Origin of the sequence: Methylobacterium sp. Leaf85 (genome assembly GCF_001422125.1) — a bacterium.
Classification (GTDB): Bacteria; Pseudomonadota; Alphaproteobacteria; order Rhizobiales; family Beijerinckiaceae; genus Methylobacterium; species Methylobacterium bullatum.
This window is the reverse complement of record NZ_LMME01000001.1, coordinates 1-114,700: the sequence shown is the minus strand read 5'-3', so window position 1 is coordinate 114,700 and position 114,700 is coordinate 1. Positions and strand designations below refer to the sequence as shown.

Here is a 114,700-nt window from a genome sequence, read left to right as displayed (position 1 = left end):
TCCGCTCGTGCCAGGCCAGGGGCCGGAGCCAGCGTTCGGGGATCGCCGAGGCGCCGTAGAGGGCGCCCGCGAGCTGTCCGGTGACGGCGCCGACCGTATCGGCGTCCTCGCCCAGATTGACGGCCAGGATCAGCGCGTCCTCGAAGGTCTCGGTGCTGCCGACGGACCAGAGGGCCGCCTCCAGCGTGTGGATCACGTAGCCGGACGAACGGATCCCGGTCCGTGTCTTCCCGCGCCATGAGCCACGGGCGATCGCCCCGATGGCCGATGTGGCGGAGCCGCCGACGGTGCGCGGACGCAGGATATCCGCGTCGCCGAGAATCGCACCACGGAGGAGCTGGACGAAATAGGTGCAGGCCTCGACGGCCTCCTGCGCGCCGTGGGTGGTCCGGCTCTGCGCCTCGGCGATCCGTTCGGCCTCGCGGGGATCGCGCAGAGTGACGAGGGCGACGGGGGCGAGCCGCATCAGAGAGCCGTTGCCGGCGGTGTCCGGATCGGTGGAGCCGGACTCGGCTCGGCCGGTCTCGACGAACCGGGCCAGGGCGTCCCGCGTCGTCAGGCCGATGTCGAAACAGGCGCCGGTGCAGGAATAGGCGCCCTGTTTCCACCACGCGACGAAACGGGTGGCGAGGTCGTGAGGGTCGAAAGGTCCGGCCTGAAGCAGGCTCTCGGCAAGCGCCAGAGCCATGCTGGTATCGTCGGTCCACTGACCGGCCTCAAGATCGAACGGGCCGCCGCCGGTCATCTCGGTGTGATGCGGAAGCGTATCCCGGCGGCTGAATTCCAGGGTGGTGCCGAGGGCGTCGCCGATCGCGAGGCCGAGGAAAGCGCCGCGGGCGCGGTCGCGGATCGCGGGGGAGTGCGTCGGATCGGGCAAGGTCACGCGGAGGCTCCGTTGGCTCCGGCAACCATACCCGTCGCGGAGGGGCGCGGCGATACGGGCTTCAGCGCAGGCGCGCGAGCAGCCGCTCCAGCACCTCGGTCATCCGCGCCTGCGCCGCGGCCGGGCTGAGATCGTGATCCGCCCCCTCGATGATCGTCACCGGGCCGCCGAGGCGGCGGGCCATCCTCGCGGGGGAGCGGCCGAGCGCCTCGTGCAGGGCGGCGAGGCCGCGATCGCCCGCGCTGTAGACGAGTTCGAGATGGGCACCGCGCCGGCGCAGGGCGGCGATGCGCTGCGCCACGCTTCCGCCGGCAGGGCGGGGCCGGAGCAGGAGGGCGAGCCGCTTACCCACCCGCCCGATGGCGGCCCGGGTGATCGCCCGCGCGATGGCGCCGACGCGGATTTCGCCGCGCGCGAGGCGTCGCCATGCGGCTCCCTGCTTCAGCAGGCCGGCATAGGTCGAGGCGTTCCGGAACACGTTGCGGATAACGCTGTCCACGTCGTCCGCCGGGTTCCAGTCGAAGCAATAGGGGTTGACCAGCACCGCGCCCTTCAGCCTCTCCTCGCGGCAGACGGCCCGGAAGGCGAGATAGGCCCCGCTGCAGGCGCCCACGATGACGATCGGGCCAGATCGAACGGTCTCAAGACGGTCGAGGGCGGCGCGGACATCGTCGAGCGCGTCGAGGCTGTAGAGGGGAGACGCACCGCCCGGCCGGTTCGGACTGTCGCCGATGCCGCGCAGGTCCATGCGCAGGGACGGAAAGCCCTGGCCGGCGAGACGTCGCGCGAGCGTGGTCGTCTGCCGCCCCCAGCCGGAATGCACGTTGGTGCCCGCATTGACGAAGAGCACCATCGGCCGCGCCGCTTCCACGTCGCGCGGATGGCAGAGGATGCCGAACAGAGACGGGCCGAACCGCGAGGGCTCCTCCCACCAGCCGTCCCCCCGGATCGGATCGGCCGGGAGCGGCGGGAGCGCGGCGGCCGGGACGGGACGGGGCTGCGCCCCTTCGGCGACGGAAGCGATCACCGCCGAGAAGACCTCGTCCGGCGTCTCGGCATAGAGCGGGTTGGCGACGAGGGCGGCGAGGCCGGGAAAGGGCCGCGTCGTCACCCGCGCCCCCAGCGCTGCGTAACGGGGGCCGAGCCCGCCGGCCTCAGCCCCGACGAGCAGGATGTCGGGAGCCGGCGCCCGCTCGGCCTTGGTGAGGTCGATGACGGAAAGTTCGGCGGCGAGAGCGGGACCGAGATGGAATCCGCCCACGGTGAGGCAGCCCTCCTCCTGCGGCAGTGGCGATCCGTCCGGCAGGCGCCCGATGGTGCGCGACTGCATCTTCATTTCGCGCAAATAAGCGCGCCCGGTCGCGAAGGGCGCCAGCAGGACGAGCCGGTCGACGTGATCCCCCTCCGCCGCCAGGGCCGCGAGCGTGCCGCCGAGGCGAAGCCCGACGAGGACGATCTCCTCCACCCCCGCCTCGTCGCGGAGATGGCGGACCGCCCGGCGGATCGCCCGCACCCGGCCCTCGACGCTGTCGGCATCCGCGTCGGAGGAATCGCCCGTTCCGGGATAGTCGAAGCTCAGGGTGGCGCAGCCGGTGGCGGCGATCCCCTCGGCGAGCGCCCGCCAGGGGCGATGCGCCGAAAGCTGCTCGTAGCCGTGGGTGGCGCACAGGACGACACCCCGGCGCGAGATCCCTGGGCCGAACCAGCCGAACAGACCGTCGAAGGCGACGGGGCTCAGCGGCAGGGGCGACACAGCGGCATCGCTCCCGACAGGGACTGTCTCAAACGCCATCCCGACCGAACCTCACGACCTCGATGCCATTGATGGCGCTGATGCGTCCCGCCGGCTCGGGCGCTGTCTCCGAAGTGCCGAGAAGCGGCACGAGACGGCTCGCCCCCGGCGCGAGGGAGAAACCATTGTCCAACGGCCGTCCGAGCGTGGTCTCGATCTGGATGTCGAGGGCATGCAGTCCGGTGGCGATCTGGAGCGCCCAGCCGGATCGATCGGCGATGAGCGCGGCGCTGAGACCCAGATCACGCGGTTCGGAATCCCGCCCCTGCGGGTAGTGAAACGCCTCGGCGATCACCGCACCGGTGCTCGCTTCGGTGAGGCTCGCATGGCCGAGCACATGGGCCGGCGGCCCGAACCGGTAGGCGTGGGTGGCGTCGAAGAAGCGCCCCAGCAGTTCCGCCGAGGACCATGAGGCGGAGCCGCGCGGGCCGACCTCGATCACCCGCTCGGCCCCGACGACCACCCGGCCGCCCGCATCGGTGAAGGCGAGGCGGAGGGTCGCATCGAGCCGCTGCGCCGTCTCGTTGTGGACATGGAGATGGAGTCCGTTCAAGCCTTCGTCGGACAGGGTGACCTGGACCGGCCTGAACGCGCGCTTGAGGGCGTACCAGGCGGGTTTCGGACGCCCGAGGCAGTCGACGAGGCCCCATCCCGCCCCCGGCGCGAGATCGCGAAAAAACCAGACCAGTCCGCCGGCATTGGGCGAGCGCACCCGGCGCCATTCTGCGAACACCGCCTCCATGCACGCGCCGCTCGCCGCGCGGCCGAGCGCGAGGTAGCGCTCGGGATCCTCCCGGCGGAGCCGGTCGGGATCGGCACTGAACAGCGTCGCCACATAATGGTCGCGCACGCCCTCGAAATCCCAATCCGCCCCCCGGTCGCGGGGGATGCCCGCTGCCCATCGTGACGAGGCCGGATCGGTGAGGCCGCATTCGGCGAGGGTCGTGGCGGCCGGCACGTTGGCGAAGGCGAGGCATTCGGAGGCGAATCCGACCTCGGCCCGGCGGGCATCCTCGAACGGACGGCGATAGGCGCCGACGCCATAATAATGCGTCACCCCGGCGGAGGTGGAGAAGGGTAGATCGCCGCCCGAGGGGGAGTTGAGCACCACGACGAGGTCGGGCCTGGTCCTGGCCACCAGATCGGGAAGCGCCTCCGTGACGAAGCTGCCGGCCCAGACCGTGCGCGGGAAACCGAGCATCGCCGCCTGCTGCCAGACCTCGCTTCCGCCCGACAGCACGCAGAGCGAGGGCGAGGTCTGCGTGCGGTCGAGGAACTGTGTGATCTCCTCGACGAGGATTTCGCGGAAGGCGGGATCGTCGGTGGGATAGTCGAAATTGGCGAGCATCAGATCCTGCCAGACCAGGATGCCGAGTTCATCGCAGAGATCATGGAAAGCTGAAGCTTCGTAGAGCGTGATTCCGGGGACGCGCAGCATGTTCATACCGGCCTCCCGCGCCAGATCGAGAAGGGGCCGATAACTGTCGCGATCGCCGGGGAGGCCGACGAGGTCGGGCGGCGTCCAGCAGGCGCCGCGGCAGTAGACCGGCACGCCATTGATCGCGAGGCTCAACCCCTCCTCGAACGGGCGGGTCAGGGCGATGGTGCGGAAGCCGACGCGGCCGAGATCGATGCGCCTGCCCGCGACCGAAACGTCAACCGCGTGAAGCCTCGGCTCGCCATGGGTGTGGGGCCACCACGGGGCGATGTCCGGCAACAGGAGTTCGCCCTCGAACCCTCCGGGGGCGACCTGACGAAGGGCGACCTCGCGGCCGTCGCAGATCAGGAACGCCGGTCCCTCGGCTACGCCGTCGAGTTCGATCCGCACGGTGAGGCGTCCCGTCCCGCCATCGAGGGCCGTGCGCAGATCGACGGACGCGATATCCACATCGTCCCCGCGAAGAACTTTGTGCGTCACCGGCCGATAGGGGCCGACGCTGTCGATGGACGGGCACCAGCCCGGCATGAAGCCGAGCAGGCTGGCGCGGACATGGCGCAGCGATCCCGGCGTCGCCAGGAGCGGTCGCCAGCGGCCACGCTTGTGCGGGCGCGCCAACTCGGCCGAAATCGAGCGGAAGCAGAGGGCGATCTCGGTCTCGCCGGAGAGATCCGCCTCGACCTCCTGGGCCAGGAACATCGAGCGGCCGGTACTGGCGAGCACCCCGTCGATCCAGATCTCACTGAGTGTCGCCAGCCCCTCGAAGCGCAGTCGCTCGCGGCCGGTGCCGGAGAGAGTGGCTCGATACCAGACATCGGACTCGTGGAGCGGCGTCGGCGCCGCCTCGGACCAGAGCCCGTCCTCGCGCAAGGAGGCCGCCGCCGTGCTGGGAACGCGGGCCGCGATCCATCCCTCGCCCGGCAGGTCGCGGGGTGTCGCGCAGGCGTTCGACGGCGTCACCACCAGGTGCCAAGGTCCCTCGACGTTGAGGGCCGGCATGCCGTCGACGGCGAGGATACGCGCCACCGCGATGCCTCTCAGGACAGCGCGCGGTCGAGGGCGGCGAAGACCGCATCGTAGGTGCCGGCCAGCCCGTCGAGGCGTTGGCAGAGACCCGCGGCGTTGCGCCGGCCGAAGGCGCGCGCTAGCTGGAACTGGAAGGCCTTGGCTTCCGCCGCGAGCTTGTGCGCCAGTTCCGAGCCGGAAGACATGTCGGCAACGCCATGGCTGTCGAGCCATGCGAGATGGCTGCCGAGAAGCTCGAAATTGGCTCCGAGTTGGCGGGTCGTGTTGAAGGCGTAGCCGTGGAAGACGCTGAGCGGGTTCTGCACCAGCACCTCCACCCGTTCCGCCAGGGCATCCCGGAAGGCGAGGATCGGATTGGCGCGTGGCGCGAAGCGCCGGTGATGGCGCAGCAGGTCGAGGGCGGCACGGGGCAGGTCGTCCGGCGTGAGCGGCGGGCCGACCGGCTTCACGAACTCGGCATAGGGGAAAAGGATTCCGGCGGCGAAGATGCCGTCGTAATCGCCCCCCTGGAGACGGAAGCGGCCGGCATTGTGGAGGTAGTCGAGCCGGCGCTCGCCCGCGTCGAGGCCGAGGATCCCGATCGTGGTCTTGCCGTGCTCGCGACCATAGGTAGTGCCGACTGTGTCGGGCAGGTGGATCGCGTCCACTTCCACGAGGACCGGGCATCCGCGCGCGACCTGCACGCCGGCATGCGCCTCCAGGCTCTCGAAGATCGCGAGTTCCTGGATCGACAATCCGTAGAGCCGTTCGATGTCGCCGGGCGGAGGCTTGAAGAAGGTGAACTGGTCGCCTTCGAAATCCTGCCGCAGGGTGAAGCCGAGCATGGCTTCCGGCACGAGGCCCCGGCCGTGCAGCAGCTCGATCCAGAGATCGACGTAGCAGTTCGTCTCCGGCCAGATCCGGTCGGAGCCATGAAGGGCATGGGAGGCGGATGGCGACGGGTCCGAAGCCTCTTCGCGGAGGGCGGTGGCGGACACCTTCTAGCCCCAGAGCCGGTCGCGCACGACGTCCGGCCACGCCTCGATGTCGAGGCCGTGATGGCGGAGCAGCGCCAGGGTGATCCGCTCCAACCCGAACCCGACGCAGGCGGTGTGCGCCACCTCGCCATCGGCCTGCCGGATATCCCAGATCGTGCCGAAATGGTCCTGGTGGTAATTGAAACTGAGGCAGGCGGTGGGCTTCTCCTCGCTGTTGACGGGCACGTTCAGTTCGAATTTCAGCCCCTGGGCGCGCTGGTTGTTGGCGAGCATGCGCCCGGCGCGGCCGAAGAACGGATCGTTGGCCGGGTCCACCGCGATCGGCAGGCCGAGTTCGCGCATCATCGCGGTGCCGCGCTCCAGCCAGAGCTCGCGGAAGGCGAGAACCTGATCGGGACTGCCCATGCGCACGTATTCGCGCATGCGGAACATCTGCATCCGCGTCGGCTCCAGCGAGGGCTCGTGGCGGAAGCAGTAGGATTGCAGGTCGAACAGCAGCCCGCCTTCGGGCAGCGCCCCGCGCGCCGCGGCCACCGGGTAGAGCGGGTAGCAGGCGGCGGGCGTCAGCACGATCTCGCTGGCGGCCTGGCCGCCGGTCCAGTCGGTGCCGGCCTCGATGCAGGCCAGTAGCCGGGCATGGTCGGCGTCGTTTCCGCAGAAGCAGTGGATGGTGCCGGCGAGGTTCGGGAACCCCTTGAGATAGCCGCTGCGCTCGAAGGCCGGCCGGCTCATGCCGGGCGGGAAGCGCAGGGATTCGGCCCCGTCGCCGGCGCCGAGCCGGGTGGCGATCCGGTCCACGGCCTCGACCACGCTCTCGAATTCGCCGCTGCGCCCATAGAGCCCGTCGACGCCGGTGCGAATGAGGAGACCCTGGTCGAAGAGCCGGTCCAGCAGGGAGGGCGGCCCGGACACGGGATCGCGGGCGGGAAGCTGGTCCATCATGCGCTCAGAAGCTGCGCCCCGCCCTTCTGCACGAGCAGGAGGTTTGCGGTGTTGGCGAGGATGCGGTCGTTGTTGATCATCAGCGGCGCCGACAGCACGTCGCGGAGTTGCCGGCCGAGGCTGAACGGAGTGCCGTTCTTGTAGCCGGAGAGCCCGACGATCCCCAGCGCGCGCTGGACGATGTCGACCGCCTTGTCGGAGATCGTCGTCTTGACGTTGTTGAGCATGACGGCGAACCCGATGGAGCCGAGTTCGTCGGCGTCGCCCTGCGCCGCCTCGTAGCGCTTGAGGGCGGCGATCACCGTCGCCTTCATGGCCTGGAGTTCGTTGGCGGCTTCGGCCAGACGCAGGGCGCCGGGCGGTACCTGGCCCGGCCGACGCCGGGCTTCGCCCTGGACATAGGCCCTGGCCCTGTCGAGGGCATGGCTGGCGATGCCGAACCAGACGCTGCTCCAGAGCAGGTGCGACCAGGCGAGCATGGACTGCGCCGCGATCTCGGCGAAGGGCTTGGGCAGGATCTGCGCCACCGGCACGTCGCGGGCTTCCAGCTTGAACCCGTCGCTGCAGGTGCCGCGCATGCCCAGCGTATCCCAGGTGCTCGTGCGCTCCAGGGACATCTGTCCCTTCATCAAGGCCACGAGGACCTGATCCGACGAGGCCGCCTCCGGATGACGGCGACCGGTGGCGAGGATCACGTCGGCATGGGCGCCGTAGGAGATGACGGTGGCGTCCTTGGCGAAATGGAATACGTCGCCCGCCGTCTCGACCGCGCAGAGGCTGTTACGCAGGTCGCCGCCGATGCCGCCCTCGGTGGTGGCCGAGGCGAAGAGGAGCTGATCGCGCGCCACCCTTTCCATCAGGGTGCAATGCCACTCGCTGTCGAGGCCGTGCGAGACGAGGCTCGCGACCTTGATCTGGTGCATGGCGAAGACCATCGCCGCAGCGGAACAGGCCTGGGACAGGGTGAAGCAGACCTCGGCGATCTGCGACAGGCTCGCGCTCTCGCCGCCGAACTGCATGGAGATCTGCATCCCGATCAGGCGCTCCGCCTTGAGAGCCGTCACCGCCTCGGCGGGAAAGCGGGCCTGACGGTCGACGTCGTCGGCATGGAGGGCAGCGACAGAAGCGACCCGCTTGGCGCGGATGGCGATGTCGGTCATGCGGCTGCCGAAACGGTCAGCTTGCTCACCGTCTCGACGATGATGCGGATGGTGGAGAAGGAGCGCCGGTTGAGGAGGTTGTCGGGGAACTCGATGTTGTAGCGTTCTTCGAGCGCGAGCATCAGCTGGACCGAACCGAACGAGTCCAGGCCTCTGTCGAACAGGTTGTCGTCTTCTCCGAGACTGTCGACCACCTCGGTCAGGGCCGCGACGCTCTTGAGCGTGTCGCGGATATCTTCGGGAAGCACCATGTTGCCGCGCCTTTTACGTAATATTTCTCGTAAAATATCGCGGTGCCCATGCCGGTCAAGACCATTCGGCTCAGGTAGTTAATGAGCGGCACAAGCCGGCATGAAATACTGGTCAATAGAGTTTCTTACCGCGCCCCCTCCTGAACAGTCATCGCATCGTGGATACGACCATCCATGATCGCGCATGGCCATGTCCCCTTGCCGAGGGCCTCTTGCCGATGCCCTCTTGCCGATGCCCTATTCGGCGGGCATCGGCTCCGGAACGACAGGCCTCATCGGTTGAGGATTGGCCTGCACATCGGAGAGTGACACTTCCTCGTCGGCCCGCTGCTCCTCCGCCCTCTTGAGAATCTCGCGGGCCTCGTCGGCCTCGCGCTGACGGCTCCACAGGGAGGCATAGACACCGCCGAGATCGAGCAGGCTCTGATGGTCGCCGCGCTCGACGATCACACCCCGGTCGAGGACGATGATCTCGTCCGCATTGACCACCGTCGACAGGCGGTGGGCGATGACGAGGGTGGTGCGGCCACGGCTCACCTTGTCGAGCGCGTCCTGGATCTCGCGCTCGGTAAAGGAATCGAGGGCCGAGGTCGCCTCGTCGAGGACCAGGATCGGCGGCCCCTTGAGAATGGTGCGGGCGATGGCGACGCGCTGTTTCTCGCCGCCCGACAGCTTCAGACCGCGCTCGCCCACAGGCGTATCGTAGCCCTCCGGCAGGGAGGAGACGAAGCGGTCGATCTGGGCGAGACGAGCGGCCTCGCGGACCGCCTCGTCGCTCGCGTCCCATTGGCCGTAGCGGATGTTGTAACCGATCGTGTCGTTGAACAGGACGGTGTCCTGCGGGACCATGCCGATGGCGGCCCGAAGGCTGCCCTGTTCGACCCCGGCGATGTCCTGCCCGTCGATGAGGATGCGGCCGGATTGCGGCTCGTAGAACCGGAACAGAAGCCGCGACAGGGTCGATTTGCCGGCCCCCGACGGGCCGACGATGGCGATGGTCCGCCCGGCCGGTACTTCGAAGCTGACGCCGCGCAGGATCGGCCGTGCCGGGTCGTAGGCGAAGCGGACATCTTCGAACCGGACCACGCCGTCCGACACGGCGAGGGGTTTCGCGCCCGGCCTGTCGGCGATCTCGGGGTTGCGATGCAGGATCTGGAACATGTCGTCGATGTCGATGAGCGCCTGTTTGATCTCCCGGTAGATCATGCCCATGAAGTTGAGCGGCATGGAGAGCTGCACCAGCATCGTGTTGACGAGGACGAACCCGCCGAGCGTCGTGCGGCCGGCCATGATGTCCCGCGCGGCGAGCCACATCACCACCGTCATGCCGATGGTGAAGATCAGGGCCTGGCCGGCATTGAGCACGGCGAGCGAGACGTAGGTCTGGGTCGAGGCCTTCTCGTATTTGGCCATGGAGCCGTCGTAGCGCTCGGCCTCGCGCCGTTCGGCGCCGAAATACTTCACCGTCTCGAAATTCAGCAGCGAATCGACGGCCTTGGTGTTGGCGTCGGTATCCGAGTTGTTCATCCGCCGGCGGATCTCGATCCGCCATTGCGTCGCCTTCCATGTGAAGGCGAGGTAGGCCGACACCATGACGAAGACGACGAACGAATAGAGCCAGTCGAACTCGTAGGCGAGGACGCCGATGACGAGGAGGAACTCGACGATGGTGGGGACCAGCGTCAGCACCATCAGGCGAGAGAGTTCCTCGATGCCGCCGCGCCCGCGCTCCAGCACGCGGGTGAGGCCGCCGGTCTTGCGCTCCAAGTGGAAGCGCAGGGAGAGCCGGTGCATGTGCTCGAAGGTCTGGAGCGCGAGGCGGCGCACCGCATGCATCGCCACCTTGGCGAAGAGTCCGTCGCGCACCTGGGTGAGCACGGCCATGATCACCCGCGACAGGCCGTAGAGCCCGATCATCAGCATCGGTGCCGCGAACAGGCCGGTGGGGAGCGTGGCGCCGAGTCCGTCCTTGTCCCCCACCGCCGCCACGAGGGCGTCGGTCGCCCATTTGAAGGTGAAGGGCGTCAGCATCGTCACGAACTTGGCGACGAGGAGGAGGCCGAAGGCGAGGAAGACGCGCCGCTGCAGGTCCGGCCGGGTATGGGGCCAGAGATAGGGCCACAGGCGCCGATAGGTGGCGAACAGGCCGGGGCGCTCGGGCGGCGTCGTGCCGCCGCCCGCCGCGGAGGTGGGATCGGTGCTCATTCAGGCAAACTCGGGCAGCGGGACCGGGAGCGGTCGAATTCAGCCCCCGATATAGTCCCTCGAACCGTTCCAGACAGTCGCCCGGCGGCGCAGGGCCGGGATGCAGGATGCGCGGTCGCGGCTCAGCTGCGTCGCTTGTCCTGCGGCAGCGTGGAGGCGCTCTCGGACGGGACGACGAAGATCTGGCCGGGATAGATCAGGTCGGGGTTGCGGATCTGCGGCTGGTTGGCGTCGAAGATCACCGTGTATCGGGTCCCCTTGCCGTAGACGCGCCGGCTGATCTCCCAGAGGCTGTCGCCGCGGGTGATCCGGGCGGTGTTGATCTCCGGCACGAACACGCTTTGAGGCGCGGACGAGGGCTGGATCGCCAGGGCCGACACCGCTCTCGCGCCGGCTTCGTCCGTCGTCGGGCTCGGCTGCGACCGGCCCATCGTCATGGCAGAGGCCGGCGCGCTCGGCGAGGCGTCCTGGGGTGCCCCCTGGATCGGGCGACCGAGGGACGAGGCAAGAACCGGCGAGGATTTGGCATGCGGCCTCGCCGCCGGCGCGGCGCTCGGCGAAGGCTTGGCCGCGAGACCCGACGTCGCCGCGTTCGGCGGCGCGTCCTGTACCGGACCGACCACGGGCTTTGCCGCATGCGGCATGGAGAAGGCGACTTCGGATCGGTTCTTCACCTTGCCCGAGACGGGATCCACCTGATCGATGCGGATCCGGTAATCGCCGGGGGCGACCCCGCGCCCGATCGTGAACGAGACCCGCCCGTCGGCGCCGACGCTGCCGGGCGCGATCTGGGCGTCGTTGATGTAGAGGCGGACGGTGGCACCGGCCGGCGCCTGCCCGGTGACGAAGAGGCGTCCGCCCTCCTCCGCATCGACACTGACGACCTTCACCGGCACGGCATCCGGCTTCGGCGCGCCGGACGAGTCGGGACCGGCCGCTTCAGGCTTGGCGGCAAACGCGCCATTCGCCTGAGCCGGATCGCCGGGGGCCCTGGCCGTGCTGCCGGACTTGTCCGCACCGCCGCCCTTCGGACCGCCGCCGGCCACCTTGGCCGAGGCCGCATCCACCGGACGATCCGGCTGCGACAGGACGACGGTGGGTTTGTCGGGGGACGTCAGGGCGATGAGGGGCTTGGTGGTACGGTCGGCGGAGACCACCACCATGACGGTCTCCCGCGCCTGCCGACCCTGGCCGTCGGCCCCGATCGAACTCAGCGTGATCTCGCTGCTACCGGCGGGGAGCGCAGGCGGGACGATGGCAAACTGGCCGGACGGGTCGATGAGCGCACGGGCAATCGGGTGGTTGTCGCGCAGCATCTCGACGGTGGTGTTGGGGGTTCCGCGACCGGCGATCACGGTCTCGCCCGTCGGCTCGACGCGGATGATGTCGAAGGTCGGAGCCTGCGCCTGATCCTGCGCGGCGGGCGGGTTGCCCGTCTGCCCGGTGGCGCCCCTGCCCCCCGCCGACGACTTTCCCGGCGTCGTCGAAGCCCCCTCATCGCGGCGCGCCGGAGGCGTCACCGGCGAGCCGGGAGCGGCGGGCGATTCCGCCGCCCGCGATTCGGGCGTGTTGGTCTCCTTCGGCCGAGGCGACGTCGCCGCGGCGACGGGCTGCTTGTCGCCCTGCGCGAGCTTGAACATCTCGCCGGTGCCGAACAGCACGACGACCAGGGCGAATCCGGCCAGCAGGCCACCGCCCGCGAGAATCAGGCCTCGCCGCCACTGCGCCGTCATGGCACCCCCGCTCTTCAAATCCCTCGACTTTGCGGCAGATAACATCGTCGGGTTTCGACTCTGGCTGTCGACAAAACGTCGATTGATGGCGACATACTAGCCGACATGATCTCAACACCAAATCGCGCTTCCCCCCGAAAGGCGGGATCATTCACGAAATCAGCAGTTTGGCCCCTGGATGGCGCCTCCCTGCCCCTCATCGGGGGAGGCTCGGCATGGCCCCGGTGAAAAACGTCTGCGTCTATTGCGGCTCGGGCTTCGGGGGCGACCCGGCCTTCGCCGAGGCCGCGGCGGCGCTTGGCCGCTCCCTGGCGGAAGCCGGGCTCGGCCTCGTCTATGGCGGCGGCAATGTGGGGCTGATGGGCACGGTGGCTCAGGCGGTGCTCGATGCCGGCGGTCATGTCACCGGCATCATTCCCGACTTCCTGAAATCGCGCGAGCGGATGCTGGACGCCATCCAGGAGACCATCGTCGTCGGCGACATGCATACCCGCAAGCGGCTGATGTTCGAGCGGTCCGACGCCTTCGTGGCCTTGCCCGGTGGCATCGGGACCCTGGAAGAACTCGTGGAGCAGCTCACCTGGGCGCAGCTCGGCCAGCACAAGAAGCCGATCCTGCTTCTCTCGATCGCCGATTTCTGGACGCCGCTGCTGACCCTCCTCGACCACATGCGCGACCAGGGCTTCATCCGCGAGGGGCTGGAGCTGAACTACCTCGTGGCCAAGGACGCCGCCGAGGTCATCGGCCTGCTGCAGAGCCAATCAGCGGAGACGTCGCCGGAGGCAGAGGCTTTCGTGGCCGAGCGGCTCTGACGGCAGAGCCACGCAGGTCGTGGGCCTTCATCCGAATCGGCATTTCGGCTCGAGGTTCTAATCCTTGGTGGCTTCCCGCAACATCGCCTGCCGCAGGATCGCATTGAGCTTGGTCTGATAGCCGCGGCCGCCGGCTTTCAGCCAAGCCAGGACGTCGGCATCGACCCGTGTGGTGAGCTGCATTTTGACCGGTCGGTAGAACGGATTGCGGACGGCACCCGCGAAGAAGGTCTCCGTGAGCGGTGAGATATCGGACCGGTCGATATCGTCATCCGGCAAGGCGGCCAGCGATTCGATTTCGGCTCTCTCCGCAGCGGTGAGAGCCGGCGGATGATGAGGATCGAATTCATATCCGACGTGATCGTTCTTGCTCATAGAACCTCCGTTCCCGTCGATCCGCCACCCGGGCCGAGATGATCCGGATCGTCTCCGAACCGTCCTCCTCGTCCGTGACGGTGTGAGCGACCGCCAGAACCAACAATCCGTCGACGAGACCGACCGTCAACCAGCGGCGCTCGCCGCCTTCGATCCGATCCTGCTCCATAAGCGCGTATGGATCGGCGAAGACGCGCGTGGCGATTGCGAAGGTGACGCGGTGCTTTCTGAGATTGCTCGCGGCTTTGACCGGGTCCCAGATGAAACGCAGCATCACCGCCTCGGTGAAACGACACCATTGTAATTACATTGAAGCGGCAGGTCGAGATGAACCAGTCAGCGCCGGACGCCGAAAGGCGGTTCGGACTGTCCGAGTCCGAACCGCCCGTCGCCGATCGATCTGAATTCCTACCGCGTCGAGGGCAGGAGCCAGTTCGGCAGCCACATGGCGATGCCGGGGACGAGGCAGAGGATCAGGATCGCCACGGCCATCAGGATCACGAAGGGCAGCGTGCCCCAGATGATGTCCTTCAGCGGGATGTCGGGGGCGATGTTCTTGATGACGAAGATGTTGAGGCCCACCGGCGGGTGGATCAGCCCCATCTCCATCGTGATGGTCATCACCACGCCGAACCAGACGAGGTCGAACCCGGCGGCCTTCAACGGCGGCAGAATGATCGGCGCGGTCATCAGGATGATCGAGACCGGCGGCAGGAAGAAGCCGAGCAGGATCACGAGGCCGAGGATCGTCACCAGCAGCACCCACTTCGACAGCTGCATCGCCACGATGGCGGCCGCCGCCGATTGGGAGATGTGCAGGTAGCTCATCACGTAGGCGTAGAGCAGCGACATGCCGATGATGAGCATCAGCATGGTGGATTCCCGCAGGGTCGCCGCGAGGATCGGGGTCACGTCTTTCGGGCGCCAGACGCCGTAGATGACCGCGATGAGGCCGAGGGCCAGGAGGCCGCCGAGGCCGGCCGTCTCCGAGGGCGTGGCGTAGCCGCCATAGAGTGCCACCATCACGCCGGTGAGCAGGATCACGAAGGGCAGCACGCGCGGCAGCGTCGAGAAGCGCTGGCGCATGCTGTAGGTGTCCTCGGCCAGGATCGCCGAGGCGGTGCCGTGGCGCTCGTAGGCGTCCTTCGCGGCGGCGTATTCCGAGCGGAAGCGGTAGACCGACCAGGCGGCGAACAGACCGACCAGCAGCAGGCCCGGCCCGATGCCGGCGAGGAACAGGCGGCCCAGCGACTGCTCGGCGGCGACCGCGTAAAGGATCATGGTGATGGAGGGGGGCAGCAGGATACCGAGGGTTCCGCCCGCCGCGATGATGCCGGCGGCGAAGCCCGGCGAGTAGCCGCGCTTCCTCATCTCCGGAATGCCCGCCGAGCCGATGGCCGAGCAGGTGGCGGGCGAAGACCCCGCCATGGCGGCGAACAGCGCGCAGGCGAAGACGTTGGCGATGCCGAGGCCGCCCGGGATCTTGTGCATCCAGGCATGCATGGCCGAGTAGAGGTCCTGACCCGCCTTGGACCGGCCGATGGCCGCGCCCTTCAGGATGAAGAGCGGGATCGACAGCAGGGTGATGGAGGCCATCTCCTCGTAGACGTTCTGCGCCACCGTATCGAGGGAGGCGCCGGGCATGAAGAAGAACATGAAGGCCAGGGCGACGAAGCCCAGGGCGAAGGCGATGGGGATACCGGCGAGCATCGCGCTGAGCGTCGCGCCCGCATAGAGGAATCCGATGGCCGCGACGCTCATGGGTGGTTGCCCGTCTTCAGAGGAGTCTTGTTGAGATCGGCACCGAGGCCGACCTTCGGGTTGGCCCAGCCCGCCGCGCGCGGGCCGTAGGTGAGCGCCTCGACGATCTGCAGCAGGAATTGCAGGCCGAGGAAGCTCATGCCGATCGCCATGAGCGCGTAGGGAATCCACAGGGGCGGCCCCCAGGAGGATTGCGAGACCTGCCCGTCGACCCAGGCCTCGTGCAGCAGCGTCCAGCTCTTCCAGGCGAAGAAGGTGACGAACACGATGCTGATGATGTCGGCCATCAGCAGGCGGGCCCGGTTCACGCGGGGCGAGAGCAGGCCGCTCAGGGCCTCGATCGCCACATGGCCGCGCTTGGCCTGCACGGCGGCGGCGGAGAAGAAGGTGGCCCCCACGATGAGGAACACCGCCATCTCGTCCTGCCAATCGGTGGGCTCGTGCAAAGCATAGCGCACGACCACGCTGTAGCTGAGCACGAGGCAGGCGCAGACCAGGGCGATGCCGCCGAGCAGCATGATCACCCGGTTGATGGCCTTCATGCCCCTGTCGAGATGCCCGAGAATCCCGGGGATCCGGGGCTCGGGCGCCATCGTGGCGGTCTCTGAAGCGGCCGAGGCCGCGTCGAAGGCGTGGCTCACGACACCTGCTCCGCCAGCTTGAGGAGCTCGGCGCAGCTGGCCGACTTGCCCGCGAAGTCCTTCCAGGCAGTCTCACGGGCGATGTCGCGCCACTGGCCCAGCGTCTTCTCGTCGAGGTTCTGGACCTTGGCTCCGGCCTTGGTGAAGATCTCCTCGACCTTTGTGTCGTCCGCCTTGGCGCCGGCCTGGCCGAAGGGTTCGAGTTCGGCGCCGATCGCCATGATGAGATCCTGCTGGTCCTTGGGCAGGCGCTCGAAGGCGATCTTCGACATCATGATCGGCTCGAGCATGAACCAGTAGGAGCGCTCGCGGCCGGACGTCAGGGACTTCGACAATTCCTCCAGGCGGAACGAGATCAGGCTGGTGGACGAGGTGATCACCGCATCGCAGGCGCCGGTCTGCATGGCGGCGTAGGATTCGCTCGACGGGATCGACAGGGTGGCAGCACCCGCCTGCTTCATCATCAGGTCCATCTCGCGCGAGCCGCCACGGACCTTGAGGCCCTTGGCGTCCGCCGGCGCATAGAGGGGACGCTCGCGGCTGGCGACGCCGCCCGATTGCCAGACCCAGGAGACGAGGAGGATGCCCTTCGAATCGAGGATCTCGGTGATCTTCCGGCCGACCGGCGCCGCCTTCCAGGCGACGGCCTGCTCGTAGGAACTCACGAGCGCCGGCATCAGGCCGATATTCATCTCCGCCACCTCGCCGCCCGCATAGGGCGAGGGGTAGAGGCTCATATCGAGGGCGCCCTTGCGCATGGCGCCGAACTGGGCGTTCGTCTTCATCAGCGACGAGCCGGGATAGACCTGCACCTCCAGCGCGCCTTTCGAGCGCTCGGCCAGGAGAGCGGCGAACTTGCGGCACATGCGGTCGCGGAAGTCGCCCTCGTCGATGGTGCCGCCGGGGAACTGGTGCGAGATTTTCAGGGTCGTCGCCGCCTTGGCCTTCAGCCCCATCGACAGGATAGCGGGGGCGGCGAGGCCGGATGCGACGAGGGCGCGGCGTGTCAACGTCATGGCGTCTCTCCCGGGCGGACCTTTGTGGTCTCGCTGTTTTGCGGCGCAACATTTATACTGCAATGCGCATTCGATATACCAACGAACTATGTCTTGTATATTTTGTCAACGACATTGAATAATGGATCGCAACGAATTTCATGACCTATAGGACGGGAACGCCATGACCCGATCGCTCAGCCTCAGGCAGACGATCGAGACGGAGATCGTGGATGGTCGGCTGGCCATCGGCTCCCGCCTCGACGAGACCGAGCTGGCCGAGCGCTTCGGCGTCTCGCGCACGCCGATCCGCGAGGCGTTGCTGCAGCTGGCGATGACCGGCCTCGTGGAGATCAAGCCGCGCCGGGGCGCCATCGTCAGCGCGCCCGATCCAGAACTGCTCGTCGCGATGTTCGAGACGATGGCCGAGATCGAGGCCTCGTGCGGCCGGCTCGCCGCCCGCCGGCTGATCGCGGCCGACGAGACCGCCTTGAAACAGGCGCTCGCCGCCTGCGCGGCGGCGGCGGCCGACGAGGACCCCGAGACCTACTACCAGGAGAATTACGTCTTCCACACGGTGATCTACCGCGCCTGCCGCAACGACTTCCTGTGCGAGCAGGCGCGGCTTCTCCACCGGCGCCTGACCCCGTTCCGGCGGATGCAGCTGAGAGCGCGTCACCGGCTGGGGCAATCCCTCGCCGAACACGAGGCCATCGTCGCCGCCATCGTCGCCGGCGACGAGATCGCGGCGTCGGACCGGCTGCGCGCCCATGTCATCGTCCAAGGGGACAGGTTCTCCGATCTCGTCGCCAACCTGCGCTCGATCAGCGACGCGGCGTGAAACCGGCCGGCCGACAAGAGTGGACTATCGCCGGCAAGCTTTCGGGCGGAGACCAAACTTTCGTTAGGAATTAGCCATCATGGTCACGGCGATTTTGCATAAATTCGCTCGTTCCCCGGATCGTTTCATGCGCCTCTCCATCAAGACGACGCTCATCGGCCTGTTCACCGCGCTCGCCATCATTACCACGGTGCAGGGCGTGGTTGCTCTGCGGAAGCTCGACGCCATCGGTGGCCGGATCGAGTTGCTGGCCTCGAATGCGCTACCTTCGGTCGATGCGGCCCATGCCCTGAATGCGCTGGTGATGCGCACCCGCCTCTGGCAGTTCCGCTACCTGATGGCGGAGGACGAGGCCGAGCGTGCCCTGAGCGTCAAGAATGCCGGCGAGATGATCCAGAGCGTCGAGAAGAACAGGAACGCCTATCGTCTCCTCATCGGTTCGCCCGAGGAGCAGGCGCTGTTCGATGAGTTCGGTGCGAAGTGGCAGATCATGCTCGACGGCTGGAATGGCCTGAGCAAGATCGATCCCTCCCAGCGCGCGGCGATCACCGAGCGTTTTCGTGGTCCGATGAACGCCGAGTACCTCGCCGCGACCGCGGCCGGACGCAGGCTCGTCGAATTCAACGTCCGGGCCGGAGCGGCAGCCAGCGCGGCCGCGCGCGAGGAACAGGCGCAGGCGGTCTTCACCACGCAGATCATGCTGGTCGCGGCCGTCGTCATGGCGCTGGCCGCCATGGCCTTCGCCTTCTTCGGGGTGTCGCGTCCCATCGAGCGGGTGACGGCCGCCATGCGCCGTCTGGCCTCCGGCGATACCGAGGTCACCATCCCCGGCACCGGACGGCGGGACGAGATCGGCGCCATGGCCGCGACCCTGGACACCTTCCGGGACAACCTGGTCCGTACCCGTGCCCTGGAGAGTGAGGCCGCCCTGGCCCGTGCCGGGGCGGAAGCCCAGCGCAGGTCCGCCGCCCTGGCCTTGGCCGACGGTTTCGAGAATGCGGTCGGCGATATCCTGACCCGGGTCTCGGCGGCGGCGACGCAGTTGCGTTCGACCTCCCAAGGCATGTCCGGCACCGCCACGGAGACGGCGCACCAATCCGTCGCCGTGGCGGCGGCGGCCGAACAGGCGGGCACCAACGTCACCATGGTGGCGGCAGCGGCGGAGGAACTCGGTTCGTCCGTCATGGAGATCGGCCGTCAGGTGGACGGCTCCACCAACCTGGCGCACCAGGCGGTGGAGGATGCGACGCGGACGGGCGCACAGATGAGGGATCTGAGCGACGCCGCGGCGAAGATCGGCGACGTCGTCGCGATGATCGCCACCATCGCGGGCCAGACCAACCTCCTCGCCCTCAACGCCACCATCGAGGCGGCCCGTGCCGGCGAGGCGGGCCGGGGCTTTGCCGTCGTGGCGGCCGAGGTGAAGGAACTCGCAAACCAGACCGCGCGGGCCACCGACGAAATCGGCAGCCAGATCGGCCGGATCCAGGGCTCCACCGGCCAAGCCGTCACGGCGATCGAAACGATCACCGCCCGCATCCGCGAGATCAGTTCCGTCGCCACGTCGATCGCGGCGGCAGTGGAGGAGCAGGGGGCGGCGACCCAGGAGATCGTGCGCAACATCAACCAGGCCGCCGAGGGCACTGGGGAGGTGACGACCAACATCGCGGGCGTGGCGGGCGCCGCCGAGGAGACGGGCGCCGCAGCCTCTCAGGTGCTGGCCTCCGCCTCCGAACTCTCCCGGGAATCGGAGCATCTCAACGCGGAAGTGGGGCGCTTCCTGGCCACGATCCGCGCGGCCTGAGACGGCCCTGCCCGTCGACGTCCCGCACCCGATCGGCGTCCTGAGGCCGGGTCCCGTCGTCGGGTCGGCCCTTCAGGTCCCCGCGCCGAAATTCTCGGCGATGACCGGGGTCTTGGAGCGGATATGGTCGCGCATGAGCGTCGCCAGCGCAGGACCGTTCCGGGCGTGGAGGAGTTCGATCATCCGTTCGTGCTCGGAGACGGCACGGCTCCATTGCTCGGCGGTCTGGTGAACGGCATAGCGCGAGCGCTGGATGCGGCCCGACAGGCTGGCGTAGATGCTGCCCAGCACAGAATTGCGGCTCGCGGCCATGATCGCTTCGTGGATCGTGCGATTGAGCCGGAAATACGTGGCCTCCTCGCCGTCCTTCCAGGCCTTCACCATGGCGTGGTGATCCCGCTCGATCTCGGCGACCTCCTCGTCGCCGATGGTGCGGCAGGCGAGATCGGCCGCGGTCGCCTCGAGGCCGGCGATGACCTCGATCATTTCCTCGATCTCGACCTGGGACAGGCTGGCCACCCGCGCCCCGCGGTTGGGCAGCAGTTCGAGCAGCCCTTCCGTGGCGAGGATCTTGATCGCCTCGCGCAGGGGCGTGCGCGAGATGCCGAACCGCTCGGTGAGCTCGCTCTCGTTCACCCGCGCCCGTGGCTCGAGTTCCCCCGACTGGATGAGATCCCGCATCCGGTCCACGACTTCGTCGTGGAGGTAGCGGCGATTGATCCCGACCGCCGAGTCCAGCTTTTCCATGGGGGCGTAGGTCTTGTCGTTGGAGGGTGGATACTCTCCTGAGGTTTAGGCGTCGGGCATCGGCCTGTCGAGGGAGCGCCCGATTAGTTGTTTTTATTCCGGTCTTACAAATAACTTAGCACCTGAGACGACGCCCCCCCCGCCGATCAGTGCATTTCCTCGTGCCAGGTCCGTCCGTCCCGCTCGATCAGGGCGATGGCGGCGGTTGGGCCCCAGCTTCCGGCCGGATAGGCGCGGGGCGGCTCGGGCCGGTCCGCCCAGGCCTTCAGCAGCGAATCGGCCCAGGCCCAGGCCACCTCCACCTCGTCGCGGCGCATGAACAGGGTGGCGTTGCCGCGCACCACGTCCATCAGCAAGCGCTCGTAGGCATCGGGATAGCGCTGCTTGAACGTCTCCTCGAAGGAGATGTCGAGGTTGGTCGGCCGCAGGCGCATGCCGCCCGGTCCCGGGTCCTTGGTCATCACTTCGAGCTTGATCCCCTCCTCCGGCTGGAGCCGGATGACGAGGCGATTGGGCTCGCGCCCGAAGGACTCGGCCGGGAAGATCGAGAAGGGAGAGGCGCGGAACTGCACCACGATCTCGGAGAGCTTCTGGGGCAGGCGTTTCCCGGTGCGGATGTAGAAGGGCACCCCGGCCCAGCGCCAGGACTGAACTTCGAGCTTGAGGGCGACGAAGGTCTCCGTGCGGCTCTCCGTCTCGCCGCCGAGATCGGCGCGGTAGCCCTGAACCGGTTTGCCGTCCACTGCGCCGGCCGCGTACTGGCCGCGCACGGTGACGGCCTGGACGTCGTGGGGCGTGATCGGCTTCAGCGCACGCAGCACCTTCAGCTTCTCGTCCCGCACCGAATTGGCGTCGAGGGTGAGCGGGCTTTCCATCGCCATCAGGCAGAGAAGCTGGAGCAGGTGATTCTGCACCATGTCGCGGAGCGCCCCCGACGTGTCGTAGTAACCGGCACGGCCCTCGACCCCCACCGTCTCGCCCACCGTGATCTGGACGTGGTCGATCACGTCCGCCGTCCACAGGCGCTCGAAGATGGTGTTGGCAAAGCGCAGGGCGAGCAGGTTCTGCACCGTCTCCTTGCCGAGGTAATGGTCGATGCGGAAGATCTGCTCCTCGGGGAAGACCTCGCCGACCGCATCGTTGATGGAGCGGGCCGATTTCAGATCCTTGCCGATGGGCTTCTCCAGCACGACCCGCGACTTCTCACCGATGAGCCCGTGGGCCGAAAGGTTACGGCAGATCGAGCCGTAGAGATCCGGCGAGGTGGCGAGATAATAGGGCCGCACCTGGTCCGGCCGTTCGGCGAGCTTGGCGGCGAGATCCTCCCAGCCGTCGTCGCCGGCCCCGTCCACCGCCACGTAGTCGAGATGGTCGAGGAAGGCGGCAAGCTTGTCCTCGTCGAGGTCGCGGGCCGGGACGAAGCGCTTGAGCGCGTCACGCGCCCGCTCGCGGAACGCCTCGACGCTCATCTCCGAGCGGGACGCGCCGATGATGCGGCTGGTGCCGGGAATCTGCCCGTCCTTGTAACGGTAATACAGGGCCGGCAGCAGCTTGCGGGTGGTCAGATCGCCGGTGGCGCCGAACACGACGCAATCGAAGGAGGCGACGGGGATGATGGTGGCCAAAGGGCTACTCCCGGGTTTGTCAGCGCCGGTTGAAACGGGCCGATCTTGGGCCCAGCGGCCCCGGCAATCCGGCCCCGCGATCGTGGCGATGCCATACCCTGCAAGCAAGAGCGCCGCCAGCAGGGCTGCCGGGTAATTGCATCACTCGCCTGGCGCCCGCCTCCTGCTCGGAAGCGCCCTCCGCCGGGTCGGCCGAAGCCGGGAACCGAGCATTACCCGGGACGGCGCGAGATGCCCAGTGAGTCTACGCACACGGGAATCATGGACGGGAACGAACCAGTCCTGCGACGACATTTTCAGTCGAAAACCGCGCTCTTTCCGCCGGCAGCTTTCACTCCAGCGTATCGCCAGACCGCCCCCCGTCGTGCTCAAGCGGTGACGGTCCGGTTCCAAGTGTAACACCTTTGGGTCACCCCGCGATCTATCATCATACCAATTCGTCCTTTCGATTTCGACCAGAGCAAAGTATAGACGTGTTAGCGGAAGACACAGCATTCCAGCGGCAAAATCCTGCCAGGACTTCCGATCGGGACGAATCCCGAAGCGTGATCTATCCCCGGCGACTCGCAGATGCCGAGAGATCAATTCATTTCCAAAAGTCCATTAGCTTGTATTAAATGCCGGATACGGCTCAAATATTATGCCCCGGCAACTGTAGATGATCGCTTTTTGATCCTGCAAACACGCAACGGCACCCGCGTGAACGGGTCCGTGTGACCATTCCGGAGGGACGACCACATGGCCCGCGATATCGCAGACGAGCCGTTGTTCCCGCTCGACGCCATCCAGGGCGACATCCTCGCCGGCTTGCCCAAGCGCCACGAGCACCTGATGTTCTTCACGATCACCGACCCGGCAGCGTTCAAGGCATTTCTCAAGTCCCTGCACATCACGAGCATGCAGGATTGCATAGACGATCGGACCAAAATCGCGGCCCAGAAGCTCATCAACGCACAGCTCGTCCCGACGCCCGGACTGAACCTCGCCTTCACCTTCGCGGGTCTGGACAGGCTCGATGTGGAGGATGCCGCGACGATGACCGGAGCGGATGCCTTCAAGGAGGGGATGGCGAGTCGCCAGGCGATCCTGCAAGACCCGCCGTCGTCCGAGTGGATGGCACTGAATCCAGACCCCGATCTCCACGGTGTCTTCATCGTCACCGGCGCTTCGAACGCCGAAGTCGTCGACGTCATGTCCCTGAGGCTGGTCCCGCCAGCCGAGAACGGATGGAGCCTGCTCCATGAGGAGGTCGGTCAGGTGCGACCGGAGCCGGTGGTGGGTCACGAACATTTCGGATACGCGGACGGCGTCTCTCAACCGGGCCTCCGGGGCCGGATCGGCCACGACACCCCGTTCCATCCGACGGCCGAGGGCGGCAAGGACAATCAGGCCGCCCTGGGCCAAGATCTCCTGTGGCCGGGCGAGTTCGTGTTCGGCTTCCCCGGACAAAATCCGAACGCCCCGCGGTTCGAGGTGAAAGGCCCGGTCGCCGAACCGCCGATCCCCTTCATGAACCATGGGGCCTATCTTGTCATTCGGCGCCTCGCCCAGTTTGTTCCGGAATTCAACGCATCGGTGAAGACGGCTTCCGCGGCGATCCCCGCCGGAGCGGACCTGGCCGATCCCGACCTCCTCGGCGCCCAGATGGTGGGGCGCTGGAAGAGCGGTGCGGCCATGATCAACGCGCCGAGAGGTGACGACCGCAGCGTCGGGGACAACACGCCGCGCGCCAATGATTTCGAATTCGGCGAGGATCGAGAGGGCGTCGTCTGCCCGTGGGCCGCTCATATCCGCAAGGCCTATCCGCGCGACGATGTCCGGCACGAACTCGAACCCGACGAGAAGGCCATCGGCAGAGCGGAAGCGTTCACGCAGAGCCACCGCATGATGCGCCGGGGCATCTCTTTCGGGCCGGAAGTCACCGAGGCCGAGGCATTGTCCGGGGTCTCGGGCGCGATCGACAACGCCGGCACCCCCGACGAAGACAGCAAGGTCCGGCTGTCCCGCGGGTTACTGTTCAAATGCTACGTCACCTCGATCGACGACCAGTTCGAGTTCGTCCAACGGAGCTGGTGCAACGCGGACGACTTCTCCCAGCCGGCCAGCGGCATCGATCCGATCATCGGCCAATCGGCCTCTGTCGACCGTCCCTTCAAGGGCGCGGCTCCGTTCTCGCTGGTGGAGGCGAACAGGCCGGATTTCAACCTCAGGAGCTTCGTCCGGATGGAAGGCGGCGAGTATTTCTTCGCCCCCTCCATCCTGGCCCTGAAGGAACTGTCGTGACGGGGCGGCCGCATCGCCACGGCGGGCTCCGGGGACCGCCCTTCATCGGGAAGCGAGAAAGTCCTTGAACGCCTCGGCAAAATCCGGATGCCAGCGTGAGAGCGCGGGCCGGTTCTCGATCACGTCCCCCGCCGCCCAGGCGATGCGGCGCTCGTCCTGCTCGCGGGAGGTCTCGTTGTCGGGGCAGAGGATGTAGAAGTCGCCCCGGCCCATCGCCTCGATCATGAGTTCCACCGTCTCCTCCGGTGTCCAGGCGCCCTCGGGTTTCTCGGCCACGCCGCGCGCCTTCGTCAGGCCGGTAAAGACGAAGCCGGGGATCAGAAGGTGGGCGCTGACCGGCGCGCCCTCTCGCCCGCGCAAGTCATGCGCGAGGGCCTCCGCGACCACCTTCACCCCCGCCTTCGAGACGTTGTAGGGCGTGTTGCCCGGCGGCGTGGTGATCCCCTGTTTCGAGCCGGTGACGATGACCGCGCCGGGCTCGCCCGCCTCGATCATCCCCGGAACGAAGGCCTGGATACCGTTGACGACACCCCAGAGGTTGGTGTCGAGGATGCGCCGCCAGGTCGCGTCGTCCGAGAACAGGCGACCTCCGGCCTCGATCCCGGCATTGAGCATGACAAGCGCGGGCGCGTCGCCCGCCGCCTCGCGCAGAGCGTCCATGTCCTCGCGGCGGCCGACATCGGTGGGACGGGCCAGCACATCGGCGCCCGTCGCCGCGATCTCCGCGCGCGCCGTCTCCAATGCCTCGCCGGGCAGGTCGGCGAGGACGACCCTCATGCCGGAAGCGGCGAACCGCCTGGCGGCGGCGAGCCCGATGCCGCTCGCGGCTCCCGTCACGACGGCCGTGCCGCCTCTGCGGATCGCGGGATGATGGATCATGGCACGGCCTCCTTGGCGGTTCGGGTTGGCCGGGAGGTAGGGCGGGGTGTCCCGTTTTGTCAGGGCCGCCCGGCAGGGAGGCGGAGGAACTTGGTAACCATCCCGCCCGCATGATCCGGCTCTGTCTGCTCACGAGGGCTGCCTGTGTCGTCGCGTTGCGTCGTGTTCCCGTCGATCCTGAGTGCCGGCCTGTCGCCGCTGGCGCTGATGCTGTGCCTGACCGGCGCTGGGGCCGAACCGGCTCCGGTTCCCCCAGAGGCGCCGCCGGCTGCCGCCAAGCCTGCGCCCAAGGCCGAGGCCGGTCCGAGACCCGACGCCGCTCCGAAGCCCGAACAGGTGGCGCCGGCGAATGCGGTCCCGCTGGCGCAAGGCGCGGAGTCGTCACCGGCGGCGGCGAAGAAATCCCGCGAACTGCCTCCCCTCGTGGTGGCGCGCGTCTCGGACGACCCCGTCCCGACCCTGGCGCCCTCGACCTTCCTCGACACGTTCCGCATGGCCGAGCGCTATCAGGCCATCGTCGATGCCGGGGGCTGGGGGACCCTGCCCGCCGACCTGACGATCAAGCCGGGTGCCCGCGACCCGAACATTCCAGCACTTCGCCAGCACCTCGTCCTCACCGGCGATCTGCCGGCCGGCGTGCCGAGCTCCGACGTGCTCGACCCCATCCTCGTCTCGGCGGTGAAGGCGTTTCAGGCGCGCCACGGACTGCCCGAGACCGGCATGGTCGGCCGCCAGACGGTGACCGCCCTCAACGTGCCGGCGGCGACCCGCCAGCGCCAGCTCTCGGCCTCGGCCGCGCGGCAGATCGGCTCCAACTTCCCCTACGGCGACCGTTACGTGGTGGTGAACATCCCGTCGGCCGCCGTGGAGGCGGTGGAGAACGGCGTCGTGGTGCGCCGCTACGTGGCCGTGGTCGGCAAGCCTGACAAGGCGACGCCGCGGATCGAGGCGCGCATCACCGACGTGAACCTCAACCCGACCTGGACCCTGCCGGTCTCCATCATCAAGAAGGAGATCATCCCCAAGATGCGGAAAGACCCGGGCTATCTCGCCCGCGAGCGGATCCGCATCCTCGGCCCCGGCGGCGTCGAGGTCGATCCGACGACCATCGACTGGGCCGGCGAGAAGGCCGCGAACTACACGCTGCGCCAGGATTCCGGCCTCGACAACTCGCTGGGGCAGGTCCGCATCGACATGCCGAACAAGCAGGCCGTGTACATGCACGACACGCCGTCGAAATCGCTGTTCGCCCGCGAGGTGCGTTTCCACTCGCATGGCTGTGTACGGGTGGCCCAGGTGAAGGAGCTGGCGGGCTGGCTTCTGGAGGGCACTCCCGGCCCGAGCGGCCCCGGCTCGACCTGGGGACCGATGGAGATCGAGGCCAACATCGCCACCAACGAGCGGCTCGATATCAAGCTGCCGAAACAGATCCCGGTCACCTTCGTCTATCTCACCGGCTACGCCACCCCGGACGGACGCGCGCATTTCCGCGACGACATCTACGGCATCGATTCGCCGGCGGTGCCGATGCGGGACGCGGTCATGACGGGCTCCATCACGCCGAAGAAGGCGGCGCCCGCCGCTCCGGCGAAGGCTCCGGGCAACGCCCCGGTGCCGCCGGGCCTGATCCCGCAGAAGGCGGCGCGACCGGCGGCGAACTGACCGGATCAGCCGCGCTGCAACAGCTCGATCCGGACCCCGTCCGGTCCGTCGAGAAACGCGGTGCGAAGCCCGGGGCGGACGTCGGTGATGTCGATGACGAAGGCGACACCGCGGCGCTTCAGATCGGCGACCGTGCTCTCTAGGTCGTCGACGGCCAGGCCGATATGCTCGATGCCCCGGTTCGGCGGCTTGGCGGCGGGGCCGGCCTCGGGCGCGTGCTCGATGAAGAGGGTGAGCCCCGACAGGTCGAGGACCACGCGCGTCACGGACGGCGCACCTTCGCGGGCGATCTCGCGGGCGCCGAAGGTCTCCGCATAGAAACCGGCGGCCGCCACGGCGTCCCGGCTGCGAAGATGAAGGTGTTCGAAGCGGAAAGTCATGCGGTCCTCGCTCTGTGCCGAGACTCGTGGCAGGCATCGCGCCCACGCCGTGTTCGAGACCTTGCCCGATCCCGGCGGATACCCCAACGGCTCAGGGATAGCCCGCAAGAGCCGCCGTCAACGGCTGGCAGAAGGGATCGCGATACAAGGCCCCGCCCGTGTCCGGGCGAGGCGGTCGGCGATAGATGATCCTGCGGGATCAGACCTTACGAATCGAGGCCGGCATCCTCGTCGATATCCACGAGGAACACGATGTCGGCGTCGTCCTCGCCGTCTTCATCCTCGTCCTCGTCGGGCTCTTCGGCGCTCTTGGCGTGGCGCATGTCGGGCTCGAACGGGGCGTCCTCCTCCGAATCATCCTCTGCCAGGGCATCCTCGAAGATCTCGATCTCGTCCTCGGTGGCGGGGCGGATCTTGAGCTCGGAGGTGCCGTTCCACAGCACCTTGCCGTCGCTCTTCATCGCCTGGATGTCTTCCTTGAAGCCGTCGCAGGTGAACAGGTCGCGAGCGGTTTCCTCGGTCCCGTTGATGACCGCGATGGCCACGCCATCGATATCGAGTGTGAACATCGCACAATCCTCATTCTGGGCGCGCCGGGAGGCGGCCGCGTCGGCGTGGGAATCGTCAGCCCGACAGCCGCCCGTGTAGGGGCGAACGGGGCCGAGGCCAAGACCTCAAGCCACGTCCTCAAGCTGAGTCTTCTTGCGGTGCAACGTTCAGGCGCCGCCCGCCGCCCGGCCGATGGCGCGCTTGACCACGCCCTGGACCTCAGGATTCGACAGGAACAGGTCGTGGTTGATCAGGCCGCCGCCGTAATCCGAGGCATCCGCCACGCGGACCCCGAGGGCCTCGAGGCGCTCGCGGTCGGCTGCGCCCGCACGCACGACGCCGCCCGCGATGGCACCGGAGAGTTCCAGCGCCCGGTCCTTGGTGGACGAGATCACGGTGATCTTCGACACGTCCGGCCCCATCCGCTCCACCGCCCCGGTGAACAGGTCGATGTCGATGTCGGGGGCGGCGAGCACGATGGCGCCGATGCGTGCCATCGCCGCCTCGCCGGCCTCGGCGCGCAGCATGCGGATGGTCTCCAGGGTCAGCAACGTCCCCATGGAATGGGCGACGATGTTGATGCGCCCGCCGGAGGGCGAGCCAGCCAGCGCCTTGAGGAGATCCTCGAACGCATCGCGCGACCATAGGGCGCTCTCTCGGTCGTAGCCGTAATCGAAGGTGGCGGCGGCGGACGGCCAGGTGAACAGGGCCGAGGCGCCCCGGAAACGGATGCCGTCCGACAGGCGCGCCGCACTCACCGCCGCGGAAGCGAAGCTCTCGCGGTAGCCGTGGACGTAGATCAGCACGTCTCGCCCGAAGGCGGCCTGGGTGAAGGCCGCCGCCGCGCTGGGTCCGGTCTCGACCTGCGGCACCGCCGTCACCGCCCAGTCCCCGCTGACCACGGAGGAGACCTTGCCGATGAGCGAGCGATCGGGGGCCGAGAGACGGACTTCGGCAAAGCTCAGACCGCGCCCGCGCTCGGAACTGAAATACGGGCTCTTGGGCGGGCTGCCCACGGGCTTGCGGGTGGTCGCCACCAGCAGGATCGGGCTGACGTCGAGGTTCGATTGCCGCTCGGGGCCGGTGCCCCCGGTGACGAGCCCTTCGGTGACGCAGCCGGCGAGGCCCGGCGTGAGGCTCGCGACGCCCAGAAGGGCGGCGCCGCGGATCAGCGAGCGGCGGGTCTGCGATGGTGCTCCCGGCATGCGGTTTCGGATCATGGCGTGTCGACGGCCCCGTGATGGCCCGGCGCTCGGTCCTGGCTCTCTCGTCCTACCCTGTCGGCGACGATCGTGACCATGGCAGGGCGCGGACGTGGCGGGAGGCGATGTGAATTGCGGGCAGAGCCCGGTCCGTGGCCCGGCGGGTACAGGTACTCCCGCGCCAGGGACCCCGGTGCAACGACACGCGCCCCCTCGACGAAACCGGGCCGGCCCGGCATGAAGGGGCTCATGGCTCTTCCTCCTTCCCTCGACCTCGATTCCCTGCGCGAGCGGCTGCTCGCGGGCGACCGTGCGGCTCTGGCGCGGGCGATCACCCTGGCCGAATCGAAACGGGCCGATCACCGGGCGGCGGCGCGCGACCTCATCGATGCGGTGCTGCCGCAGACCGGCACCGCGATCCGCGTCGGCATCACCGGGGTGCCGGGGGTCGGCAAGTCCACCACCATCGACAATCTCGGCGCCAACCTCACCGCCGCCGGGCACAAGGTTGCGGTGCTGGCGGTGGACCCCTCTTCCAGCCGCACCGGCGGGTCGATCCTCGGCGACAAGACCCGGATGGCGCAGCTGGCGCTCGATCCCAACGCCTTCATCCGCCCCTCCCCCTCCTCGGGAACGCTGGGGGGTGTCGCCGCCAAGACCCGTGAGACCATGCTCCTCTGCGAGGCGGCGGGGTTCGACGTCATCCTGGTGGAGACGGTGGGCGTCGGCCAGTCGGAGACGGCGGTGGCCGACCTCACCGACTTCTTCCTCGTGCTGATGCTGCCCGGCGCCGGCGACGAGTTGCAGGGCATCAAGAAGGGCATCCTCGAACTCGCCGACATGATCGCGGTGAACAAGGCAGACGACGGCGAGGGCGAGCGCCGGGCCAATGCGGCGGCCGGCGAATACCGGGCCGCGCTCCACATCCTCAGCGCACCGAGTTCGAGCTGGACGCCCCCCGTCGTCACGATCTCCGGGCTCAACAACAAGCGCCTCGACGCGCTATGGGACAAGGTGGTCGACCACCGCAACAAGCTCACCGCCACCGGCGAGATCGCGAAGAAGCGCCGGGCGCAGGACGTGAAGTGGATGTGGGCCCTCGTCCACGAGCGCCTGCACCAGCGCCTCGTCGGCTCGCCCGAGGTGCGCAAGCAGACCGCGGAGGCGGAAGCCGGAGTGGCACGGGGCGAATCCTCCCCGGCCGCCGGCGCGGAGGCCATCGCGACACTGATCGGGCTGTGACGCGGAGGCATCTCCTCGTTACCGGCTTCGGCCCCTTCCCCGGCATGCCGCGCAACCCGAGCGAGACGCTCGCCCGGCAGGTCGGACATCTCGGCCGGCATGGCATCGCGGGGTTCCCGGTGCGCACGCTGATCCTGCGCACCGCCTATGCGGCTCTTTCCGAGTCGTTGAAGCCGGCCCTCGCCGAGAGCCCGGCCGCCGTGCTGATGATTGGCGTCGCCGGCCGCGCCAAACGGGTTCGCGTCGAGGCCCGCGCCCTCAACCGGGCAAGCCGGCTGTTTCCCGACGCATCGGGGTGGATTCCGACCACCCTGCGGCTCGACCGTCAGGGACCGGCGCAGCGCGAAGCCCCCATCGCGGCCCGCGCCTTGGTCTGCCTGAAACGACAGGGAATTTCGGCGATCCCGTCCCGGAATGCCGGCCGCTACCTTTGCAATGCCAGCTACTTCCAGGCGCTGGCCGAGCCCTGCCCGGTCCTGTTCCTCCACATCCCACCCGTCCGGGCGGCATGGCAGAGATCCGCGTCGCCCGCGCGAAAACGGCGCGATCCCCTGGCGGTCCTTCCCAGGGCGGTGGCCGAGGTGGGGCGTCTGCTGCTCATCGAAGCCCGGGAGCGACACGCACCGTAAACCGCTCGCTCAAGAAAGTTGTCGTGCGATGGTGCGCTTGGCCGGTTCGCACGTTCTGTGACCATCGGATGCGGGCGCCGCCTTGGAAGCGCCGATCACGCGTTGTCGATTCTCAAGGAGCAGACCAATGGTTGATACGGATCGGGTCGTCGGAGCGGCCAAGGACCTCGGCGGCCGCGCACAGAGCGCCATCGGCGATGCCGTAGGATCGTCGCGCAATTCGGCGGAAGGCCGCTACCGCGAGGCGGAAGGCCGCGCCCAGGAGGTCTACGGCCAGGCCAAGGACACCCTGCGCGATGTCGCCGGAAACGTGTCGGATTACGCCGGCGAGGCCTACGATCGCGGCGGCTCCTATGTCCGCGACGGCGCCCGCGCGGTGGAGAGCCGCGTCGAGGAGAACCCGCTCATCGCCCTGGTGATCGCCGGAGCCGTCGGCTACGGCCTCGCCCTGCTGCTGCACGGCCGCCGCTGAGCCGTCACGGCCCATCGCCTGTCCATCGCCCTGCCTCGCCCTCCGGCGAGGCAGGGATTTCTGTGTTGGCTACTGCGCGGTCCAGCCGCCATCCATGGGGATGTTGGCGCCGGTGATCTGGCTGGCGCCGTCGCCGCACAGGAACACGGCGAGGGCCGCCACCTGCTCCACGGTGACGAACTGCTTGGTGGGCTGGGCCGCCAGCAGCACGTCGTTCATGACCTGCTCCTTCGTCAGGCCCCGCGCCTTCATCGTGTCGGGGATTTGCGCCTCCACCAGCGGCGTCCAGACATAGCCCGGCGAGATGCAGTTCACGGTGATGCCGTGGGTGGCGAGTTCGAGGGCGGCGGTCTTGGTGAGGCCCGCGATGCCGTGCTTGGCCGAGACGTAGGCCGACTTGAACGGCGAGGCGACCAGCGAATGGGCCGAGGCGGTGTTGATGATCCGGCCCCATTTGCGCGCCTTCATGCCGGGGATGGCGTAGCGCATCGTGTAGAAGGCCGAGGACAGGTTGAGGGCGATGATCTGCTCCCACTTCTCCGGCGGGAAATCCTCGATCGGCGAGACGAACTGGACGCCGGCATTGTTCACGAGCACGTCGACGGAGCCGAACGTCTCCTCGCCCAGCCGGATCAGCCCCTCGATCTCGCCGGGCTTGGTCAGGTCGGCCGGGGAATAGGCCGCCTTCACGCCGAAATCCGCCTCGATCCCGGCGCGCTCCTTCTCGATGTCCTCGGGCTTGCCGAAGCCGTTGATGACGACATTGGCGCCTTCCTTGGCGAAGGCGCGGGCATAGGCGAGGCCGATGCCGCTGGTGGACCCCGTGACGACGGCGGTCTTGGATGTCAGGATCATGGAAGCCTCTCGGGTCAACTGAGCGATCAGGCGAGATAGTCGTGCAGCACCTGCCCGTAGGGCAAGGTGAAGTCGACGATCATGTGCCGACCCCCGACGATGCGCTTCACCGGCAGGTCGGCGACCCGGCAGTTCACGTGCGGGATCAGGTCGAGGCGGGCCTCGCCGTCCCAGGCGCCGTGGACGGTGATGTCCTCCAGGCGATAGCCCACGAGCTGGGCCACTTTCGGCGCGCCGGTGACATCGGGGAGGAGCTTGAGGTTGACGTTGAGGCGGCCGAGGCCGGCCTTCACCGTGTCGAGCTCCTTCTCCAGGCTCTTGTGCTTGTAGGTCATGGTGCCCATCGCCACCCGCTCCTCGTCGTAATGGAGCGTGCCGGTGAGGGTGTCCTTCGTGACCTTGAGGCGGGGCACGCCCCATTTCTTCGGGAAGCCCCAGATCTCGCGGCCGGCGGTGATCGGCGGCTCGTCGTCGAGATACATCTGGATCGAGAAGTTGCAGGCTTCGCCGTTATAGGTGGCGATGGCGCCCGAGCCGCTCTCCTCGTAATCGCCGAAGCCGGAGGAATCCGGCATCTTCATCCACTCGTAATAGACGAGGTTCTCCGGGTGCGGCTCCAGGGGCTCCGGCAGCGCCCGGCGCAGGGCCTCCGCATCGGTCTCGTAGGTGATGATGAGGTATTCGCGCCTGAGGAAGCGATATGGCCCGCGCGGATAGCTCGGGCTGAAGGCGGGCATCGAGGGGACGTGCAGGATCTCGTCGCGGGTCATGGCGTGGGGGCTCCCGTATGGAGGGTCAGGGCGGGATCAGTCGCGGGCGTCCCGCGTCAGGTCGAACACGGCGACGCCGGTTTCGTCGTGCACCCGGTCGCACCAGGCGGGGGAGCGCAGAGAGCGGCGCATGTCACCGGCACCCGCCGCCCAATGTTCGAGCATGGTGGCGCGGGAGAACTCGTAATCCTTCGAGTTCCCCTCATAGGCCTTCCGCCGGTAGATCAGCTGCATCACGGTGGTGAAGTTGGCGTGGGTGACCTGGCGCAGGTAGTTGACGTCCTCGTCGCTCATCAGCTCGGGGGGCAGCTTTTCGGCCAGCCGCCGGAACGCGGCCTTCGCCCGGCGGGCTTCGAGGTTCTTGTCGGTGTTGAGCCGGGTGCGGCTCGAGAAGCGGATGTCCTTCTCGCGCTCTGCCGATTCGATGAGAGTGCGCGGCATAGGCCCGCGCGCCGCGAACAGGTCGACCTGATAGACCACGAGGTCGCGGGTGCGCTCCTCGTCGAGGATGTACTGCAACGGCGTGTTCGAGACGATGCCGCCGTCCCAATATTGCTCGCCGTCGATGGTCACCGGCGGAAAGCCCGGCGGCAGCGCGCCAGAAGCCATGATGTGCTCGGCCGTGATCCGGTCGCAGCGATTGTCGAAATAGACGAAGTTGCCGGTGCGCACGTTCACAGCGCCGATGCTGAGCCGGGTCCGGCCCTCGTTGATGAGATCGAAATCCACGAGCCGCTCCAGCGTCGCCTTCAGCGGAGCGGTGTCGTAGTAGCTCAGCGCTTCCGGTGCGCCGGGTGGGTAGAGGGTGGCCGGAGGAAAGCGCGGCTTGAAGAAACCGGGCACGCCCACGGTGGCGATCCAGTTGGCGCTGGCTTCGTTGAAGGCCGCCCGCGCCTGCTCACCGGGGAACCAGGGCGAGCCCATCACCCCGGAGGAGACCTGCTCCCAGAACGCCTTCAGCCGCTCCACGCGGCGCTCGGGCGAGTTGCCGGCGATCAGGGCCGCGTTGATGGCGCCGATGGAGATGCCCGCCACCCAATCGGGCGCGATGGCCTCCGCCGCCAGGGTCTCGTAGATGCCGGCCTGATAGGAGCCGAGGGCCCCGCCGCCCTGGAGCACGAGGACATGGGACTCGCCGCTGGAAAACTCTGTCACGGGCGCGGACCTCTCACGGACGTCCCTCGACGCCGTTCACCGGTGAAGCAAGGTGGACGTCGAACGATGACGGCACCATGACCCAAGGCCGAACCGATGACCATCGTCCCGCAGTGCGAAGACGGCTCGGGAGGGCGGGATGGTTGACAGGCGGTGTTCCTTCGCCAACACCGCCGGGCCAACCGCGGCTTTTCCCGCCCGCCCCGAACGCCTCCCGCCGCCGTCATGTCCGGCACGGCCCGACGGCGCGCCGACGGCGACGAACAAGGATCTCTGACCGATGTCGGTGACGCGCTCCTATCTCGATTTCGAGAAGCCGGTGGCCGAGCTCGAATCCAAGCTGGAGGAGCTGAGGACCCTGGCCTCCCGCGACGGCGCAGTCTCCATCAGCGAGGAAGTCGGCCGCCTGGAAGCCAAGGCGGCGTCCGCCCTCTCCGATATCTACGCCACCCTGACGCCCTGGCAGAAGACGCAGGTGGCGCGCCATCCGCAGCGGCCGCACTTCATCGATTACTGCGCCGGCCTGATCACTGAGTTCACGCCCCTGGCCGGTGACCGCCATTACGGAGAGGACCAGGCCATCGTCGCCGGCTTCGGCCGTTTCGAGGGCCGCGCCGTCTGCGTGCTCGGCCAGGAGAAAGGCTCCACCACCGAGAGCCGCCTGCGCCACAATTTCGGAATGGCCAAGCCCGAAGGCTACCGCAAGGCGGTGCGGCTGATGGAGATGGCCGATCGGTTCGGCCTTCCCGTCCTCGCCTTCGTCGATACGGCCGGTGCCTTTCCCGGCATCGAGGCGGAAGAGCGCGGCCAGGCCGAGGCCATTGCCCGCTCCACCGAAACCTGCCTCGGACTCGGCGTGCCCAACGTCGCCGTGGTCATCGGCGAAGGCGGTTCGGGCGGCGCCATCGCGCTCGCCACCGCCAACCGCGTCCTCATGCTGGAACACGCGATCTATGGCGTGATCTCGCCGGAGGGCGCGGCCTCGATCCTCTGGCGCGATCAGGGCCGGGCGGCGGATGCGGCCACCGCCATGAAGATCACGGCCCAGGATCTTCTGCGTCTCGGGATCATCGACGGCATCATCCCGGAGGCCACCGGCGGCGCTCATCGCGGGCGCGATGCGGCGATCGCCAATACGGGCAAGGCCGTGGCCAAGGCGCTGGCCGAATTCGACGGTCTGAGCCCCGACGAGATCCGCGACCGCCGGGCGGCGAAGTTCCTCGATATCGGCCGCAAACTGTAAGCCGGTTATCTATGCGTCGTTTTGGCGCATCGGGTTCAAGGAACCGATAAGGGTTTCGTTAAACCCCGCTTCTTCCTCCCGTTCGGAGCTCGCCGCTCCGGGCGGCATGTCTCCACGCGCTCCGCGCTGGGACCGGAAATACCAGCGGAATCAAGTCGATTGCCGTCCAGCCGGCCCCCCCGAACGTCGAGGCCGACCGACACTTTGCGGCAATGTGGTGCCCACACCAAGGAAGCCACCGAAATCCACATCTCGCCACGCCGGCCATTTGCGTCTTCTTGCGGTAACAACCGGGTAAGTTTAACGACGCTATTGGGTTGGGGAGTGGCGTTCGACGGGCGAGATCCCGCGAGCGCATGTATGAGGACGGGGTTCCCCATGGCTTTGCGCCCGCTGGCTCTACGCTTGGCTACGGCTGCCGGTGTCGTTGCGCTCGCTCTCTCCCTCACCGCCTGCCAGGATGGCTCGATGGGCGGCGGCGTGCCGTTGCGCGCCCTCACGCCCGTTCCGGCCAAGACCCTGGCGCTGATGGCCCAGAAGGGCATGTCCGCCAACGACCCCATCCTGATCCGCGCCTACAAGAAGGAAGCGGAGATGGAGGTGTGGAAGCGCGGCACGAACGGCCAGTACGCGCTCCTCAAGACCTTCCCGATCTGCCGCTGGTCGGGCCAGCTCGGCCCCAAGACCAAGCAGGGCGACCGGCAGGCCCCCGAGGGATTCTACACGGTGACGCCGGGGCAGATGAACCCGAACTCGTCCTATTACCTCTCCTTCGATACCGGCTACCCGAACAATTACGACCGGGCCAACGGCCGGACGGGCAATTACATCATGGTGCACGGCACCTGCTCGTCCTCGGGCTGTTTCGCCATGACCGACGAGTCCATGGGCGAGCTCTACGCCCTGGCACGCGATTCCTTCGCCGGCGGGCAGCGCGCGTTCCAGTTCCAGTCCTATCCGTTCCGGATGACGGCGCAGAACTTCGCCAAGTATCGCAACGACCCGAACGCGCCGTTCTGGAAGAACCTGAAGGAAGGCTCGGATTATTTCGAGGCCCTGCGCGAGGAGCCGCGCGTGAACGTCTGCGGCACGCGCTACGTCTTCGGCGGCCAGGACGTGGCCGCCGGCTCGTGTTCGCCGAAGGTGGACACGCTCGTCGCCGAGAAGCGGGCGAAGGACAACCACGACATCGCCGAACTCGTCGCCAAGGGCACGCCGGCGACCAGGGTCGTCTATGACGACGGCGGCCAGAACCCGGTCTTCCGTCCCCAGGCTCCCGCCTCGACCTTGGCCTTCGCCAACCTGACGAAGAAGGACGAGCCGGAGGCGCCCTACGACCCCAAGGAATACGCCCGCCACCATCTCGGCGAAGTGAGCCGGCCCGAGAGCCTGGCTGCCGGCGAGCGCGAGGTCGAGGTGGATGCCAAGGGACGTCCGGTGATGCTGGCCGCCGCCGAGGCTCCGATCCCGACCAAGGCCGCCGCGGCGGCCCTCAAGGCGGGTTCCGACAAGACCAAGCCCGGCAGCGTCGTCGCCAAGACGAACGCGGCACCCGAACCGCTGAAGCCCGCGACGCCAGCGCGCGTCATGGTGGCCGATGCCGATGTGGATTCGCCCTCTTACACGAAGGTTCTGGGCAGTCTCCTCACCGGCAAGGCCTCGCCGACCCCTGCAGCCGACGCCGCCACGATCCCGGCCGCCGCCGCTGCCCAGGAGACGATCCAGCCGGCGCCGAAATCCGGCAAGGCCACCCATACCGCCCATGCGATCACGGTGCCGACGGTGACCGGCGCCGTCGGGCAGAAGGCCAAGGTGGCGGCCGAGCCCGCCAAGGCCGGAAAGCCGCCAGCGGCCAAGGCCGTTCCCGCCAAGGAGGCCACGGCCAAGGACGGTTTGGTGAAGGATGGTGCCGCGAAGGCGACGCCGAAGCTCTGAGGCTCGCTTTGGCCGAATAGACGCGTCGCAACTTTATCGGCGGGATCCCAGATCGGGTTCCGCTGGCGCCTCACTTCCCGGGGAACGGAGCCGGGATCGAAATCTCCCGCCGTCCTCACGCCAACGCCCCCCTCCCCGGAGGCCCGCAGGGCCAGCGAAGGGTCTTGCGAGACCCAGCGGGGGACGGGCCGCGAGCGGCGAGATCGTCCGATTCGGTGAACCAGGAAATTCGATAGGCCAAAAAAAAGGGCCCCTCAGGGCCCTTTCGTCGTTCGGATCGCTGCTGCGATCACATGCGGTGCATGCGACGGTGATGCATCATCCGGTGACGCATGTGGTTACGGTGCATGCGCATGTGGTGACGACGGTGCATGCGGCGATGCATCCGGTGCTCCCCACGGTGCATGCGCACGGGGGTGACGGTCTCGGAGGACGTCACGCCCATCGGGGCGCCGGGAGCGGCCGAAGCGCTTGTCGCGAGGGCGCCAGCGCCGAGGCTTCCGACCATGGCAAGCGCGAAGATCAATTTTTTCATCGGGCGTTTCCGTTCTCTTTCACCCGAGCGCGGCGCTCGGATTAATCTCCCCCGCTCGCGCCGGAGAGATGATTGCCGCACGCCGAGACGTGCGGCGGGTCCGGTTCGACCCGCCGCTGATAACACTCAAGTCAGAGTTTCGTTTCCTCGAAAGCCCGAACCCATTCGGCGCAGATGCCAGAACGGACGATGTCGTCGAGGGTGAATTCGACGATGGGAACCTGCATCATGCGGCTTTTCACGAGGTGGATCACGGTCCTGAGGCCCGACGTCTCGCGCAGGTCGGTCTGGGACACGTCGCCGTTGATGATGACCTGGCAATCGTCGCCGATGCGGGTCAGGAACATCTTGATCTCGGCGGTGGTGGTGTTCTGCGCCTCATCCAGGATCACGAGGCAGTTCTTGAAGGTGCGTCCGCGCATCACCTCGAAGGGGACCACCTCGATGTCGCCGGTCTTCATGGCGATCTCGTAGGCGGCGTCGCCCATGCGCTCCTTCATGGTCTCGGTCAGCGGCGTGACCCAGGGCGCGATCTTTTCCTCCAAGCTGCCGGGAAAGAAGCCCAGCGAGCGGCCCGATGGCACGTTGGGACGGGTGATGATGACCTTGGCGATGCGGCGCTGGCGGAGCTGATCCGCGGCGCGGGTTCCGGCGATGTAGGTCTTGCCGGTGCCGGCCGGACCGAGAACGATGACCTGCTTGCTGACGGCGAGGGCATCCAGGTACTCGGCCTGTCGGACGGTGAGAGGCTGGATAGGGCCTAAGTTACGCTCGTCGTCGAACCGGGTGCGGTGCAGCCGCACCGGGCGGTCTTCTACCAGCTCAAGTCGTGTGCGCCGTCTTTTCATCGATCAACACTCCAACTGGACTTGCCAACTAGGGTTCAACTGATCTTCGACCTGCCTACGCGCCCTGCCCTCGATAAGATTTGTTACACTATCTCTGACAATCGTTAACGAAAGAATTCGACGGCAGGTCTTTTAGTTCCAGATGTCGCCCCACGACCTGTGGACGACTTGGCCTATGAGTGACGGGCTCCCGGTGCGGCAAGCCACGAATCACCCACGCACACACCATGCCGCTCCGGTGGCGACAGGGGCATGACGGCACGAAATCCCGGACGTGTGTCCGAGTTTCGCTTCGGAAACGCGCAGATGAGGGAGAGTTTCAGTTTTCGACAGGTGAGATGGTGGAACGACGAAGCATCCATCTCGACCACGGCCCTTCACGAGGGGCGAAACCGGCCGGGTCCGCACGACGTGTCGCATGCGGCCGGCGGGGTGCTTCACCCTGGCTGGATGAAGCTGTCGAGAACCATCTTGCGGCCGGCCTTATCGAAGTCAACCGTCAGCTTGTTGCCGTCGACGGCCGCCACGTTGCCGGGGCCGAACTTGGTGTGGAAGACTCGCATACCATCCGAAAACGCGGACGGCGCGCCCGTCGACTTCGCCACGAGCTCGCCCTCGATCTGGCGCGGTCCGCCATTGCTCCGGCCGGGCGAGGACGATCTTCCGAAACCTTGCCCACCCCCGCCTCCGAACCCCTGGTTTCCCGCGGTGTTGGCCTGCGCCCGCTGCCAGCCCGGCGTCCCGTAGGACGAGCCGAACGGCGCCGGGTTCCGGTCGAAGCGCGAGGCACCGGCGGAGAAATGCGCGGGGGCGTCGACCACGTCGACGGCGTCGGCGGGCAACTCGTCGATGAAGCGGCTCGGCACCGTGGAGGACCACAGGCCGTGGATGCGCCGGTTGACGGCAAAGGACAGCTTGGCGCGCTTGCGCGCGCGGGTCAGGCCCACATGGGCGAGGCGGCGCTCCTCCTCCAGCCCGGCCCGGCCGCTCTCGTCGAGCGCCCTCTGGTTCGGGAACAGGCCGTCCTCCCAGCCGGGCAGGAACACCGTGTCGAATTCGAGCCCCTTGGCGGCATGCAGCGTCATCAGCGAGACCCGGTCCGCCCCCTCCTGCTCGCTCGCCTCCATCACCAGGGAGACGTGTTCGAGGAAGGCCGCCATGTCGGGGAATTCCTCCATGGAGCGCACGAACTCCTTGAGGTTTTCGAGACGCCCGGCGGCATCGGCGGATTTGTCCTTCTGCCACATCTCGGTGTAGCCGGATTCCTCCAGGACGGTCTGGGCCACCTCGGAATGGGGCTGGGTGCCGACCATCCGCGCCCACCGCGAAAAACTCTCCACCAGGGCGCGGACGCCGGAGCGGGCGCGGGGCTTCAGCTCGTCGGTCTCGATCAGGCTGCGCGCCGCCTGGAGCAGCGGCACGCGCTGCGAGCGGGAATAACCGTGCAGGATCTGCAGGGTGGCGTCGCCCAGGCCCCGCTTCGGTGTATTGAAGATTCGCTCGAAGGCGAGGTCGTCGGCCGGGTTCATGGTGACGCGCAGATAGGCCAGGGCATCGCGGATCTCGGCGCGCTCGTAGAAGCGCGGGCCGCCGATGACGCGATACGGCAGGCCGAGCTGGACGAACCGGTCCTCGATCTCGCGCATCTGAGCCGAGATGCGCACCAGCACGGCGATCTCGGAGAGCGGATGCTGCTTGGCCTGCAGGCTCTCGATGGATTCGCCGAGCTGGCGCGCCTCTTCCTCCGAATCCCAGGCGCCGGACACCGTCACTTTCTCGCCGGCGACGTCCTCGGTACGAAGGGTCTTGCCGAGGCGGCCCTCGTTCCTGGCGATGAGCCCCGAGGCGGCGGCGAGGATGTGGCCGGTGGAGCGGTAGTTGCGCTCCAGCCTCACCACGATCGCGCCGGGGAAATCGTGCTCGAAGCGTAGGATGTTGTCGACTTCCGCCCCGCGCCAGCCATAGATCGACTGGTCGTCGTCGCCGACGCAGGCCACGTTGCGGTGGCCCTGGGCCAGAAGGCGCAGCCAGAGATACTGGGCGACGTTGGTGTCCTGGTACTCGTCCACCAGGATGTAGCGGAAACGCTGCTGGTAATTGGCCAGCACGTCCGGGTTCTCGCGCCACAGCTTCAGGCAGAGCAGCAGGAGATCGCCGAAATCAGCGGCGTTCAGGGTCAGGAGCCGGGCCTGATAGGCGGTGTAGAGGGCGCCGCCCTTGCCGAACGCAAAGGCGCTCGCTTCGCCGGGGGGTACCTGCTCGGGCAGGAGCCCGCGGTTCTTCCACCCGTCGATGGCCGAGGACAGGGCGCGGGCGGGCCAGCGCTTCTCGTCGATGTTCTGGTCGACGATGACCTGCTTCATCAGGCGAAGCTGGTCGTCCATCCCCAGGATCGTGAAGTCGGATTTCAGCCCCACCATCTCGGCGTGCCGGCGCAGGATCTTGGTGCCGATGGAATGGAACGTGCCGAGCCAGGGCATCCCCTCCCCGGCCGGGCCGATGAGGGAACCGATCCGGTGCTTCATCTCGCGGGCGGCCTTGTTGGTGAAGGTCACCGACAGGATGTCGAAAGGCCGCGCCTTACCGGTCGAGACCAGATGGGCGATTCGCGTGGTGAGCACCCGCGTCTTGCCGGTGCCCGCGCCCGCGAGGACGAGGACCGGCCCTTCGGTCGTCTCGACGGCGCGGCGCTGCTCGGGGTTCAGCCCTTCGAGATAGGGGGAGCCCTGCGGCCTGAGGGAGGCCATGGCGCGGGCGGCGATGGAGCTCTGCGCGGCCTCGGCCGCCACGCCGGAGGCCGGCGCCGGCACGGACGCCGCCGCTGCGTCGGGATGCTGTTTCATGCTGCCTCCCTGGACCAAAACGCGAACGGCGTCGAGGGTCGGGACAACGGGGCCGCCCCGCCCTCGCCCGCAAACGGAACTCCGGCTTCATGTCGGGCGTCGTCTCACCATATCCCGGCCGTCATCATAGAAGGCTCCGCCATGCGCACGCGTTCCTTGTCCGTCCTCTCCCTCGCGGCCCTGGCAGGCGGCCTCGCCTTGTCTCCGGCCATGGCCCAGTCGCCCGGCACGCGGTCGCTGAACGAGACCAACGACCGTCTTTCCAGACAGAGTGAGATTCGCGGCGTCCGGCACCAGCAGCAGTTCGAGAACAACCAGATCCGCATGCAGATGCAGCGCAACGAGATCACCCGTCCGGCGCCGATCGGCCCCGGCATCGCCCCGCGCCGCTGATCGGACCGGTCAAGGGTGAAGCCCGGCACCTGTTGACCGCGGGGTTCGACCCTGGCGCGCATCCGGGATCGGTGTGCTATGCCGCATGGGGTGGGGGCACGAACCGGGCATGACGTCCGGTTGAGACCACGTGCCCGCCCCATGGCAGGCCCCGAGACCGGGCCGGAGCGAGGCGGAAACCAAGACGGTGCGAGACATCCTGACCGCGCTGGCGGGCGCCGTCATCCTGATCCTCGTCGCGGCCCTCGCGGTCCCGCCCCTCGTGGCCTGGGAAAGCTACCGCACGCTGGTGGACCGGGCGATCGGGCGATCCCTCGGCCTCGACGCACGGACCGAAGGGCGGATCGGCGTCAGGCTCCTTCCCTCGCCGCGCTTGAGCGTCGATCGGCTCCGCATCGGCGGACAGGCCGACAAGCCGGCCCTCGACCTCCAGTCCGTCGCGGCCGAGATCGGCCTCACGCCGCTGCTGACGGGAGACATCCGCTTCACCGAGACGCGGATCGGCCGGGCCGAGATCAAGCTTCCGATCAGCGACGACGACGCGATCCGCCTGCCCGCCGACCTCTACCGGACCCTCGCCGACCAAGACTTGGCCATCGAGGACCTGACGATCGGGCAGGTCGTGCTGACGACCCTCGTGCCGCAGAGCGGCCGCACCGATCAGGTCCGCGCCGAGGCGGTGCATCTCTCCGCGCCCCGGCTGCTCGGACCCTGGCGGATCGAGGGGATGAGCGGCGCGGTCGCCTTCCGGGTCGCCACCGGCGAGCCCGCGGAGGACGGCAGCGTCGCGGTGAAGATCTCGGGCGGCGGCGACACCCATCCGCGTTTCGAGGCCGATGCCCGCATCCGCCTCGACCCGATGGCGGGCGAGCCGGAGGCGACCGGGGACGCCCCGCGGGCGATGATCCCGAAGGCGGAAGGCACAGCACGGGTCGTGGTCGGGCCGCCGGTCCAGGTGGCGGGCGCCTACCTGCCGTTCTCGCTGGGCGGGACGTTCAAGGCCCGCGGCCCCATCGTGCGCTTCTCCGACGTGAAGGCCGAGATCGACCCCGGCGGTCAGCCCATGCGCCTTGCCGGCACCGGGCGGATCGACCTGCGGGCCTGGAGGGCGGCACTGACCCTGGAGACGCGCCGCCTGGACCTCGACGCCTTCCTGATCTCCACGGGAGGACAGGCCCTTGTGGCGCGCGGGATGCCGCGCGCGAATTCCGAGTTGCCGATGATGGTCGATCTCGATCTCGGCATCGAGAGCGTCGCCCTCGGTCTCGACGATTGGACGAAGCTTCAACTCTCCGGCACGTTCGACCGGACGGGGGGGCTCGCCCTCCGGCGCTTCTCGGTGACGGCACCGGGCGAGGCCGGCCTCACCGCCTCCGGTGAGCTCGATACGCAGCCTGCCCTCCGGTTCACGGGCAACGTTTCCCTCGACGCCACCGCATCGGACGGGTTCGGACGGTACCTGCGCAAGTTCGGCCTCGGCGGCCCGGCCGTCGCGGTGATGGACGGGCGCCCGATCCAGGCATCCGCGGACCTCTCGACGGCGAGCCCGTCGCTGTCGCTGCGCAACCTGCGGCTCTCCCTCGGCGAGGCGCGGATCACCGGCAACGCCCGCTATACCCAGGCGGAGGCGGGCGGGCGCGGCCGCTTCGACGCGCAGCTCTCGGCGCAGGGCGTCGACATCGCGGCCCTGCCCTCCTTCGGCAGTGCCCTGTCCGGCCTCCACGACCACGATATCGGCCTGACGATCCAGGCGAGGGACGTGCGCTACGGGCCGGCCGGAGCGCGTTCGGGCAATGGGACCATCGCCGCGAGCATCCAATCGGACGGAGCGAGCCTCAATGTCGGCAGCCTCGACGTCACGGATGTGGCCGGCGCCAACGCCAAGCTCTCCGGCCGCATCGCCCCTGACGGGTCCGGCCGCATCGCAGGCCGGATGTGGGCGCCGGTGGCCGCCCCCCTCATCGCCCTCCTCGACAGGACCTGGATCGCCGAGGCCCGGATGATCCCCGGCTTCCTCCGGGCCGGTGCCCTCGATCTCGCCGTGACCCTGGAGCGCGAGGCCGGGGACGCCGACACCCTGCGCACCAGCGCCGACGGGACCGCGGCGGGCGGCAGCCTCGACCTCGACCTGCTGTCGCGAAGCGGCCGCATCGACAGCCTCTCCCTTGGATTGACGACCCCGCTCGCCGGGCGCTGGTTCGAACGCGAGGACATGGCGGCCCTGCGCAAGCCCGCCGCCCTGCGCATCACCGGGACACGCGGACAGGCCGGAGCGGATGGCGCGGTCCCGCCCCTCGGCCTCGACATCTCCGGCACCATCGCCGACCTCACCCTCTCGACGGTGAAGCCGGTCGTGCCCGGTCCGGGGCAGGCCCCGCCGGAGGCCGGCGAGATCCAGGTCAAGACACCCGACATCGCGCCCTTCCTCCTCCTCGCCGGCAGCACCTCCGCCCTGCCCTCGCCGCTACCGGCGGACTTGCTGGTGGGGTTGTCGCGGGCGGGGCGGGATGCCCATGCGGATGTGGCCGGGCGGATCGCCGGGGCCACGATCCTCGCCAACGTCAACCGGTCGCCGGCGGGCGACATCTTCGGCAGCGTGGCGCTGGGGCGGCTGTCGTTGCCCTGGCTCGCCGCGGCCCTGGTGATTCCCCCGGAGGGTAAGAAGCAAGAGGCCGGGGACGGCGCTCGGTTCGGGGCCCCGACCGCGGACCGGCCGCCCATCGACCTCGACGTGCGGGTGGACGCGCTCGAACTCGGCCGACGCTTCACCGCAGAGGGCGCGGCCTTCGGTGCCCGTCTCGACAACCGCGTCCTCTCGATCCGCGACCTCAGCGGCCGCCTCGCCGGGGGCCGTCTCATGGGGACCGTCACGCTGTCCCGGCAGGGCGGAGCGGCGGCGCTCACCGGGGAAGGGAGCCTGAGCGACGCTTCCATCGCCGATCTCGTCGGTCCGGGGCCGATCTCCGGCCGCGCCAGCGCGACCCTGCGGTTCGGTGCCTCGGGCCAGAGCGTCGTGAACATGGCGAACAATCTCGGCGGCAGCGGCGATATCGCCCTGACCGATCTCGTGCTGCCCGGCGGCGATCCGGGCGGGATCGAGCGCGCCCTGGTGAAAGCCCTCGCGGAGGACGATCCGCTGCGGGACGGACGGCTCCAGGCCCTCGTTACAGAGGAACTCGCCGCCGCGCCGATGCCGGTGAAGGGGACCGTGAAGGCGCCCGCGACCCTCTCCGGCGGGTCGCTCCGCGCGGCCCCCCTCGCCTTCGATCTCGGTGGACCGCGCTGGGCCGGCACCCTCGCCATCGACCTGAATACCGGGCGGTTCGATGCGCGCGGGACATTGACGGGAGGCGGATCGCCGAAGGGCTGGACGGGCGGGGTTCCGGCGGTGCAGCTCGCCTATTCCGGCCCGCTCAGCAAACCCGAGCGCAGCGTCGATGCCGGCCCGCTGACCAACGGCCTCGCCGCCGTGGTCCTCCAGCGCGAGCTCGACAAGATCGAGCTGTTCGAGGCGGATCAGATCGAGCGCCAGCGGCGTCGCGCACGGATCGAGATGGACAAGGCCCGCGCCGCCGCCATCAAAGCGGCGGCCGAAAAGGCCGCGGCGGAGAAAGCCGCGGCCGAGAAAGCGGCAGCGGAGAAGGCGGCCGCCGAGGAAGCCGCTCGTCAGGCGCGCATCCGCGCCCTGGCACCGAGCCTGGAGGATGCCGCGCGCCGTGCCGCCGACGGGCTGCCGGTGCTGGAGGTTCCAGGCCGGGCCGTCGATCCGACCGCGCCGCAGCCCTGATGACGACCGGCTTCGATGCGTTAAGACGATCAGTGAGCCGGCCGCGCTGACCGGGCGGCGGTGATCGCATCGGTGAGCACCGGATTGGCGCCCTCGGCCGTCAGGGTCGCCACCGGAACGACCACCACGTCGGCGCAGGCCTGGACCACGTGGGCGAGGTCGAACTGCACCGCGAGGCCGCCCGCCTTCGCATCGGGCCAGACGGTCATGGCCGGAGGCCCGTCGCCATTCGGCATGGCGACCGCCTCGCGGCACTCGTCGTCATCGGCATCCGCCTTCGCCTTCGCCTGGCCGGTCCTGGGGCGATAAGCCTTGAGGTAGAGGTCGAAGAGCCGCTTGGAGGACAGGGACACCATCCTGCTTCCATCCATCTCGGTCTGGAGCGCCACCTTGCCGGTGAGGGCGGGCGGAAGCAGCGCGGTCCAATCGACGGGAGCACCGGAGACGAGGTCGTAGACGATCGCCGAGGTGCCGGTATTGGGATGTGCGCCGCCGCAGAAGGCGCTGTCCGTCATCGTGTAGCTGAGGAAGCGGGGACCCCGCATGGTCACCTCGATGTGCCGGCCGTAATCGGCATGTTTGCCTCCCTCCGCCAGACACTCGGCGGCGGCTTTCCGCACCGCTCCGTCGAGGCGCTGCACGGCGGCGTTGATCCGCCGTTCCGCGTCGTCGACGGGGTTGGCGATCCGCGGCATCGCCGGCAGATCCTTGGCGAGATCGGGGGGGACCTGGAGGGACACCGCCCTGTCCGCCGCCGCGCCGGGGCTTAAGGTCGCCAGCAGGCACGCGGCGGCGGTTGCGGTGCGGGCGAAGGCCGTCACGAGTGCGGCCCCTCGCCGGCTCCGGCCCGGCCCACCGCCCGCAGGGCGAAGGCATAGATCAAGGCCACCTCCTCCAGCCGGTCGAATCGTCCCGCCGCCCCGCCATGGCCGGCTTCCATGTTGATCCGCATCAGGACGGGACCGCCGCCGGTCATCGTGGCGCGCAGACGCGCCACCCATTTCGCCGGCTCCCAATAGGTCACGCGCGGGTCGGTGAGGCCGCCGAGCGCGAGGATCGCCGGATAGTTCTGGGCCGAGACGTTGTCGTAGGGCGAGTAGGACAGAATGGTCTCGAAATCCTCTTCACTCGCGCCCGGATTTCCCCATTCCGGCCATTCCGGCGGGGTCAGGGGCAGGTCGCCGTCGAGCATGGTGTTAAGCACGTCGACGAAGGGCACGTCGGCGACGATCCCCGCGAAGAGCTCCGGCGCGAGGTTGGCCACCGCCCCCATGAGCATCCCGCCGGCCGACCCGCCATGGGCGACGATGCGGCCGGGCGTGGTGTATCCGGCCTCCGCCAGGGCACGGCCGCAGGCGACGAAATCGGTGAAGGTGTTGGGCTTCTTGCCCCGCTTGCCGTCCATGTACCAGTGCCAGCCCTTCTCGGTGCCGCCGCGGACATGGGCGATGGCGTAGACGAAGCCGCGATCCACCAGCGACAGCTGGTTGGTGCGGAACGCGGCCGGCATCATCGTGCCGTAGGACCCGTAGCCATAGAGCAGCAGCGGAGCCGAGCCGTCGAGGACGAGGTCGCGGCGGTGGAGGAGCGAGATCGGCACGCTCTCCCCATCCGGGGCCGTGGCGAAGATCCGGCGCGTCACATAGGCGGCGGCATCGTGCCCGCTCGGGATCGTCTGGCGCTTGCGCAACTGCCGAGCGCGGGTGGTGCAATCGTAATCGTAGGTCTCGGCCGGCGTCGTCATCGACGAGTAGGTGAACCGGATCACCGCCGTCTCGAACTCGTGCCCCGGCTGGAGGCCGAGGGAATAAGCCTCCTCGGCGAAGGCCACCACGTGCTCGTTGCCCTGCGTGTCGCGGACGACGATGCGGGGCCGCGCATTCTCGATCTCGAGGCGCACGAGGTGCTGGGCGATGACGTGCTGGTGGCGGATCATCACGCCGCGCCGGTGCGGGATGAGGTCGTTCCAATGGGCGCGGCCCGACGCGCCGATGCGGGTGGTGACGATCTTGAAGTCTTCCGCCCCGGCCGCATTGGTCAGGATGAAAAGGTGGTTCCCCCAATTCTCCACGGAGTAGATCAGCAGCGGCTCCCGCGGCTGAACGCATAGCAGGGTTGCGTCCGGCGACTTGCGGTCGAGGAGATGCACTTCGGAGGTTTCATGGTCGCTCGCCGTGATGGTGAGGTAATCGCGCGATTGCGTCGTCTCGATATGGACGAAGAATCCGGAATCTCGCTCTTCGTAGAGCAACGTATCGGCGGCCTGCTCCGTGCCCAACACGTGATGCATGACGCGGGCGGGACGATGGTTCTCGTCCACGGCCACATAGTGGAACGACAGCCCGTCGGCGGACCAGACCACCTCGCCGGTGGTCGCCTCTATACTATCCGGGAGATCCTGCCCGGTGCCGAGGTCGCGGACACGGATGGTGTGGAGCTCGGACCCCTTGGAATCGGCGCTCCAGGCGAGGCGGGTGTGATCGTCCGCGTGAACCGCCGCGGCGAGCTCGAAGAATGGCAATCCCTTGCCCTCCTCGTCACCGTCGAGAAGGATCTCCTCGCCCTCTTCCGGACCGCCCGTCCCGGCCGTCTCGGCACCCTGTCCGGGGATCACCACCACCGTGCGCGGACGGCGGCAGACGAGGGGATGCTGCCCGCCCTCGCGATGGCGGGTATAATAGGCGAAAGCGCCGTCCGGCTCGGGCACACCGCTATCGTCTTCGCGAATGCGCCCGCGCATCTCCGCGACCAGGGTCTTGCGTAAAGAAACCAGATCGCCGAGCGCCGCTTCGGTATAGGCGTTCTCGGCATCGAGATATGCCCGGATATCGGCCGGGAGGGCAGCGGGATCCTTGAGCACGTCGCGCCAGTTCTCGGCCTTCAGCCAAGAATAATTGTCGGAAATTGCTCGGCCATGCACGGTGAATGTGTGCGGGCGCACCTCGGCGACGGGTGGCTTGCTTTCCAAGTGGAAAAGATCGTCCATGGATAGACCTATAAGGTTGCCAACCACCGTCGGCTGAATAGCGTAGCGGCGACCGATCCGTTCACCGGTCGCCTTCGATGCCTGCATGTGTCCCAGCCGGAGGCCATGGGCAAGGTCGAGAGGGAAGTCTTTTCGGCGCGGTGCCGGACGGCTCGACCGACGACAGGCTTTGGCATCATGGATGCAACTGGTTCTCTATCCTTGAGAGGCCTCGTTGACAGCGCGTCGACTTAGCCTGCGTCGGTGCGAACTCACATTAAATTGAAATATCGTTCAGAACCGTTGATTCGGCGGCCCGTCATGACTGACTCCCGTCTTGCGAGATCAATGTGAATATATTAAATGGGCGAAATGGCGATTATCGTCGCCCACCATCGTAGAGCGCCACTGGATGAAGCCACGATGCCGAGAGTCCAGCTATGGATTGCCAAACTGTCCCTTGGCCCATCGCCTGCATACTCAAAAGACCCCGTCCGGCATCGTGCTAAAAGGAACTGTTTAAACAATGAGCGACATTGAGAATTCGGCCGACTTCGTGGAACTGACGGTCGATATCGTCTCGGCCTATGTGAGCAACAACCCGGTGCCGGTCGGCGAGCTCGCGCAGCTCATTACCCGCGTCCATACCTCGCTGACCCAGGTCGCGAGCGGTGAGGCCGAGGCCAAGGTCGCTTCCGCGCCGCAGCAGCCCGCCGTCCCCGTGAAGAAGTCGGTGACAGCCGATCACATCATTTGTCTCGAAGACGGGCGCGTATTCAAATCGCTCAAGCGCCACCTGCGCGCGAAGTACGACATGAGCCCGGAACAATATCGCGCGAAGTGGGGCCTCCCTTCGGATTATCCGATGGTCGCTCCGAACTACGCCAAGGCGCGTTCGGACCTCGCCAAGGCCATCGGCCTCGGCCAGACCCGCAACGGGACCTACGACGAAGCCGCGTAAGCGAAGCGGGGCCGGGCGCTGGCGAACTCTCGCCGCCCGGCCCCCCCGTCGTCGTCGACCTCGTGATTGAGACTTGCGTTAGGACTAATTTCTTATAATATCCCTGGTGCCGCGGCGATTGCCGCATCGATACGCCAGGGAACATATCATGAACAAGACCCCGAATGCGGCGATCCATGGCATGGGTCGGCGATCCATGCCGGCGCGCACTCAGGCGGAACTCGGTCGCGATGCGGCCCGGCTCCTCGCGGCCCTCGACGAAGAGGGAGCCTATGCCCTGCCCGATCCGCTGACGGAGGGCGAGATCATCGTGCGAAGCGGCGGCGATGGGATCTCGGTGAGCAGCGGACGCTATGGCGCGCAGGCGGGACAGGCTCTCCTCTCCTGCGATCTCGCCGAACAGGCGGCGGGACGGCGCGCCCGGCTCACCATCAGCGCCGCCGGGCGAGCGAGGATGCGGCGGGACCGGGCCGGCCGGGACACGCCCTACCTCGCCCAGCATCTCGACCTCGAAGGCAAAGGTGAGCCGACCCGGCCTGTCCGCGACGCCTCGGAAAGTCCCCTCGCCTGGATGGCACGGCGCCGCGATCGCGATGGAAGCCCTTTGATCGACGCCGCCTGTTTCGAGGCGGGCGAGCGGCTGCGCCGCGACATGACCATGGGGGCGCTGATGCCGCGCTTGGGGTCGGACTGGAGCGGGGTCAAAGTCGATGGCGGCGGCCCCCGCGATCCCTCGGCCGGGTCGGATGCCATGCTGGCGGCCCGACAGCGCGTCCGCGCGGCCCTGTCGGCGGTGGGAAGCGACCTGTCCGGATTGCTGATCGACCTGTGCGGTTTCGTGAAAGGCCTGGAGACGATCGAGGCGGAGCGCCGCTGGCCGGCACGCTCGGCCAAGGTCGTCATCCGCATCGCCTTGGCGCGGCTCGCCGAGCATTACGGGCTGGAACGGGAGGCGGTGGGTCCGAGCCGGTCGCGCCTGCGCCAGTGGCGCGAGCGGGCCTGAGGCTCGGAGGCTGTTTCAGGCCGCGAGCCGCGCCGCGTCCCGATGGATGCGCTCGGCCATGGCCCGGACCCCGTTGGAACGCTTCGACGTCAGGTGAGCGCCGAGGCCGATCTGCTTGAAGACCTGGAAGACGTCGACATCCGCGATCTCGGTCGGCGTCTTCCCGTCGTGCAGGGCCATCACCAGGGCGATCAGCCCCTTGGTGATGAAGGAATCGCTGGTACCGCGCAGGTGAAGGCGCGGCGGCGACTGCGAATGATCGACATTCGAATCGACCCAGACCTGGCTTTCGCAGCCATGGACCCGGTTCTGCTCGGTGAGCAATTCGTCCGGAAAGGGCGGCAGGGCACGGCCGAGTTCCATCAGGTACTCGAGCTGGTCCGGCCCGTCGTCGAGGATTTCGAAATTGTCGATGATCGTTGCGATGGGTGGAAGCATGGTGTCAGGCTGAACTCTCGGCGACGATCGAGCGAAGCGACGGCACTTCCTCGCCCCATCGATATAGGGAGCGGCCCGCCGTCCGGCGAGCGTCAATGTCCGCTACTCCGACGGGTGCACCAGGGCTTCGGGCAGCTGCAGTTCCATCGGATCGGCCTGCGTGCCGGTGCCGCGAACGGCGATTTCGGCCTGAGCGGCATAGGCCGCCACCAGCCGAGGACCGAGATTGGGCACGTCCGTGGCATGGGCCCCGGGCTGATCGCCGCCCGACACGATGGTGAGACGGACCGGCGCGCCGGCCTGGGCGTCGATGGTGATCGCGATCGTGCAGGAGACGGAATCGGCGGTGGCGTCGAGGCATTCGGCCACGACTTCGGCCACGATCATGCCGAGGGCGTTGGCGGTGCGTGGTTCCACGAGGCTCGTGCCGCTGCCGCCCACCGCCACGCTGATGCGGCCCGCCCGCCGCAACTGGCCGAGGCCGGAGGCGAGCCGATGAAGGTAATCGCGCAGGTCGATGGAGGCGATGTGCGGCGCTTCGTGCAGATGCTGCTGAACGAGGGCGATGGCGCGAACACGCTGGCCGAGCGCCTCGAAGCTCCCGCGGCACGGCGGCGGCGCGGCGCGGCCGTAGAGACCGATCAGGCTCACCATCACCTGCAGGTTGTTGCGCACCCGGTGATAGACCTCGGCGAGAAGGGCCTCCTTCTCCACGAGGGCATGCTCGGCATGCTCCTCGGCCCGCTTGCGGTCGGTGATGTCGAAGCACGAGCCGAGATAACCCTGAAACGTGCCGTTCTCGGTGAGGGGACGGGCGTTGTTCAGGAGCCAGCGGTAGGCACCGTCGTGACGGCGCAGGCGAAACTCGATGGAGTAGGGACTGCGCGAGGCGAAGGCTTCCTGGACCAGGGCGGCATGTCGGTCGAAATCGTCCGGGTGCAGGCCACGCCGCCAGCCATGGCCGAGTTCGTCTTCGCGGCTCCGGCCGGTGAAATCGAGCCAGCACTCGTTGTGATGGACCGCCGCCCCTTCGATGTCGGAACGCCACATCATCAGGGGCACGAAATCCGCGAAGCGACGAAACTCGTCACACGGGACGGCCTCTGCGATGCTCGCCTCGGTCGACTCTGTCTCCGCGGCCATTTTGCTCCCACTCTACCCGATACGCGACAACCGACGATCCCTATCGGCGCCGGTCAACGTATCGAACATGACGCCGTTCCTACGGCCTCGGTATGCGAGTGCACATAGATCGACGGCCCTGCAAGCACCGTGCAAACCTCACCCGTGCCCGACGCCGGAATCTACCCCCCCCGGGGCCGACTGCCGGCCGTCAGAGCATGCTCGGCAGGATCCGGTCCGGTGGACGGTGTCCGTCCATGAAGGTCTTGATGTTGATGATGACCTTCTCGCCCATATCGGTGCGGCTCTCGTGGGTGGCCGACCCCATATGCGGCAGGAGAACGACCTTGCCGGACCGGGCGAGCTTGACGAGGCGGGGGCTCACGGCGGGTTCCTGCTCGAACACGTCGAGGCCGGCCGCCGAAATCTCGCCCGCCTCGATCAGGCGCGCAAGGGCGTTCTCGTCGATCACTTCACCGCGAGCCGTGTTCACGACGATCGCCTCCGGCTTGAGCAGCTTGAGGCGGCGGGCCGAGAGCAGGTGATAGGTCGCCGGCGTGTGCGGGCAGTTCACCGACACGATGTCCACCCGCGCCAGCATCTGGTCGAGGGATTCCCAATAGGTCGCGTCGAGTTCGCGCTCGATCTGCACCGGCACCTTGCGCCGGTTGTGATAGTGGATCTGCAGGCCGAACGCCTTGGCTCGGCGCGCCAGCGCCTGGCCGATCCGGCCCATGCCGACGATGCCCAGGCGCTTGCCGGTGATGCGGCGGCCGAGCATCCAGGTGGGGGACCAGCCCGCGTCCCAATTGTCGTCCGGGATGATGCGCGCCCCCTCCGCCACGCGGCGGGCCACGGCGAGGATCAGGGCCATGGTCATGTCGGCGGTGTCCTCGGTGAGGACGCCGGGGGTGTTGGTGACGGTGATGCCCCGCTCCAGGGCCCCCGCCACGTCGATGTGGTCGACGCCGTTGCCGAAATTCGCGATCAGGCGAAGGTTCGGCCCGGCCTGGGCGAGGAGACCGGAATCGATCCTGTCGGTAACGGTGGGAACGAGCACGTCGGCCTCGCGCAACGCGGCGGCCAGAGCCTCGCTGCCCATCGGCGCGTCGTCGGGATTGAGGCGGATATCGAACAACTCGCGCATGCGCGCCTCGACCACCTCGGGGAGGCGACGCGTGACCACAACGAGTGGCTTGCGCTTCAACGACGACATGCACCCTCCGCGAACGTTTCTGCCAGGCCGGCCGCTGCCGGGAGCGACGGTTCATGCCGAGGCTTGACCCGGCATTAACCACGCATCGGCCAGACAGGTCCCATAGCCCCGACGCCTCGGCTGCCGGTTCTTGAGGCTTCTCTACCAGAGAGGGCACGGAACACAACGTGCCCCCGCGCCCGAAACATCGCGCGCGAGGGATCGCTAGACGAGGATTGACGATGGCGATCGTGGCCATGACGATCGTGAACCTTTGGGAAGACCGATGACGCGCCTGCCTGGACTTCTGTTCTTCACGTGCCTGACGGCGGCCGCCTCCCTCGTGGCGCCGCTCTCCCCGGCGCTGGCCGCCCCGGCGGCGGGAGGCGCGTCGGACGCGAATCGCGGCCCGGCCACGGGCCTGCCCCTGCCGCGTTATGCGAGCCTCAAGACCGATCGGGTCAACCTGCGCGAGGGTCCGTCGAAGGACCACCGAACGCTGTGGGTGTTCCAGCGGGCCGGCCTTCCCATCGAGATCGTCGCCGAGTTCGAGACCTGGCGGCGCATCCGCGATTCCGAGGGGACCGAAGGCTGGGTGCTCCACTCCCTCCTCTCCGGCCGGCGCACGTCCATCGTCATGGCGGCCAGGGGCGGCGACGCCGCGATCCCGCTCCATTCACGGGCGGAAGAGGGGTCGGGCGTGGAGGCCAAGCTCCAGCCCGGCGTCATCGGCAACGTGAAGAGCTGCACCGGAAGCTGGTGCCGGGTGATCGTCGCGCTCCCCCAGAGGAGCGGCGACGTGGACGGGTACATCCGCCAGGACCGGCTCTGGGGCGTCTACCCGAACGAGAAGATCGACTGAGTGTCTCCCACAAGTTCCCGCCGTGCGCCGTCACGCTCGGAGCGAGAACCGACCGTGATCGGGAGTGTCGTGAGGCGCTCCGAGCCCGGTAGCATCGGTAGCGCCACATGAAAAAGGCCCGGCTCAGCCGGGCCTTTTTCACGGAGTGAGAAGCGAAAGAAGCCTCTCTCAGGACTGGCGAGCACCGTGTCGGCGACGCAGGCGGACGATGACCTCGACGCCGGCGATTTCCATGCCCTCGGGGGCATCGGGCAGCGAATCGACGGTGATGCCGCAATCGGGCATGTCCAGAACCTGCCCCTCGTCTTCGAGGAAGAAGTGGTGGTGCTCGCTCGGGTTGGTGTCGAAATAGGCCTTGGACCCGTCGAGGGCCAGCTGGCGCAGAAGCCCGGCCTCGGTGAACTGGTGCAGGGTGTTGTAGACCGTGGCGAGCGAGACCGGCACCTTGGCGCGCATGGCCTCGTCGTAGAGCATTTCCGCCGTCAGGTGGCGGTCGCCACGCCCGAACAGCAGCCAGCCCAGCGACAGGCGCTGACGGGTCGGGCGGAGGCCGGAGCGGCGCAGACGGTCGCGCAGGTCGGACAGGGGGCATCCCCGGCGCCCCGCGACCGAAGCGATATCGAGGGAAGCGCCACGTGCGTTCAGCATGGCCTGCAGCGGCAGCGGATTGGACATCGGCGGTACTGACATCTCACGGAACCAACAAAATACAAGACAACTCTATACGAACCTCCCCCCTCGTCGCAACCCAAGCCGGTGCTGAGTAGCTACGCAGTGTGAACATGCAGCTTGTTTAAAGTCATTCCATTCAACAGGGCAGGCAACCAGCCTTGCGACCAACTTCGCGGCTCGTCCTTCGACTCATATGGAGACGAGGTGTTTTGTGCCGCTCAGGCGGTGTGTTAACGAAGCGCCGCTCGCGGGTTCGGACGATGTCGTGGACCCGCGATGGCCACGACCGTTCCGGCGTTCGTGGGCGATGTCCGGCGTTTCGAACGCGCCCTCCACCAAGGACCGACACACCGATCATGTCTTCCGATTCCGAATCGCCCGCCGCCGCCGGCTCAGAACAGACCGTTCCCCGCGCCTCCCACTACTCCCATGAGGAGTTGCTGGCCTGCGGCCGTGGCGAACTGTTCGGCGCCGGCAACGCGCAGCTCCCCCTGCCGCCGATGCTGATGTTCGACCGCATCACCTCGATCGGGACCGAGGGCGGCGCCTACGGCAAGGGCCATGTCCTGGCGGAATTCGACGTGCGGCCGGACCTCTGGTTCTTCGGCTGCCATTTCAAGAACGATCCGGTGATGCCGGGCTGCCTCGGCCTCGACGCGCTCTGGCAGCTCGTGGGCTTTCATCTCGGCTGGCTCGGCGCGCCGGGCCGGGGCCGGGCGCTCGGCGTCGGCGAGGTGAAGTTCAGCGACCAAGTGCTGCCGACCGTGCGCAAGGTCGTCTACGGCATCGACATCAAGCGCGTGCGCCAGGGCAAGCTCGTCCTCGGCATCGCCGATGGCTGGCTGGAAGCGGACGGCGCCCGGATCTATGACGCCAAGGATCTGAGGGTTGCCCTGTTCCAGGCCTAAGGCTAGCCCTCCGGCCCGCCGGTGGTTGAGATTGCCCCGGCATCATCCTACCTGACACGCGTCGGTGCGACGGCGCTTCGGCGAAAGAGAAGAGCGTTTCCATGCGGCGTGTCGTGATCACCGGGATGGGCATCGTCTCGTCCATCGGCAACAACACCCAGGAAGTCCTTGCCTCCCTGCGCGAGGCCAAGTCGGGCATCGGCCACTCGGCCTCCTATGCCGAACTCGGCTTCCGCAGCCAGGTCGAGGGACGCCCGAGCGTCGACCCCGAGGGCCTCGTCGACCGGCGCGCCATGCGCTTCCACGGCGGCGGCACCGCCTGGAACCACATCGCCATGGACCAGGCGATCCGCGATGCCGGCCTCGAGGCGGGTGACGTCTCGAACGACCGCACCGGGATCATCATGGGGTCCGGCGGCCCTTCGACGAAGGCGATCGTCGAATCCGCCAATCTCGCCCGCGAGAAAGGACCCAAGCGCGTCGGTCCCTTCGCCGTCCCGAAGGCCATGTGCTCGACGGCTTCGGCGACGCTGGCGACCTTCTTCAAGATCAAGGGCGTGAACTATTCGATCTCGTCGGCCTGCGCCACGTCCAACCACTGCATCGGCAATGCCGGCGAGGTGATCCAGAGCGGGCGCCAGGACATCATCTTCGCCGGCGGCTGCGAGGATCTGGACTGGACGCTTTCCGTCCTGTTCGACGCGATGGGAGCGATGTCCTCGCGCTACAACGATACCCCCGCCCGGGCCTCGCGCGCCTATGACGTCAACCGCGACGGGTTCGTCATCGCGGGCGGCGCCGGCGTCCTCGTCCTCGAGGAGCTGGAGCACGCTAAGGCGCGCGGCGCGCGGATCTACGGCGAGCTCGCCGGCTACGGCGCCACCTCGGACGGCCACGACATGGTCGCCCCCTCCGGTGAAGGCGCCGTGCGCTGCATGAGGCAGGCGATGGAAGGGCTGAAGGGCGCCCGGATCGACTACATCAACCCCCATGCCACCGCGACGCCGGTGGGCGATCTCAAGGAGATCGAGGCGATTCGTGAAGTTTTCGGCCGCGGCGACGATTGTCCGCCGATCTCGGGCACCAAGTCGCTCACCGGGCATTCCCTCGGCGCCACCGGCGTACACGAGGCGATCTATTCCCTTCTCATGATGCAGAACGGGTTCATCTGCGAGAGCGCGCATATCGACGAGATCGATCCGGCCTTCGCCGACATGCCGATCCTCCGGCAGCGCCGCGACAACGTCCAACTCGGCCATGTCGTGTCGAATTCCTTCGGCTTCGGCGGAACCAATTCCACCCTCGTCCTCAAGAATATCGACGCCTGAACGGCCAAGCTTTCGGAGATCGACTTCGGCTTTGCTGGCGTGACGCCGGCTTCTTTTTGCGGAACCGCGGATTCGACATCGCGTTTCCAGAATGAAGCCGAAAGTCCACGATGGTGATGATCCTGATTTCCCTGAGCACTCTCGCAGGCCTCGGTATCGTGGCCACAGCCTGCATCCGGGCTAAACAGGCGCTCGTCGATACGGCCCTGGACGAGACGCGCGGCTATTTTTGATCGCCACTTGTCTCTCTGAGCGTGCCCAACTCGAACGGTTGCCCGCTCATCCGTTCGATGCCGGATTGGACAGTTCGTCGATGCACGCGCTAAGCGTCCTCGCAATGGCCGGAACTGTCTGACACTTCGGCGTGATGGATGCGGGGACACGTATGACGGGTTTGATGGCAGGCAAGCGCGGCCTGATTCTTGGGGTCGCCAACGATCATTCCATCGCCTGGGGCATCGCCAAGTCCCTACATGACCACGGCGCGGAACTCGCGTTCACCTATCAGGGGGACGCCCTCGGGCGACGCGTCAAGCCGCTCGCCGCCTCCCTCGGCTCCGACATCGTCATCCCCTGCGACGTGGAGGACATCGCCAGCGTGGACGCGCTGTTCGCCACCGTCGACGAGCGCTTCACCGACGGGATCGATTTCGTCGTCCACGCCATCGGCTTCTCGGACAAGGCGCAGCTCAAGGGGCGCTATGTCGACGTAACCAGCCGCGAGAACTTCTCGCGGACCATGGTGATCTCGTGCTTTTCCTTCACGGAGATCGCGCAGCGGGCGGCCAAGCGCATGCGCCGCGGCGGTTCGATGCTGACGCTCACTTATGGCGGCTCGACCCGGATCATGCCGAACTACAACGTCATGGGCGTCGCCAAGGCCGCACTGGAGGCGTCGGTGCGCTATCTCGCCGGCGATCTCGGCCCGGAGGGGATCCGCGTCAACGCCCTCTCGGCGGGCCCGATGCGGACCCTGGCCGGCGCCGGCATCGCCGATGCGCGCCTGATGTTCAATCACCAGCGCGCCCACGCCCCCCTGCGGCGCACGGTAACGCTGGAAGAGGTCGGCGGGTCGGCCGTCTATCTGCTCTCGGACCTGTCCGGCGGCGTCACCGGCGAGGTCCATTTCGTCGATTCCGGCTACAACATCATCTCGATGCCCCGGCCGGACGTGCTCCAGGCACAGGACGAGGCCGGCGTCGCCGACGCCTGATCCTCCAGGCGGCTCACACGGTGGCGGATTCCGGCGGGTTGCTTTCCACCAGCCCGAGGATGTCGTCCCAGCGGGCCACGAAGGCGGCCACGCAATCCGGGTCGAAATGGGTGCCGGCATGCTCTTCGAGATGCCGGCGCGCGGCCTCCGGGGTCCAGGCCTTCTTGTAGACCCGCTCGGAGATCAGGGCGTCGAACACGTCGGCGACGGCGACGATGCGGCCCGCGAGCGGGATCTGCGTCGTGCTCAATCCCTGCGGATAGCCGCCGCCATCCCAGCGCTCGTGATGGGTCAGGGCGATGTCGGAGGCGAGCTGCAGGAGGTGCGAGGGGCTGTCGTAGAGCATGCGGTAGCCGCGGATCGCGTGGTGCTTCATCTCCTCGCGCTCGCTGTCGCTGAGAGGCCCCGGCTTCATGAGGATGCTGTCGGGGATGCTGATCTTGCCGATGTCGTGCATCGTCGAGGCCAGGGCGATGTCGTTCGCATCCCCCTCCGACAGGCCGAGCCCTTCGGCGATGGCGATGGCGCAGCCGGCGACCCGCGTGAGGTGATCCCCCGCCTGATCGTCGCGGAACTCGGCGGCCAGCATCAGGCGGCGGATGATCTCCCGCTCCCGCGAGGCCGCCTCGGCGCCCGCCCGGTCCACGTCGCGGCACATCGCGACCGATTGCCGGTGGAGGACCTGACGCGCCAGGGCGAGTTCGAGCAGGTTGCAGACGCGGATCTGCAGATCGAGGGGATCGATGGGACCGGTCATCACGTCGGTGGCACCGGCCTCGATCCCCGACCGCCGCAGGGCGGAGGAGGCCCCGAGCAACAGGACCGCCGTGCGGGCATGTCCATCGTGACCGCGCAGGTCCCGGATCACGGTCGGACCATCGATCCCGCTATGGGGATCGTGCATCACGATGATGAGATCGGCCGGGTGAAACAGCTCGTCGCTCGCGGCGGCCTTCGCCCCGGTGACGAGCCGGATGGCGCAATCGAGGCTTCGGAGATTCAGGACGAGATGGACGGGCGCGGAGGCGCAGACGATGGCGATGAGGGCCGAAGCCGTTTCTACGGATGCGGGCATGGCAGGCATCAGGACACGGTCTCTCCCGACCATCGAAAGCCGCGGCGACTGCCGGACGATCCGGAAGACGGGACGCAATTGGGCCAGACCGCGATGGATGCAAGGTCCATCGCCGGCAGGCCGGACACAAGGCTCATAAACGGAAATTGCGGCTGAGGAGCGGGCCTCAGTTCTCTGACTTCGCCGTCGGCCTGCCGTGTCGACTCTCCGCCGTGGCGCGGTATTGCGCGCGATGGGTACGCAAGAGCCACCGATGGCCGGCCGGCGCACTCCCCGTCACCGAGCTGAATTGCGGATGCAATCGATGAAGGCTCGCATCACGGGCCGCATCAGCTTGCGGCTGGGATAGTAGAGAAAGAAGCCGGAGAAGGGATCGCACCAGTCCTCCAACACGCGCACCAACGCTCCGGACTTGATGTTGGCCAGCACCTGTCCTTCGAACGCGTAAGCGAGACCCGCACCCGCCAAGGCCGCATCGACGATCAATCCGTCATCGTTCAACGTGATCGGCCCCTGCATCGCGACCGCCATCGTCGCGCCGTTCTTCTCGAACTCCCAGGTATACAAAGCCCCGCCCGCAAAGCGCCGACGGATACCGACATGATCGGCCAGATCGTGCGGTGTCGTCGGGATCGGATGCGTTTTGAAATAGGCGGACGACCCCACCACCGCCGCGCGCTGACGAGGACCGATCGGGACAGCGATCATATCCTGCTCAAGACTCTCGCCGAACCGCACGCCGGCGTCGAAGCCTCCGGCAACGATGTCGGTCAGCCCGTCCTCGACCAGCATGTCCACCGCCGCGCCGGGATGGTGACGTGTGAAGGCGAGCACCAGCGGCAACAGAACGAGTTCGGCCGCAGAGCGTGGCACCGACAGCCGGATCGTGCCCGTCAATTGATGGCCGGTTTCACCCGCGACTTCCACGGCGTCGGCGATCGAGGCGAGCGCCGGGGCCAAGCCTTCGAGAAGACGGCGACCGGCTTGCGTCGGAGCGACGCTGCGGGTCGTGCGGTCCAACAGCCGAAAGCCGAGGCTCTCTTCCAACCCGCGAACCGCGTGGCTGATCGCCGAGACCGATATCCCCTCCGCACGAGCGGCTCCCCGGAAGCTGCCATGCCTGGCAACCGTAGCGAAAATCGACAGCGCTGGAAGGTCGGCCCGCTTCATTGATGAACATCGTAGAACAGGTCGTTGAAATTGTCGCAGCTTATCGATCAATCCGGCAACCGCTAATTCGAGGCCCTGTTCAACAAGGAGCGATGCCATGGACGATCGTCATCTTGGACCGGATCTCGCCGTGTCGGCATTGGGCCTCGGCTGCATGGGAATGAGCTTCGCCTATGGCGGGCAACCCGAAGCCGAGTCGATCCGCACCCTTCACCGAGCCATCGAACTCGGCGTCACCTTCCTCGACACGGCGGAGGTGTACGGTCCTTACGAAAACGAGGAACTCGTCGGCCGGGCGATCAAGGGGATGCGCGAGCGCGTCGTGATCGCCACCAAGTTCGGCTTCAAGATCAGCGACCAGGGGAGCGGGACGGAGCGGATGATCGGCCTCGACAGCCGGCCGGAGCATGTCCGCGCCGTCTGCGAGGCCTCGCTGAAGCGCCTCGGCGTCGACGTGATCGATCTCTTCTATCAGCACCGCGTCGACCCCGCCGTGCCCATTGAGGAAACCGTCGGCGCCATGGCGGATCTCGTGCGGGCCGGCAAGGTGCGGGCGCTCGGATTGTCGGAAGCCAGCGCTGCCACCATTCGGCGTGCGCACGCCGTGCATCCCATCGCGGCGGTGCAGAGTGAATACTCGCTGTGGAGCCGGGAGCCCGAAGCGGAGGTCTTGCCGACCTGCAGGGAACTCGGCATCGGCTTCGTCCCCTACAGCCCGCTCGGACGCGGCCTGCTGACCGGGTCCATCCGGGACCGCGAGAGCCTAGGCGCGGATGATTTTCGTCGCACGCTGCCGCGGTTCGAGGCGGCGAATCTTTCCGCGAACCGGCCGCTGCTCCATGTCCTCGAAACGATGGCCACCGAGAAGGGCATCACGCCCGCGCAACTCGCGCTCGCGTGGATCCTGCATCAGGGTGATTTCATCGTGCCCATTCCCGGCGCACGCAAAATCAGGCACCTCGAAGAGAACGCGGCCGCAGTGGCGGTGACGCTGTCCAGCGAAGACGCTTCTGCGATCGAGCGGTCGATGCCGAAGGACGCGATCAGCGGCGGCCGCTATACGGCTAACGCACTGGCCTTGGTCGATGGCTGAGTTACAGCCAGCAGGTGGTTGGACACGCCACTGACGGTCGTGTCTTGCCCCGGTACGCCCCCGGGGTCCACATTTCGGCGGCTTCAGAGGGTTATGGCGTACACGGATCGCTCAGCATGGTCGGGCGCGGCGCGCCCGCCGTGTCGCGGCTAGCGTCGGCCCGTCGATCCGAAGCCGCCCTGCCCGCGCCCGGATTGCGGGCCGGGTTCGTCGAGATCAGGGGCGTCGACGATGGTGAAGGCCGGCCGCGTCACGCGGGTGAAGACCAGTTGCGCGATCCTGTCGCCGGGGCGGATGACGATCGTCGCGGCCGGGTCGGCGTTGCGGTTCCAGGCCGAGATCATGAGCGGCCCCTCGTAATCCGCATCGATGACGCCGGTCCCGTTGCCCAGCACCAGCCCTTCGCGGTGACCGAGGCCGGAGCGCGGGAAGACGAGGCCGCACCAGTCCGGATCCCGGATCAGCACACTGAACCCCGCCGGGATCAGGATTGCGGGGGCCTGCGGCGCCAGGGTCACGGGCTCGTCGAGGCAGGCATGGAGGTCGAGTCCCGCCGCCGCCGCCGAGCCCCAGCGCGGAAAGCCCCATTCCCGCAATCTCGGGTCGCGGATTCGCAGATCGACCGCCGGGGGAGCAGTCGGAGGCGCGCCGCTCACGCCGCCCGTGCCGCGATGGCGTCGGCGAGGGCGACGATCCGGGACGCCTCCACGGCATGGAGCCGCTCGATCATCCGGCCACGAAAGGCGATGGCCCCGCGCGTCCGGTTCTCCGGCTCGGCGAAGACGGCGATGATCGCCCGCGCCTCCTCGATCTCGGCCTCCGAGGGACCGAACAGCTCGTTGGCGGTGGCGATCTGGCCGGGATGGATCAGCATCTTGCCGTCGAAGCCGCTGTCGCGGCCCTGCTCGCACTCGGCCCTGAACCCGCTCTCATCGCGAAAGGCATTGTAGATGCCGTCGATCACGTCGACCTCGTAGGCTCGGGCTGCCATGACCACGTTCATCAGCCACGGCATCAGGGCCGGACGGCCCGGCATTCCGAGCCGGACCCGGCTGGACTTGGCGAGGTCGTTCGGCCCGACGAGCAGGCACGACAGGCGCGTATCCACGTCGCGGGCGGCGCTGGCGATCTCGGCGATGTGGAGGATCGCCAACGGCGTCTCGATCATCGCCCAGACGCGGGTATGGTCCGGCGCGCCGAGGCGGCGCAGGCGCGAGCCGACCGCCACGAGGGCATCGGGTCCGGAGACCTTCGGGATCACGATCGCGTCCGGCCCGGCAGGGGCGATGCGCGCGAGATCGGCCTCCCCCCATGGCGTGTCGAGGCCGTTGATGCGGACCACGACCTCGCGCCGCCCGTAGGGCCGGGAAGCCACCGTGGCGGCGACGGCGTCCCGTCCCTCCGCCTTCATTTCGGGGGCGACGCCATCCTCCAGATCGATCATCACGACGTCGGTGGGAAGGCCGCGCGCCTTCTCCAGTACCCGTGGATTGGAGCCGGGCATGGCAAGGACGCTGCGACGCGGACGGATCTCGGTCATGGCGCGGCGATCTCCTGACGCCGTGGCTCGATGCACCGGCCGCCCGGCGATACCGCCGCCCCCCTCCCGTTTCAAGCTCTCACCGCACAGGAAGAGCGATCCGGAATTAGCTTTCGGGGGAGGCCCGGATCTCGTGCAGCCCGGTCCGGTCGCGGAACCAGAACACCCGCTTGAAGGGATCCGCACCCGATTCCGGATAGGACGATGCCAGTCTCCGGGCGAGCATGACCGCCTCGCTCCGGGTCTGGATTGCATGGGCCAGAGTCTTCCAGGAACTCTCGCAGCCCTCGCCGATCTTCCTCACGTAGATCGAATGCGCCATGATTGACCTCCGTCGGATCGAAATCTGATGGAACGATAGATATACATCAAGCCATTATCAAAGGTTTGGTTTGCGGTGACTTTTCGACATGGTTAAGAGATTTTAATAGGATTTCGGATATTTGATTGATCATCGCGCAGCATTTACCCAGACGTCTCTCGGTCTGAAAAACGACGCACGTGACCAATGTCGCCTCAAGTCGGCCCGTGGGTGGAACCGTAGCCACATCTGATGTTTGAGGTATCGTCGACCGCCTCCCAAGAGGTTCCGCAATATCCGTCAGGATTGTTGACCTGTTCATCCGAAGACGGCCGATCGTCCTGCCTTCGCCCCATGAAAGCGGTATCTCGAACACACCAACGACATCGATACCTGCGAGCCCTTGCGGCACGGTCTGTTAGCATTTGACAGAGTATCCCCATCGAAACCGCTCATGTTCGGTGCCGATTCCATGATTCCTTCACCATCGGCATCCGCCGGAACCGACGACCGAACGGCCCCCACGGACGACGCCGAGCGTCTGACCGCTCTGCGCTCCTGCCACGTGATCGGCGCCGCCCCGGATGCCGGCCTCGAACGCATCGTCGCGGTGACGGCGGCGAGCCTCGGCATGCCGATGGCTTGGGTTTCCCTCGTGGACGACGAGGTCTCGTGGCTCGTGGCCCGGATCGGCGTCGATCTTCACCGCCTTCCGCGACACGGCCAGCCCTGCGAGCGCGTCCTCACGCAGTCCGGGATCGTGGTGGTAAACGCGGACGACGAGGGGCTCCTCTTCCGCGACCTGCCGGGCGTCAGGTTCCATGCCGGCGCGCCTCTGATCACGGCCGAGGGGCATTGCATCGGCTCGCTCTGCGTTCTCGACACGAAACCGCGCGACGGTTTCGACGATGCCGAGCGGTCGAAGCTCGCCGCTTTCGCCGGCCTCGTCATGGACCGGCTGGAGATTCGACGGGCGCAACTGGCCAACGCGGCGGCGATCGGCTTCGCTCAGGCCGCCGAATATGCCCTGCTCGTGGTGGACGGGACGGGCACGATCACCTTCTGCAATCCCTCGGCCGAGGCCTTGTTCGGCCATGGCGCGGGCGGGATGGTCGGCCGGCCCGCTGAGATCATCATTCCCGAGCCGCTCCGCGCCGCCCACAAAGCGGGGCTTCGCCGGATCGCCTCCGGGGGGGCGTCACACCTCGCCGGCCGCACCATCGAGCTGACAGCGCTGCACCGCGACGGTCGCACGTTCCCGATCGAGTTCTCGATGTCGATCTGGCAGGGACCCGGCGGGATCGGGATGGGCGCCGTCATCCGCGACATCAGCGAGTGGCGCGCCCGCGACGCCAAGCTGGTTCAACTCGCCCACCACGACAAGCTGACCGGCCTCACCAACCGCGCCCTCTTCGACGAGCGCCTGGACGCCAGCCTTACGACGGACCAGTACGCCACGGTGATGCTGCTCGATCTCGACGGCTTCAAGGAGGTCAACGACAGCCTGGGCCACGCCGTCGGGGACGTGCTGCTCCAGGCCGTGGCGGTTCGGCTGTCGTCCTGGGTCACCGCCCAGATCACGGTGGCCCGGTTCGGCGGGGACGAGTTCGCGCTGCTCCTGCCGGGCCGGGGCAGCCCGCTCGATGCGGGGGCCCTGGCCGCGCAGATCCTGGAGGCGTTCCAGACCCCGTTCCCGGTGGCAGGGCACGTCTTCCATGTGGGTCTCAGCATCGGCGCGGCGATAGGCGGGCCGGGAACCGTCCGGGACGAGCTGATCGCCGATGCGGATCTGGCCCTCTACCAGGCCAAGCGTGACGGACGGCGCTGCTTTCGCCTGTTCGAACAATCCATGCGCAATGCGGTGGTCGCCCGACGGACGCTCCACGACGAGCTGACCCGAGCGGTGGAGCGTGCCGAACTGGTGCTGCACTACCAGCCGCAGGTGGAGCTGGATTCGGGACAGGTCATCGGCGCCGAGGCCCTGCTGAGGTGGCAGCATCCCACCCGCGGCCTGCTCTTGCCGGCCGCCTTCATCGACGCCCTCGAAGCCCATCCCCTCGCCGCCTCCATCGGCCGATGGATCGTCGACGATGCCTGCCGGCAATCCGCGCTCTGGCGCGCCCTCGGCCTGCCTCCCTTGCGGGTCGCCGTGAACCTGTTCGGGGCTCATCTCAGGACGGGACGGCTGGCTCGCGAGGTGATCGGCGCCCTGGAACGCCACGCCTTGCCGCCGAGCCTGCTCGAAATCGAGGTGACGGAGCGGATCGCCCTTCAGACCGACGATTTCCTGCTGGACCCGTTGCGCGAGCTCCATCGGCACGGCGTCTCCATCGCCTTCGACGATTTCGGCACGGGCTATGCCTCGCTGAGTTCGCTCAAGCGTTTCCCGCTGACGCGCCTGAAGATCGACCGCGGCTTCGTGCGGGACATCCTCACGGATCGGCACGACGCGGAGATCGTCCGGGCCGTGCTCGGCATGGCTCAGAGCTTCGGCCTGGATGTCATCGCGGAGGGAATCGAGACGATCGAGCAGGACACGATGCTGCGCATCATGGGCTGCCGCGAGGGCCAGGGCTATCTCTACGGCCGGGCCATGACCGCCGAGGCGCTGGCCGCCCTGGTCATGGGCGGGCGGGTCGAAGGCAGGCGGGGTCCCAGGGCGGCCTGACGAGGCGTCAGAGCGGGCGCGTGCCGCTCGCCTTCTGGAGAAGCCAGCCCTTGGCGCGCTGGATCAGGGCCGGACGGACCCGGGATACGTCCTCGTCATCCACCAGGGGGGACGTCGACAGGGCGGCGAGATAAGCCGCTTCGCTGGCACGGCAGGATTTCACGGCCGACTCGACGGCCAGCGTCCGGCTCGTCACGAGTGCCTGCAAGTCGAAATTCCGATGCAGGCATCCGCGCCAGGAGGCGTGCAGGGCACCGACGTCGGAATTCAGGGCCGAGGCGGGGGCCGTGCAGCACAGGGGCAGGATGGCGGCCAGCAGCAAGGCTGCGGGCGAGCGGCTCAGCTTCGTCATGGCGAGGGATTCCCGAACCCGGCAACCCTCACCCGCACGCGCTTAACAAGTCGCTAATGTATCGCCTTTGATGCGATCTCCCTCCGGGACGGCTCGTCCCAGCGAATCCCGCTCCTAGCGGTTGGCTGTGGTCACCGGCGACGCGGCACGGCCGAGGGACACCCAGGCCATGGCATTCTGGCTCTCGCGTTTGATGAAAGTGTAGCCGGTCTGGCGCCAGGGCAGCACGCTGTTGGTCTTGTTGTCGAGGATGAGGTCGCCCCGGTCGGTGATCAGGGTGAGGACGGCATGACCCTCCCCCTTCTCGTCGATGACCACCGTCATCCGCATGGCCCGGCGCGGCAGGCCGGCCTCGGCGAGGAGCTTGCGCTTCAGGAGCTGGAAATCCTCGCAATCGCCGGCACCGGATTCGGCCAGATCCCAGCGGTCGGCCATGCCGAGCTGGTCCATGTCGGTGACGGCACGGATGGACTTGTTCACGCGGCGGTTCACCGAGACGATGGTGTTCCAGACGCCCGGCGTCAGGCTGATCGTCGCGGGCTCCGAGACATTCACCGCGCATTCGGAGGCGTAGGTCTCGCAGAAGGTAACCCAAGCGCTGATCGGGCGGGCGGCACCGGTGGTGGAGATGGTGCTCGCCACGCTGGGGAGCGAGGCCAGGGTCTGAGCGGAGGCGAGGTTCGGCATGGCGGCGAGGGACGCGACCGCCAGACCGGAGAGCAGACCCAAACCACCGATGCCGCGCTTGAGGGCGTGCACCGCATCGTGGAACTTCGAAATCGCGATCCGCATGGCCGCCGCTCGTCTCGTTAATCTGTTGTTAACGAACGTCTCACGGCCACGTTGGATCGGCAATCGTCGGGTTAATAAAAGGTTAACGCTGTGGATTTCGGGGCATGATTGCGGAAACGGGAGATCGTTGCCCCGGCGCCACGCCGAACCGCACCAGCCGACTACGACGGGTTCGGCGGGGACACGAGCCACCACGCGGGCGGATGGTGATGAGGCCGGCTCACCACCGTCCGGTCTCAAGCCTCCGAGACGTCCTGGCTGATCCCGAGGGCGGCGAGCCCTTCGTCGAGGAGATCACCCGCATCGGGCGAGGCCATGATCTCGTGCAGCGCGCCCTCGCCCACCGCCTCGCGTTCGCGGGCGAAGCGCACGGCCTCACCCCATTCCTCCGCCTCCATGTCGCCGCGCCCGACATAGAGAAGGGCGAGGAGATTGGCCCGCTCGTCGTCGTTGAGGCCGGAGATCATCGAACGGACCTCCGATTCCGTGGCATCGTCGGTGCCCGACGTGAGCACGTCGGTGGAGCCGTCATCGATCGGGTTGGAGCCCGAATCGGGGTCGGTGGCACCCTCCTTCACGTCGAGCGCCCTGACCCGGAGGATGATCTCGGTGACCTTGTCGACGGCGATGTCCATGGAACGATCCTGTGAAGCGTGCCGCCGGCGGCGGCGTTATCCGGTGCGACGGGACGGCCCTCGAAGCCGGCCGTCCGTGAGCAGCATCAACCCGCCAGAGCCGTCGCGGTTCGCGGGGCTCGCATGACGCGCTGGATCGCCGGACTCGACGGCTGCCGCGGCGCCTGGGCCGGAGCCCTCCTCGATCTCGACGATCCCGGCCGCTACCGCGCCGGGCGCTTTGCCCGCGTCTCCGATATCTTGGACGGGCCGGAATCCCCGGTCTGCGTCGGGATCGACGTCCCGATCGGCCTGCCCGACCGCGTCGAGGGCGGCGGCCGGGTCGCCGACCGCGCGGCCAGGGCCTATCTCGCTGGCGGGCGATCCAGCGTCTTCCCGGTGCCGCCACGGGCAGCGGTCCATGCCGGCAGCTACGAGGAGGCCAAGGCGCTCTCCCGCGCCGCCAGCGTCCCTCCCTTCGCACCCTCGATCCAGTGCTGGAACATCACCCGCTACATCCGCGAGGTGGATGACCTGCTACTGGCGCGGCCGCCGCTGCGCGAGCGGGTTCACGAGGTTCACCCGGAAGTGGCGTTCCGCCGCCTCAACGGCGACCGTCCGCTGGCATCGGCCAAGAAGGGGCCGGGGCGTCGGGAAGGGCTGAAGGAGCGCCGCGCGCTCCTGCGAAGAGCCGGTCTACCCGCGATGCTGGTGGACGCAGGCAGATCGGCGGGCGTGGGGGCCGACGATCACCTCGACGCCCTCGCCGCCCTGGTCGTCGCCCGCGACATCGTCCTCGGACGCGCCATCCCGATGCCCGACCCGCCGGGACGCGACCGTCACGGCCTGCCCGTGGTGATCTGGGCGCCTGCTGGCGAGGGTCCGATTCCCTGCTAGACCGTCGTCATGATTCGTCCCTCGTCGACCCAGCCCCCCGAACCTGAGTCCAGCCAAGGGTCCGGTGCGCCTCCCCTGCGCCACGTCGCCCGTGCCCTCGTCTTCGACCCGCAGGACCGGCTGCTCCTGATCGCCTACGAGGCGCAACGCCCCATCGATCCATCGAGGCCGGAGGAGCGGACCTTCTGGTTCATGCCCGGTGGCGGGCTGGAGCCCGGCGAAAGCCACGCGCAAGCCTGCCTTCGGGAACTCGGCGAGGAAATCGGGGTTTTCGATGCCGAGATCGGGCCGCAGGTCGCTGCCTGCGACGGTCCGTTCTTTCTGTTCCCGAAGCCGCGTGATGCCCGCGAACGCTATTTCGTCGTGCGTCTGCCCAGCGACGAGGTCGATACCAGCCGCCTCGCCGAGACCGAGGACAGCACGGTCCTCGGCACGCGCTGGTGGACGCTCGACGAGTTGGAGGCCAGCGGTGAGCGGATCGAGCCCGCGGGCCTCGCTCGCCTGGCCAGACGCATCGCGTCGGGCGAGCGGCCCGAGCCGCCCGTCACCCTGACCTGGCATCAGGTGTGACCCCGCACTGGGCCACCGGCCCGAGACTGGGCCAGATAGGGCCTCGGAACCAGATACGGCACAGGTCTCGCTAGTCGAGGCTGAATGTCGAGAACCGGGTTGTCACGGCGACCCCCAACAACAACGCTCAAGGAAGGAAAACGCATGTTCCCACAAAAGCTGACCTCAGGATACCGGTCGTTCCTCGATGGACGCTTGTCCCACGAGGCCAAACGCTACGCCGCCCTGGCACAAGGGCAGAGCCCGGAAGTCTTGCTGATCGGCTGCTGTGACAGCCGCGTTTCGCCGGAAGTCATCTTCGATACCGGACCGGGCGAACTCTTCATCATCCGCAACGTGGCCAACCTCGTTCCCCCCTTCGAGGAGGGCGGCGAGTATCACGGCACCTCGGCGGCCATCGAGTTCGCCGTCCAGGCCCTGGAAGTGAAGCACATTGTCGTTCTGGGCCACGCCACCTGCGGCGGCATCAAGGCCTACGCAAACCCGCCAGGCCCGCTCTCGACGAGCGACTTCATCGGCAAATGGGTCTCCCTGGTGAAGGGCGCCGAGGAGAAGCTCAAGGTGCAGAAGGGACCGGACCACCTGACGCGCCTCGAATACGCCACCGTGGCGCAGAGCCTCGAGAACCTGATGACGTTCCCCTTCGTGCGCGAGCGCGTCGCCGATGGGCGTCTGGCGCTCCACGGCGCACATTTCGGCATCGCCCATGGCGAGCTTCTCCTGCGCAATCCCGAGACGGGTGATTTCGAGCCCGCCGTCGATGGCGGCGGAAAGACGATGACCCCGGCCTCCCTGATGCACAGCAGCGAAGTCTGATCGCATCGGCCCACATATCCTGAGCCCCCGTATCCTGCCGGATACGGGGGCCATCACCCGATCCGGTGAGATGCACGCAAAAACATAACGCCGGGCCTCATCGGCCCGGCGATTTTTCGTGCATCCGTTCCACCGCCGGCCCATCGACCGGCGGTGGGTTTCAACCCCTTAGCGGGCGCCGGGGAGGCGCTGCGCCATCTGGTAATGCTGCTGGAGCACCGGCAGCGCCTGTTCGGCATGGGCGCGCAGGGCCGGGTTCGTGCCGGTCTGGGCGTAGGACTGGTACATGCCGATGGCCGCCTCGTGCGACCGCACCTGGATCTGGCCGTAGAGACGGTCGAAGCGCGGGCCGGCCGGAGCGGCGGCGAGCTCGGAGAGCATGGCCTGCTGCTGCGGATCGACCGGGACCATGGTGGTGCCGGCGGTGGTGTCGACATCGCCGTTGAAGGCCTGGCTGCCGGCGGCGGCGCCACGGCTCGCGCCGCTGCCGATCCCCTCGACGGCGCCGACAGGGCCGCCGCTGAGCGTACCGGCCACGACGCCCGTGGCGGCACCCGTGGCCGCGCCCACCGCGCCGCCGGCAATCGCCAAGGGCGCGCCGATCAGGCCGCCGGGACCACCGTTGCCGGCATAGGTCCGCTCGCCGCCGGCCAGGGCCACGTTCGCGGCCCGGTGGTCACGCACGGCGTCACGGGCGAAGCGGATGACCTGCGGATTGCGGCTCTTCGACAGCGCGATCTGGCTCGACTGGACCTCGAACGCATTGGCCTGCATCGCCTGGAGCCGGAAATCGCCGGACATGGTCTGGGCGGCGGCGGGGGTCGCCATGACGACGGCAATGGCGGACAGCGCAACGTACTTATTCATGATTCTGACCTCTGGATATGATCTTGAAAACGCAAAGGCGGCGGACCGGACCACATCTCTGCGGATCGGCGTATCCGACAACGCCACGTTTGCCGGACAACGACAGCCCCTCCATTGGGTTCCCGAAGAATGTCATCGTAATGCGGGCCATTCTACTGATATCGGCCGGATCACGGCGATGATCGGCACGGCTCTATAGCCAAGCTTCACCTGTCGTTTTAGCCTCGCCGGCTCGTCGTAGGCACGGATTCACGGCGTGACCCGCGAAGGCCGCAGAAAAGCGTGGGTTGACGACGAGCCGGAGTTTTCGGGAACGCGAAACCGCACTAGCCTGCCCGTCGGCGGCGATGATGTGGATGGAGGCTCCCGGCGATGAAGACCCTGCTCGTTCCGGTGGCGCTCCATGACGCGCTGCCCTCCGTCTTCGCGACCACGCTCCTGGTGGGACGCCGCTTCGGCAGCCTGATCGAGGGTGTGTCCCTGCGTCCGGCCCTCGCCGAATACGTTCCGGTGGACATGGTCGGCGGCATGACGTGGCTGCGCGACGAGGAGGCCGACAAGGCCGAGGCCGAGGATGCCGGCAAGCGCTTCGTCGATTTCCTCGCCGGCGCCGGCATTCCCGTCGCCACGGAAGGGCCGTGCACCCCCGAATTCGTGGCCGCCGCCGGAACCCGCTACCGCTGGCGCCCGGACGTGCCGGCGGGCGACGCCTTCCTCGGACATTACGCCCGCCTGTTCACCGCCACCGTGGTGGGCCGGCCCGGGTCCGGGGATGGCGCCCCGCGCATGACCACGTTCGAGACGGCCCTGTTCGAGAGCGGCCGGCCGATCCTGCTGGCGCCCCCCACTCCTCCGACGAGCCTCGGCGAGGCGATCCTGATCGCCTGGAACGGGTCGAGCGAGACCGCGCGGGCCGTGGCCTTCGCCATGCCCTTCCTGCGCAAGGCCTCGCGTATCCGCGTCGTCAGCGCGGAGGGCGGCATGGTACCTGGGCCGAGCGCGGAGGATCTGGCCAGAGCGCTCGCCTGCGAAGGCATCTTCGCGGACCACAAGGCCTTCACCGAAGGCCGGCGCACACCCGGCGAGGTCTTCCTCAACGAGGCGCAGGAATTCGGCTGCGATCTCCTGATCAAGGGTGCCTATACCCAGAGCCGCCTGCGCCAGATGATCTTCGGAGGCGCCACCAGCCACGTGCTGGCCCATGCCACCATGCCGATGCTGATGGCCCACTGACAGACCCACGATAGCGCGCAATTGATTTGTGCGCATACGAACCCGATGCCACATCGCGCGTTGTCCGAGCGCTTCCCGCCGTGCAGGCGGAAGCGTCCGGCGAGGGTCCCGACAGCCGGGATCGCTCCAGCGCAAGGCATTCCATGACACGACGGATCATCGCGGCCGCCACCCTGTGCGTCGGCCTGTCCTCCGGCCTGCCCGTCCTGGCCGATTCTCCACTGGTCCGCGTGCGCGGAACGATCGAATCCGTCGCGGCCGATCACGTCACGATCAAGCCCCGCATCGGTCAGGCCGTCTCGGTGAAGTTCGCCGATGCGATGAGGGTGGCCGCCGCCAGCAAGGCCGAGATCGGCGACATCAAGCCCGACAGCTACGTCGGCACAGCCGCGACGCCCCAGGCCGATGGCACCCTCAAGGCCCTCGAAGTCGCCGTCTTCGCCCCGAGCATGCGCGGCACGGGCGACGGCCATTATCCGTGGGACCTCGAGAAGGAGAACACGATGACGAACGGCGCCGTGGGCGCCCTCGCGGGCACGACCGGCCGCACGATCACCGTGACCTACAAGGGCGGCGAGAAGACCATCACGGTCCCCGAGGACGTGCCGATCGTCTCCCTCAACCCCTCCGACACATCCGTCATCAAGGTCGGCGCCCGCGTGGTGGCGATCACCAAGGCGGATGCCGCCGGCACGATGGTCGCCGACAGGATGATCGTCGGCGAGAACGGCACCGTCCCGCCCATGTAGGCGGCAGCCCCGCGAACACACCCTTCCGGGGCGGCGGCGCAGCCCCGGCACCGGGGCCGGATTCTATCACTCCGCCCCGACCACAACGACGCCGAACCATCGAGGAACCGCCATGCTGAAATCCTTCCTGACGACGCTCACCCTGACCCTCGCCGTGACGGCCACCGCCGCCCAGGCCGACGACATCACGCGCTATCGCGGCACCATCGAGAAGGTCGACGGCGCGGCCGTGACGATCAAGCCGCGCGTCGGCGAGGCACTGACGGTCAGCATGGCACCCGACGTGAAGGTGCTGGCGGCCTCCACCGGCAAGATCACCGACATCAAGCCCGACAGCTACATCGGCACCGCGGCGATCCCGCAGCCGGACGGTTCGCAGAAGGCGCTCCAGGTCACCGTCTTCGCCTCCTCCCTGCGTGGCACGGCGGACGGTCATTACCCGTGGGATCTCGGCTCCAACTCCACCATGACCAACGGCGCCATCGGCACCATCTCCGGCACCGAGGGGCGGACCCTGCTGGTCAAGTACCAGGGCGGTGAGAAGAAGGTGAATGTTCCGGACGACGTGCCGGTGACCCTGGTCGATCCGGGTGACAAGTCCATCGTCGTCGACGGCGCGAAGGTCGTGGCCTTCACCAAGAAAGGCACGGACGGCAAGCCCACCGCCGTGATCCTCATCGTCGGCCGCAACGGCACCGTCCCGTCGATGTGAATGAGGCAACGTCGACGAAGCCATTCACAAGCCTCGTCGGCCGCATTCCCCGCCCAGACACCTCATCTTGAGGTGCCGCAAAGCGGCCTCGAAGGAGCCCTCCGGAACGCACAGCGACATCTGGAGATCTCCTTCGAGGCCTTCACTTCGCTCCGGCGCCTCAGGATGAGGTCGCGGATGGGAGCAGGGACCGAGACGCCACCGCTCATAGGATGTTCTGGATGACCGTCTCCTCGAACACGCAGTTTCGCATCACGGTGATCCACCCGCTCATCGTGCGCGTGACCCACTGGATCAATGCGGTCGCGGTGTTCTGCATGCTGTTCAGCGGCTGGGCGATCTACAACGCCTCGCCGTTCTTCCCCTTCGTCTTCCCGAAATGGGCGACCCTCGGCGGATGGCTGGGAGGGGCGCTCGCCTGGCACTTCGCCGCCATGTGGTTGTTCGCCCTGAACGGCCTCGCCTACGTCCTCTATGGCCTGTTCGCACGGCATTTCGCCAGATCGTTCCTGCCGCTGAGCCCGAGGGCGTTCTGGCGCGACGCCGCCGACGCCGTCAGGCTCCGCCTCGCCCACCGGATCGGCGAGTACAACGCGGTGCAGAGGGTCGCCTATCTGGTGGCGTTCCTTCTCGGCATCCTCCTCGTCGCCTCCGGCCTCGCTCTGTGGAAACCGGTCCAGTTGCAGGGACTCGCTGCTTTGTTCGGCGGCTATGAATGGGCGCGGCGCGTGCATTTCCTCGCCATGTCCGGCCTCGTCGGCTTCATCCTGCTCCATCTCGCGCTCGTCATCCTGGTGCCGCGCACCCTCGTGGCGATGGTCACAGGCCGCGCCCGCATTCCCGTGGACCCCGTGGAGACGCGCTCATGAGCCGTGACGAGACTGAGGCGAACCGCCTGCGCGCGCTTCGCCGGGAGATCCAGCCGGAACTGGTGAAGCTGGAGCGCCGCCTGTTCCTGCGCTCGGGCCTGTCTCTCGGAGCCCTGTCGCTGCTTTCGGGCTGCGACCTCTCCACCGGCACCAACGGCACGCTGATCGACCGCACGCTGTGGGCGATGTCGCGTGCCAACGACCGGGTCCAGGCCTGGCTGTTCGACCCGAACAAGTTGGCACCGACCTATCCGGCGAGCATGATCGACACGCCGTTCCGCTTCAACGCCTACTACCCGCCGGACAACATCCCCGAGATCGACGAGGCGACCTGGAAGCTCGACGTGTCGGGCCTCGTCGCCGACAAGACGCCCTGGACCTTGCAAAAGCTGCGCGCCCTGCCGCAGGAGAGCCAGATCACCCGTCACATCTGCATCGAGGGCTGGAGCCAGATCGGCCAGTGGAGCGGCGTGCCGCTGAAGGCCTTCCTGGAGCGGGTCGGGGCCGACCTCACCGCGAAGTATGTCGGCTTCAAATGCGCAGACCGCTATTACGGCAGCCTCGACATGCCGAGCGCCCTCCATCCGCAGACGGTGCTGGCCCTGGATTTCGGCGGTAGCGCCCTGCCTCTCGAATACGGCTACCCCCTCCGGGTGCGCGTGCCGACGAAGCTCGGCTTCAAGAACCCCAAGCACATCGTCTCTGTCTTCGTGACCAACGACTATCCCGGCGGCTACTGGGAGGACCAGGGCTACAACTGGTTCAGCGGAATCTGACCGGGGTCAGACACCGGCGATGCCGGCCCCGGAGGCCGATGGCCGGGAATCGAAGCGGAAGGACAAGCCTGCTCCCCGCACCGGACTCGAGGGAAGGATCTTTCGGGAAGCGCCTGGTCTTTGAAAATCACTCTCGTTGACCCGAACGAGCCAAGATATGCACAATGCAGGGAGACAAAAGAAAGAACCGCCTGCCTGCACCATGCCTCCCGAGACAGGTTTGTCCGCAGGCAATGCTTGGATTGGAAATCCGTGTCGTTACGCCTTGGACTGTTACCCTCAGACGTGACGATCCACCCGGCGCATGCCGAGTGTACGCCTCGCCTCGCACGAATGCCGATACTCGGCGAAAGCTCATAGGTTCGACCCATGAGACGAGCGTTTCGAGGCATGTGAGGTCCTGACCGGCATTGGCCGACAGGCGCACGGACGATCCCCCAACACTGAAAAACGATACCCGGAGGAGGGAACGATGGTTCTCGGAGATCAGGTCGTGTTCGCGAGACTCGATGTCGCCGAGGCGCTGGGCATCTGGCGTCACGCCACGGGGCGTATCGTCGACATCGTATCCGGCCCCGACGGGGCAGAGGCGGTGAACGTCCAGTTCGAGGGCCACGGCCTGCTCGTCGGCTACATCGCGACGCTGTTCCAACGCATCGGCTGAGCGCGCGGTCTGCGGGGGTAAAGGCAGGCTCTCGCGAGCCGGGCGCGAGGAGTGGAAGACCGATCATGACAGCGGGCAGCCTGGCGACGCGCAGCGTTCCCACCAACATCCTCCGTCCGCCCCTGCGCACCGTGAGCCAGACCACCGTCGAAGCCGACCTCTGGCGTGCCATGCGCGCCGAGGCCGAAGCCGCGTTGATCGAAGAGCCGCTCTATGCCGGCATCATCCAGGCGACGGTCCTGGATCAGCCGAGCCTGATCCATGCCCTCGCCTACCGGCTCGCCCATCGCCTCGGCGACGGCGATCTCTCCCGCCTGTCCACCCGCGACCTCTGCCTCGCCGCCTTCCAGGCGGACCCGCATGCGGGCGGTCACGCGGTCCGCGACATCGTCGCCATCCGCGAGCGCGACCCCACCTGCCGCCGCTATCTCGATCCCTTCCTGTTCTACAAAGGGCTGGCCTCTCTGGAGGGCTACCGGGTGGCCCATTGGCTTTGGCACCAGGGCCGCGCCACCCTGGCGCTGCATATCCAGAGCCGGATCTCGGAGGTGTTCGGGGCCGACATCCATCCCGCCGCGCGAATCGGCTCGGGCGTGTTCATCGATCACGCCACCGGCGTCGTCATCGGCGAGACCACGGTGATCGCCGACGATGTCTCGATCCTGCAATCGGTGACCCTCGGGGGCAACGGCAAGGAAAGCGGCGACCGCCATCCGAAGATCGAACGCGGGGTCCTTCTCAGCGTCGGCGCCAAGGTGCTGGGCAATATCCGGGTCGGCGAGGGCGCGAAGGTCGCCGCCGCCGCCGTGGTGCTGCACGACGTGCCCGCCCACACCACCGTCGCGGGCGTGCCGGCCCGCGTCGTGTCGCGCATCAGCCCCACCGAGGACCCCGCCCTCAGCATGGACCAGTTTTTCGGTGACGGGATCTAGGGACGATTTTTCAACTCTTCTTCTCCCATCCATCCGTGCGGGCGAGATAAATAATCTCCTATACCGTCAAAATATAGAATTGAATTATCTTATATAACGAAAAATAGAATATCCATTCTCTAATTCTACGAATTTATAGAACAGAATTTCATTGACCCTCTTCAAGATCGAGCGTTAGAAACAAAGCGTCCCCGCAGTGACGCTTTGTCTGAGGCGGCGGGGGCCGACCAAGATCAGTCCAAGATCATCATCGAGCGAGAGCGGACGCGTGACAGGCACGGCTACGATGCGGCATGCGCCGCGTCACGGCCGGCCGACGCCTCCTGCCGCAATACGGAGACGAACCCCAATGAGTGGACCCGGTCTGAGCGTGAGCGCCTCGGCGGCACGCAATCTTGCAACGGCGACCGTCACGTCGGTCCAGAACGCGGCCAACACCCCCCGCTGGTTCCATCGCCTGCTGCCCTTCGTCGACGTCGCCGGCGGCGTCTACCGGGTCAACCGCCGCGCCGTGGTGCTGGCCAAGCCCGGCAGGATTGTCCTCGCCAACGACGGCGGCACCCACACCGTGCGCCCGGCCTCCCTGCGCAGCGTCCCGCTGTTCAGCCGCCTCGGCGACAACGAGCTGTCGGCACTGGCCTCCAAGTTCACCGTCTCCCAGCACAAGGCGGGCGAGATCATCGCCGAGGAGGGCTCCACCGGCCGCAGCCTCACCGTCGTGGCCGAGGGCACCGTCGAACTGACCCTGTCGGGCCCGTTCAAGAACCGCCTGCGCCAGGGTCTGGCCACCGGCGGCGACTATTTCGGCGACAACGATCTCGTGAGCGAGAACGCGCCCGCTCCCGCCGTGAAGGCGCTCTCGGCGGTGACGCTGCTCACCCTGGACCGCTCCGCCATCGAGGACGAGGGCATCCGCTCGCGCATCTCCCAGTTCGTGGAAGAGCGTGACCGCCTCAAGGGCCACACCAACAGCGAGGGCGAGCAGGGCATCGAGCTTCTGGCGGTCCATACCGGCGAGCCGCGCCTGCCCACGACCTATGTCGATTACGAGGTCGACCCGCGCGAGTACCACCTCTCCACGATCCAGACGATCCTGCACACCCACACCCGCGTCACCGATCTCTACTCCAACGAGATCGACCAGCTGCGCGAGCAGATCCGCCTCACGGTCGATGCCGTGAAGGAGCGGGAAGAGTGGGAGCTGTTCAACAATTCCGAGTTCGGCCTGCTCCACGAAGTCAGCCAGCGCCAGCGCATCCCGACGCGCGGCGGACCTCCCACCCCGGACGATCTCGACGAGCTCCTGACCCTGGTCTGGAAGAAGCCCGCCTTCTTCGTGGCCCACCCTCGCGCCATCGCGGCCTTCGGCCGTGAAGCCACCCGTCGCGGCGTGCCGCCGGTGGTGATCCACCTGTTCGGCTCGCCCTTCATCACCTGGCGCGGCGTGCCGATCGTGCCCAGCGACAAGCTCCCCATCGACATCGACCCGGTGACCGGCGCCCAAACCACCTCGATCCTGCTGCTCCGCGTCGGCGAAGGCGAACAGGGCGTGGTCGGTCTGCAGAAGTCCGGCGTCACCGGCGAGATCGAGACCGGCCTGTCGGTGCGCTACATGGGCACCAACGACCATTCCATCGCCTCGCACCTCGTGACCCGCTACTTCTCGGCCGCGGTGCTGGTGGAAGACGCCATCGCACGCCTCGATAACGTGCTGCTGGGCAACTACCATGACTACGCTTAACGCGCCGTCTGTCGGCCTCCCCACCGGGGTGTTCGGCGACACGGCGCATGCGGATCTCGTCGGGCGCCTCGCCCGCGAGATCTACGGTCAGGGTCAGGCGGCGTCCGCGCCCCTGACCCCCAACCTGCCGCAGACGCCGCAAGCACCGCAGGCCCTGGAGAACATTCCCCAGGGCTTCGGCCACCCCCTCGCCCCCAAAGCGGATCTCGGCACGCCGTCGATCCCCTCGGGCGCCGCGCCGTCGGGCCTCCAGCCCGACGCCTCGGCGCTGGCCGCCCGCTCGTTCGGATCACCTCCGGTCGGCCTTCCCGGCCTCACCGGTCCGGGCTTCGCTCAAGCATCGGCATTTCCCTCGGTCCATCCCGAGGCGCAGGCTCCCCGTGGGGGCCTGCCCGAGTTCTTCGTGCCGAGCGTCGCCGATGTCGCCGCCTTCCTCCCCGGCGGCCACGATCTCCACGCCACGATCGCCAAGGACCACCCGCGCGCCAATGCCTTCGCGCATGGGTTCGCGCCGTCCCTGGTGCCGGAAGCGCCCGGTCATCGGGGCCAGAACGCCTCGCGTCAGGACGCCTCGCAGGAGACGGTCTCCCGCGCCGGCCGGGCTTCTCCGAATGCAGGCCGGAAGGTGGAGATCGCCGACGAGCCGTTCTCGTCGGGCGAGTACTACTTCCTCACCGACCACAGCCGGACGGGCAACGCCGCGCCCGCTCCGACGACCCGCCACGAGCCGCGCCCCGGCCATGCGCCCCATGTCTCGTCGCAGGGCTCCAGCCCGGTGGCGGCACCCTTCGACGTGGAGCGGGTGCGCAAGGACTTCCCGGCCCTGCACCAGAGCATCAACGGGCATCCGCTGGTCTGGCTCGACAACGCGGCCACCACCCACAAGCCGCAGAGCGTCATCGACGCGACGAGCGAGTTCTACGCCCGCCACAACTCGAACATCCACCGGGCCGCGCATACCCTGGCGGCGCGTTCCACGGACCTGTTCGAGGGCGGGCGCGAGAAGGTGCGTCGCTTCATCAACGCCGCCTCGACGGACGAGATCATCTTCCTCCGGGGCACCACGGAAGCGATCAACCTCGTCGCCAACTCCTACGGTCGCGCCAATATCGGCCCGGGCGACGAGATCATCGTCTCGACCATCGAGCATCACGCCAACATCGTCCCCTGGCAGCTCCTCACCCAGGCGACCGGGGCGACCCTGCGCGTGATTCCCGTGGACGATCGCGGCGAGATCATCTTCGAGCAGTTCGCGACCCTCCTGTCGGGCCGCACCAAGATCGTTTCGATCACCCATGTGGCCAACGCTCTGGGCACCATCAACCCGGTCCGTGAGATTATCGCCCTGTCGCATGCCTACGGGGTGCCGGTGCTGGTGGATGCGGCGCAATCGTCGCCGCACATCCCCCTGGACGTGCAGGCGCTGGACGCCGACTTCCTCGTCTTCTCCGGGCACAAGGTGTTCGGGCCGACGGGCATCGGCGCCCTCTACGGCAAGCGCGCGCTGCTGGAGGCGATGCCTCCGTGGCAGGGCGGCGGCCACATGATCGAGGACGTCACCTTCTCGAAGACGGTCTACAAGGGCGTTCCCGAGAAGTTCGAGGCGGGCACGCCGGACATCGCGGGAGCGGTGGGGCTCGGCGCGGCCCTGGACTACCTCGAGAGCGTCGGACTTCCCGGCATCGCGGCCTACGAGCACGACCTGCTCGAATACGCGCAAGCCGGGCTTGCCGAGGTGAAGGGCCTGCGTCTGATCGGGACCGCGCGACAGAAAGCCAGCGTCATGTCCTTCGTCGTCGACGGGCATGACAACGAAGCGGTGGCCAAGCACCTCGACGCTCGCGGCATCGCCGTGCGCTCGGGCCACCATTGCGCCCTGCCGGCCCTGCGCCGCTTCGGCGTCGACCAGTCGGTGCGCGCCTCGCTGGCCTTCTACAACACCCGCGCGGAGGTGGACGCCTTCCTGAAGGGGCTCCACAGCCTGCCGCGCCGATAGCGCAACGGACCGAAGACGCAAGGCGATAGCATTCGGCCTTCGCTGGAGCCGAAGCTCACCGGCTCCACTGCGCTTCCTCCTACGGTGCGCGTTCTCCTACGGTGCGCGTTCTCCTACGGTGCGCGTTCTTGGCGGCCAGTCGATTCGGCCGGGGCCACTGTCAAGACGGACCGCCCGCTCCGCAGCCGTTTCGACACGGCGAGGGCCTCCTCGCGGTCGGCCAGACCGCCGACCGATAGGGCGCCGGTGACGAGCGGCTCTTGGATGAACGGAGTGGACTTTACCCTCCCGTCGACGAGAACCGCGATCGGTCGGCGGATATGTGCCCGCGTGAAACCAGCAAGTGCGGTCGCGCTTCTACGAGTCAGGCGAACGAAAATCCGGCCGTCACCGTCATCGATCATGGCCTGGGCATCCGCCACCTCGAGCGCGAGGGTCTCGGCCACGGCGGAAGTGCCGAGCGAACCCGCGATGAGGATCGCGGCCAGGAGAAGACGATGATGCATTCTGGCTTGTCCTTACGGCGATACGGCACAGGTGTTCGTGATCAATGCCGTCACCGGGGGAGCACGAAGGCCATCCTTCCCGGCGCGCCTGCAGAGAGCCCGGCGGGCTCGGTTCACGAGGCGCGGCGGCGAGCGGTGGTAAAGCGGTGGAGCAGCATCCCGGTCACCATCGCCGCCACGAAGCCGATCACCTGAGGCAGGCCGAGCGTCAGGCCGGCGAGAGCCGGGCCGGGACAGAGGCCGACGAGGCCCCAGCCGATGCCGAACAGAGCGGCCCCCGCGATCAGGCTGGCGGTGATCGGCCGGTTATGGGGAATCTCGAACCGTTGCGCGAGAACGGGTTTCCGCATCCGCCTGACGAGGAGGTAGCTGAGGGCCGAGACGCCGACGGCGCCCCCCAGCACGAAGGCGAGGCTCGGGTCCCAGGCTCCGGCGATGTCGAGAAAACCGAGGACGCGCTCCGGGTCCATCATGCCCGACAGAGCGAGGCCGAATCCGAACAGGAGGCCGGCGAACAAGCCCACCGCGGAACGCAAGGTGTCCATCACCATCCTCCGTGGCGGACGAGGAACACCGTCGCGGCGGCGGCGGCCATGAAGGTCGCCACCGCCGCGATGGAGCGGGGCGACAGCCGGGCGAGGCCGCAGACGCCGTGGCCGCTGGTGCACCCCCCGCCGAGCCGCGTCCCGTAGCCGACGAGGAGACCGCCGAGGACGATGAGGCTCCACGGTGCGTCGAGCTGCACGACGGGCCATGCACCGAAGGCGAGGCGATACAGGACCGGGCCGAGGAGCAGGCCGGCGAGGAAGGCCCAGCGCCACGGCGTGTCCCGGCTCAACGGCGGCATCGCCCCGGCGGCGATGCCGCTGATCCCGGCGATGCGGCCGTTGAGGACGAGGAGCAGGGCGGCGGAGGTCCCGATCAGGGCACCACCGGCAAGAGCTGACAGGTAGACGATCATTCGGAGACTCCGGCTCCAGTCGAGAGAGCCACTTGGAACGAGTTCTTTCGTGGCGGACCAACGCGGCCGACCGTAGAGAACCCGCTATCGAGAATGAGAAACGACGCCCCGGCGGTATCCCCCGCGCCCACCGAGAGGTCGAACGCCGAAGCGTTGCTGTCAATGCGAAACATCCTGCCACCACGCCCCGCCGCAGAGCGTGCCGGGATGGCTCAGGGAATGACGGCGGTGACGCGGATCTCGATACGCATCCTGGGCAAACCGAGCGCATCGACGCCCAACTGGGTCCAGATCGGGGCACGATCGAGCGTGGAACGGCGGAAGCGGCCGGCAGCGCATCATGCCAAAGTGTGGGGAGCTCTGACGTGCCCAGATCGCCAGACGTCATCAGCCAGACGACATCCGGATGACATGGCCAAGACTGGAAATGGCTGAGACTGAAATGGCCAAAGCCGAAAGCGGGCCACGCGCTCCCTAGAACATCCCGTTCGGATTGGCGGAGGAATCGGGCAGGATCTGCAGCACGTCCCAATGCTCGACGATCCTGCCGCCCTGATCGAGCCGGAAGATATCGATGGCCGCATAATCGTGGTCGCCCGGCCAGTGCTGCAGGCAATGCAGCACCACGAGATCCCCCTCGGCGACCGCCCGCTTCACCTCCACCCGCTTGCCCGGCCATTCATGCGCCATGCGCTCGAAATAGGCGATGAAGCCGTCCTTGCCGTTAGCCACATGCGGGTTGTGCTGGATGTAGTTGTCGCCCGCATAACGCTCGATGGCTTCGCGCGGCAGGCACTCGTCGAACATCAACCGATAGAAGGCGATCACAGTCGCCTTGTTCTGCTCCAGGTCGGTCATGTTGTCCCCTGAGCGAGGCGGATTCCGCTCGAGAAAGGCGGCCCGCCTTTCTCGATACCATCCATCACGCCCTCACGACCATGACCGGCCGCCCTGCCCGGCCGTCAGTGACGGTCGGCCGACGCCGCCATCGCCGCGTCCAGCACGCGCGCCACATGGAGCGCTTCGAGCCCGAGACCGTCGTGGATCTGGTGGCGGCAGCTGCTGCCGTCGGCCACGACGAGATCGTCCGGGCCGGCCTTGCGCAGGGCCGGGAACAGCGAGAGCTCGGCCATGGCGAGCGACACGTCGATGGTCTCGGCGCCGTATCCGAAGACGCCCGCCATGCCGCAGCAGCTCGACTCGATGACCCGCACGTCGAGCCCCGGCACCGCGCGCAGCACCGTCTCCACCGCGCCCATGGCGGCGAAGGCTTTCTGGTGGCAATGGCCGTGCAGATGGGCGACCCGCCCGCCCTGGTCCGCCAGAGGCAGGGCGATCCGCCCGGCATCGAGATCGACGGCGAGCAGTTCCTCGAACAGCAGGCTCGCCTTGCTCAATTCCCCCGCCTCCGGTCCGGGAAGCAGGGACGCGAACTCGTCACGGAAGGTCAGCAGGCAGGACGGTTCGAGCCCGACGATCCGCGCGCCCGCCCGGATGAACGGCAGTAGGGCGGTGAGCGTGCGGTTCGCCTCCTCGCGGGCCCGGTCGGTCTGACCGGAGGCGAGATAGGTGCGGCCGCAGCAGAGGGGGCGTCGTCCACGGTTGGGGAAGACCCGGTGCAGGCGGTAACCGGCGGCGATCAGCACACGCTCGGCCGCCTCCAGGTTCTCCCGCTCGAAGGCGCGGTTGAACGTGTCGCCGAACAGCACGATGTCGCGGAAATCCCCGGTCACGTCGCCCGGATGGGCCGGCTCGCCCTGCTCGACCCAGGGCCTGCGCCAGCGCGGCAGGGTGCGCCGCGCCGAGAGCCCGGCGACCCGCTCCGACAGCCTCGCCAAGGCGGGCACCCGGTCGCGCAGGTTGAGGAGCGGCGCCAGCCAGGCGGCGGTGCCGGCATAGAGCGGCAGGGCCGCCACCAGCCGCTCCTTCAAGGGCAGGCCGTGGCGGGCATGGTAATGGTGCAGGAACTCCACCTTCATCTTCGCCATGTCGATGCCTGTGGGGCATTCGCGGCGGCAGGCCTTGCACGAGACGCAGAGATCCAGGGTCCGCTTCATCTCGCGGCTGGTGAAGGCGTCCGCGCCGAGCTGACCCGAAATCGCGAGCCGCAGGGAGTTCGCCCGGCCACGGGTCAGATGCTGCTCGTCTTTCGTGGCCCGGTAGGACGGGCACATCGCCCCGCCCGCGAGCTTCCGGCACGTGCCGTTGTTGTTGCACATCTCGACGGCGCCGCCGAAACCGCCCCATTCCGACCAGTCGAGGGCGGTCTTCTTCGGCTGGCTCACCGCGTAGCCCGGCTGGAACCGCATCAGCGAGCGGTCGTCCATCTTGAGCGGCCGGACGATCTTGCCGGGGTTGAGCCGGTTCTCCGGGTCGAACCCGTCCTTCACCTGTTCGAAGGCGCGGGTCAGGCGTTCGCCGAACATCGGCGCGATGTATTCCGAGCGCGAGATGCCGTCGCCATGCTCGCCCGAATACGATCCCTTGAAGCGGCGGACCTGTTCGCTCGCGGCCTCCGCGATGGCGCGCATCTTGGCGACGTCTCCGCCCTGCTTCATGTCGAGGATCGGGCGGACATGCAGACAGCCGACGGAGGCGTGGGCGTACCAGGTGCCGCGCGTGCCGTAGCGGGTGAACACCTCCGTCACCGCGTCGGTGTAATCGGCGAGATGCTCCAGCGGCACCGCGCAATCCTCGATGAAGGAGACGGGCTTGGCATCCCCCTTCATCGACATCATGATGTTGAGGCAGGCCTCGCGCACCTCCCAGACCGATTTCTGGCGGATCGGCTCCGGCACCTCCACCACGGCGTCCACATGGCCGTTGTCGGCCATGCACGCGTCGAGACGCCGAAGATCGGCCAGGAGCGCGTCCCGGTCGTCGCCGGCGAACTCCACCAGCAGCAGACAGTTCGGCGTGCCACGGGTGATGTCGGCCAAAGTCGCCCGGAACAGCGGGATGTCGGCCCCGAGCACCAGCACGTTGTTGTCCACGAGCTCCACCGCCACGGGATCGAGATCGACGATGGCCTTCGTCGTCTCCATGGCGGAGCGGAACGACGGGAAGTGGCAGACGCCCATGACCCGGTGCGTCGGCAGGCGCGACAGCTTCAACGTCACGCTGGTGGTGGCGGCGAGCGTCCCTTCTGAGCCGACGAGGAGATGGGCGAGGTTCGGCCGCGCCTCGATCAGCGCATCGAGATTGTAGCCACCGACCCGGCGCTGCACGCGCGGGTAGATGCGCAGGATCTCGTCGCGCTCGGATTCGGCCAGAGCCCGCATGGCGGCGGCGAGGGCGTCCGCCCGCCGCGAGCCGGTGACGCCCGTCGCCGCGTTCCCGGTGAGACCGAAGCCGAAGGGCTCGCCGTCATGGAACAGAGCTTCCATCCCGAGCACGTTGTCGCTCATCTTGCCGAAGCGCAGGGAGCGCGCGCCGCAGGAATTGTTGCCGGCCATGCCACCGATGGTGCAGCGGGTGGCGGTGGAGGGCTCCACGGGAAAGAACCAGCCATCGGCCTTCACCCGTGTGTTCAGCCGCTCCAGCACCATTCCGGGCTCGACGGTGATGGTTCCGGCTTGCGCGTCGTAGGCGATGATCCCGTTGAAATGCCGCGAGCAATCGACCACGAGGCCGCGCCCGATGGGCTGGCCGTTCTGGGACGTGCCGCCGCCGCGCAGGATCACCGGCACGTCGTGCTCGGCCGCGATCTTCAGGGTGGCGGCGATGTCAGCGGCACTGCGGGGCAGGACCACGCCCGCCGGCATGATCTGGTAGATCGACGCGTCGTTGGCATAGCGCCCCCGGGTGAAGGCATCGAACTTCGCCTCGCCGGCGAGGGCCTCGGCGAGGCGGCGCGGCAGGCCGGCGCCCTGCCGGTTGGCGGCGCGCGGACTGATCGGCCCCGCCCCGGCAACGGGCGAAGAGGCGCGGTTCGGGCCGGTGGCGGGCTCAGCCGTTGCGGTCATGATCCATCGTCCTCGTGGGAGTGCCGTGGGCCGGCTTCAAAGCGATGCGGGTTCCGGTAGGGTGGCGGGATCGTCCCGACCGGCTAGAATGGCCCACACGGGTTGCATGCAAAACAGGGCCGGCAGATGATCGATTTGTATAGCGATACGCAGACGCGGCCCACACCCGGCATGCGCGAGGCCATGGCCCGCGCGGAGGTCGGCGACGAGCAATCCGATTCCGATCCGACGACCTTGGCTTTGTGCGAGCGCGTCGCCGACCTGCTCGGGATGGAAGCGGGGGTGTTCATGCCCTCGGGCACGATGTGCAACCTCGTCTCGATCCTGGTCCAGACCCGGCCCGGCGACGAGATCGTGGTCGACGATCAGTCCCATATCTACAACACCGAGGCCGCCGGCTCGGCGGCCATCGGCGGAGTCTCGGTGAAGGCTCTTTCCACCCCGGCCGGCCTCTACACGCCCGAGGCGTTCGAGGCGGCGATCCGCCCCCCCGCCCGCACCGCGCCGCGCTCGGCCCTGGTCTCGGTGGAGCAGACCACGAGCTTTTCGGGCGGCTCGGTCTGGCCGCTCACCGACATGCGCCGCATCCGCGACCTGGCCCATCACAAGGGCATGAAGGCGCATATCGACGGGGCGCGCCTCCTCAACGCCGTGGCCGCCACCGACATCTCCGCCAGGGACTACGCCAAAGGCTTCGACAGCGTCTGGATCGATCTGAGCAAGGGACTCGGCTGCCCGGTCGGCGCCGTCCTGTGCGGCGCGAGCCACGTCATCGTCGAGGCGTGGCGGTGGAAATACCGCCTCGGTGGCGCCATGCGCCAGTCGGGAATCCTCGCCGCGGCCGGCCTCTACGCCCTCGATCATCATGTGGACCAGCTGGAACTCGACAACGCCAATGCCGGCGAGTTGAAGGCCCGCATCACCGGCGCGCCCGGCCTCGCCATCGCGCCCGATGCGGCCCAGTCCAACATCCTGTGCTTCTCGGTGGAGCCGCTGGGCATCACCGCAACCGCCTTCGCCGAGGCGTGTCTCGCGGACGATGTGCGTATCCGCGCCATCGGCGCGCATCAGATCCGGGCGACCACCCATCTCGACGTCGACCGGGCCGGCATCCTGCAAGCGGCGGACGTGATCCGGGCGCAGGCCGCACGGTTTCATGAGGTGCGCCGCTGAGCCGCCGTCACGATGCGACGCCGGCGTCCGGCGGACACGTTGTCTCCCGCCCCGCCGCCGCCCGGCGCTTGTTGCGCAGGTGCCCGAACAGGATGTCGCTGAGCTCATTGCCGGCGCGCCGGCGCAACGCGTCGAGGATTTCCTCATGCTCGCGCATCGCCTCGCCCCAGCGGTCGCGATTCTCGTCGAGATTGGCCGAGTAGCGCACGCGGCGCAGGCGCCCGGCGAAATTGGCGTAGCTCGCCCGCAACGGCTCGTTGTCCGCCGCCTGCACGATCCGGTCGTGGATCGCTTGGTTGCAGGCGAAGTAGCCGTGGAGGTCGCGCCGCATGTAGCAGCCGTACATCTCGTGATGCAGCCGCTCGATCTCGTCATAGGCGGCGGGCGTGATCTTCTCGCAGGCGAGGCGTCCGGCCAGGGCCTCGAGCCCGCCCATGACGTCGAACAGGTCCACGAGTTCCTCGGCGCCGAGCTGGCGCACCCGCGCGCCCCGGTTCGGCAGGAGCTCGATCAGCCCCTCCGAAGCCAGCACCTTCAGCGCCTCGCGCAGTGGCGTGCGCGAGATGCCGAAGCGCTCGCAGAGCATCCGCTCCGGCACCCGCGCGCCGGCGGCCAGATTGCCCTCGACGATGTAGTCCCGCAGGCGTGCCAGAAGCTCGCCGTGGAGGGATTTCGCCAGCGACGGCATCGCGGAAAGACGCGCTCCATCGGCGGGTTCGAGGCCGGCATCGGCCTCCGGTTCAGTGACAGGATCAAGCACCATAATGCGAACCTAGCAGCCGAAAGCAGGAAGGTCGAGACGAGATGTTCGCATAATAATGCTTGCCCTCTCAAAAAATGAATGCAATTTTCTGCTCCGACGCACAGTGGATCATCGATCCGGGCGCAGCTTTCCCTCGACCGGCCATCGCGGAGATCTCGATGACGACACGGACCGGACGCCATTTCCTGCATATTCCAGGCCCCAGCCCGGTGCCCGAGCGCGTCCTGCGCGCCATGGACATGCCGGTGATCGACCATCGCGGCCCCGATTTCGCCGGACTCGGCAAGGCGGTGCTGGAAGGCGCCCAGGCCATCTTCCAGACGCGGTCGCCGGTGATCATCTATCCGGGTTCCGGCACGGGTGCCTGGGAATCGGCCATCGTCAATACGCTCTCGGCCGGCGACCGGGTGTTGATGTTCGAGACCGGCCATTTCGCCACCCTGTGGCGCCAGATGGCGGCGCGCTGGGGCATCGAGGTGGAGTTCGTCCCCGGCGACTGGCGCCGCGGGGTCGATCCGGCGCAGGTCGAGGCGATCCTAGCCGAGGACCGCGCCAAGTCGATCAAGGCCGTGATGGTGGTGCATAACGAGACCTCCACCGGCGCCACGAGCCGGATCGCGGAGATCCGCAAGGCGATCGACCGGGCGAACCATCCCGCGCTCTTCCTCGTCGATACGATCTCGGGGCTCGGCTCGGCCGAATATGCCCATGACGAATGGGGCGTCGACGTCGCGGTGAGCTGCTCGCAGAAGGGCCTGATGCTGCCGCCGGGCCTCGGTCTCGTCGCCCTGTCGGACAAGGCTCTGGCCGCCGCGAAGACAGCGACTCTGCCCCGTTCCTACTGGGATTGGGAAGACATGCTGAAGCCGAATACCGGCGGCTACTTCCCCTATACCCCCGCCACGAACCTCCTCTACGGCCTGCGCGAAGCCATCGCCATGTTGCGAGAGGAAGGCTTGGCCGAGGTCTTTGCCCGCCACCAGCGTCTCGCCGCCGCCACCCGCGCCGCCGTCGAGGGCTGGGGCCTGGAGGTTCTGTGCCGGGAACCGTCGGAATACTCGCCCGTGCTCACCGCCGTGGTGATGCCGGAGGGCCATGACGCGGATGCCCTGCGCACTCTGATCCTCGAGAAATACGACCTCTCCCTCGGCACCGGGCTCGCCAAGATGGCGGGCAAGATCTTCCGCATCGGCCATCTCGGCGAATGCAACGACCTGATGCTGATGGCGGCGCTGTCGGGCGTCGAGATGGGCCTCAAGGCCGGCGGCGTCCCGCACGCGCGCGGCGGTGTGCTGGCGGCCATGGACGCCCTACGGGCCGGTATCGACGATTGAAATCGGCTCGCCCCAAGGAAGGCGGGGCGACTGCGACTGGGCGCCGAGCCGAGTAGACGACCTCTGCCGTGCAGCAATGGGTGCGCGGTCCGGGCGTGAACATCCCCTCGCCCCGCCTGCGGGGAGAGGGAAACCCACGCCTCCGTTCGCGTGAGGCATCAGGCGCGATTGCCCTTCCGGCACGGAGGACACGCACCACCGCAACAGACGCCTCTACCCTGCGAGAGAGCAAGAAAAAGCGACGACCCAGCCAGACGCAACCACGCGTGATCCCACAAACAACCGGTGATCAAACCGGGGCGGGTGGCGCGCTCAACCCGAGGAAACCCCGATGACGCCAGCTAAAAGACGCGTCTCCGCGTCGAACATGGTGCTGTTCCTGCTCTGCCTGATGTATTTCGTCACCTATCTCGACCGGGTGAACATCGCCACGGCGGGCGGTGAGATCATGAAAGATCTCGGCCTCTCGAACACCCAGTTCGGCCTGATACTCTCGGCCTTCGCCTATCCCTACGCCATCTTCCAGGTCATCGGCGGCTCGGTGGGCGACAAGTTCGGCGCGCGGCGAACCCTCCTCGTCTGCGGCCTGATCTGGGCCTCGGCGACGATCCTCACCGGGTTCGTGGGCGGGCTCATCAGCCTGTTCCTCGCCCGCGTCCTCCTCGGCTTCGGCGAAGGCGCCACCTTCCCCACCGCCACCCGCGCCATGCAGAACTGGACCGCGCCGGGCAAGCGCGGCTTCGCGCAGGGCATCACGCATGCCTTCGCGCGGCTGGGCAACGCGGTGGCGCCGCCCATCGTGGCCTTCCTGATCTACCAGTTCGGCTGGCGCCTCGGCTTCGTCATCTTAGGGGTGGCGAGCTTCGCCTGGGTGGTGGTCTGGTACCTCTACTTCCGCGACGACCCGAAGGATCACCCGGCGATCACGCCGGAGGAACTCGTGGTGCTGCCGCCCCCGAGCCAAGTGGGCGCCAAGCAGAACGTGCCCTGGGGCCGCCTCACCCGCCGCATGCTGCCGGTGACGCTGACCTATTTCTGCTACGGCTGGACCCTGTGGCTGTTCCTCGGCTGGCTGCCGAGCTTCTTCAAGCTCAACTATGGGCTGGACTTGAAGAATTCGGCCCTGTTCGCCTCGGGTGTGTTCTTCGCCGGCGTCGTCGGCGATACCCTGGGCGGCGTGTTCAGCGACCGCATCCTGAAGCGCACAGGGGATCTCAAGCTCGCCCGGCTCAGCGTCATCGTGGTCGGCTTCCTCGGCGCGGCGGCGAGTCTCACCGGCGTATTCTTCACCCGGGACCTGACCCTGGTGGCGCTGCTGCTCAGCTCCGGCTTCTTCTTCGCCGAATTGGTGATCGGCCCGATCTGGTCGGTGCCGATGGACATCGCGCCGAAATATTCGGGCACGGCGGCGGGCCTGATGAATACCGGCTCGGCGGTGGCGGCGATCATCTCGCCGATTGTGTTCGGGATGATCGTGGACATGACGGGGAGCTGGACCCTGCCCTTCGTCGGCTCCATCGGCCTCTGCCTCCTGGGCGCGGTCCTCGCCTTCACCATGCACCCGGAGCGCCCGTTCGAAGAGGAGCCGGTGGTACCGCCCCTGGGACGGGCGGTTCCTGCGGAGTAGCGCGATCCTGGCTGCGCTGGCTTGAGCCGAAGCCAGAGCGCAATCCCCTCTCCCCGCAGGCGGGGAGAGGAGATGCACACAGCGAGTCGTGTCCTCCTCGCGTAACGCCACCGCCGGCGGGCCGCACCCACCCCCGGCGCAAAACAGGAACCGAGCACGATGGATCACTCCGTGCACGAAGAACCCCGCCCCCTCCCCCTCGCGGGCATCCGCGTCCTCGACGTGACGCAGGTGATGGCGGGGCCGTTCTGCAGCATGCTGCTCGGCGATCTCGGAGCGGATGTCATCAAGGTGGAGCCGCCGGGCACGGGCGACCAGACCCGCAGCGCCATGGGGTTCAAGATGAAGGGGCCCGACAGCATGGGCTTCCTCAACATGAACCGGAACAAGCGCAGCCTCGCCCTGAACCTCAAATCCGATGCCGGGCGCGACCTGCTCCTCGATATGGCCGCCAATGCGGATGTGCTGGTCGAGAATTACCGGCCCGGCGTGATGGCGCGCCTCGGCCTCGGATACGAGGCGATGCGCGCCCGCAATCCAGGGCTCATCTATGCGAGCATTTCGGGCTTCGGCCAGTCGGGTCCCTGGGCGAAGCGCCCCGGCTACGACCTGATGGCCCAGGCGATGTCGGGGGTGATGAGCGTCACCGGCCATCCGGGCGGTCCGCCGGTGAAGGCCGGCGTGCCGGTCGCCGATATCGGCTGCGCGTTGTTCACCGTCTACGCGATCCTTTCAGCCTATATCGGCCGACAGGCGAGCGGTGAGGGCCAGTATATCGACGCCTCGCTTTTCGACGCGGCCCTGGCCTTCTCGATCTGGGACGTCTCGGAATATTGGGGGACGGGACGGATCCCGCAGCCGCTCGGCACCTCCAACCGCATGAGCGCCCCCTACCAGGCGGTGCGGGCCTCGGACGGCTACTTCGTCATGGGGGCCACGAACCAGAAGCTCTGGCGCCTGCTCTGCGACGTGCTCGATCGCGCCGAACTGTTCGAGGATGCCCGCTTCGTCGACATCCCCGCGCGCCTCGCCAACCGCGAAGAGCTGATCGAGGAGCTGGAGCGGAGCTTTGCCGCCAGGACCAGTGAGGAATGGGTGTCTCTGCTTCTCGCTGCCGGCATTCCGGCCGGCCGCATGAACACCTATCCGGAAGCGTTCGAAAGCGAGCATGGCCGGCACAGGCAGATGCGCATCGAGGTTCCCCACCCGATCGAGGGCACGGTGCCGAACATCGGTTTCCCCGTGAAGCTCACGGGCACACCGCAGCGTGCCCGCAGGCATGCGCCGCTTCTCGGCGAACATACCGAGGACGTGCTCTCGGAGTTCGGCCTCTCGGCGGACGAGATCGAGGCCCTGCGCTTGCGCGGCGCCTTCGCCGCCTGAGCGGGAGCCAGCACGTCATAGGCCCGTCAGACCCATGGGGAGCGAACGGCATCTGGGGCGGCCCAGGCTTTGCCGGGCTCGCGGAGGATGGCAGAACCGCGCGAGCGGAGCCGCCTCCGGCGCCATGAAGGGATGACGACATGACGGTGTCGAATGACGACGAGCTGGCCGGCCTGAAGCGGATCGGGCGCATCGTCGCCGACACCCTCGAGGCGATGGGCAAGGCCATCGAGCCCGGCATGACCACCCGCGACCTCGACGGGATCGGGCGGCGGATCATGGAGTCGGCCGGAGCTCGCCCGGCACCGGAACTCGTCTACGCCTTCCCCGGAGCCACCTGCATCAGCGTCAACGAGGAAATCGCCCACGGCATTCCGAGCGACCGCAGGATCAATCCGGGCGATCTCGTCAATATCGACGTGTCCGCCGAGAAGGACGGCTACTTCGCCGATACGGGCGCGTCCTTCGCGGTGCCGCCGGTGACGCGGGCGGTGGAGCGACTGTGCAGGGACGGGCGCCGAGCGATGTGGACAGGCCTGCGCCAGGTCGGTACCGGCAAGCCCCTGGCCGATATCGGACGGGCCGTCGGAGCCTTCGCGCGGAAGAACGGCTACACTCTCGTCCGCAACCTCGCGAGCCACGGCGTCGGCCTGTCATTGCACGAGGAACCGACCGAGATCGCCACCTGGCCCGACGCCTCCGAGCGACGGATCATGCAGGAGGGGCTGGTCTTCACCGTCGAGCCGTTCCTGTCCCTCGGCGCCGAGTTCGCCGCGGATGGCGACGACCCCTGGACCCTCTACAGCCAGCCGAAGGCCCTCACGGTGCAATACGAGCATACGGTCATCGCCTCGCGCAGCGGGCCGCTGATCCTCACCATGCCCGGGCAATAGGAGCCGGATACGGAGCGCGAGGAGCGAAGGCCGGCGGCACTGCGTCCAAACGGACCTTGCATGAAAGCGGGGCACGTCATAATCCGAACGAAAGGCCAATGTTTACAGTAGATTAGACTGTTTAAAAACTGCGCGCACGTCAAGACATAGGGAGGCTCCGGATGTCCGAAGGGAGGCCCTGTCCCGTCGCGCGCCGGATCGCGGATCGGTCGCCGCGTCAGTCGAGGCCGGTACAGCGCCGTCTCGGAGGAGCCGGCGTGACCGGCGCGGAAGCATGGTTCCCAGGGTCCGTGCCTATCCCCAACGAGCAACCGGGCCGGGCGGCGCGGAGCGCATGAGCGGGACCCGGTTCGACGGGGCGTCCAGAGCGTGGCGCCGGGCGCGGCCCCTGCTGCCGTTCTTCAGCCTCTACATCACCTTCGGGACCACGCTCGGCTTCCTGGCCAGCGGCGCCCCGCTGATCCTGCGGGCACGCGGCGTCGAGCTCGCCGAGATCGGTCTGCTGCAGCTCATCAACCTGCCCGTCGGTCTGACGTTTCTCTGGGCCGTCGCCATCGACAGGCTGCGCCTGCCCCGCCTGCCGCATCGCATCGGCTGGATCGCGCTGATGCAGGGCGCGACCATCGCATTGCTGCTGGTGCTGAGCCTGGGCGAAGCGTGGCCGCTCGGCCTTCTCCTCGGTCTCGCGGTGGCGACCTGCTTCTGCGTCGCCACCATGGACATCGCCCTCGAAGCCCTGGTGGTCGAGACGGTGCCCGTCGACCGGCGGCCCTTCGTGGCATCGGCCAAACTCTCCGGCGCGTCCCTGGGCGGAATCGCCGGCTCGGGCCTGCTGGTCGGGTACTACGACATGATCGGCTGGCAGGCCGCCGTGCTGGGCATCGCCGGTCTCAATCTCCTCTGCCTGCTGCCGATGCTGCGCTACCCGGAAGTCCGGCTTCGCCGCGATGCCGGTCCGGCGGAACGCATGACGGCCCCCTTCGAACGCCTGCGCCTCCTGGGGCCACGCATTCTGGTCCTGGGCCTGTACTTCGCCGCCATGTTCGCCCTCTCCGGCCTGAACAACCTCGCCCTGCTGGATCTGGGGGTGTCGTTGCGGGAGGTCGGGTTCGTCACCGGTTCTCTCTCGCCTGTCATCAACCTCGTCATGGCCCTGGTCTCGGGCGTCCTCGTGCGACGGGTCGGGACCCTGCGGCTCATCACGGTCTCGGCGCTGGGCGTGATCGCCGGCGGCGGGCTGATGATCGCCGGCGCCGCCACCGGGTCGGCCCCTCTCGCGATCGCCGCGACGATCCTCGGCATCGTCGGCGGCGGCGGCCTCGGAGTGCCGGTGTTCAACATGATCTATCGCTGGGCGCAGGGGCCTCGTCCCGCCACCGATTACGCGCTCCTGTTCGGAGCGGCGTTCTTTGCCGCGATGCCCCTGCGCGTCGCCGTGCCGGCGCTCGCGGCGCATGTGGGCTGGCCGGCCTATTTCAGCATCGCGATCCTGTTCTACGCCGTCGCCGTTGCCGCCCTGCGCGCGACGATCCGCCGGACCCTCGATGCCGATCGGGTCGCGGGGCGCGCATGATCGATCAACTCGCCGCACTGGTTCCGCCGTCACTGTCGGCCTTCGGCTGCCGGATCGCCACGGCGCCGTCCGGGTCCGGAACCCGGCCGCTCTCGATCCTCACCAGCAAAGCAGCCTTCGACGAGGTGGTGGACGGGTTCGGCAGGGCGTCAGGCGACGGCTTCGAGACCGCCGACCGTCGCGCCCTGGTCTCGCTCTGGACGCAGTACTACCTTCCCGCCCTGATCATCCCCTACTTCACCGCACTCAGCCGCCTCGGCCGTGCCCTGCCGATCGGGTTCGACAGGGTCGGCTTCGAACTCGACGAGAGCGGCATCGTCTCCCGCTTCATCGTGGCGGAGGAGGACGACCGGCGCGCAAGCCCGGAGCCCGGCCTCGATCCCCTGATCGAGGGCCACCTGCGGCCGTTCTTCGACCTGTGCCAGACGCATTACGGACTGTCCCGCCATGTTCTCTGGTGCAATGCCGGCGTTACCGCTGATTTCGCCCTGCGCGCGTTGAGTGGTGACGCCCTGCCGGCCTCCTCCCGCGCCGAGGCGTGCCTCGGCCGATGCGGTGGCGATGCGTTCGGCCGCTGCCCGCTGGCCCAGGCTTTCCGAGGCGGCGAGGAGCGGCGGCGGCGGGTTTGCTGTATGCGCTACCGCATACCGGGCGTCCCCTCCTGCGGTGCCCTCTGCCCCGTCGATCACCTGACGAAAGCATCATGCTGAAGGACTTCCTCGCCTATTACCGCCCGCACCGGACCCTGTTCCTCGTCGATTTCGGATGCGCCGTCCTGTCGGGCCTGCTCGAACTGGGCTTTCCCATGGCCGTGAAGGCCTTCGTCGATGTGCTGCTGCCGCGCCAGGATTGGCAGTTGATCGTGCTCGCCGCCCTCGGCCTCGGGGTGATCTACGTGGCCAATGCCGGCCTCATGGTGGTGGTGACCTATTGGGGGCACGTGCTCGGCATCAATATCGAGACCGAGATGCGTCGCCGTGCCTTCGATCATTTGCAGAAGCTCTCGTTCCGCTATTTCGACAACCAGAAGACCGGCCACCTCGTCGCCCGCGTCACCAAGGACCTGGAGGAGATCGGCGAAGTCGCACATCACGGGCCGGAGGACCTCTTCATCGCGGTGATGACGCTCATCGGCGCCTTCGCGCTGATGGTCTACGTCCACCCGCCCCTGGCCTTCCTGACCGCCGCCATCCTGCCGGTGATCGCCTTCGTCACCCTCCGCTACGGCGGTCGCATGACGCGGAACTGGCAGACGCAATACGGTCGTGTCGCCGCCTTCAACGCCCGCATCGAGGAGAATGTCGGCGGCATGCGCGTGGTGCAGGCTTTCGCCAACGAGCCGCACGAGCGGCGCCTGTTCGCCTCCGACAACCGGAAGTACCGCGAGACCAAGCTCGAAGCCTACCGGATCATGGCGGCCAGCCTGTCGATCAATTATCTCGGCATGCGGCTCGTCCAGATCGTCGTGCTGCTGGGCGGCGCGGCCTTCGTCGTGCGTGGCGAGCTCTCGCCCGGTGGGTTCATCGGGTTCCTGCTGCTGGTGGGCGTGTTCTACAGGCCGCTCGAGAAGATCGGTGCCGTCGTGGAGACCTACCCGAAGGGGGTCGCGGGCTTCCGGCGCTACGCCGAGCTGCTCGCCACCGAGCCCGACATCGTCGACCGCCCCGGCGCCATCTCCGTGCCGGCCCTGAAGGGCGACATCCGCTTCGAGGCCGTGAGTTTCGGCTACACCGCCGGCCGGCCCGTCCTGTCGGGGCTCGATCTCGACATCGCCGCCGGCGAGACCGTCGCCTTCGTCGGCCCGTCCGGGGCCGGCAAGACGACGTTGTGCTCCCTCATTCCGCGGTTTTACGAGGTGGAGAGCGGGCGCATCACCATTGATGGCATCGACATCCGCGACCTCACCCTCGCCTCATTGCGCCGGCAGATCGGCATCGTGCAGCAGGACGTCTTTTTGTTCGCGGGCACGATCCGCGAGAACATCGCCTATGGCCGGCTCGACGCCACCGAGGCGCAGATCGCGCAGGCCGCGGAGCGGGCCAAGCTCTCCGCCCTGATCGAGGGACTGCCCAACGGCCTCGACACCGTCGTCGGCGAACGCGGCGTGAAGCTCTCGGGCGGCCAGAAACAGCGCCTCGCCATCGCCCGCGTGTTTCTCAAGAACCCGCCGATCCTGATCCTCGACGAGGCCACCTCGGCCCTCGATAGCGAGACCGAACAGGCGATCCAGGGCTCCCTCGTGGAACTCTCCGAGGGCCGCACCACCCTCGTCATCGCCCACCGGCTCGCCACCATCCGCAAGGCGGACCGGATCGTCGTGGTCGGCTCGGAGGGCATCGTGGAGCAGGGACGGCACGAGGCGCTCCTTTCGGCGGACGGGGCCTACCGGCGCCTCTACAATGCGCAATTCGCCCAGGCCGACGATGCGGCGGACCGGGTGCGGATGGCCGCCCGGAATGGCGTTCTGGAGCGCGCTACGCCGTGATCCGAATGGCCGGCGCGCTCGAACCGCACCGTCTCCCTCGGCGAAGACTGGGATGGGATGGGAAGAAGTCATGCGCGGCCATGGCCGCGCGGGCTTGGTGACCTAAAGGGGCTGCCACGATCGCGTCGCCATCGGCGGCGCGCCCGCGATGCGGGATGGCTGGCGGGAAATGGACGCCCTGAGCGATGCGGGTTTCAGCGGAATTCGCGACCCGCGACAGGAGGCGCCCAGCGTCTTCGCGCACGCCTTAGCGACATTTATCAATGAATGCGCAGTTTGTCGATAGATTTCGCTAACCGCCGCTCATGATGTTGGTTGCCGAACGTGACGCGCCCATGTGTAATTCCCTCGTCATGAGAGGATCAGCACGTGAAGCCACGCCTCGTCGCCCTGGTCGCCATCTTTAGCGTCGCATCGCTGCCGGCGATGGCCTTTCCCATCGCCCCAGCCTCCGCGAGCGAGGCACCCGTGCTGCGTGTCGCGGGCGGCTGCGGCCCCAGAGCGTGGCGTGGCCCATGGGGGCATTGCCGCTCGACACCCTATGTCGGACGTCTTCCGGGCGGGTGGTATCAGGCACGGGCCGGCAATGGCTGCCCTCCCGGTTACTGGCGCGGGCCGTGGGGCCATTGCCGCAACACGCCCTATCACGGCCGCCTGCCCGGGGGCGGATGGAAGTAGCCGGTCCGCCCCCTCCGAGAGGCGGGCGATGCGCGCGCATCAAGGCAGATTGTCCGCCGCCTTACACGGCGAGGGTCGCCGTGCATGGCCCATCATCAACAATCGGCATGGGAACGGATCGGCGCCGAGGCTCGAAGAGCAGGCTCCATTGAAGCAATCCACTCCTCAAATAGAGCTATATTCTATTTTGCGGCCAAAATTCCGATTTTGTTAAACCACACTTCGGCAGTGTCGCCCCTAAGGTGGCGAAAGGCTGTCGTAGAATGTATCGTGCCTTTTTGTGCATGACCGAGCAGCATCATTGGTGGGTCCTGCCGCTGGCGGCGCTCGTATGCTGGGTATCGTGCCATACTGCCCTGCGGCTCGCTCGCCACGTTTTTCGGAGCCGGGGCTTCGAGACATGGGCCTGGTTGTTCGCGGCTGGTTTCTCGGCCGGTGCCGGGATGTGGAGCACCCACTTCATCGGGATGCTCGGCTACGACCCCGGCATCGCGATCGCCTATGATCTGAAACTCACCCTCGTCTCGCTTCTCGTCGGCATCCTCGGTTCCATGGCGGCGCTCACCTTGTCCCGGTGGTGCGCCATACCCGTGGTGGCCGTAGGGGCCGCGGTGATCCTGGGCATGAGCATGACGGGGATGCATCTCGCGGGGATGGCGAGTATCCGGTTCGCCGTCGTCCAATCAATGAACTTGCCGCTCCTCGTGACCGCGCTGCTCGTCGGCTGGTCGCTTACCGCCATCGCCTTCGTCATTTTCGCGCGTGACACGCTGCGATACGCGACAGCCGTGGCGGCGATGCTTCTGACGGTTTCCATCGCGGGCGTGCATTTCATCGCCATGGGCGCGGCCGAGCTGGTTCCGAACATGGCCGCGCCCGACACGGCATCGAGTCTGCCGCATTTCGCGCTCGCCGCGGGCATTGCCGCGATCATGCTCACGATTGTCGGTTTCGCGGCACTCGCCCTGTTCGTCGACCGTATGCGCCGGGCCAATCACGCCTTGCGCGAAAGCGAAGCCGCCTACAGGCTCCTCGCCGAGAATACCACCGACGTCATCATCTGGTCCGATCTCGATAGGACCCGCCGGTATGTATCGCCTGCCTCGATGGCCGTCCTCGGCTATCGCCCGGAGGACATCATCGGCACTCGGCCCCTCGATTTCATCCATCCGGACGATGTCGCCGAACTTGAGCAGGTGCTCGCCGATCTCCTGGCAGGCCGGATCGAAGGGGCCATCACGACCCAGCGCCATCGTCGGCGGGATGGGTCCTGGGTGTGGATCGAGGCGTGCCTCAAGGTCACGCGCCTGCCGGGCTCGTCCGAGCCCATCGGCTACGTGTCGTCGCTTCGCGACGTCACCGACCGCAAGGCCGCCGAAACGGCGTTACGGTCCAGCGAGGAACGGCTCGCTTTCGCCCTGGACAGCGGCAGCGACGGCCTCTGGGATTGGAACATCCCCACGGGCAACATCTGGTTCTCGGACCGTTGGCAGACCATGCTCGGCTACGAACCGGGCGAGATCGACGGACATATGCACGCCTTGCAACAGTTGATGCATCCCGACGATGCCGCGACGGCCCGGCGGCTCCTATCGGACCATATCGACGGACGGACGCCGGTTTTCGAATGCGAGCTCCGGATGCGGACGAAGGCCGGCCCCTACGGCTGGGTCCTGTCGCGCGGCAAGGTGGTGACGCGCGATGCGGAAGGAATCCCCGTGCGCATCGTCGGGACGCATATCGACATCGGAAGGCGCAAGCATGCGGAACAGCAGCTGGAGCATCTGGCGTTGCACGATGCCTTGACCGGCTTGCCCAATCGCGTGCTGTTCCGCGACAGACTCGGCCGGGAAATGGACAATGTCGAACGGCGCGGGCACATCTTCGCGGTTCTCGCCTGCGATCTGGACCGTTTCAAAGCGATCAATGACAGCCTCGGTCACCCGACGGGAGACAGCCTGCTGCGCCAGGTCGCAGAGCGCCTGACGGCGACCGTTCACGAGGGGGACACCGTCGCCCGGCTCGGCGGCGACGAATTCGCCATCGTGCTGAGGGGACTCGACCAACCTCAGAATGCCAGTGCCGCAGCGCAGCAGGTCATCGAGGCGCTGAAGCGGCCTTTCGATCTCGACGGTCGTTCGGTCAGCGTCGGCGTCAGCATCGGCATCGCCGTCGGGCCTCAGGACGGCGGCGACCCAGACCAGTTGCTGAAGAACGCCGACATCGCCCTCGGCCGCGCGAAAGCGGCCGGCCGGGGCACGTTCCGCTTCTGCGAACCCGCCATGGATGCGGCGATCGCAGAGCGAAACGTCCTCGAACTCGACATGCGCGAAGCCGTGCGGCGCGGCGAGTTCGAACTGCATTATCAGCCGATCATCGACCTTGCCACCGACACCGCCAGCGGCTTCGAGGCGCTGATGCGCTGGCACCACCCCGTGAGAGGCATCGTCTCGCCCGCCGATTTCATTCCGTTGGCCGAAGAGACCGGTCTCGTCGTTCCCCTCGGGACATGGGCTTTGCAGGAAGCCTGCCGGGAAGCGGCGAGCTGGCCGGGCGATCTGCGGGTCGCGGTCAACGTCTCGGCGGTGCAATTCGCGGAGCCCGGCCTGGAACATTGCGTGATATCGGCTTTGGCCGCTTCCGGCCTGCCGCCGAACCGTCTGGAACTGGAGATCACCGAGAGCGTGCTGATCGGTGACGTGGAGAGCGTGACCGCCTGCCTCCACCGGCTTCGCGCGTTCGGGGTCCGCATTGCCCTGGACGATTTCGGCACCGGCTACTCGTCGCTCAGCTACCTCCGGCGGTTTCCCTTCGACAAGATCAAGATCGACCGTTCGTTCATTCGTGAAATCGCCGATGCCGACACGGCCGCCATCGTGCGCGCCATCGTCGGACTCGGCGAACGGCTGGGGGCGAGCATCACGGCGGAGGGCATCGAGGACGAAGCGCAGCTGACTCGCGTCCGTCGCGAAGGCTGCACGGAAGCCCAGGGCTACCTCCTGAGCGAGCCGTTACCCGCCGCAGACGCGTACAAGTTCGCCTTTGCCAAAAAGAACGTCGCCGCGGCCTGACAGGCTCCACGAGCGGTAAACCCGACGACCGACACTCGCCCCGGAACACGATCTCCCCCGCCTGCGGGATGCGACCCGGCGCCGCCCGAGGCGCTCGGACCCTTCGATCCCGCAGGCAGAACCCGGTGGTTTCGACGACATCGAGACGAGCGACCCGGTCCTGTCCGGGCCGGATTCAGCGGTCCTCGCTCAGCGTTCTCAAGGCGAAGATCTTCAGGTCGAGCGCGATCAGCATATCGATGACGGCATAAGACGCAGGTCCACGGCGTGCCATGTCCTGCACGAGCGCCTGCTTCTCTCGTTCCAGATCATCGATGAGCATGTCGAAACTGACCATGCCTGGAATACGCGGTAGCCAAGGCAATGGTTTCACCTCCTGCGACGGGAGCCGCACGCAAGCGCCTTGAGCGCATGTTTCGGTGCCGCCACAAAGGGGTGGACGGTAACTTCCTGTTAACGACGTGTCCGCGGAGCCGCGCCCCGGCCGGAACGTCATCCTCTCCGGTGCTCACCGCCCTATCTATCCGGCCGAGGTGCAACGGCGCGCCGGTGGACACCGCATGGCCCTTTCCCGCGACATCCTGGATATCCGCACGATCTACCACGAGCCTGCAGTGGCGGATTTCGCGCGCGGGCTCGCGATTCTCGACCGCTTTCCCCACGCCGAGCGGATCGAGGTCCCGTCGCACTGGAACATCCCGAACCTGCACGGAAACGCAGGCTCCGCGGAGGATTGGCTGCGGATCAAACGCTCGACCTTGGTGCTCGGTGTGAAGAAGGGCCTGACGATGCGGCCGAACGGGCGCAGCGCCCACTTCATCGCGCCCTCGACCTCGAATGGCTGCGCGATGGCCTGCGCTTACTGCTACGTCCCCCGGCGCAAGGGCTTCGCCAATCCGATCTCCCTCTTCGTGAACATCGAGCAGGTCTGCGCCGCGATCACCCGCCACGCCGCACGCCAGGGGCCGCTACCGGAGCCCGATACGGTGGATGCGGCCCATTGGGTCTACGATCTCGGCGAGAATGGCGACCTGTCCGTGGACGCGACCCTGTCGGACAACGTGCGCGACATGGTCGGCCTGTTCCGCGATCTGCCCAACGCCAAGGCCTCCTTCGCCACGAAGGCCGTGAACCGGGAGCTGCTCACCTATGATCCCCGGGGCAAGACCCGTATCCGCCTCTCGCTGATGCCGGAGCGGATCGCCAAGGTCGTCGATGTGCGCACGGCGCCGATGCATGAGCGCATCGCCGCCATCGACGATTTCGTGGCGGCCGGTTTCGAAGTCCACGTGAACTTCTCGCCGGTCATCCTCTACGAAGGCTGGGAGGCCGATTGGCGCAGCCTGTTCACCGCCATCGACGAGGGGATCGGCCCGGCGGCCAAGGCGCAGCTCAAGGCCGAGATCATCCTGCTCACGCACAATGCGGATCTCCACGCGGTCAACCTGAACTGGCACCCCCGCGCGGAAGACCTGCTCTGGCGGCCCGACATCCAGGAGGGGAAACGGTCGCAGGGAGGAGGCGACAACCTGCGCTATCGAACCGGCTGGAAGGGCCGATGGATCGCGCGCCTCAAGGATCATCTGGCCGAGCTGATGCCCTATTGCCACGTTCGCTACGCCTTCTGAGCAGGTCGCGACCGTAGGGCGGGACGTGGAGCCCCCGTGCTCGGACCGCCTCGATGGTCTCGCAAACATCAGCGACCGCGTGGGTGCACAAGTTGCCGGAGGATGACGGAACAAATAGATCCTGAGGATTATAAATTGTGCATCCGGTTATTTTTAATTTGTATAGTTGCTTTCACCTAGCATAATAAAATTATATTATCAAATAATCAGAATGACATCGGATATTTCGGAAAATATCTATGAACTAGCGTGAGACGGGCGCTTCAGGCCACTGAACAAGCCTCTGACGCATTGAGTCAAAGGAACCTCGATCCGACGATGTACGATCCGGGCAACGAGTCCGGCGAGTACGACTGCGCCGACGAATGCGACCATCCTCAGAGAGAAATTCTGAGGATCAAAGAATTTAAACAATACTTTCTCACATACTTGATAAGACAGGAAGTGCGTGAGGTACAGCGCATAGCTACTGTCTCCCTGCTCGACGGCAAAGGCGGTTCTCGAACTGATGCCGTTGGCTTCCAGCAACACTGCGGCAGTGACGAGTGAGGCTGCCGGCAAACCAAGTGCGACGAAGCGAGGTGCTGTCGGCCAAAGAAATTCTGCCGCCAGCAACAGACCGAAACTGGCGAGGCCCAAGGCGCCGATCATCGAGACGTTGAGAAGACCAGCCGGAACAGTGATGCGGCGGACAACATAGCAAATCCACATGCCCGCAGCGAATTCAAGGATAATAGCATTCGTATAGAATCGGCCCAGCGCATTTTCTGGCCGAAGCAGCAGCCCGATCATCACGAGGGCCACGATGACAAGACTGACATAAATGTACCGGTTTATTTCCGGATAAATGTACAGACCCAGAAAAAAGAGACAATAGAAGAACATTTCGTAGTTTAGAGTCCATCCAAGGAACAGGATAGGCTGTATCAAGCCGTTCGATTTCTCGAAGGGGATGAATGCCAGCGACATGAGCAGATGACCCAGCCCGTCATCGATGCTGCGAAACAGGAAGGGCATCGAGAGGGCTGCGAGAAAAACGGCCATCGTCATGAACCAGTACAGCGGAACGACGCGAACCAGCCGTTTCATGATGAATTGATATGGTGGCGCGATCCGGCCGTCGGTGGTGTAGGCCATCACGAACCCGCTGATGACGAAGAAGATATCGACCCCCCAGGAGCCCATCGAGTATTTGAGATGGCCGAACAGCAAGACTTGGCAGTGGAAGCAGACGACGAGATAGGCTGCGACCGCCCTCAAGGACTGGACATTGTATATCATCAGATTGTTTCCACATACGATGATATGAGCGGGCGTTCGACGCTATCCAGAGTGTTGCAATCGACTGTATTGATCGGGAGCGCACCACCCGTATCATCGCGGCCTTGGGCTCCGCGAGGAAGTGCGCATCGGGACTACGTCCGTCTTGAGCGACGGTGGCCCCGCCAGGACGGGCATTCGAGCCTGCACCCACCCGCTCGGAGCGGCCGGCAGCATCCGAGGCCACCTCCCGCCTTCGGGTGAAGACGGCCTCCTCCCAACTCCCGCCGCCCCGCTCCACCGCTCTCGATTCGATGATTGATCGCCGGGCCGGGCCTCAGCTTCCGTCCGGTAGAAACGGGTCCGCGCTGTGCACGCACCGGCATGCCTCCCCCCTCTCGTCCGGCACGATCGGTGAGCCGCTCGACAGGATCGAAAATCATCAGCGACACATTTTGAACAAGTTCTGCTCACTAAGATTTGTTGTATCAATAAAGTACTAGATTACCGAAGTGTACCTATCTGTACATTTGCCGGAAAACATAGAGGAAGTTCTTCTTAGTACTGCCCGATAAATCAACAAATCCGATTATTCGCTCATCATTGCGATAATAATCTTGGGAATAGTGTCAGCGGACAACGCCGATGCTGAGGGGGATCCGTGACCAGAATCGGCGCGGATTGAGAGGATCGGCATCAGGACCGATCGCAGACACAACTGGAAAACGAATGCAGCATTCGCATCATGACGTCGCGTCGCAAGACGAGGAGCGTTCCACCTTCGATACGGGTCTCTGGTCGAGCCCGACATACGACTTCGTTTCAAGCTTCACCGAGAACGGTATTTCGAGCCCGGTTCCGGACATGGGCAGCCGGGAGCCTCTCTCCGACAGTCAGGATCTGGTGGAATCCGGCGCCGGCACGGCTCCGCTCACACGCCATGACGGGACGATCGTCGCCCGGGAAGGCGATGTCATTCGCGACCTCGACATCTATGTCGATAGCGGGCCCGGCATCGACGTCGATCACGTAAACAACGTGACCATCGAGAACGTCCGCATCCATATCAATGGAAACGGCGGCACCGAGGAAGGTGCCGGCATCCGTATCATGCGGGGTAACAACGTCACCGTCCAAAACGTCGAAGTCTTCAACGAGGGCGCACCCGAGACGGGCGCCGAGCGGACCCCGGACCATTACGGAATTTCGGCCTTCGAGGCCGAGGCTCTGAGCGTGACGAACGCGACCTTCCACGACACGTCGACGGGCATCCTGGTCCAATACTCGCCGGGCGCCACACTCGAGGGCATCGAAGGTTACGACATGCGCGGGCCCTTCCCCCGCGGTCAGCTCGTACAGTTCGGCGAGTCGCCGGACAGCAGCCTCAACAACTTCTACGTCCACAACGATCCGAACGTCGCCTGGACCGAGGACAACATCTCGATCTACTACAGCGACAACGTCACCGTCTCCAACGGCGTCATCGACGGCAACAATTCGCCGAGCGGCCAGGGGGTCATCTTCGAGGGATCGAACGACGGCACCGTCCGCAACGTCGACGCGATCCATATGGGCAACGGCGCCTTCGCGGATTACGGCCAGAACAACACCTTCGACTCCACGCGCTCCTTCGACAACATCGCGGAGGACCAGGGGCGTGGACATCCGCTCTCGAACGCCCTGCTCTGGGGCGTGAACGAGAGCACGGTGGTGACCGATTCCTCGTACCAGAACGCGGGAAATCCGGGCAACATCGTCTGGGGAGAGGGCAATATCGGCGCCGGCATCGACGTGACCGAAGTGACCGGCCAGGCGCCCATGGCGCATTGGACGAACGACTTCGGCCAGGGCGTCTCAGAGCCGGTGCCGGACGTCGGCAAACCGGATCCCATCTCCGAGGGACCGGATCCGGTGGTTCCGGACATCGGACCGACGCCCTCGCCCGAGGAGCCTCCGGTGGTCGCGCCGCCATCTGATCCGGTGCCCGGGGACGACACGGCTCCGCTGACACGCCATGACGGGACGATCGTCGCTCGGGAAGGCGATGTCATCCGCGACATGGACATCTATGTCGATAGCGGTCCCGGCATCGACATCGATCACGTGGACAATGTGACGGTCGAGAACGTCCGCATCCATATCAATGGAAACGGTGGCACCGAGGAAGGCGCCGGCATCCGCGTCATGGAGGGCGACAACGTCGATATCCAGAACGTGGAGGTCTTCAACGTGGGCGCCCCTGAGACGGGCGCCGAGCGGACCCCGGACCATTACGGGATTTCGGCCTTCGAGGCCGAAGACCTGAGCGTGACGAACGCCACGTTCCACGACACGTCGACGGGCGTGCTCATCCAATACTCGCCGGGTGCGGAACTGGAAAACATCGAAGGGTACGATATGCGCGGGCCCTTCCCCCGCGGGCAACTCGTGCAGATGGGCCAGTCGCCGGACAGCACCCTCAACAACTTCTACGTCCACAACGATCCGAACGTCGCCTGGACCGAGGACAACATCTCGATCTACTACAGCGACAACGTCACCGTCTCGAACGGGGTCATCGACGGCAACAACTCACCGAGCGGCCAGGGTGTCATCTTCGAGGGATCGAACAACGGCACAGTCCGCAACGTCGACGCGATCCATATGGGCAACGGCGCCTTCGCGGATTACGGCCAGAACAACACGTTCGAGTTCACCCGCTCCTTCGACAACATCGCGGCGGACCAGGGGCGTGGAAACCCGCTCTCGAACGCCCTGCTCTGGGGCGTGAACGAGAGTACGGTGGTGACGGATTCCTCGTATCAGAACGCGGGAAATCCGGGCAACATCGTCTGGGGCGAGGGCAATATCGGCGCCGGCATCGACGTGACCGAAGTGACCGGCCAGGCACCCATGGCCCATTTGACCAACGAGTTCACCTGGAGCTGATCCGGTCCGTGCCTTCGGACAGAGCTTAGGCTGGGCCGAAGCGCATGACGCCAGACTTTCGGTGTGAAGAGCATCGACGATCTGGTGTCGCAGCCGAACTTGAAACAAATATGGGGCCCCGACCGGCAATGGTCGGGGCCCCATTCGTGTTCGACATCCTATTGTGCCATCCGGCATCCCCGCCCCCCCTTGCGACGCTGGTCACACCCTCACCCCCACGATCGGGAAGACCGGCCTGATCGGCACCCGACATCGAGCGACCGGCCGGTTTCGTTTCTGGCATGACGGCTTTGCGGGCCGCTTCGTGCCACATCAGCGGACACGGGACGGCCGAGCCGGGACCATGCTGGAGAAAACCCCATCCCGGCGGATCAAACCGTGCATCAGGGCCGCCCCCAGATGGGCGAGGACGAGACCGAACAGGGTGTAGGCCAGGATTGTGTGAAGCGGACGGAGCCACGCATAGAGACTTGGATCGCGCGGCAGGATCGGCGGCAGGACGAGGGAGCCGGCGAGCCCGATCGGATAGCCGGCCGCCGACAGCATCGCCCAGCCGACCAGCGGCAGCACGAGCATCAGCCCATAGAGCAGGACGTGCGAGACATGGGCCGCCCGCCGCTGCCAGCCCGGAAGGTCAGACGGCAGGTCGGGCGGGGGATGGCGCCAGCGGTTGAGCAGGCGCAACAGCGCGAGGACCAGGATGCCGATCCCGAGTGGGCGGTGCAGCGCGACCAGGGTGTGGTAATGCGCCAGCGAGGTCACCATCGCCACGCCGATGAACAGCATGGCGAGGATCAGGGCCGCCATGGTCCAGTGCAGCAGCCGGGCCGGCAGGTTGAAGCGCGCGGTGTGGCTCACAATCCGGCTCCCGTTGCGGGCGTGTTCTGGACGGCGCTCGGCGTTTTCGGTTCGCCGGCGCGGCGCGTGAAGGATTGCGCATAGGCCGCCGAACGGGCGCTGAGCAGCGGATCGTCCGATCCCACGATGCCGGCGGGCAGGACGAGAGGATCGAAATTGACGTCGCGGCAATTGCCGTCCGCTTCCGACTGCGTGTCCGCGACGATCACGGTCCCGACGTCCAGGCTCTGCCGCTCGACCGGCCAGGGACGCGTCGCATCGGCCGTGGGGTCGCCGGGCTGCCCCAGGGTGACGACGAGATGCCACCGCACGGGCGCCCGACGGACGGCAGACTCGAAGTCGTCGAACAGAACGTTCTTGTCCGCGCGTGATCTCTGGGCTGGGCTCTCCTCCGTCGCGACCTGCTCCGGCACGAACGCCCAGCGGACGGGCGTCCGGGTCCCGTCCGCGGCGATGAAGCGGAAGGCGTTCAGGCTGCGGAAGGTGTCGTCGGCAAAGCCCGAGGTGATCGTCCGCGCCTTGATCAGGGAAGCCGCTTTCGCGCTCTCGGGATGCGCGGCGAAGAACGCCTTGAGCGCCTCGGGATCGGGCCTGCCCGTGGCCGGATCGGGCTTGGCGGCCAGAAGCTGCGCGTAGAACCCCTCCGGGCTACGGACCGGGAAAACCGGGATGTCGTTGTTGCCGGTGCGCCATTCCTCGCCGTCGGGCAGGTGGAAGCGCAGCGCGAGGCTGCGCACCGTCGTGGCCGCGTCCGCCGCGTAGGGCTGGCCGCCCGCCAGCGCGATGCGGCCGGTGATGGGCGTCACCCGTCCCGTGCCGAACAGCGACGCCGTCGATACACCCGCGCCCCGGCCGCTGCTCTCGAAGCGCCCGGCGAGGCAGAGCCCTTTGGCGTGGTTGCGCCGAAAGCCCGGATGGGGGCCATTCACCTGCTCGAAGCGGTCGACGATCCGCGCCTGGGTCAGGTCCCCCGGAGAGAGCCAGCCGCCGGCATAGGCGAAGGCCCCCGTCGTGCCGGCGACGAGCGCCCCGATGGCGGCGAGGCGCAGACAAGCGGCACGCGGGCTCACGGCCGGATCGGCCCCGGTGAGGTCGTTCAGGAGGGACATGGCGGGCCTTCAGATGGCTTTCGCGGTGGCGCGGCGAATCTCGTTGGCGAGGGGGTGCAGGATCGTGGGGTCGGCCGCACCCACGAGGCTGTAGCCGAGCCCGTCCTGGACCCAGGCGTAGCCGTTCGACGTCTCCGTCGTGTGGGCGCGCATCGGCGCGTCGCCGGGTAAGCTCATGGGCCGCATCAACATGACGAAGCGCGCGCCGTGCCCATCGTCGTACATCAGCAGCCCGGCGGGTCCCTGCTGCGTGGCGACGAGACGCCCGCCCATGAGGCGGTAGCCGGAGCCGCTCAGGTCCGGCACGGCCACCGGCCGCTTCATCCGGGCGGTGAACCAGCCGGCGAGTTCGTCCCGGTCGGCGGCGGCGAGTTCGACGGGGCGGGTGTGGTCGGGCGCATAGACCGCGTAATTCATGCTCGCGGACTGAGCCAGCGCCTCGATGCCGGTGGGCACGGGCGCGACCACGTCGCGCAGGCCCCACCCACCGGCGCCTCCGACGAGGAGGAGCAGCCCGGCCGCCATCGCCTGCCAGATCGGAAGAGTTTGCAAAGCCGAACGGGCCGGCCGGCGGCGCGCCTCGACGATCCGCGCCAGGTTGAGCCGGGCCGGAACCGGCTCGGCGGCGATGGGCGCGAAGGCGGCCCGCATCTCCTCGCGCAGGGCGATCATCCGCGCCACCCGTGCCCGCGCCTCGGGATGGGCATCGAGATAGGCCTCGACCTCGCGCCTCCGGGCGGTATCGAGCCGCTCGTCCACGAGGCCCTGGAGATCGTCGTCACCGATCGGACGCATGGTCATTTCACCCTCCGCAGGAGCGGGCGCTTGGCAGGGACGGAGGCTTCGGTGCCGTCCATCGACTGGATCATCCGGTCCCTGGCCCGGGACAGGCGGGACATCACGGTCCCGGTGGGAATGGCGAGGATGTCGGCGGTCTCGGCGTAGGACAGGCCCTCCACCGTCACCAGCAGGAGCACGCTGCGCTGCTCTTCCGGCAGTGCGTCGAGCGCCGTCATCAGGTCCCGGTGGCGCAGGCCGCTCTCCTGCGTCGGCGCCACCGCGAGATTCGCCTCCGCAATGTCCTCGATCGGCATGTGGGCGCCGCGGCGAGCGCGCTGGCGCATCTGCGTCACGGCGAGATTGTGGAGGATGGCGAACAGCCAGGTCCGCGCGTCGCCGTCGACCTGGCGCTGGTGCCAGCGGGTGACGGCCCGCTCGAGGCAATCCTGCACCAGATCGTCGGCATCGGTCGGATTGCGCAGAAGGGCGTGCGCGTAGCGGCGCAGGGCCGGGATCAGCGGCTCGATGAGGCGCATCATGTCCGTCATCTCCTGTCTCCTGGCATGGGCGGGGCTCCCATAGGCACGCTGGCCGGACCGAACGGACTTCAGGGTCGGCGACAGGGGCATGGACGCCGCGAAATCGTGTTTATTCCACGCCTGCACGAGAAATTTCGCACCCGGCAGCGAGTATTCGTTCACGCTGATCTGGTCTCGATCATGGCGTTGGAATTTTTCGATAGGGTCATGGAATAAGCAGCCGAAGACGTCGTCTGTCCGGCATCACTGCTCGACGATATCGGATCAAGCAGGAACCACCGGAGACCTGACATGACGATGATCAAGACTTTTTCGGCCGTCGTTTTCGCGTCCGCCTGCACGCTCGCCGCCCTGACCGGGGCCTCCCAGGCCCGGCCCGCCCCGCATCGGCTGGAGAGCCCGACGATCACCGGCTCGATCCCGGCGCCGACCCGATCCGCGTCCTGGCTCGGCGGGCCGGACACCGACAGCGGAAACGCCAAGAACCCCGCTCTGCCGGGCTATGCCCAGGCCCGTGGCCAGGAGACCGGCGGCCCGGCCCGTGAGTTGATCCCGAACTAGAATCATGCCGGCCCATGGCGTCCGTCTCCGGCCGGCAATGCCCGCGGCTCCATGCAGATCAACCGCAGTGTCGCCTTCGGCGATGCCACGTCGAGCTACGACAAGGTCGCCTGGACGCCGGCGGTCGGCCTCGTCGTCAAGCCCCTGGAGCACCTCTCGCTCTACGGCAACTATATCGAGGGCCTGCTCTCGAGCGGTGCCTCGCCGGTCACGGCCAGCAACCCGAACCAGGCGCTCCCACCGACCATCGCCGACCAGAAGGAGATCGGCGTGAAGTACGATTTCGGTGTCGTCGGCGTCAGCGCCGCCCTGTTCGAGATCAACCAGCCCAACGCCTTCCAGGACCCGGCGACGCGGAACTACGCGCTCAACGGCCTGCAGCGGAACCGGGGGATCGAGTTCAGTCTGTTCGGCGAGATCGCGCCGGGCGCGCGCCTCATCGGGGGCATCGCCTTCACCGACGGTCGCCTGGTCCGTACCGAGGGCGGGGCCTTCGACGGTAGGAGCGCGCCCGGTGTCCCCGGCACCACGCTCAGCCTCTACGGCGAATACGACCTGCCGCCCTGGTTGCCGCGCGGCCTGACCCTGACAGGCCGGGTCATCCACACCGCGTCCCAATACGACGATCAGACCAATCTGCAGCCCATCCCGGATTGGACGCGGTTCGATACCGGCCTCCGCTACACGTTCCTCGGCACGTGGGGCAAACCCGTGACGGTGCGGGCCACGGTGGAGAACGTGTCGGGCGAGAATGACTGGGCGTCCACCGGAAACGGGTTCCTGACCCTCGGAGCGCCCCGGACCTACCTCGTCTCGGCCCAGCTGGACTTCTGACGATGGCGACGGGCCCCGACGCGCCGCAGCTGCGAGCCTTCCGGCTCTGGTCATTCGTCCATACCTGGACGAGCCTCGTCAGCATGGTCTTCATGCCGATGCTGTGCCTGACGGGCCTGCCACTGATCTTCCATCACGAGTTCGGCGGCATCCTCGGCTACGAGCCCGAGGTGCCGGCGATGCCGGCGGGGACGGCGCACGTGTCGTTGGACATCCAGGCCCTGCTGGTCTCGCAACCGCTGCATTTCGGCGATTACGGAGGCCTTCCCCTGAAGATCGTCTGGGCGCTTCTCGATTTCGCGACCATCGTCGTGCTCGGCAGCGGGCTCTATCTCTGGATCGCCCGCAGACGATGGAAAACGGCCGGCGAGCGGGTGCAGCCCGGCGCGAGGCCGTCTGGCGCAGGAGCCGCGAGATGAAGACGCGCCCGCTCATCCGCTCCCGGATCTGGACAATCCCATCGATCCTCGCCGCCCTGACCCTGCTCAGCCTGGTGGTCGCCCTGGTCGTCAATGGAATCTGGGACAGTCTGGCCAGCGCCGTGTTGGCCGGAATCCTGATCTACATGACCTACGAAGGGGGCCGTTCGCGAACGAAGTAGCAGAACGACAAGTGTCGTGAGATCCGCTCCCCCCCCTCATCGCGTTCATTCTGCAGCTCCGCGCTGATCCCTCGTCAGGGCGCCGTCGTCGCGCGGCAGGCCCTCGACACCCTCTCCAGCCAAGCGCCGGTGCCGGGCCGCGGGCCGACGGCCGAGAACCTCCCGCCCGTCGAGGCGCGGGGCCGAGAGCAGGGCGATGCGGGCTGTAGGCCGTGTTCGAGAGGCCGTGTTCGAGAGGCCGGGATCGCTCGCCGGCGATCCCGGCAGGTTCAGACACCGTAACGGCATCGAAGCGTGACGTACCGATCGAGCCCTCACCTGGGCCCTCACACGCATCACTTCCCTCGTGAATCGGCCATCCGCATCCGCGCGGGGAACGCACGGCGTCGATGCATCGCGCGGATTTTTTTAATGCCGCCTCCCTCAAATGAGTGATGTGCCGAGACTTTGAAGCTCCTACCAAACCGCCTAAGCCGTCGGAGCCGCGTGTCGAGGGCGATAAGTTTATGCAAGGTATGTGGATTGATCCGTGTGCATTGCATCTTGTTTCGTGAGTATTCGATTTATTGACTCTCTTTAAGCCAAAGCAGGGATAGTCCTGCGGACGTGGCTTACGTTGGTCTGTGACTTCCAAGTATGATGTGTACTGATCTGTTGCTTCGTCTCGTGCTTCGCTTCGCATAAAACATCACGCCTCTTCAAAGCGTCCGCCGCTTCGAGAGATTGAGCCGCACAACGGCCGCTCTCCCACAGGGTTCAAGGGAACATCGTCATGGCCATCAGCATCAGCGGCTTCTCGACCGGGCGCAATTTCTTCGAGAACGCCCTCAACGCGAACGGCGCATTGCTCGACGCTGACGGTGGCGTGACGGTGACCGGCGCCAACTTCAGCGGGGGTGGCATTCTCTCGATCGGAAGCGCGACGAGTGCCGCGCAGGACAATATTTCTTTGTCCGGTGCGCCCATAACGGTCGGAAGCGTGGAGGGGAAATTCGAGATCGTCGGTTCCAGCGTTCGCTTCGTCCCAGACGGTATCCCAGGCGGTGGCGATTTCGTTCTCATCGGTACGCTCAGCACGAACGGTCAGGCCGGCAAGGCCTTCGCGTTGTCGATCGCCAGTGGCCTGGAGCCGACATACATCGAAGCTCTTCTGGATCGCGTCACCTATCAGAATACCAGTGACACTCCGACCGACACCCGCTCCTACGCGGTCACCCTGACCGATTCCAATGGCGGCGAAACCTCGGTGAGCACGAGCGTTTTCGTCCTCGAACAGAACGACGCTCCGGTGAACACGAAGCCGGGCGCACAGACCGTGGCTGAGGACACGTCCCTTGCGATCTCGGGCGTGTCGGTGGCCGATGTGGACGGTGACAGGCTGACGACGACGCTGAGCGTCACCAGCGGTGTGCTGACCGTGACGGGCACTGCTAGCGCGATCAGCGGCAACGGGACGAACACCGTCACGCTGACCGGCACGGCGGACGAGATCAACACGATCTTGTCGAGCTTGAACTACCAGGGCACGGCGAACTTCAACGGCACCGATCAGCTGACGGTCGTGACGACAGACATCAGGCAGACCGGTTCTCTGAGCGACACCGACACGGTGGCGATCACGGTGACGCCGGTGAACGACGCGCCGGTTCTGAATACCGTCAGCCCGTCCACCTATACCGACACCATCGCCAACGACACGTTCAATTCCATCAACGGCTCGCTGTCCGCGTCGGATGTCGACACCAACGATACGAAGACGTTCGGTATCGATGGTGGCACCACCGGGCCCTTCTCGGTCAACAATAGCACCTACCACGTCTCGAAGGCCGGAACATACGGCACGCTCTACGTCACCAACGACGGCGCTTACACCTTCGTGCCCAACGACGCGGCCATCAATGCGCTGACGCCCGGGCAGACCCCCAGTGACACGTTCACCGTCAAGGTGACCGATTCCGAGGGAGCGGTCAGCACCCAATCTTTCGTCGTCAATGCAACGGGCGTGAACGACGCGCCGGTGGCCGGTAACGACGCCAATTCCGGAGYCGAGGATGCCTCGATCACCGGCWCGGTGGCGGCCAACGACAGCGATGCCGAAGGCGACACGCTGAGCTATGCGGTCTCGGGCACCGCGCCTGCCGGCTTCACGCTGCAGAGCGACGGCAGCTACNCGGTGGCGGCCAACGACAGCGATGCCGAAGGCGACACGCTGAGCTATGCGGTCTCGGGCACCGCGCCTGCCGGCTTCACGCTGCAGAGCGACGGCAGCTACACCCTCGACACGACCAACGCGGCCTACCAGARCATYGCCGAAGGCGCGACGCGCGACGTCGTGGTCGCCTACACCGTCTCGGACGGCAACGGCGGGACSAAGACGGCTGATCTGACCATCACGGTGACGGGCGTGAACGACGCGCCGGAGGCCG

At 67.3% G+C, this 114,700-nt stretch carries 102 protein-coding genes and 2 pseudogenes (1 of these 104 cut by a window edge); 51 read left to right on the top strand and 53 right to left on the bottom strand.

Features of this window, described 5'->3' with window-relative positions; translation table 11 throughout:
- The 9 genes from ASF08_RS00500 to ASF08_RS00460 all read right to left on the bottom strand — a co-directional run.
- Positions 1-883 carry the 5' portion of an ADP-ribosylglycohydrolase family protein gene (locus ASF08_RS00500; protein WP_056139946.1) on the bottom strand. Its footprint begins 38 nt before the window's first position, so only the first 883 of its 921 coding nucleotides appear in the window; the start codon lies at positions 881-883; its stop codon lies beyond the left edge, outside the window.
- 61 nt (positions 884-944) lie between these two features.
- A complete protein-coding gene (locus ASF08_RS00495) occupies positions 945-2,636 on the bottom strand; it encodes an alpha/beta fold hydrolase (RefSeq protein WP_244474409.1) in 1,692 nt (563 codons plus the stop codon).
- Positions 2,637-2,664: 28 nt separating this feature from the next.
- Positions 2,665-5,139, bottom strand: coding sequence for a glycoside hydrolase family 2 protein (locus tag ASF08_RS00490; protein ID WP_056139939.1), 2,475 nt, complete (start codon positions 5,137-5,139; stop codon positions 2,665-2,667).
- Positions 5,140-5,150: 11 nt separating this feature from the next.
- Positions 5,151-6,116 carry a DUF1839 family protein gene (locus tag ASF08_RS00485; RefSeq protein ID WP_056139936.1) on the bottom strand — a complete coding sequence of 322 codons (966 nt, stop codon included), beginning with the start codon at positions 6,114-6,116 and terminating at the stop codon, positions 5,151-5,153.
- A gap of 3 nt (positions 6,117-6,119) precedes the next feature.
- A complete protein-coding gene (locus ASF08_RS00480; RefSeq protein WP_056139932.1) occupies positions 6,120-7,055 on the bottom strand; it encodes an amino acid--[acyl-carrier-protein] ligase in 936 nt (311 codons plus the stop codon).
- Positions 7,055-8,218 (bottom strand): acyl-CoA dehydrogenase family protein, encoded by a 1,164-nt coding sequence (locus ASF08_RS00475; RefSeq protein ID WP_056139928.1) that lies wholly within the window; start codon positions 8,216-8,218, stop codon positions 7,055-7,057. Before ASF08_RS00475 ends, ASF08_RS00480 begins: the two co-directional genes overlap by 1 nt.
- Positions 8,215-8,469 carry an acyl carrier protein gene (locus tag ASF08_RS00470; protein ID WP_056139923.1) on the bottom strand — a complete coding sequence of 85 codons (255 nt, stop codon included), beginning with the start codon at positions 8,467-8,469 and terminating at the stop codon, positions 8,215-8,217. The genes ASF08_RS00475 and ASF08_RS00470 overlap by 4 nt, the downstream gene beginning before the upstream one ends.
- A 237-nt stretch (positions 8,470-8,706) precedes the next feature.
- Positions 8,707-10,674: an ABCB family ABC transporter ATP-binding protein/permease gene (locus ASF08_RS00465; RefSeq protein ID WP_056139920.1), complete on the bottom strand. Its 1,968-nt coding sequence runs from the start codon at positions 10,672-10,674 to the stop codon at positions 8,707-8,709.
- A 122-nt stretch (positions 10,675-10,796) separates the two neighbouring features.
- On the bottom strand, positions 10,797-12,407 hold the full coding sequence (locus ASF08_RS00460) for a LysM peptidoglycan-binding domain-containing protein (protein WP_056139917.1): 1,611 nt from the start codon (positions 12,405-12,407) through the stop codon (positions 10,797-10,799).
- A gap of 215 nt (positions 12,408-12,622) precedes the next feature.
- Here ASF08_RS00460 and ASF08_RS00455 point away from each other — a divergent pair, with 215 nt between their 5' ends.
- A complete protein-coding gene (locus ASF08_RS00455; protein WP_056139915.1) occupies positions 12,623-13,219 on the top strand; it encodes a TIGR00730 family Rossman fold protein in 597 nt (198 codons plus the stop codon).
- A gap of 57 nt (positions 13,220-13,276) precedes the next feature.
- On the opposite strand, the gene ASF08_RS00450 is transcribed toward ASF08_RS00455, so the two are convergent.
- The 5 genes from ASF08_RS00450 to dctP all read right to left on the bottom strand — a co-directional run bounded on the left by ASF08_RS00450 (position 13,277) and on the right by dctP (position 17,012).
- Positions 13,277-13,594 (bottom strand): BrnA antitoxin family protein, encoded by a 318-nt coding sequence (locus ASF08_RS00450; protein WP_056139911.1) that lies wholly within the window; start codon positions 13,592-13,594, stop codon positions 13,277-13,279.
- Positions 13,566-13,868 carry a BrnT family toxin gene (locus tag ASF08_RS00445; protein WP_200931803.1) on the bottom strand — a complete coding sequence of 101 codons (303 nt, stop codon included), beginning with the start codon at positions 13,866-13,868 and terminating at the stop codon, positions 13,566-13,568. The genes ASF08_RS00450 and ASF08_RS00445 overlap by 29 nt, the downstream gene beginning before the upstream one ends.
- A 134-nt stretch (positions 13,869-14,002) precedes the next feature.
- Positions 14,003-15,355: a TRAP transporter large permease gene (locus ASF08_RS00440; protein ID WP_018045347.1), complete on the bottom strand. Its 1,353-nt coding sequence runs from the start codon at positions 15,353-15,355 to the stop codon at positions 14,003-14,005.
- Complete coding sequence (locus tag ASF08_RS00435) at positions 15,352-15,996, bottom strand: TRAP transporter small permease (protein WP_056139906.1); 645 nt, start codon at positions 15,994-15,996, stop codon at positions 15,352-15,354. Before ASF08_RS00435 ends, ASF08_RS00440 begins: the two co-directional genes overlap by 4 nt.
- Positions 15,993-17,012, bottom strand: coding sequence for a TRAP transporter substrate-binding protein DctP (gene dctP, locus ASF08_RS00430; RefSeq protein ID WP_018045349.1), 1,020 nt, complete (start codon positions 17,010-17,012; stop codon positions 15,993-15,995). Before dctP ends, ASF08_RS00435 begins: the two co-directional genes overlap by 4 nt.
- Before the next feature lie 163 nt (positions 17,013-17,175).
- Here dctP and ASF08_RS00425 point away from each other — a divergent pair, with 163 nt between their 5' ends.
- Both ASF08_RS00425 and ASF08_RS00420 read left to right on the top strand, forming a co-directional pair.
- A complete protein-coding gene (locus ASF08_RS00425; RefSeq protein ID WP_056139904.1) occupies positions 17,176-17,832 on the top strand; it encodes a GntR family transcriptional regulator in 657 nt (218 codons plus the stop codon).
- A gap of 127 nt (positions 17,833-17,959) precedes the next feature.
- Entirely contained in the window at positions 17,960-19,636 is a 1,677-nt protein-coding gene (locus ASF08_RS00420; protein WP_056139901.1) for a methyl-accepting chemotaxis protein, read from the top strand.
- A 72-nt stretch (positions 19,637-19,708) separates the two neighbouring features.
- Here ASF08_RS00420 and ASF08_RS00415 read toward each other — a convergent pair whose 3' ends face one another.
- Together ASF08_RS00415 and zwf are read right to left on the bottom strand one after the other, a co-directional pair.
- Complete coding sequence (locus ASF08_RS00415) at positions 19,709-20,383, bottom strand: GntR family transcriptional regulator (protein WP_056139898.1); 675 nt, start codon at positions 20,381-20,383, stop codon at positions 19,709-19,711.
- 146 nt (positions 20,384-20,529) lie between these two features.
- Positions 20,530-22,008 carry a glucose-6-phosphate dehydrogenase gene (gene zwf / locus ASF08_RS00410; protein WP_056139896.1) on the bottom strand — a complete coding sequence of 493 codons (1,479 nt, stop codon included), beginning with the start codon at positions 22,006-22,008 and terminating at the stop codon, positions 20,530-20,532.
- Positions 22,009-22,746: 738 nt separating this feature from the next.
- Between zwf and ASF08_RS00405 the strand changes: the two genes are divergently transcribed.
- Positions 22,747-24,291, top strand: a complete 1,545-nt coding sequence (locus ASF08_RS00405) for a Dyp-type peroxidase (RefSeq protein ID WP_056139893.1) — start codon at positions 22,747-22,749, stop codon at positions 24,289-24,291.
- 42 nt (positions 24,292-24,333) lie between these two features.
- Here the strand turns inward: ASF08_RS00405 and ASF08_RS00400 are convergent, their stop codons facing one another.
- Positions 24,334-25,170: an SDR family NAD(P)-dependent oxidoreductase gene (locus ASF08_RS00400; RefSeq protein ID WP_056139890.1), complete on the bottom strand. Its 837-nt coding sequence runs from the start codon at positions 25,168-25,170 to the stop codon at positions 24,334-24,336.
- 144 nt (positions 25,171-25,314) lie between these two features.
- Here ASF08_RS00400 and ASF08_RS00395 point away from each other — a divergent pair, with 144 nt between their 5' ends.
- Positions 25,315-26,832 (top strand): L,D-transpeptidase family protein, encoded by a 1,518-nt coding sequence (locus tag ASF08_RS00395; RefSeq protein ID WP_056139887.1) that lies wholly within the window; start codon positions 25,315-25,317, stop codon positions 26,830-26,832.
- A 5-nt stretch (positions 26,833-26,837) separates the two neighbouring features.
- Here ASF08_RS00395 and ASF08_RS00390 read toward each other — a convergent pair whose 3' ends face one another.
- The 3 genes from ASF08_RS00390 to ASF08_RS00380 all read right to left on the bottom strand — a co-directional run bounded on the left by ASF08_RS00390 (position 26,838) and on the right by ASF08_RS00380 (position 28,966).
- Entirely contained in the window at positions 26,838-27,212 is a 375-nt protein-coding gene (locus tag ASF08_RS00390; protein WP_056139886.1) for a VOC family protein, read from the bottom strand.
- Between the two features lie 206 nt (positions 27,213-27,418).
- Complete coding sequence (locus ASF08_RS00385; protein ID WP_018045358.1) at positions 27,419-27,781, bottom strand: hypothetical protein; 363 nt, start codon at positions 27,779-27,781, stop codon at positions 27,419-27,421.
- Positions 27,782-27,928: 147 nt separating this feature from the next.
- Positions 27,929-28,966: an alpha/beta hydrolase gene (locus ASF08_RS00380; RefSeq protein ID WP_056140754.1), complete on the bottom strand. Its 1,038-nt coding sequence runs from the start codon at positions 28,964-28,966 to the stop codon at positions 27,929-27,931.
- 234 nt (positions 28,967-29,200) lie between these two features.
- Here ASF08_RS00380 and meaB point away from each other — a divergent pair, with 234 nt between their 5' ends.
- The 3 genes from meaB to ASF08_RS00365 all read left to right on the top strand — a co-directional run bounded on the left by meaB (position 29,201) and on the right by ASF08_RS00365 (position 31,306).
- Complete coding sequence (gene meaB / locus ASF08_RS00375; RefSeq protein ID WP_056139883.1) at positions 29,201-30,205, top strand: methylmalonyl Co-A mutase-associated GTPase MeaB; 1,005 nt, start codon at positions 29,201-29,203, stop codon at positions 30,203-30,205.
- A complete protein-coding gene (locus ASF08_RS00370; protein WP_056139880.1) occupies positions 30,202-30,834 on the top strand; it encodes a pyroglutamyl-peptidase I family protein in 633 nt (210 codons plus the stop codon). Before meaB ends, ASF08_RS00370 begins: the two co-directional genes overlap by 4 nt.
- Positions 30,835-30,961: 127 nt before the next feature.
- Entirely contained in the window at positions 30,962-31,306 is a 345-nt protein-coding gene (locus tag ASF08_RS00365; RefSeq protein ID WP_018045362.1) for a CsbD family protein, read from the top strand.
- A gap of 69 nt (positions 31,307-31,375) precedes the next feature.
- On the opposite strand, the gene ASF08_RS00360 is transcribed toward ASF08_RS00365, so the two are convergent.
- Genes ASF08_RS00360 through ASF08_RS00350 form a run of 3 tightly spaced genes read right to left on the bottom strand, consistent with a single transcriptional unit; the run spans position 31,376 to position 34,086 of the window.
- Entirely contained in the window at positions 31,376-32,161 is a 786-nt protein-coding gene (locus ASF08_RS00360; RefSeq protein WP_056139878.1) for a 3-hydroxybutyrate dehydrogenase, read from the bottom strand.
- 26 nt (positions 32,162-32,187) lie between these two features.
- Positions 32,188-32,931: an acetoacetate decarboxylase gene (locus ASF08_RS00355; RefSeq protein ID WP_056139874.1), complete on the bottom strand. Its 744-nt coding sequence runs from the start codon at positions 32,929-32,931 to the stop codon at positions 32,188-32,190.
- Positions 32,932-32,967: 36 nt separating this feature from the next.
- Positions 32,968-34,086 (bottom strand): patatin-like phospholipase family protein, encoded by a 1,119-nt coding sequence (locus tag ASF08_RS00350; protein WP_056139870.1) that lies wholly within the window; start codon positions 34,084-34,086, stop codon positions 32,968-32,970.
- 280 nt (positions 34,087-34,366) lie between these two features.
- Between ASF08_RS00350 and ASF08_RS00345 the strand changes: the two genes are divergently transcribed.
- Positions 34,367-35,329 carry an acetyl-CoA carboxylase carboxyltransferase subunit alpha gene (locus ASF08_RS00345; protein ID WP_018045366.1) on the top strand — a complete coding sequence of 321 codons (963 nt, stop codon included), beginning with the start codon at positions 34,367-34,369 and terminating at the stop codon, positions 35,327-35,329.
- 393 nt (positions 35,330-35,722) lie between these two features.
- A complete protein-coding gene (locus tag ASF08_RS00340; protein ID WP_443136796.1) occupies positions 35,723-37,264 on the top strand; it encodes a L,D-transpeptidase family protein in 1,542 nt (513 codons plus the stop codon).
- Positions 37,265-37,553: 289 nt separating this feature from the next.
- On the opposite strand, the gene ASF08_RS00335 is transcribed toward ASF08_RS00340, so the two are convergent.
- The 3 genes from ASF08_RS00335 to ASF08_RS00325 all read right to left on the bottom strand — a co-directional run bounded on the left by ASF08_RS00335 (position 37,554) and on the right by ASF08_RS00325 (position 41,490).
- The gene (locus ASF08_RS00335) at positions 37,554-37,799 is read right to left on the bottom strand and encodes a hypothetical protein (protein WP_018045368.1); all 246 of its coding nucleotides are present in this window, start codon (positions 37,797-37,799) and stop codon (positions 37,554-37,556) included.
- A 131-nt stretch (positions 37,800-37,930) separates the two neighbouring features.
- Positions 37,931-38,647 (bottom strand): PhoH family protein, encoded by a 717-nt coding sequence (locus ASF08_RS00330; protein ID WP_026176203.1) that lies wholly within the window; start codon positions 38,645-38,647, stop codon positions 37,931-37,933.
- A 437-nt stretch (positions 38,648-39,084) separates the two neighbouring features.
- Positions 39,085-41,490, bottom strand: a complete 2,406-nt coding sequence (locus ASF08_RS00325; protein WP_056139864.1) for an ATP-dependent helicase — start codon at positions 41,488-41,490, stop codon at positions 39,085-39,087.
- Positions 41,491-41,631: 141 nt separating this feature from the next.
- Here ASF08_RS00325 and ASF08_RS00320 point away from each other — a divergent pair, with 141 nt between their 5' ends.
- Positions 41,632-41,883: a hypothetical protein gene (locus tag ASF08_RS00320; RefSeq protein WP_056139861.1), complete on the top strand. Its 252-nt coding sequence runs from the start codon at positions 41,632-41,634 to the stop codon at positions 41,881-41,883.
- Between the two features lie 187 nt (positions 41,884-42,070).
- Positions 42,071-45,670 carry an AsmA family protein gene (locus ASF08_RS00315; protein ID WP_056139858.1) on the top strand — a complete coding sequence of 1,200 codons (3,600 nt, stop codon included), beginning with the start codon at positions 42,071-42,073 and terminating at the stop codon, positions 45,668-45,670.
- Between the two features lie 29 nt (positions 45,671-45,699).
- Here ASF08_RS00315 and ASF08_RS00310 read toward each other — a convergent pair whose 3' ends face one another.
- Entirely contained in the window at positions 45,700-46,491 is a 792-nt protein-coding gene (locus ASF08_RS00310; protein ID WP_056139855.1) for a hypothetical protein, read from the bottom strand.
- A complete protein-coding gene (locus ASF08_RS00305; RefSeq protein ID WP_056139853.1) occupies positions 46,488-48,656 on the bottom strand; it encodes a S9 family peptidase in 2,169 nt (722 codons plus the stop codon). Before ASF08_RS00305 ends, ASF08_RS00310 begins: the two co-directional genes overlap by 4 nt.
- A 505-nt stretch (positions 48,657-49,161) precedes the next feature.
- On the opposite strand from ASF08_RS00305, the gene ASF08_RS00300 reads away from it, so the two are divergent.
- Both ASF08_RS00300 and ASF08_RS00295 read left to right on the top strand, forming a co-directional pair.
- Complete coding sequence (locus ASF08_RS00300) at positions 49,162-49,596, top strand: MucR family transcriptional regulator (protein WP_018045375.1); 435 nt, start codon at positions 49,162-49,164, stop codon at positions 49,594-49,596.
- A gap of 148 nt (positions 49,597-49,744) precedes the next feature.
- Entirely contained in the window at positions 49,745-50,599 is an 855-nt protein-coding gene (locus ASF08_RS00295) for a DUF6456 domain-containing protein (RefSeq protein ID WP_373321299.1), read from the top strand.
- A gap of 15 nt (positions 50,600-50,614) precedes the next feature.
- On the opposite strand, the gene ASF08_RS00290 is transcribed toward ASF08_RS00295, so the two are convergent.
- The 3 genes from ASF08_RS00290 to ASF08_RS00280 form a co-directional block, all read right to left on the bottom strand.
- Complete coding sequence (locus ASF08_RS00290; protein ID WP_018045377.1) at positions 50,615-51,037, bottom strand: SufE family protein; 423 nt, start codon at positions 51,035-51,037, stop codon at positions 50,615-50,617.
- Positions 51,038-51,139: 102 nt separating this feature from the next.
- Positions 51,140-52,180 (bottom strand): sensor histidine kinase, encoded by a 1,041-nt coding sequence (locus ASF08_RS00285; protein ID WP_056139851.1) that lies wholly within the window; start codon positions 52,178-52,180, stop codon positions 51,140-51,142.
- A 190-nt stretch (positions 52,181-52,370) separates the two neighbouring features.
- Positions 52,371-53,375 (bottom strand): 2-hydroxyacid dehydrogenase, encoded by a 1,005-nt coding sequence (locus ASF08_RS00280; RefSeq protein WP_018045379.1) that lies wholly within the window; start codon positions 53,373-53,375, stop codon positions 52,371-52,373.
- Positions 53,376-53,640: 265 nt separating this feature from the next.
- Between ASF08_RS00280 and ASF08_RS00275 the strand changes: the two genes are divergently transcribed.
- Positions 53,641-54,216 carry an SH3 domain-containing protein gene (locus ASF08_RS00275; RefSeq protein ID WP_056139848.1) on the top strand — a complete coding sequence of 192 codons (576 nt, stop codon included), beginning with the start codon at positions 53,641-53,643 and terminating at the stop codon, positions 54,214-54,216.
- Between the two features lie 168 nt (positions 54,217-54,384).
- Here ASF08_RS00275 and irr read toward each other — a convergent pair whose 3' ends face one another.
- Positions 54,385-54,891, bottom strand: a complete 507-nt coding sequence (gene irr, locus ASF08_RS00270; protein ID WP_018045381.1) for a Fur family transcriptional regulator Irr — start codon at positions 54,889-54,891, stop codon at positions 54,385-54,387.
- 353 nt (positions 54,892-55,244) lie between these two features.
- Between irr and fabA the strand changes: the two genes are divergently transcribed.
- From fabA to fabI, 4 genes are all read left to right on the top strand, one after another.
- Positions 55,245-55,796, top strand: coding sequence for a 3-hydroxyacyl-[acyl-carrier-protein] dehydratase FabA (fabA, locus tag ASF08_RS00265; protein WP_056139846.1), 552 nt, complete (start codon positions 55,245-55,247; stop codon positions 55,794-55,796).
- 101 nt (positions 55,797-55,897) lie between these two features.
- Positions 55,898-57,124: a beta-ketoacyl-ACP synthase I gene (gene fabB / locus ASF08_RS00260; RefSeq protein WP_056139843.1), complete on the top strand. Its 1,227-nt coding sequence runs from the start codon at positions 55,898-55,900 to the stop codon at positions 57,122-57,124.
- A 110-nt stretch (positions 57,125-57,234) separates the two neighbouring features.
- On the top strand, positions 57,235-57,357 hold the full coding sequence (locus ASF08_RS25950; protein WP_018045384.1) for a hypothetical protein: 123 nt from the start codon (positions 57,235-57,237) through the stop codon (positions 57,355-57,357).
- 152 nt (positions 57,358-57,509) lie between these two features.
- Complete coding sequence (gene fabI, locus ASF08_RS00255; RefSeq protein ID WP_056139840.1) at positions 57,510-58,337, top strand: enoyl-ACP reductase FabI; 828 nt, start codon at positions 57,510-57,512, stop codon at positions 58,335-58,337.
- A gap of 13 nt (positions 58,338-58,350) precedes the next feature.
- On the opposite strand, the gene ASF08_RS00250 is transcribed toward fabI, so the two are convergent.
- Together ASF08_RS00250 and ASF08_RS00245 are read right to left on the bottom strand one after the other, a co-directional pair.
- Positions 58,351-59,412, bottom strand: a complete 1,062-nt coding sequence (locus ASF08_RS00250) for an HD-GYP domain-containing protein (protein WP_018045386.1) — start codon at positions 59,410-59,412, stop codon at positions 58,351-58,353.
- Positions 59,413-59,688: 276 nt separating this feature from the next.
- Complete coding sequence (locus tag ASF08_RS00245; RefSeq protein WP_056139837.1) at positions 59,689-60,582, bottom strand: LysR family transcriptional regulator; 894 nt, start codon at positions 60,580-60,582, stop codon at positions 59,689-59,691.
- Positions 60,583-60,679: 97 nt separating this feature from the next.
- On the opposite strand from ASF08_RS00245, the gene ASF08_RS00240 reads away from it, so the two are divergent.
- Positions 60,680-61,675, top strand: coding sequence for an aldo/keto reductase (locus ASF08_RS00240; RefSeq protein ID WP_056139834.1), 996 nt, complete (start codon positions 60,680-60,682; stop codon positions 61,673-61,675).
- Positions 61,676-61,824: 149 nt separating this feature from the next.
- Here ASF08_RS00240 and dut read toward each other — a convergent pair whose 3' ends face one another.
- The 3 genes from dut to ASF08_RS00225 form a co-directional block, all read right to left on the bottom strand.
- Positions 61,825-62,331, bottom strand: coding sequence for a dUTP diphosphatase (gene dut, locus ASF08_RS00235; RefSeq protein ID WP_056139831.1), 507 nt, complete (start codon positions 62,329-62,331; stop codon positions 61,825-61,827).
- The gene (locus ASF08_RS00230; protein WP_056139828.1) at positions 62,328-63,215 is read right to left on the bottom strand and encodes an HpcH/HpaI aldolase/citrate lyase family protein; all 888 of its coding nucleotides are present in this window, start codon (positions 63,213-63,215) and stop codon (positions 62,328-62,330) included. The genes dut and ASF08_RS00230 overlap by 4 nt, the downstream gene beginning before the upstream one ends.
- Positions 63,216-63,321: 106 nt before the next feature.
- Complete coding sequence (locus ASF08_RS00225; RefSeq protein ID WP_018045391.1) at positions 63,322-63,537, bottom strand: hypothetical protein; 216 nt, start codon at positions 63,535-63,537, stop codon at positions 63,322-63,324.
- Between the two features lie 451 nt (positions 63,538-63,988).
- On the opposite strand from ASF08_RS00225, the gene ASF08_RS00220 reads away from it, so the two are divergent.
- The gene (locus ASF08_RS00220) at positions 63,989-66,184 is read left to right on the top strand and encodes a putative bifunctional diguanylate cyclase/phosphodiesterase (RefSeq protein WP_244474407.1); all 2,196 of its coding nucleotides are present in this window, start codon (positions 63,989-63,991) and stop codon (positions 66,182-66,184) included.
- Positions 66,185-66,191: 7 nt separating this feature from the next.
- On the opposite strand, the gene ASF08_RS00215 is transcribed toward ASF08_RS00220, so the two are convergent.
- The 3 genes from ASF08_RS00215 to ASF08_RS00205 form a co-directional block, all read right to left on the bottom strand.
- Entirely contained in the window at positions 66,192-66,536 is a 345-nt protein-coding gene (locus tag ASF08_RS00215; RefSeq protein ID WP_056139821.1) for a hypothetical protein, read from the bottom strand.
- 114 nt (positions 66,537-66,650) lie between these two features.
- On the bottom strand, positions 66,651-67,328 hold the full coding sequence (locus ASF08_RS00210; RefSeq protein ID WP_056139818.1) for a transglutaminase-like cysteine peptidase: 678 nt from the start codon (positions 67,326-67,328) through the stop codon (positions 66,651-66,653).
- Positions 67,329-67,564: 236 nt separating this feature from the next.
- Positions 67,565-67,963 carry a DUF3775 domain-containing protein gene (locus ASF08_RS00205; RefSeq protein ID WP_018045395.1) on the bottom strand — a complete coding sequence of 133 codons (399 nt, stop codon included), beginning with the start codon at positions 67,961-67,963 and terminating at the stop codon, positions 67,565-67,567.
- Positions 67,964-68,086: 123 nt separating this feature from the next.
- Here ASF08_RS00205 and ASF08_RS00200 point away from each other — a divergent pair, with 123 nt between their 5' ends.
- The 3 genes from ASF08_RS00200 to ASF08_RS00190 all read left to right on the top strand — a co-directional run bounded on the left by ASF08_RS00200 (position 68,087) and on the right by ASF08_RS00190 (position 70,225).
- Entirely contained in the window at positions 68,087-68,839 is a 753-nt protein-coding gene (locus ASF08_RS00200) for a DUF429 domain-containing protein (RefSeq protein WP_056139815.1), read from the top strand.
- 9 nt (positions 68,840-68,848) lie between these two features.
- Complete coding sequence (locus ASF08_RS00195) at positions 68,849-69,409, top strand: NUDIX hydrolase (RefSeq protein WP_082472992.1); 561 nt, start codon at positions 68,849-68,851, stop codon at positions 69,407-69,409.
- A 144-nt stretch (positions 69,410-69,553) separates the two neighbouring features.
- Positions 69,554-70,225: a carbonic anhydrase gene (locus ASF08_RS00190; RefSeq protein WP_026176208.1), complete on the top strand. Its 672-nt coding sequence runs from the start codon at positions 69,554-69,556 to the stop codon at positions 70,223-70,225.
- 168 nt (positions 70,226-70,393) lie between these two features.
- Here ASF08_RS00190 and ASF08_RS00185 read toward each other — a convergent pair whose 3' ends face one another.
- Positions 70,394-71,095 (bottom strand): DUF4142 domain-containing protein, encoded by a 702-nt coding sequence (locus ASF08_RS00185; protein ID WP_026176209.1) that lies wholly within the window; start codon positions 71,093-71,095, stop codon positions 70,394-70,396.
- A gap of 369 nt (positions 71,096-71,464) precedes the next feature.
- Here ASF08_RS00185 and ASF08_RS00180 point away from each other — a divergent pair, with 369 nt between their 5' ends.
- From ASF08_RS00180 to ASF08_RS00140, 9 genes are all read left to right on the top strand, one after another.
- Positions 71,465-72,325 (top strand): universal stress protein, encoded by an 861-nt coding sequence (locus ASF08_RS00180; RefSeq protein ID WP_056139812.1) that lies wholly within the window; start codon positions 71,465-71,467, stop codon positions 72,323-72,325.
- A 143-nt stretch (positions 72,326-72,468) separates the two neighbouring features.
- A complete protein-coding gene (locus ASF08_RS00175; protein ID WP_056139809.1) occupies positions 72,469-73,074 on the top strand; it encodes a hypothetical protein in 606 nt (201 codons plus the stop codon).
- Between the two features lie 112 nt (positions 73,075-73,186).
- Entirely contained in the window at positions 73,187-73,786 is a 600-nt protein-coding gene (locus ASF08_RS00170) for a hypothetical protein (RefSeq protein ID WP_056139807.1), read from the top strand.
- A gap of 212 nt (positions 73,787-73,998) precedes the next feature.
- On the top strand, positions 73,999-74,655 hold the full coding sequence (locus ASF08_RS00165; RefSeq protein WP_018045403.1) for a cytochrome b/b6 domain-containing protein: 657 nt from the start codon (positions 73,999-74,001) through the stop codon (positions 74,653-74,655).
- Positions 74,652-75,431 carry a molybdopterin-dependent oxidoreductase gene (locus tag ASF08_RS00160; protein WP_056139803.1) on the top strand — a complete coding sequence of 260 codons (780 nt, stop codon included), beginning with the start codon at positions 74,652-74,654 and terminating at the stop codon, positions 75,429-75,431. The genes ASF08_RS00165 and ASF08_RS00160 overlap by 4 nt, the downstream gene beginning before the upstream one ends.
- A 472-nt stretch (positions 75,432-75,903) precedes the next feature.
- A complete protein-coding gene (locus tag ASF08_RS00155) occupies positions 75,904-76,095 on the top strand; it encodes a hypothetical protein (protein ID WP_018045405.1) in 192 nt (63 codons plus the stop codon).
- Positions 76,096-76,160: 65 nt separating this feature from the next.
- Entirely contained in the window at positions 76,161-77,027 is an 867-nt protein-coding gene (cysE, locus tag ASF08_RS00150; protein WP_018045406.1) for a serine O-acetyltransferase, read from the top strand.
- A gap of 349 nt (positions 77,028-77,376) precedes the next feature.
- Complete coding sequence (locus ASF08_RS00145; protein ID WP_056139800.1) at positions 77,377-78,768, top strand: family 2B encapsulin nanocompartment shell protein; 1,392 nt, start codon at positions 77,377-77,379, stop codon at positions 78,766-78,768.
- Positions 78,755-80,764: a family 2A encapsulin nanocompartment cargo protein cysteine desulfurase gene (locus ASF08_RS00140; RefSeq protein WP_056139797.1), complete on the top strand. Its 2,010-nt coding sequence runs from the start codon at positions 78,755-78,757 to the stop codon at positions 80,762-80,764. The genes ASF08_RS00145 and ASF08_RS00140 overlap by 14 nt, the downstream gene beginning before the upstream one ends.
- A 113-nt stretch (positions 80,765-80,877) precedes the next feature.
- On the opposite strand, the gene ASF08_RS00135 is transcribed toward ASF08_RS00140, so the two are convergent.
- The 5 genes from ASF08_RS00135 to ASF08_RS00115 all read right to left on the bottom strand — a co-directional run bounded on the left by ASF08_RS00135 (position 80,878) and on the right by ASF08_RS00115 (position 86,196).
- Entirely contained in the window at positions 80,878-81,270 is a 393-nt protein-coding gene (locus ASF08_RS00135; protein ID WP_056139794.1) for a SecDF P1 head subdomain-containing protein, read from the bottom strand.
- 113 nt (positions 81,271-81,383) lie between these two features.
- Positions 81,384-81,815, bottom strand: coding sequence for a DUF6691 family protein (locus ASF08_RS00130; protein WP_156629416.1), 432 nt, complete (start codon positions 81,813-81,815; stop codon positions 81,384-81,386).
- Complete coding sequence (locus tag ASF08_RS00125; protein WP_056139793.1) at positions 81,815-82,231, bottom strand: YeeE/YedE family protein; 417 nt, start codon at positions 82,229-82,231, stop codon at positions 81,815-81,817. The genes ASF08_RS00130 and ASF08_RS00125 overlap by 1 nt, the downstream gene beginning before the upstream one ends.
- A 474-nt stretch (positions 82,232-82,705) precedes the next feature.
- Entirely contained in the window at positions 82,706-83,089 is a 384-nt protein-coding gene (locus ASF08_RS00120; RefSeq protein ID WP_056139790.1) for a nuclear transport factor 2 family protein, read from the bottom strand.
- 104 nt (positions 83,090-83,193) lie between these two features.
- A complete protein-coding gene (locus ASF08_RS00115; RefSeq protein WP_056139786.1) occupies positions 83,194-86,196 on the bottom strand; it encodes an FAD-binding and (Fe-S)-binding domain-containing protein in 3,003 nt (1,000 codons plus the stop codon).
- Between the two features lie 126 nt (positions 86,197-86,322).
- On the opposite strand from ASF08_RS00115, the gene ASF08_RS00110 reads away from it, so the two are divergent.
- Positions 86,323-87,369, top strand: coding sequence for a threonine aldolase family protein (locus ASF08_RS00110; protein WP_056139784.1), 1,047 nt, complete (start codon positions 86,323-86,325; stop codon positions 87,367-87,369).
- Between the two features lie 7 nt (positions 87,370-87,376).
- On the opposite strand, the gene ASF08_RS00105 is transcribed toward ASF08_RS00110, so the two are convergent.
- The gene (locus ASF08_RS00105) at positions 87,377-88,132 is read right to left on the bottom strand and encodes a GntR family transcriptional regulator (protein WP_056139781.1); all 756 of its coding nucleotides are present in this window, start codon (positions 88,130-88,132) and stop codon (positions 87,377-87,379) included.
- A 158-nt stretch (positions 88,133-88,290) separates the two neighbouring features.
- On the opposite strand from ASF08_RS00105, the gene ASF08_RS00100 reads away from it, so the two are divergent.
- The 9 genes from ASF08_RS00100 to ASF08_RS00065 all read left to right on the top strand — a co-directional run bounded on the left by ASF08_RS00100 (position 88,291) and on the right by ASF08_RS00065 (position 101,176).
- Positions 88,291-89,466, top strand: coding sequence for a pyridoxal-phosphate-dependent aminotransferase family protein (locus ASF08_RS00100; RefSeq protein WP_056140740.1), 1,176 nt, complete (start codon positions 88,291-88,293; stop codon positions 89,464-89,466).
- Positions 89,467-89,797: 331 nt separating this feature from the next.
- Positions 89,798-91,093 carry an MFS transporter gene (locus ASF08_RS00095; protein WP_056139778.1) on the top strand — a complete coding sequence of 432 codons (1,296 nt, stop codon included), beginning with the start codon at positions 89,798-89,800 and terminating at the stop codon, positions 91,091-91,093.
- A gap of 159 nt (positions 91,094-91,252) precedes the next feature.
- Positions 91,253-92,476, top strand: a complete 1,224-nt coding sequence (locus ASF08_RS00090; RefSeq protein WP_056139775.1) for a CaiB/BaiF CoA transferase family protein — start codon at positions 91,253-91,255, stop codon at positions 92,474-92,476.
- Positions 92,477-92,616: 140 nt separating this feature from the next.
- Positions 92,617-93,369 (top strand): type I methionyl aminopeptidase, encoded by a 753-nt coding sequence (gene map, locus ASF08_RS00085; RefSeq protein ID WP_056139772.1) that lies wholly within the window; start codon positions 92,617-92,619, stop codon positions 93,367-93,369.
- A 334-nt stretch (positions 93,370-93,703) separates the two neighbouring features.
- Positions 93,704-94,942: an MFS transporter gene (locus ASF08_RS00080; RefSeq protein WP_056139769.1), complete on the top strand. Its 1,239-nt coding sequence runs from the start codon at positions 93,704-93,706 to the stop codon at positions 94,940-94,942.
- Complete coding sequence (gene fhuF, locus ASF08_RS00075) at positions 94,939-95,652, top strand: siderophore-iron reductase FhuF (RefSeq protein WP_056139766.1); 714 nt, start codon at positions 94,939-94,941, stop codon at positions 95,650-95,652. Before ASF08_RS00080 ends, fhuF begins: the two co-directional genes overlap by 4 nt.
- Positions 95,646-97,427, top strand: coding sequence for an ABC transporter ATP-binding protein (locus ASF08_RS00070; protein ID WP_056139763.1), 1,782 nt, complete (start codon positions 95,646-95,648; stop codon positions 97,425-97,427). Before fhuF ends, ASF08_RS00070 begins: the two co-directional genes overlap by 7 nt.
- A gap of 369 nt (positions 97,428-97,796) precedes the next feature.
- Positions 97,797-98,105, top strand: a complete 309-nt coding sequence (locus ASF08_RS23590; RefSeq protein ID WP_338011729.1) for a GCG_CRPN prefix-to-repeats domain-containing protein — start codon at positions 97,797-97,799, stop codon at positions 98,103-98,105.
- A 410-nt stretch (positions 98,106-98,515) separates the two neighbouring features.
- A complete protein-coding gene (locus tag ASF08_RS00065; protein WP_244474406.1) occupies positions 98,516-101,176 on the top strand; it encodes a bifunctional diguanylate cyclase/phosphodiesterase in 2,661 nt (886 codons plus the stop codon).
- Between the two features lie 175 nt (positions 101,177-101,351).
- On the opposite strand, the gene ASF08_RS24430 is transcribed toward ASF08_RS00065, so the two are convergent.
- Positions 101,352-101,513 (bottom strand): hypothetical protein, encoded by a 162-nt coding sequence (locus ASF08_RS24430; protein WP_156629415.1) that lies wholly within the window; start codon positions 101,511-101,513, stop codon positions 101,352-101,354.
- 223 nt (positions 101,514-101,736) lie between these two features.
- Here ASF08_RS24430 and ASF08_RS00060 point away from each other — a divergent pair, with 223 nt between their 5' ends.
- Positions 101,737-102,804: a spore photoproduct lyase family protein gene (locus tag ASF08_RS00060; RefSeq protein ID WP_056139761.1), complete on the top strand. Its 1,068-nt coding sequence runs from the start codon at positions 101,737-101,739 to the stop codon at positions 102,802-102,804.
- A 237-nt stretch (positions 102,805-103,041) separates the two neighbouring features.
- Here ASF08_RS00060 and ASF08_RS00055 read toward each other — a convergent pair whose 3' ends face one another.
- The gene (locus tag ASF08_RS00055; protein WP_056139759.1) at positions 103,042-104,085 is read right to left on the bottom strand and encodes an acyltransferase family protein; all 1,044 of its coding nucleotides are present in this window, start codon (positions 104,083-104,085) and stop codon (positions 103,042-103,044) included.
- Positions 104,086-104,793: 708 nt separating this feature from the next.
- Here ASF08_RS00055 and ASF08_RS00050 point away from each other — a divergent pair.
- Positions 104,794-106,992 carry a right-handed parallel beta-helix repeat-containing protein gene (locus ASF08_RS00050; protein WP_056139757.1) on the top strand — a complete coding sequence of 733 codons (2,199 nt, stop codon included), beginning with the start codon at positions 104,794-104,796 and terminating at the stop codon, positions 106,990-106,992.
- 312 nt (positions 106,993-107,304) lie between these two features.
- Here ASF08_RS00050 and ASF08_RS00045 read toward each other — a convergent pair whose 3' ends face one another.
- The 4 genes from ASF08_RS00045 to ASF08_RS00030 are packed head-to-tail and all read right to left on the bottom strand — an operon-like array spanning position 107,305 to position 110,287.
- Entirely contained in the window at positions 107,305-107,850 is a 546-nt protein-coding gene (locus ASF08_RS00045; RefSeq protein WP_056139755.1) for a cytochrome b, read from the bottom strand.
- Complete coding sequence (locus ASF08_RS00040) at positions 107,847-108,959, bottom strand: catalase family peroxidase (protein WP_056139753.1); 1,113 nt, start codon at positions 108,957-108,959, stop codon at positions 107,847-107,849. The genes ASF08_RS00045 and ASF08_RS00040 overlap by 4 nt, the downstream gene beginning before the upstream one ends.
- A gap of 9 nt (positions 108,960-108,968) precedes the next feature.
- The gene (locus ASF08_RS00035) at positions 108,969-109,760 is read right to left on the bottom strand and encodes an anti-sigma factor family protein (RefSeq protein WP_056139751.1); all 792 of its coding nucleotides are present in this window, start codon (positions 109,758-109,760) and stop codon (positions 108,969-108,971) included.
- Complete coding sequence (locus ASF08_RS00030) at positions 109,757-110,287, bottom strand: sigma-70 family RNA polymerase sigma factor (protein WP_056140735.1); 531 nt, start codon at positions 110,285-110,287, stop codon at positions 109,757-109,759. Before ASF08_RS00030 ends, ASF08_RS00035 begins: the two co-directional genes overlap by 4 nt.
- 282 nt (positions 110,288-110,569) lie before the next feature.
- Between ASF08_RS00030 and ASF08_RS00025 the strand changes: the two genes are divergently transcribed.
- From ASF08_RS00025 to ASF08_RS26135, 6 genes and pseudogenes are all read left to right on the top strand, one after another.
- Positions 110,570-110,839 carry a hypothetical protein gene (locus ASF08_RS00025; RefSeq protein ID WP_187273374.1) on the top strand — a complete coding sequence of 90 codons (270 nt, stop codon included), beginning with the start codon at positions 110,570-110,572 and terminating at the stop codon, positions 110,837-110,839.
- Positions 110,840-110,890: 51 nt separating this feature from the next.
- Positions 110,891-111,673, top strand: a complete 783-nt coding sequence (locus tag ASF08_RS00020; protein ID WP_056139748.1) for a TonB-dependent receptor — start codon at positions 110,891-110,893, stop codon at positions 111,671-111,673.
- A 212-nt stretch (positions 111,674-111,885) separates the two neighbouring features.
- Positions 111,886-112,092, top strand: a pseudogene (locus ASF08_RS25570) (PepSY domain-containing protein); the annotation flags it as partial.
- Positions 112,089-112,274: a hypothetical protein gene (locus ASF08_RS00010; RefSeq protein ID WP_056139740.1), complete on the top strand. Its 186-nt coding sequence runs from the start codon at positions 112,089-112,091 to the stop codon at positions 112,272-112,274. The pseudogene ASF08_RS25570 and the gene ASF08_RS00010, both read left to right, overlap by 4 nt.
- 772 nt (positions 112,275-113,046) lie before the next feature.
- Positions 113,047-114,444 (top strand): annotated as a pseudogene (locus ASF08_RS26140) (Ig-like domain-containing protein); the annotation flags it as partial.
- Between the two features lie 3 nt (positions 114,445-114,447).
- A partial coding sequence (locus ASF08_RS26135) for an Ig-like domain-containing protein (protein ID WP_443136794.1) occupies positions 114,448-114,700 on the top strand: 253 nt, incomplete at its 3' end.

Coding starts and splice junctions, on each gene's coding strand:
- ASF08_RS00480 (WP_056139932.1), bottom strand. CDS start 7,055: ATGGACCAGCTTCCCGCCCGCGATCCCGTGTCCGGGCCGCCCTCCCTG.
- ASF08_RS00475 (WP_056139928.1), bottom strand. CDS start 8,218: ATGACCGACATCGCCATCCGCGCCAAGCGGGTCGCTTCTGTCGCTGCC.
- ASF08_RS00470 (WP_056139923.1), bottom strand. CDS start 8,469: ATGGTGCTTCCCGAAGATATCCGCGACACGCTCAAGAGCGTCGCGGCC.
- ASF08_RS00465 (WP_056139920.1), bottom strand. CDS start 10,674: ATGAGCACCGATCCCACCTCCGCGGCGGGCGGCGGCACGACGCCGCCC.
- ASF08_RS00460 (WP_056139917.1), bottom strand. CDS start 12,407: ATGACGGCGCAGTGGCGGCGAGGCCTGATTCTCGCGGGCGGTGGCCTG.
- ASF08_RS00455 (WP_056139915.1), top strand. CDS start 12,623: ATGGCCCCGGTGAAAAACGTCTGCGTCTATTGCGGCTCGGGCTTCGGG.
- ASF08_RS00450 (WP_056139911.1), bottom strand. CDS start 13,594: ATGAGCAAGAACGATCACGTCGGATATGAATTCGATCCTCATCATCCG.
- ASF08_RS00445 (WP_200931803.1), bottom strand. CDS start 13,868: ATGCTGCGTTTCATCTGGGACCCGGTCAAAGCCGCGAGCAATCTCAGA.
- ASF08_RS00440 (WP_018045347.1), bottom strand. CDS start 15,355: ATGAGCGTCGCGGCCATCGGATTCCTCTATGCGGGCGCGACGCTCAGC.
- dctP (WP_018045349.1), bottom strand. CDS start 17,012: ATGACGTTGACACGCCGCGCCCTCGTCGCATCCGGCCTCGCCGCCCCC.
- ASF08_RS00425 (WP_056139904.1), top strand. CDS start 17,176: ATGACCCGATCGCTCAGCCTCAGGCAGACGATCGAGACGGAGATCGTG.
- ASF08_RS00420 (WP_056139901.1), top strand. CDS start 17,960: ATGCGCCTCTCCATCAAGACGACGCTCATCGGCCTGTTCACCGCGCTC.
- ASF08_RS00415 (WP_056139898.1), bottom strand. CDS start 20,383: ATGGAAAAGCTGGACTCGGCGGTCGGGATCAATCGCCGCTACCTCCAC.
- ASF08_RS00405 (WP_056139893.1), top strand. CDS start 22,747: ATGGCCCGCGATATCGCAGACGAGCCGTTGTTCCCGCTCGACGCCATC.
- ASF08_RS00400 (WP_056139890.1), bottom strand. CDS start 25,170: ATGATCCATCATCCCGCGATCCGCAGAGGCGGCACGGCCGTCGTGACG.
- ASF08_RS00390 (WP_056139886.1), bottom strand. CDS start 27,212: ATGACTTTCCGCTTCGAACACCTTCATCTTCGCAGCCGGGACGCCGTG.
- ASF08_RS00385 (WP_018045358.1), bottom strand. CDS start 27,781: ATGTTCACACTCGATATCGATGGCGTGGCCATCGCGGTCATCAACGGG.
- ASF08_RS00380 (WP_056140754.1), bottom strand. CDS start 28,966: ATGCCGGGAGCACCATCGCAGACCCGCCGCTCGCTGATCCGCGGCGCC.
- meaB (WP_056139883.1), top strand. CDS start 29,201: ATGAAGGGGCTCATGGCTCTTCCTCCTTCCCTCGACCTCGATTCCCTG.
- ASF08_RS00365 (WP_018045362.1), top strand. CDS start 30,962: ATGGTTGATACGGATCGGGTCGTCGGAGCGGCCAAGGACCTCGGCGGC.
- ASF08_RS00360 (WP_056139878.1), bottom strand. CDS start 32,161: ATGATCCTGACATCCAAGACCGCCGTCGTCACGGGGTCCACCAGCGGC.
- ASF08_RS00355 (WP_056139874.1), bottom strand. CDS start 32,931: ATGACCCGCGACGAGATCCTGCACGTCCCCTCGATGCCCGCCTTCAGC.
- ASF08_RS00345 (WP_018045366.1), top strand. CDS start 34,367: ATGTCGGTGACGCGCTCCTATCTCGATTTCGAGAAGCCGGTGGCCGAG.
- ASF08_RS00335 (WP_018045368.1), bottom strand. CDS start 37,799: ATGAAAAAATTGATCTTCGCGCTTGCCATGGTCGGAAGCCTCGGCGCT.
- ASF08_RS00330 (WP_026176203.1), bottom strand. CDS start 38,647: ATGAAAAGACGGCGCACACGACTTGAGCTGGTAGAAGACCGCCCGGTG.
- ASF08_RS00325 (WP_056139864.1), bottom strand. CDS start 41,490: ATGAAACAGCATCCCGACGCAGCGGCGGCGTCCGTGCCGGCGCCGGCC.
- ASF08_RS00320 (WP_056139861.1), top strand. CDS start 41,632: ATGCGCACGCGTTCCTTGTCCGTCCTCTCCCTCGCGGCCCTGGCAGGC.
- ASF08_RS00305 (WP_056139853.1), bottom strand. CDS start 48,656: ATGGACGATCTTTTCCACTTGGAAAGCAAGCCACCCGTCGCCGAGGTG.
- ASF08_RS00300 (WP_018045375.1), top strand. CDS start 49,162: ATGAGCGACATTGAGAATTCGGCCGACTTCGTGGAACTGACGGTCGAT.
- ASF08_RS00295 (WP_373321299.1), top strand. CDS start 49,745: ATGAACAAGACCCCGAATGCGGCGATCCATGGCATGGGTCGGCGATCC.
- ASF08_RS00290 (WP_018045377.1), bottom strand. CDS start 51,037: ATGCTTCCACCCATCGCAACGATCATCGACAATTTCGAAATCCTCGAC.
- ASF08_RS00285 (WP_056139851.1), bottom strand. CDS start 52,180: ATGGCCGCGGAGACAGAGTCGACCGAGGCGAGCATCGCAGAGGCCGTC.
- ASF08_RS00280 (WP_018045379.1), bottom strand. CDS start 53,375: ATGTCGTCGTTGAAGCGCAAGCCACTCGTTGTGGTCACGCGTCGCCTC.
- ASF08_RS00275 (WP_056139848.1), top strand. CDS start 53,641: ATGACGCGCCTGCCTGGACTTCTGTTCTTCACGTGCCTGACGGCGGCC.
- irr (WP_018045381.1), bottom strand. CDS start 54,891: ATGTCCAATCCGCTGCCGCTGCAGGCCATGCTGAACGCACGTGGCGCT.
- fabA (WP_056139846.1), top strand. CDS start 55,245: ATGTCTTCCGATTCCGAATCGCCCGCCGCCGCCGGCTCAGAACAGACC.
- fabB (WP_056139843.1), top strand. CDS start 55,898: ATGCGGCGTGTCGTGATCACCGGGATGGGCATCGTCTCGTCCATCGGC.
- ASF08_RS25950 (WP_018045384.1), top strand. CDS start 57,235: ATGGTGATGATCCTGATTTCCCTGAGCACTCTCGCAGGCCTCGGTATC.
- fabI (WP_056139840.1), top strand. CDS start 57,510: ATGACGGGTTTGATGGCAGGCAAGCGCGGCCTGATTCTTGGGGTCGCC.
- ASF08_RS00250 (WP_018045386.1), bottom strand. CDS start 59,412: ATGCCCGCATCCGTAGAAACGGCTTCGGCCCTCATCGCCATCGTCTGC.
- ASF08_RS00245 (WP_056139837.1), bottom strand. CDS start 60,582: ATGAAGCGGGCCGACCTTCCAGCGCTGTCGATTTTCGCTACGGTTGCC.
- ASF08_RS00240 (WP_056139834.1), top strand. CDS start 60,680: ATGGACGATCGTCATCTTGGACCGGATCTCGCCGTGTCGGCATTGGGC.
- ASF08_RS00230 (WP_056139828.1), bottom strand. CDS start 63,215: ATGACCGAGATCCGTCCGCGTCGCAGCGTCCTTGCCATGCCCGGCTCC.
- ASF08_RS00225 (WP_018045391.1), bottom strand. CDS start 63,537: ATGGCGCATTCGATCTACGTGAGGAAGATCGGCGAGGGCTGCGAGAGT.
- ASF08_RS00220 (WP_244474407.1), top strand. CDS start 63,989: ATGATTCCTTCACCATCGGCATCCGCCGGAACCGACGACCGAACGGCC.
- ASF08_RS00215 (WP_056139821.1), bottom strand. CDS start 66,536: ATGACGAAGCTGAGCCGCTCGCCCGCAGCCTTGCTGCTGGCCGCCATC.
- ASF08_RS00210 (WP_056139818.1), bottom strand. CDS start 67,328: ATGCGGATCGCGATTTCGAAGTTCCACGATGCGGTGCACGCCCTCAAG.
- ASF08_RS00205 (WP_018045395.1), bottom strand. CDS start 67,963: ATGGACATCGCCGTCGACAAGGTCACCGAGATCATCCTCCGGGTCAGG.
- ASF08_RS00200 (WP_056139815.1), top strand. CDS start 68,087: ATGACGCGCTGGATCGCCGGACTCGACGGCTGCCGCGGCGCCTGGGCC.
- ASF08_RS00195 (WP_082472992.1), top strand. CDS start 68,849: ATGATTCGTCCCTCGTCGACCCAGCCCCCCGAACCTGAGTCCAGCCAA.
- ASF08_RS00190 (WP_026176208.1), top strand. CDS start 69,554: ATGTTCCCACAAAAGCTGACCTCAGGATACCGGTCGTTCCTCGATGGA.
- ASF08_RS00180 (WP_056139812.1), top strand. CDS start 71,465: ATGAAGACCCTGCTCGTTCCGGTGGCGCTCCATGACGCGCTGCCCTCC.
- ASF08_RS00175 (WP_056139809.1), top strand. CDS start 72,469: ATGACACGACGGATCATCGCGGCCGCCACCCTGTGCGTCGGCCTGTCC.
- ASF08_RS00170 (WP_056139807.1), top strand. CDS start 73,187: ATGCTGAAATCCTTCCTGACGACGCTCACCCTGACCCTCGCCGTGACG.
- ASF08_RS00165 (WP_018045403.1), top strand. CDS start 73,999: ATGTTCTGGATGACCGTCTCCTCGAACACGCAGTTTCGCATCACGGTG.
- ASF08_RS00160 (WP_056139803.1), top strand. CDS start 74,652: ATGAGCCGTGACGAGACTGAGGCGAACCGCCTGCGCGCGCTTCGCCGG.
- ASF08_RS00155 (WP_018045405.1), top strand. CDS start 75,904: ATGGTTCTCGGAGATCAGGTCGTGTTCGCGAGACTCGATGTCGCCGAG.
- cysE (WP_018045406.1), top strand. CDS start 76,161: ATGACAGCGGGCAGCCTGGCGACGCGCAGCGTTCCCACCAACATCCTC.
- ASF08_RS00145 (WP_056139800.1), top strand. CDS start 77,377: ATGAGTGGACCCGGTCTGAGCGTGAGCGCCTCGGCGGCACGCAATCTT.
- ASF08_RS00140 (WP_056139797.1), top strand. CDS start 78,755: ATGACTACGCTTAACGCGCCGTCTGTCGGCCTCCCCACCGGGGTGTTC.
- ASF08_RS00135 (WP_056139794.1), bottom strand. CDS start 81,270: ATGCATCATCGTCTTCTCCTGGCCGCGATCCTCATCGCGGGTTCGCTC.
- ASF08_RS00130 (WP_156629416.1), bottom strand. CDS start 81,815: ATGGACACCTTGCGTTCCGCGGTGGGCTTGTTCGCCGGCCTCCTGTTC.
- ASF08_RS00125 (WP_056139793.1), bottom strand. CDS start 82,231: ATGATCGTCTACCTGTCAGCTCTTGCCGGTGGTGCCCTGATCGGGACC.
- ASF08_RS00120 (WP_056139790.1), bottom strand. CDS start 83,089: ATGACCGACCTGGAGCAGAACAAGGCGACTGTGATCGCCTTCTATCGG.
- ASF08_RS00115 (WP_056139786.1), bottom strand. CDS start 86,196: ATGACCGCAACGGCTGAGCCCGCCACCGGCCCGAACCGCGCCTCTTCG.
- ASF08_RS00110 (WP_056139784.1), top strand. CDS start 86,323: ATGATCGATTTGTATAGCGATACGCAGACGCGGCCCACACCCGGCATG.
- ASF08_RS00105 (WP_056139781.1), bottom strand. CDS start 88,132: ATGGTGCTTGATCCTGTCACTGAACCGGAGGCCGATGCCGGCCTCGAA.
- ASF08_RS00100 (WP_056140740.1), top strand. CDS start 88,291: ATGACGACACGGACCGGACGCCATTTCCTGCATATTCCAGGCCCCAGC.
- ASF08_RS00095 (WP_056139778.1), top strand. CDS start 89,798: ATGACGCCAGCTAAAAGACGCGTCTCCGCGTCGAACATGGTGCTGTTC.
- ASF08_RS00090 (WP_056139775.1), top strand. CDS start 91,253: ATGGATCACTCCGTGCACGAAGAACCCCGCCCCCTCCCCCTCGCGGGC.
- map (WP_056139772.1), top strand. CDS start 92,617: ATGACGGTGTCGAATGACGACGAGCTGGCCGGCCTGAAGCGGATCGGG.
- ASF08_RS00080 (WP_056139769.1), top strand. CDS start 93,704: ATGAGCGGGACCCGGTTCGACGGGGCGTCCAGAGCGTGGCGCCGGGCG.
- fhuF (WP_056139766.1), top strand. CDS start 94,939: ATGATCGATCAACTCGCCGCACTGGTTCCGCCGTCACTGTCGGCCTTC.
- ASF08_RS00070 (WP_056139763.1), top strand. CDS start 95,646: ATGCTGAAGGACTTCCTCGCCTATTACCGCCCGCACCGGACCCTGTTC.
- ASF08_RS24430 (WP_156629415.1), bottom strand. CDS start 101,513: ATGGTCAGTTTCGACATGCTCATCGATGATCTGGAACGAGAGAAGCAG.
- ASF08_RS00060 (WP_056139761.1), top strand. CDS start 101,737: ATGGCCCTTTCCCGCGACATCCTGGATATCCGCACGATCTACCACGAG.
- ASF08_RS00055 (WP_056139759.1), bottom strand. CDS start 104,085: ATGATATACAATGTCCAGTCCTTGAGGGCGGTCGCAGCCTATCTCGTC.
- ASF08_RS00050 (WP_056139757.1), top strand. CDS start 104,794: ATGCAGCATTCGCATCATGACGTCGCGTCGCAAGACGAGGAGCGTTCC.
- ASF08_RS00040 (WP_056139753.1), bottom strand. CDS start 108,959: ATGTCCCTCCTGAACGACCTCACCGGGGCCGATCCGGCCGTGAGCCCG.
- ASF08_RS00035 (WP_056139751.1), bottom strand. CDS start 109,760: ATGACCATGCGTCCGATCGGTGACGACGATCTCCAGGGCCTCGTGGAC.
- ASF08_RS00030 (WP_056140735.1), bottom strand. CDS start 110,287: ATGACGGACATGATGCGCCTCATCGAGCCGCTGATCCCGGCCCTGCGC.
- ASF08_RS00025 (WP_187273374.1), top strand. CDS start 110,570: ATGACGATGATCAAGACTTTTTCGGCCGTCGTTTTCGCGTCCGCCTGC.
- ASF08_RS00020 (WP_056139748.1), top strand. CDS start 110,891: ATGCAGATCAACCGCAGTGTCGCCTTCGGCGATGCCACGTCGAGCTAC.
- ASF08_RS00010 (WP_056139740.1), top strand. CDS start 112,089: ATGAAGACGCGCCCGCTCATCCGCTCCCGGATCTGGACAATCCCATCG.